Annotated in this window: 92 protein-coding genes, 1 tRNA gene and 5 pseudogenes (1 of these 98 only partly in view); 63 read left to right on the top strand and 35 right to left on the bottom strand. The window is 60.3% G+C overall.

What is annotated here, in order from left to right; translation table 11 throughout:
- From MMG91_RS11035 to MMG91_RS10990, 10 genes are all read left to right on the top strand, one after another.
- A protein-coding gene (locus MMG91_RS11035) for a type I secretion system permease/ATPase (protein WP_305504051.1) crosses the window boundary here: on the top strand, positions 1–2,105 show its 3' portion. Its footprint begins 52 nt before the window's first position; the window shows 2,105 of its 2,157 coding nt (coding positions 53–2,157); its start codon lies beyond the left edge, outside the window; it ends in the stop codon at positions 2,103–2,105.
- Entirely contained in the window at positions 2,095–3,462 is a 1,368-nt protein-coding gene (locus tag MMG91_RS11030) for an HlyD family type I secretion periplasmic adaptor subunit (RefSeq protein ID WP_305424277.1), read from the top strand. The genes MMG91_RS11035 and MMG91_RS11030 overlap by 11 nt, the downstream gene beginning before the upstream one ends.
- A 111-nt stretch (positions 3,463–3,573) precedes the next feature.
- Positions 3,574–4,494, top strand: coding sequence for a LysR family transcriptional regulator (locus tag MMG91_RS11025; RefSeq protein ID WP_310659595.1), 921 nt, complete (start codon positions 3,574–3,576; stop codon positions 4,492–4,494).
- Positions 4,495–4,625: 131 nt separating this feature from the next.
- Entirely contained in the window at positions 4,626–6,164 is a 1,539-nt protein-coding gene (locus tag MMG91_RS11020) for an MFS transporter (protein WP_310659594.1), read from the top strand.
- Positions 6,165–6,190: 26 nt separating this feature from the next.
- Positions 6,191–7,255, top strand: coding sequence for an HlyD family secretion protein (locus tag MMG91_RS11015; RefSeq protein ID WP_310659593.1), 1,065 nt, complete (start codon positions 6,191–6,193; stop codon positions 7,253–7,255).
- A complete protein-coding gene (locus tag MMG91_RS11010; RefSeq protein ID WP_310659592.1) occupies positions 7,252–8,820 on the top strand; it encodes an efflux transporter outer membrane subunit in 1,569 nt (522 codons plus the stop codon). Before MMG91_RS11015 ends, MMG91_RS11010 begins: the two co-directional genes overlap by 4 nt.
- Positions 8,821–8,915: 95 nt before the next feature.
- Positions 8,916–9,698 (top strand): efflux RND transporter periplasmic adaptor subunit, encoded by a 783-nt coding sequence (locus MMG91_RS11005; RefSeq protein WP_310659591.1) that lies wholly within the window; start codon positions 8,916–8,918, stop codon positions 9,696–9,698.
- Entirely contained in the window at positions 9,695–11,014 is a 1,320-nt protein-coding gene (locus MMG91_RS11000) for an HlyD family efflux transporter periplasmic adaptor subunit (RefSeq protein ID WP_310659590.1), read from the top strand. Before MMG91_RS11005 ends, MMG91_RS11000 begins: the two co-directional genes overlap by 4 nt.
- Complete coding sequence (locus MMG91_RS10995; protein ID WP_310659589.1) at positions 11,015–13,111, top strand: biotin/lipoyl-binding protein; 2,097 nt, start codon at positions 11,015–11,017, stop codon at positions 13,109–13,111.
- A gap of 12 nt (positions 13,112–13,123) precedes the next feature.
- Positions 13,124–13,621: a GNAT family N-acetyltransferase gene (locus MMG91_RS10990; protein WP_305447709.1), complete on the top strand. Its 498-nt coding sequence runs from the start codon at positions 13,124–13,126 to the stop codon at positions 13,619–13,621.
- Between the two features lie 116 nt (positions 13,622–13,737).
- Here MMG91_RS10990 and MMG91_RS10985 read toward each other — a convergent pair whose 3' ends face one another.
- Positions 13,738–14,049 carry a DUF6916 family protein gene (locus MMG91_RS10985; protein ID WP_310659588.1) on the bottom strand — a complete coding sequence of 104 codons (312 nt, stop codon included), beginning with the start codon at positions 14,047–14,049 and terminating at the stop codon, positions 13,738–13,740.
- A gap of 56 nt (positions 14,050–14,105) precedes the next feature.
- A complete protein-coding gene (locus MMG91_RS10980) occupies positions 14,106–14,693 on the bottom strand; it encodes a phage tail protein (RefSeq protein ID WP_305447711.1) in 588 nt (195 codons plus the stop codon).
- A 246-nt stretch (positions 14,694–14,939) separates the two neighbouring features.
- Here MMG91_RS10980 and MMG91_RS10975 point away from each other — a divergent pair, with 246 nt between their 5' ends.
- The 7 genes and pseudogenes from MMG91_RS10975 (at position 14,940) to MMG91_RS10935 (ending at position 29,775) form a co-directional block, all read left to right on the top strand.
- The gene (locus MMG91_RS10975; protein WP_310659587.1) at positions 14,940–16,511 is read left to right on the top strand and encodes a glycosyltransferase family 39 protein; all 1,572 of its coding nucleotides are present in this window, start codon (positions 14,940–14,942) and stop codon (positions 16,509–16,511) included.
- A gap of 157 nt (positions 16,512–16,668) precedes the next feature.
- Positions 16,669–17,505: a sulfotransferase gene (locus MMG91_RS10970; protein WP_310659586.1), complete on the top strand. Its 837-nt coding sequence runs from the start codon at positions 16,669–16,671 to the stop codon at positions 17,503–17,505.
- 50 nt (positions 17,506–17,555) lie between these two features.
- Positions 17,556–25,887: pseudogene (locus MMG91_RS28970) on the top strand (Ig-like domain-containing protein).
- A 40-nt stretch (positions 25,888–25,927) separates the two neighbouring features.
- The gene (locus MMG91_RS10950) at positions 25,928–27,442 is read left to right on the top strand and encodes a TolC family protein (protein ID WP_310659585.1); all 1,515 of its coding nucleotides are present in this window, start codon (positions 25,928–25,930) and stop codon (positions 27,440–27,442) included.
- Positions 27,426–28,031 (top strand): adenylyl-sulfate kinase, encoded by a 606-nt coding sequence (cysC, locus tag MMG91_RS10945; protein WP_305447715.1) that lies wholly within the window; start codon positions 27,426–27,428, stop codon positions 28,029–28,031. Before MMG91_RS10950 ends, cysC begins: the two co-directional genes overlap by 17 nt.
- Complete coding sequence (locus MMG91_RS10940; protein WP_310659599.1) at positions 28,028–28,813, top strand: aspartyl/asparaginyl beta-hydroxylase domain-containing protein; 786 nt, start codon at positions 28,028–28,030, stop codon at positions 28,811–28,813. The genes cysC and MMG91_RS10940 overlap by 4 nt, the downstream gene beginning before the upstream one ends.
- Positions 28,801–29,775 carry a sulfotransferase family protein gene (locus MMG91_RS10935; RefSeq protein ID WP_310659584.1) on the top strand — a complete coding sequence of 325 codons (975 nt, stop codon included), beginning with the start codon at positions 28,801–28,803 and terminating at the stop codon, positions 29,773–29,775. The genes MMG91_RS10940 and MMG91_RS10935 overlap by 13 nt, the downstream gene beginning before the upstream one ends.
- Before the next feature lie 45 nt (positions 29,776–29,820).
- Here MMG91_RS10935 and MMG91_RS10930 read toward each other — a convergent pair whose 3' ends face one another.
- Both MMG91_RS10930 and MMG91_RS10925 read right to left on the bottom strand, forming a co-directional pair.
- Positions 29,821–30,579, bottom strand: coding sequence for a slipin family protein (locus MMG91_RS10930; protein ID WP_310659583.1), 759 nt, complete (start codon positions 30,577–30,579; stop codon positions 29,821–29,823).
- Between the two features lie 29 nt (positions 30,580–30,608).
- Positions 30,609–31,136, bottom strand: a complete 528-nt coding sequence (locus MMG91_RS10925; RefSeq protein WP_305447718.1) for an NfeD family protein — start codon at positions 31,134–31,136, stop codon at positions 30,609–30,611.
- Between the two features lie 192 nt (positions 31,137–31,328).
- Here MMG91_RS10925 and MMG91_RS10920 point away from each other — a divergent pair, with 192 nt between their 5' ends.
- From MMG91_RS10920 to pgaD, 8 genes are all read left to right on the top strand, one after another.
- Complete coding sequence (locus MMG91_RS10920; RefSeq protein WP_305447719.1) at positions 31,329–31,796, top strand: aminoacyl-tRNA deacylase; 468 nt, start codon at positions 31,329–31,331, stop codon at positions 31,794–31,796.
- Positions 31,797–31,928: 132 nt separating this feature from the next.
- On the top strand, positions 31,929–32,174 hold the full coding sequence (locus MMG91_RS10915; RefSeq protein ID WP_258698464.1) for a DUF2789 domain-containing protein: 246 nt from the start codon (positions 31,929–31,931) through the stop codon (positions 32,172–32,174).
- Positions 32,175–32,433: 259 nt separating this feature from the next.
- Positions 32,434–33,069: an NADH:ubiquinone oxidoreductase subunit N gene (locus MMG91_RS10910; RefSeq protein WP_305447721.1), complete on the top strand. Its 636-nt coding sequence runs from the start codon at positions 32,434–32,436 to the stop codon at positions 33,067–33,069.
- A 280-nt stretch (positions 33,070–33,349) separates the two neighbouring features.
- Positions 33,350–34,861, top strand: coding sequence for a YdgA family protein (locus tag MMG91_RS10905; protein ID WP_310659582.1), 1,512 nt, complete (start codon positions 33,350–33,352; stop codon positions 34,859–34,861).
- Positions 34,862–35,186: 325 nt separating this feature from the next.
- The gene (pgaA, locus tag MMG91_RS10900) at positions 35,187–37,667 is read left to right on the top strand and encodes a poly-beta-1,6 N-acetyl-D-glucosamine export porin PgaA (RefSeq protein WP_310659581.1); all 2,481 of its coding nucleotides are present in this window, start codon (positions 35,187–35,189) and stop codon (positions 37,665–37,667) included.
- Between the two features lie 12 nt (positions 37,668–37,679).
- On the top strand, positions 37,680–39,677 hold the full coding sequence (gene pgaB, locus MMG91_RS10895; protein WP_310659580.1) for a poly-beta-1,6-N-acetyl-D-glucosamine N-deacetylase PgaB: 1,998 nt from the start codon (positions 37,680–37,682) through the stop codon (positions 39,675–39,677).
- A gap of 1 nt (position 39,678) precedes the next feature.
- Entirely contained in the window at positions 39,679–41,034 is a 1,356-nt protein-coding gene (pgaC, locus tag MMG91_RS10890; RefSeq protein WP_305447725.1) for a poly-beta-1,6-N-acetyl-D-glucosamine synthase, read from the top strand.
- Positions 41,031–41,558: a poly-beta-1,6-N-acetyl-D-glucosamine biosynthesis protein PgaD gene (gene pgaD, locus MMG91_RS10885; protein ID WP_310659579.1), complete on the top strand. Its 528-nt coding sequence runs from the start codon at positions 41,031–41,033 to the stop codon at positions 41,556–41,558. Before pgaC ends, pgaD begins: the two co-directional genes overlap by 4 nt.
- Here pgaD and MMG91_RS10880 read toward each other — a convergent pair.
- A complete protein-coding gene (locus tag MMG91_RS10880) occupies positions 41,555–43,084 on the bottom strand; it encodes an FAD-dependent oxidoreductase (RefSeq protein ID WP_310659578.1) in 1,530 nt (509 codons plus the stop codon). The two genes, pgaD and MMG91_RS10880, sit on opposite strands and share 4 nt — an antisense overlap.
- Before the next feature lie 140 nt (positions 43,085–43,224).
- Here MMG91_RS10880 and MMG91_RS10875 point away from each other — a divergent pair, with 140 nt between their 5' ends.
- The 5 genes from MMG91_RS10875 to MMG91_RS10855 all read left to right on the top strand — a co-directional run bounded on the left by MMG91_RS10875 (position 43,225) and on the right by MMG91_RS10855 (position 47,088).
- Positions 43,225–43,785: a YbhB/YbcL family Raf kinase inhibitor-like protein gene (locus MMG91_RS10875; RefSeq protein WP_310659577.1), complete on the top strand. Its 561-nt coding sequence runs from the start codon at positions 43,225–43,227 to the stop codon at positions 43,783–43,785.
- Between the two features lie 87 nt (positions 43,786–43,872).
- Positions 43,873–45,612 (top strand): VWA domain-containing protein, encoded by a 1,740-nt coding sequence (locus MMG91_RS10870; RefSeq protein ID WP_310659576.1) that lies wholly within the window; start codon positions 43,873–43,875, stop codon positions 45,610–45,612.
- Between the two features lie 8 nt (positions 45,613–45,620).
- Positions 45,621–46,202: an RNA polymerase sigma factor gene (locus MMG91_RS10865; protein ID WP_310659575.1), complete on the top strand. Its 582-nt coding sequence runs from the start codon at positions 45,621–45,623 to the stop codon at positions 46,200–46,202.
- A complete protein-coding gene (locus MMG91_RS10860) occupies positions 46,199–46,798 on the top strand; it encodes a hypothetical protein (protein ID WP_310659574.1) in 600 nt (199 codons plus the stop codon). Before MMG91_RS10865 ends, MMG91_RS10860 begins: the two co-directional genes overlap by 4 nt.
- A gap of 20 nt (positions 46,799–46,818) precedes the next feature.
- Entirely contained in the window at positions 46,819–47,088 is a 270-nt protein-coding gene (locus tag MMG91_RS10855; protein WP_019581692.1) for a hypothetical protein, read from the top strand.
- A gap of 79 nt (positions 47,089–47,167) precedes the next feature.
- On the opposite strand, the gene MMG91_RS10850 is transcribed toward MMG91_RS10855, so the two are convergent.
- A tRNA-Arg gene (locus MMG91_RS10850) sits at positions 47,168–47,244 on the bottom strand.
- A gap of 349 nt (positions 47,245–47,593) precedes the next feature.
- Between MMG91_RS10850 and gabD the strand changes: the two genes are divergently transcribed.
- From gabD to MMG91_RS10835, 3 genes are all read left to right on the top strand, one after another.
- On the top strand, positions 47,594–49,036 hold the full coding sequence (gene gabD, locus MMG91_RS10845) for an NADP-dependent succinate-semialdehyde dehydrogenase (RefSeq protein ID WP_008068633.1): 1,443 nt from the start codon (positions 47,594–47,596) through the stop codon (positions 49,034–49,036).
- Between the two features lie 189 nt (positions 49,037–49,225).
- Entirely contained in the window at positions 49,226–50,503 is a 1,278-nt protein-coding gene (gabT, locus tag MMG91_RS10840) for a 4-aminobutyrate--2-oxoglutarate transaminase (RefSeq protein ID WP_310659573.1), read from the top strand.
- Positions 50,504–50,638: 135 nt separating this feature from the next.
- Positions 50,639–51,853 carry a response regulator gene (locus MMG91_RS10835; protein ID WP_310659572.1) on the top strand — a complete coding sequence of 405 codons (1,215 nt, stop codon included), beginning with the start codon at positions 50,639–50,641 and terminating at the stop codon, positions 51,851–51,853.
- A 133-nt stretch (positions 51,854–51,986) separates the two neighbouring features.
- Here MMG91_RS10835 and MMG91_RS10830 read toward each other — a convergent pair whose 3' ends face one another.
- Both MMG91_RS10830 and desA read right to left on the bottom strand, forming a co-directional pair.
- Positions 51,987–52,976: a sensor domain-containing diguanylate cyclase gene (locus MMG91_RS10830; RefSeq protein ID WP_310659571.1), complete on the bottom strand. Its 990-nt coding sequence runs from the start codon at positions 52,974–52,976 to the stop codon at positions 51,987–51,989.
- A gap of 249 nt (positions 52,977–53,225) precedes the next feature.
- Positions 53,226–54,410: a delta-9 fatty acid desaturase DesA gene (gene desA / locus MMG91_RS10825; RefSeq protein ID WP_305447735.1), complete on the bottom strand. Its 1,185-nt coding sequence runs from the start codon at positions 54,408–54,410 to the stop codon at positions 53,226–53,228.
- A 148-nt stretch (positions 54,411–54,558) separates the two neighbouring features.
- Here desA and dibA point away from each other — a divergent pair, with 148 nt between their 5' ends.
- From dibA to MMG91_RS10795, 6 genes are all read left to right on the top strand, one after another.
- Positions 54,559–56,484 carry a phosphodiesterase DibA gene (dibA, locus tag MMG91_RS10820; protein WP_310659570.1) on the top strand — a complete coding sequence of 642 codons (1,926 nt, stop codon included), beginning with the start codon at positions 54,559–54,561 and terminating at the stop codon, positions 56,482–56,484.
- A gap of 207 nt (positions 56,485–56,691) precedes the next feature.
- Complete coding sequence (gene oscA, locus MMG91_RS10815; RefSeq protein WP_007941032.1) at positions 56,692–56,874, top strand: sulfur starvation response protein OscA; 183 nt, start codon at positions 56,692–56,694, stop codon at positions 56,872–56,874.
- Positions 56,875–57,022: 148 nt separating this feature from the next.
- Positions 57,023–58,036, top strand: coding sequence for a sulfate ABC transporter substrate-binding protein (locus tag MMG91_RS10810; protein ID WP_310659569.1), 1,014 nt, complete (start codon positions 57,023–57,025; stop codon positions 58,034–58,036).
- A 71-nt stretch (positions 58,037–58,107) separates the two neighbouring features.
- A complete protein-coding gene (gene cysT, locus MMG91_RS10805) occupies positions 58,108–58,926 on the top strand; it encodes a sulfate ABC transporter permease subunit CysT (protein ID WP_310659568.1) in 819 nt (272 codons plus the stop codon).
- A 13-nt stretch (positions 58,927–58,939) separates the two neighbouring features.
- Positions 58,940–59,809, top strand: coding sequence for a sulfate ABC transporter permease subunit CysW (gene cysW / locus MMG91_RS10800; protein WP_305447739.1), 870 nt, complete (start codon positions 58,940–58,942; stop codon positions 59,807–59,809).
- A gap of 3 nt (positions 59,810–59,812) precedes the next feature.
- A complete protein-coding gene (locus MMG91_RS10795; protein ID WP_310659567.1) occupies positions 59,813–60,802 on the top strand; it encodes a sulfate ABC transporter ATP-binding protein in 990 nt (329 codons plus the stop codon).
- 90 nt (positions 60,803–60,892) lie between these two features.
- Here the strand turns inward: MMG91_RS10795 and MMG91_RS10790 are convergent, their stop codons facing one another.
- Complete coding sequence (locus MMG91_RS10790; protein ID WP_305504078.1) at positions 60,893–61,411, bottom strand: DUF962 domain-containing protein; 519 nt, start codon at positions 61,409–61,411, stop codon at positions 60,893–60,895.
- 85 nt (positions 61,412–61,496) lie between these two features.
- On the opposite strand from MMG91_RS10790, the gene MMG91_RS10785 reads away from it, so the two are divergent.
- Together MMG91_RS10785 and MMG91_RS10780 are read left to right on the top strand one after the other, a co-directional pair.
- On the top strand, positions 61,497–62,183 hold the full coding sequence (locus MMG91_RS10785; RefSeq protein ID WP_310659566.1) for a Crp/Fnr family transcriptional regulator: 687 nt from the start codon (positions 61,497–61,499) through the stop codon (positions 62,181–62,183).
- A gap of 76 nt (positions 62,184–62,259) precedes the next feature.
- Complete coding sequence (locus MMG91_RS10780) at positions 62,260–62,625, top strand: response regulator (protein ID WP_030131593.1); 366 nt, start codon at positions 62,260–62,262, stop codon at positions 62,623–62,625.
- An 80-nt stretch (positions 62,626–62,705) separates the two neighbouring features.
- On the opposite strand, the gene MMG91_RS10775 is transcribed toward MMG91_RS10780, so the two are convergent.
- Positions 62,706–63,710 carry an AraC family transcriptional regulator gene (locus tag MMG91_RS10775; RefSeq protein ID WP_305447743.1) on the bottom strand — a complete coding sequence of 335 codons (1,005 nt, stop codon included), beginning with the start codon at positions 63,708–63,710 and terminating at the stop codon, positions 62,706–62,708.
- Positions 63,711–63,810: 100 nt separating this feature from the next.
- Between MMG91_RS10775 and MMG91_RS10770 the strand changes: the two genes are divergently transcribed.
- The 9 genes and pseudogenes from MMG91_RS10770 to MMG91_RS10730 all read left to right on the top strand — a co-directional run.
- Positions 63,811–64,878 (top strand): fatty acid desaturase, encoded by a 1,068-nt coding sequence (locus tag MMG91_RS10770; RefSeq protein ID WP_310659565.1) that lies wholly within the window; start codon positions 63,811–63,813, stop codon positions 64,876–64,878.
- A 176-nt stretch (positions 64,879–65,054) separates the two neighbouring features.
- On the top strand, positions 65,055–65,381 hold the full coding sequence (locus MMG91_RS10765) for a hypothetical protein (RefSeq protein WP_305447745.1): 327 nt from the start codon (positions 65,055–65,057) through the stop codon (positions 65,379–65,381).
- A 786-nt stretch (positions 65,382–66,167) separates the two neighbouring features.
- On the top strand, positions 66,168–66,749 hold the full coding sequence (locus MMG91_RS10760; RefSeq protein WP_310659564.1) for an alpha/beta hydrolase: 582 nt from the start codon (positions 66,168–66,170) through the stop codon (positions 66,747–66,749).
- Positions 66,750–66,809: 60 nt separating this feature from the next.
- Positions 66,810–67,742, top strand: coding sequence for a sigma 54-interacting transcriptional regulator (locus tag MMG91_RS10755; RefSeq protein WP_310659563.1), 933 nt, complete (start codon positions 66,810–66,812; stop codon positions 67,740–67,742).
- 221 nt (positions 67,743–67,963) lie between these two features.
- Complete coding sequence (locus tag MMG91_RS10750) at positions 67,964–68,746, top strand: MetQ/NlpA family ABC transporter substrate-binding protein (protein ID WP_310659562.1); 783 nt, start codon at positions 67,964–67,966, stop codon at positions 68,744–68,746.
- Positions 68,747–69,317: 571 nt separating this feature from the next.
- Positions 69,318–69,512, top strand: a pseudogene (locus MMG91_RS10745) (amino acid ABC transporter permease); the annotation flags it as partial.
- Positions 69,512–69,706: pseudogene (locus MMG91_RS10740) on the top strand (amino acid ABC transporter permease); the annotation flags it as partial. The pseudogenes MMG91_RS10745 and MMG91_RS10740, both read left to right, overlap by 1 nt.
- Positions 69,703–69,846, top strand: a pseudogene (locus MMG91_RS10735) (ATP-binding cassette domain-containing protein); the annotation flags it as partial. The pseudogenes MMG91_RS10740 and MMG91_RS10735, both read left to right, overlap by 4 nt.
- A pseudogene (locus tag MMG91_RS10730) lies at positions 69,847–70,083 on the top strand (glutamine ABC transporter substrate-binding protein); the annotation flags it as partial.
- 129 nt (positions 70,084–70,212) lie between these two features.
- Here the strand turns inward: MMG91_RS10730 and MMG91_RS10725 are convergent.
- Complete coding sequence (locus tag MMG91_RS10725; RefSeq protein ID WP_310659561.1) at positions 70,213–71,373, bottom strand: AAA family ATPase; 1,161 nt, start codon at positions 71,371–71,373, stop codon at positions 70,213–70,215.
- Between the two features lie 213 nt (positions 71,374–71,586).
- Between MMG91_RS10725 and MMG91_RS10720 the strand changes: the two genes are divergently transcribed.
- The 4 genes from MMG91_RS10720 to MMG91_RS10705 all read left to right on the top strand — a co-directional run bounded on the left by MMG91_RS10720 (position 71,587) and on the right by MMG91_RS10705 (position 79,147).
- Positions 71,587–72,690, top strand: a complete 1,104-nt coding sequence (locus tag MMG91_RS10720) for an efflux RND transporter periplasmic adaptor subunit (RefSeq protein ID WP_310659560.1) — start codon at positions 71,587–71,589, stop codon at positions 72,688–72,690.
- Positions 72,687–73,754: an efflux RND transporter periplasmic adaptor subunit gene (locus MMG91_RS10715; protein ID WP_305504086.1), complete on the top strand. Its 1,068-nt coding sequence runs from the start codon at positions 72,687–72,689 to the stop codon at positions 73,752–73,754. Before MMG91_RS10720 ends, MMG91_RS10715 begins: the two co-directional genes overlap by 4 nt.
- Positions 73,751–76,810: an efflux RND transporter permease subunit gene (locus tag MMG91_RS10710; RefSeq protein WP_310659559.1), complete on the top strand. Its 3,060-nt coding sequence runs from the start codon at positions 73,751–73,753 to the stop codon at positions 76,808–76,810. The genes MMG91_RS10715 and MMG91_RS10710 overlap by 4 nt, the downstream gene beginning before the upstream one ends.
- Before the next feature lie 90 nt (positions 76,811–76,900).
- Positions 76,901–79,147: a glycoside hydrolase gene (locus MMG91_RS10705; RefSeq protein ID WP_310659558.1), complete on the top strand. Its 2,247-nt coding sequence runs from the start codon at positions 76,901–76,903 to the stop codon at positions 79,145–79,147.
- On the opposite strand, the gene MMG91_RS10700 is transcribed toward MMG91_RS10705, so the two are convergent.
- The 13 genes from MMG91_RS10700 to MMG91_RS10640 form a co-directional block, all read right to left on the bottom strand.
- Positions 79,135–79,767: a class I SAM-dependent methyltransferase gene (locus MMG91_RS10700; protein ID WP_310659557.1), complete on the bottom strand. Its 633-nt coding sequence runs from the start codon at positions 79,765–79,767 to the stop codon at positions 79,135–79,137. The two genes, MMG91_RS10705 and MMG91_RS10700, sit on opposite strands and share 13 nt — an antisense overlap.
- Positions 79,768–79,880: 113 nt before the next feature.
- Entirely contained in the window at positions 79,881–80,231 is a 351-nt protein-coding gene (locus MMG91_RS10695) for a DUF6124 family protein (protein WP_310659556.1), read from the bottom strand.
- Between the two features lie 446 nt (positions 80,232–80,677).
- Positions 80,678–81,322, bottom strand: coding sequence for a methionine ABC transporter permease (locus tag MMG91_RS10690; RefSeq protein ID WP_030128490.1), 645 nt, complete (start codon positions 81,320–81,322; stop codon positions 80,678–80,680).
- A complete protein-coding gene (locus MMG91_RS10685; protein WP_310659555.1) occupies positions 81,312–82,433 on the bottom strand; it encodes an ATP-binding cassette domain-containing protein in 1,122 nt (373 codons plus the stop codon). The genes MMG91_RS10690 and MMG91_RS10685 overlap by 11 nt, the downstream gene beginning before the upstream one ends.
- Before the next feature lie 2 nt (positions 82,434–82,435).
- Positions 82,436–83,245, bottom strand: a complete 810-nt coding sequence (locus MMG91_RS10680; RefSeq protein WP_310659554.1) for a MetQ/NlpA family ABC transporter substrate-binding protein — start codon at positions 83,243–83,245, stop codon at positions 82,436–82,438.
- Positions 83,246–83,390: 145 nt separating this feature from the next.
- The gene (locus MMG91_RS10675) at positions 83,391–84,749 is read right to left on the bottom strand and encodes an LLM class flavin-dependent oxidoreductase (protein WP_310659553.1); all 1,359 of its coding nucleotides are present in this window, start codon (positions 84,747–84,749) and stop codon (positions 83,391–83,393) included.
- Positions 84,749–85,942 carry an SfnB family sulfur acquisition oxidoreductase gene (locus tag MMG91_RS10670; RefSeq protein WP_310659552.1) on the bottom strand — a complete coding sequence of 398 codons (1,194 nt, stop codon included), beginning with the start codon at positions 85,940–85,942 and terminating at the stop codon, positions 84,749–84,751. The genes MMG91_RS10675 and MMG91_RS10670 overlap by 1 nt, the downstream gene beginning before the upstream one ends.
- A 5-nt stretch (positions 85,943–85,947) precedes the next feature.
- Positions 85,948–87,189, bottom strand: a complete 1,242-nt coding sequence (locus MMG91_RS10665) for an SfnB family sulfur acquisition oxidoreductase (protein ID WP_310659551.1) — start codon at positions 87,187–87,189, stop codon at positions 85,948–85,950.
- Between the two features lie 356 nt (positions 87,190–87,545).
- Positions 87,546–88,304, bottom strand: a complete 759-nt coding sequence (locus tag MMG91_RS10660) for a hypothetical protein (protein ID WP_310659550.1) — start codon at positions 88,302–88,304, stop codon at positions 87,546–87,548.
- Between the two features lie 506 nt (positions 88,305–88,810).
- A complete protein-coding gene (tcyN, locus tag MMG91_RS10655; protein ID WP_305447761.1) occupies positions 88,811–89,560 on the bottom strand; it encodes an L-cystine ABC transporter ATP-binding protein TcyN in 750 nt (249 codons plus the stop codon).
- 4 nt (positions 89,561–89,564) lie between these two features.
- Positions 89,565–90,230 carry a cystine ABC transporter permease gene (gene tcyL / locus MMG91_RS10650; RefSeq protein WP_007903115.1) on the bottom strand — a complete coding sequence of 222 codons (666 nt, stop codon included), beginning with the start codon at positions 90,228–90,230 and terminating at the stop codon, positions 89,565–89,567.
- Positions 90,230–91,024: a cystine ABC transporter substrate-binding protein gene (gene tcyJ, locus MMG91_RS10645; RefSeq protein ID WP_310659549.1), complete on the bottom strand. Its 795-nt coding sequence runs from the start codon at positions 91,022–91,024 to the stop codon at positions 90,230–90,232. The genes tcyL and tcyJ overlap by 1 nt, the downstream gene beginning before the upstream one ends.
- Positions 91,025–91,370: 346 nt before the next feature.
- Positions 91,371–92,363, bottom strand: a complete 993-nt coding sequence (locus MMG91_RS10640) for a D-cysteine desulfhydrase (protein WP_310659548.1) — start codon at positions 92,361–92,363, stop codon at positions 91,371–91,373.
- Between the two features lie 190 nt (positions 92,364–92,553).
- Between MMG91_RS10640 and epsC the strand changes: the two genes are divergently transcribed.
- Positions 92,554–93,480, top strand: coding sequence for a serine O-acetyltransferase EpsC (gene epsC, locus MMG91_RS10635; RefSeq protein ID WP_305479709.1), 927 nt, complete (start codon positions 92,554–92,556; stop codon positions 93,478–93,480).
- Positions 93,481–93,789: 309 nt separating this feature from the next.
- A complete protein-coding gene (betT, locus tag MMG91_RS10630) occupies positions 93,790–95,784 on the top strand; it encodes a choline transporter BetT (RefSeq protein ID WP_310659547.1) in 1,995 nt (664 codons plus the stop codon).
- Positions 95,785–95,809: 25 nt separating this feature from the next.
- Here betT and MMG91_RS10625 read toward each other — a convergent pair whose 3' ends face one another.
- The gene (locus MMG91_RS10625) at positions 95,810–96,070 is read right to left on the bottom strand and encodes a hypothetical protein (RefSeq protein ID WP_305447764.1); all 261 of its coding nucleotides are present in this window, start codon (positions 96,068–96,070) and stop codon (positions 95,810–95,812) included.
- 162 nt (positions 96,071–96,232) lie between these two features.
- Complete coding sequence (locus MMG91_RS10620) at positions 96,233–96,973, bottom strand: SDR family oxidoreductase (protein WP_310659546.1); 741 nt, start codon at positions 96,971–96,973, stop codon at positions 96,233–96,235.
- A gap of 123 nt (positions 96,974–97,096) precedes the next feature.
- Between MMG91_RS10620 and MMG91_RS10615 the strand changes: the two genes are divergently transcribed.
- Both MMG91_RS10615 and mgrA read left to right on the top strand, forming a co-directional pair.
- Positions 97,097–97,987 carry a LysR family transcriptional regulator gene (locus MMG91_RS10615; protein WP_310659545.1) on the top strand — a complete coding sequence of 297 codons (891 nt, stop codon included), beginning with the start codon at positions 97,097–97,099 and terminating at the stop codon, positions 97,985–97,987.
- 268 nt (positions 97,988–98,255) lie between these two features.
- Positions 98,256–99,293: an L-glyceraldehyde 3-phosphate reductase gene (mgrA, locus tag MMG91_RS10610; RefSeq protein ID WP_305447767.1), complete on the top strand. Its 1,038-nt coding sequence runs from the start codon at positions 98,256–98,258 to the stop codon at positions 99,291–99,293.
- Between the two features lie 90 nt (positions 99,294–99,383).
- Here mgrA and tauD read toward each other — a convergent pair whose 3' ends face one another.
- The 7 genes from tauD to MMG91_RS10575 form a co-directional block, all read right to left on the bottom strand.
- Entirely contained in the window at positions 99,384–100,226 is an 843-nt protein-coding gene (gene tauD / locus MMG91_RS10605) for a taurine dioxygenase (protein ID WP_310659544.1), read from the bottom strand.
- Between the two features lie 70 nt (positions 100,227–100,296).
- Entirely contained in the window at positions 100,297–101,130 is an 834-nt protein-coding gene (gene tauC / locus MMG91_RS10600) for a taurine ABC transporter permease TauC (RefSeq protein ID WP_310659543.1), read from the bottom strand.
- Positions 101,127–101,921 (bottom strand): taurine ABC transporter ATP-binding subunit, encoded by a 795-nt coding sequence (gene tauB, locus MMG91_RS10595; protein WP_305447770.1) that lies wholly within the window; start codon positions 101,919–101,921, stop codon positions 101,127–101,129. Before tauB ends, tauC begins: the two co-directional genes overlap by 4 nt.
- Positions 101,922–101,937: 16 nt before the next feature.
- Positions 101,938–102,915, bottom strand: a complete 978-nt coding sequence (tauA, locus tag MMG91_RS10590; protein WP_305447771.1) for a taurine ABC transporter substrate-binding protein — start codon at positions 102,913–102,915, stop codon at positions 101,938–101,940.
- 273 nt (positions 102,916–103,188) lie between these two features.
- Positions 103,189–104,772, bottom strand: a complete 1,584-nt coding sequence (gshA, locus tag MMG91_RS10585) for a glutamate--cysteine ligase (protein WP_305447772.1) — start codon at positions 104,770–104,772, stop codon at positions 103,189–103,191.
- A gap of 293 nt (positions 104,773–105,065) precedes the next feature.
- Positions 105,066–105,449 carry a PaaI family thioesterase gene (locus MMG91_RS10580; RefSeq protein ID WP_305447773.1) on the bottom strand — a complete coding sequence of 128 codons (384 nt, stop codon included), beginning with the start codon at positions 105,447–105,449 and terminating at the stop codon, positions 105,066–105,068.
- Positions 105,449–107,773, bottom strand: a complete 2,325-nt coding sequence (locus MMG91_RS10575; RefSeq protein WP_310659542.1) for a Tex family protein — start codon at positions 107,771–107,773, stop codon at positions 105,449–105,451. The genes MMG91_RS10580 and MMG91_RS10575 overlap by 1 nt, the downstream gene beginning before the upstream one ends.
- A 362-nt stretch (positions 107,774–108,135) precedes the next feature.
- Here MMG91_RS10575 and ompR point away from each other — a divergent pair, with 362 nt between their 5' ends.
- Entirely contained in the window at positions 108,136–108,876 is a 741-nt protein-coding gene (ompR, locus tag MMG91_RS10570; RefSeq protein WP_007903084.1) for a two-component system response regulator OmpR, read from the top strand.
- 115 nt (positions 108,877–108,991) lie between these two features.
- Positions 108,992–110,305 carry an ATP-binding protein gene (locus MMG91_RS10565; RefSeq protein ID WP_310659541.1) on the top strand — a complete coding sequence of 438 codons (1,314 nt, stop codon included), beginning with the start codon at positions 108,992–108,994 and terminating at the stop codon, positions 110,303–110,305.
- Positions 110,306–110,429: 124 nt separating this feature from the next.
- Here the strand turns inward: MMG91_RS10565 and rimK are convergent, their stop codons facing one another.
- Positions 110,430–111,335 (bottom strand): 30S ribosomal protein S6--L-glutamate ligase, encoded by a 906-nt coding sequence (gene rimK / locus MMG91_RS10560; RefSeq protein ID WP_007903081.1) that lies wholly within the window; start codon positions 111,333–111,335, stop codon positions 110,430–110,432.
- The gene (locus MMG91_RS10555; RefSeq protein ID WP_173667533.1) at positions 111,332–111,793 is read right to left on the bottom strand and encodes an ATP-dependent zinc protease; all 462 of its coding nucleotides are present in this window, start codon (positions 111,791–111,793) and stop codon (positions 111,332–111,334) included. The genes rimK and MMG91_RS10555 overlap by 4 nt, the downstream gene beginning before the upstream one ends.
- Before the next feature lie 232 nt (positions 111,794–112,025).
- On the opposite strand from MMG91_RS10555, the gene MMG91_RS10550 reads away from it, so the two are divergent.
- From MMG91_RS10550 to MMG91_RS10540, 3 genes are all read left to right on the top strand, one after another.
- On the top strand, positions 112,026–112,433 hold the full coding sequence (locus MMG91_RS10550) for an RNA-binding S4 domain-containing protein (RefSeq protein WP_038978494.1): 408 nt from the start codon (positions 112,026–112,028) through the stop codon (positions 112,431–112,433).
- A gap of 225 nt (positions 112,434–112,658) precedes the next feature.
- Complete coding sequence (hslO, locus tag MMG91_RS10545; protein WP_305447775.1) at positions 112,659–113,561, top strand: Hsp33 family molecular chaperone HslO; 903 nt, start codon at positions 112,659–112,661, stop codon at positions 113,559–113,561.
- 179 nt (positions 113,562–113,740) lie between these two features.
- A complete protein-coding gene (locus MMG91_RS10540) occupies positions 113,741–115,282 on the top strand; it encodes a phosphoenolpyruvate carboxykinase (protein WP_310659540.1) in 1,542 nt (513 codons plus the stop codon).
- Positions 115,283–115,343 lie beyond the last annotated feature (61 nt).

Raw genomic sequence — 115,343 nt, 5'->3', positions numbered from 1 at the left:
ATGACGATCCGTTACTGGACGGCCTGCTAGCCCTTTGCACTTTGCACCAGAAACCGGCCAGCGCCGCGATGCTGACCACCGGCCTGCCATTACCCAAACAACGCCTGAGCGTCGAACTGCTGCCCCGCGCGGCCGCTCGCGCCGGGCTGCAAGGGCGAGTGCTGCAACGCAAGCTGGAGCAGATTCCGGCGATTGCCATGCCGGCGCTGTTGCTGCTCAAGGACGGCCGCAGCGCGGTGCTGCTCGGCTGGCACGGTGAAGACCAGGCCCGTCTGCTGCTTAGCGAAAGCGATGGTGGTGAGGTTTGCGTCAGCCGTGAACTGCTCGCCGACGATTACAGCGGCAAAGTCTTCTTCGCCCAACCCCAACACAAATTCGACGTTAACCACGGCACGCTGATCCCACGTGCGCGTTCGTGGTTTCGCGACACCCTCAAGCGTTCGCGCTGGTTGTACGCCGACGCCATCGCTGCCAGTTTTCTGATCAACATCATTGCCATGGCCGCGCCGCTGTTCGTGATGAATGTCTACGACCGCGTGGTGCCGAACCAGGCTGAGTCAACTCTTTGGGTCCTGGCCATCGGCATCACGGGCGCTTACCTGTTCGACCTGATCCTCAAGAGCCTGCGCAGCCTGTGCCTGGACCTGGCCGGCAAGAAAACCGACTTGATCATCTCCGCGACGCTGTTCGAGCGCATCGTCGGCATGGCCATGAAGTACCGCCCGGCGCGAGTCGGCAGCTTCGCCCAGAACATTCATGAGTTTCAGAGCCTGCGCGACTTCCTTGCGTCGCTGACCCTCACCAGTCTGATCGACCTTCCGTTTACGCTGCTGATCTTCATGGTCATCGCGATCCTCGGTGGGCATCTGGTGTGGATTCCGGTGCTGGCGTTCCCGATTGCGCTGCTGATCGGTTATGCCTTGCAGAAGCCGCTGGTGGCGACCATGGAGCGAACCATGGCCCTGGGCGCCGAACGCCAGTCGAGCCTGATCGAAACCCTCGCCGGCCTTGATGCGGTAAAGGTCAACAACGCCGAAAGCGAACGTCAGTATCAGTGGGAGCAGACCATCGGCACCCTCAGCCGCCTCGAGCTGCGGGTGAAAATGCTGTCCGGCCTGGCGATGAATATCACCTTGCTGATTCAGCAACTGGCCGGGGTGATCATGATCGTCTTCGGCGTGTACCAGATCATCGACGGCCACCTGAGCATGGGCGGCTTGATCGCGTGCTACATGCTCAGCGGTCGTGCCCTCAGCCCATTGGCTTCGTTGTCCGGCCTGCTGACCCGCTACCAGCAGGCCCGCGTGACCATGACCTCGGTCGATCAGATGATGGAGCTGCCCCAGGAGCGCAATTTCGACGAGCGCCCGCTGAGCCGCAAAGTGCTGCAAGGCGCCATTGAATGCCGTCAGCTGAGCTTCACTTACCCGGATCAGCAGAACCCCGCGCTGAAGGGCATCAACCTGATCATCAAACCCGGCGAGAAGATCGGCATCATCGGTCGCAGCGGCTCGGGCAAAAGCTCCCTGGCCAAACTGCTGGTGGGCCTCTATCAACCGGACGACGGCGCGCTGCTGGTCGATGGTGTGGATATCCGCCAGATCGACGTCAGCGAGCTGCGCCACAACATCGGCTACGTGCCCCAGGACATCCAGTTGCTCGCCGGTACGTTGCGCGACAACCTGGTGTCGGGCGCGCGCTATGTCGAAGACGAACTGGTGCTGCAAGCCGCGGAACTGGCCGGCGTCCACGAGTTCGCCCGCCTGCACCCGCAAGGTTATGAGTTGCAAGTCGGTGAGCGTGGGCAGAACCTGTCTGGCGGTCAGCGCCAGAACGTAGCCCTGGCCCGAGCGCTGCTGCTCAACCCGCCGATCCTGTTGCTGGACGAACCGACCAGCGCTATGGACAACACCGGCGAAGAACGCCTCAAGCAACGCCTCGCTGCGGTGGTGGAAAACAAGACCGTGGTGCTGGTGACGCACCGGGCTTCGCTGTTGTCGCTGGTGGATCGTCTGCTGGTGATCGACCGTGGGCAGATACTCGCCGATGGCCCGAAAGCCGCCGTGATGGAAGCGTTGAAGAAGGGGCAGATCAGTGTTGCTTAAGTCCGGGGTCAAAGATTCCATCCGCCGTTACTTCAAAGGCTCCGCATCGCTGCAAGGCCAGCCTCTTCCCGAGGTCAACAAAGCGCTGATCGAAGACGCTCCGCGCGTGGTGCGATTGACGATCTGGGCGATCATCGGCTTCTTCGTGTTCCTGATGCTCTGGGCCAACTTCGCGGTCATCGATGAAGTCACCAAGGGCGACGGCAAGGCGATTCCGTCGTCGAAGATCCAGAAAATCCAGAACCTTGAGGGCGGCATCGTCTCCGAGTTGTTCGTCACCGAAGGGCAAATCGTCGAGGCCGGCGCGCCGCTGATTCGTCTGGACGACACGCGGTTCGCCTCCAACGTCGGTGAAACCGAGGCCGATCGGCTGTCGATGCTGCTACGTGTGGAGCGCTTGAGCGCCGAGGTCGATGACCGTCCGCTGAACTTCCCCGCCGACGTGCTCAAGGCTGTTCCCACCCAGGCCGCCAGCGAAGAGTCGCTGTACATCAGCCGTCGGCAGCAACTGCACGATGAAATCGGTGGCTTGCAGGAGCAATTGATCCAGCGTCAGCAAGAGCTGCGCGAGTTCACCTCCAAACAGTCTCAGTATCGCAGCGCGTTGTCGCTGCAGCGTCAGGAAATCAACATGTCCGAGCCGTTGGTGGCTCAGGGCGCGGTGTCACCGGTGGAGGTTTTGCGACTCAAGCGTGCCGAGGTCGAAACCCGCGGCCAACTGGACGCCACCACCCTGGCGATTCCTCGCGCCGAATCGGCGATCAAGGAAGTGCAGCGCAAGATCGATGAGACGCGCGGCAAGTTCCGCAGCGAAGCCCTGACCCAACTCAACGAAGCACGCACCGATCTGAACAAGGCCCAAGCCACTGGCAAGGCCCTGGAAGACCGGGTCAGCCGGACGTTGGTGACATCGCCGGTGCGCGGCATCGTCAACAAGTTGCTGGTGAACACCATCGGCGGCGTGATCCAGCCGGGCAGCGATCTGGTGGAGATCGTGCCACTGGATGACACCTTGCTAGTGGAAGCCAAGATTCGCCCGCAAGACATCGCGTTCCTGCACCCGGGGCAAGACGCCACGGTGAAGTTCACGGCTTACGACTACACCATTTACGGTGGGCTAAAGGCCAAGCTGGAGCAGATCGGTGCCGACACCATCACCGACGAAGACAAGAAGACCACGTACTACATCATCAAGCTGCGCACCGAGCGCAGTCACCTGGGGACGGATGAAAAACCGTTGCTGATCATTCCGGGGATGGTGGCGTCGGTGGACATCATTACCGGCAAGAAAACTGTGCTCAGTTATTTGCTCAAGCCGATTATCCGGGCTCGGGCCGAGGCGTTGCACGAGAGGTAGTTTTTGGTGCGGTTGAGGGCCTCTTCGCGAGCAAGCCCTATCACCACCTCATCCAAAGATGTTTGCTAGCATTGCGTCTGAATCAATCCAGATCAGGAACGAGTGCTCAGTATGCAACTCCCGGACATGAACCTGTTGGTCGCCCTCGACGCCTTGCTCGACGAGGGCAGTGTGGTGGGCGCTGCGCGGCGGATGAATCTCAGTCCGGCGGCGATGAGCCGGACGCTGGCGCGGATCCGCGAAGCCATCGGCGATCCGATTCTGGTGCGCGCCGGTCGAGGCCTGGTGCCGACGCCCAAGGCACTGGAGTTGCGCGAGCAAGTGCGGGACCTGGTGGAGCAGGCCGCGTTGTTATTCCGCTCCGCCGATGATGTGGATCTGGGCAGTTTGCGCCGGCGGTTCAGTATTCGCGCCAATGATTTCTTTGTGGGCGTCTACGGCGGCAAGCTGTTCGACACGATGGAACGCCAGGCCCCGCATTGCGAGTTGCGCTTTGTCCCCGAGGGCGATGGGGATGACGAAGCGTTGCGTGAAGGACGTATCGATTTAAGCGTCAGCAACAATCGGCCGTTGATGCCGGAAGTGAAGGTGCAGAACCTGTTTTCCACTCACTTTGTCGGGCTGGTGCGTGAAGATCACCCGTTGTTCGATGAAGAGATCACCGCCGAACGGTACGCCGGTTTTTCCCATATCAGCATGTCGCGCCGGGGGATCGCCCGCGGGCCGATCGACACGGCGCTCAACGCCTTGGGGCTGGAGCGGCGGGTGGCGGTGATTGCGCCGAGTTTCCATGCGGCGATGTTCGCTTTGCCGGATTCCGATCTGATTCTGCCGGTGCCCAAGGAGGCATTGCTGAGCGTGCGGCGCCTGGGCTTGAAGCTGCGCTCGTTCACCCTGCCGATTCCGTTACCGACCCTGATGCTGACCCAGGCCTGGCATCCGCGTTTCGACAAGGATCCGGCTCATCGCTGGATGCGTGAAACCCTCAAGACTTGTTGCGATGAGACCTGGCTGGCTGCACAGCCAATCTGAGGCTGACACCGCTCCCACAGGGTTTTGTATTGCTGCATCAAACACACTTATAAGCTGCCAATAAGTCAATTTTCGTAAGCTTCCACGCTCCCTAAAATGCTTCGGTATCCCCATTCCGGAGCGTGCAGTACATGACTTCCCTCACGGTCACGGCGCCTCTCGCTGCGGCCAAGCCAGCGACCGCCATCGCGCCACCGGTCTTCGGCCCGCGAATCATTATCGGCCTGGTGGGCGTGTTGCTGGCGGTGCTGGTGTCGGGCTTGAACGAGATGGTAACCAAGGTCGCTTTGGCCGATATCCGCGGCGCGTTGGCCATCGGTTACGACGAAGGCACCTGGCTGGTCGCCAGTTACACCGCGACCTCGGTGGCCGCCATGGCATTTGCCCCTTGGTGTTCGGTGACGTTCTCGTTGCGGCGCTTCACCCTGTACGCGATCAGTGCATTCACCCTGTTGGGTGTGTTGTGCCCGTTCGCCCCGAATTACGAAAGCCTGCTGGTCATGCGCACCTTGCAAGGCCTGGCCGGCGGCGCGTTGCCGCCGATGCTGATGACCGTCGCCCTGCGATTCCTGCCGGCCAACGTGAAACTCTATGGCCTGGCCGGTTATGCCCTGACGGCAACCTTCGGCCCCGGTCTCGGCACACCACTGGCCGGATTGTGGACCGAGTACGTCGGTTGGCAATGGACCTTCTGGCAAATCGTCGTGCCGTGCCTGATTGCCATGGCGGCGGTGGCTTACGGTTTGCCCCAGGATCCGCTGCGGCTGGAACGCTTCAAACAGTTCAACTGGCGCGGCTTGTTGCTGGGGTTTCCGGCGATCTGCATGTTGGTGATCGGCATTCTGCAAGGCAATCGGCTGGACTGGTTCGAGTCGAGCCTGATTTGCGGACTGCTCGGCGGCGGGTTGCTGTTGCTGGTGCTGTTTTTGATCAATGAATGGTCGCAACCGATTCCGTTCTTCAAGTTGCAGATGCTCGGTATCCGCAACCTGACGTTTGCGCTGTTGACGCTGGCCGGCGTGCTGGTGGTGTTGCTCGCGGTGGTCATTATTCCCTCCAGTTACCTGGCTCAGGTCCAGGGTTATCGCCCGGTGCAGACCGCGCCAATCATGCTGCTGGCGGCACTGCCGCAGTTGATCGCGCTGCCGTTGGTGGCGGCGCTGTGCAACCTGCGTTGGGTCGATTGCCGCTGGGTGCTGGGGATCGGCCTGAGCATGCTGACGCTGTCTTGCCTCGGTGGTTCGCAGCTGACGTCGGTGTGGATTCGCGACGATTTCTATGTCCTGCAATGGCTGCAGATTTTCGGTCAGCCCATGGCCGTGCTGCCGCTGTTGATGCTTTCCACCGGTAGCATCACACCGATGGAAGGGCCGTTCGCCTCGGCTTGGTTCAACACGGTCAAAGGCCTGGCGGCAGTGATCGCCACCGGTGTGATCGATGCGCTGAGCACCGCAAGGCTGCATTTCCACTCGAGCATGCTGGTGGACAACCTTGGTAACTCGCCTCTGGTTGATAGCGCCAGCGCGAACCTCGCTCACCGTCTGCATCAGCAGGCTGTGGTGCTGACTTCTTCCGATCTTTATCTGTGCATGGCCGGCGTCGCAGTGGCGCTGATCCTGCTGATTTTCTGGCTGCCGACGCGGATCTATCCACCGCGCGCGCCGACTTGAATGCTTCTCTGAAACAGAAGGTTTTTATGACGACTCAATCAAAGCAAAAAATCGCTGTCGCCGTTGCCGCAGTGATGGCGGTCGGCGTGTTGATTTACCTGCTGGCGCCGGGCTTGTTCGGCAAGCGTACGCAGCAGAGCACCAACGATGCCTTCGTCTCGGCGGACTTCACCCTGGTAGCGCCGCGCGTGGCGGGGTTCATCAAGGACGTGCTGGTGGAAGACAATCAGCAGGTCAAGGCCGGACAGCTGCTGGCGTTGATCGACGACCGCGACCTGCGCGCTGCCGCTGAGGCTGCCGACGCTGAAACCCTGGTGGCCAGGGCGCAGTTGCAGAACGCTCGGACCACTCTGGAGCGCCAGGCGTCGGTGATCGCTCAGGCTCAGGCCACGGTGGTTTCGGCGAAGGCTGAAATGGCTTTCGCCGAGCATGAACTGAACCGCTACAACCATCTCGCCGGGGTAGGCGCCGGCACGGTGCAGAATGCTCAGCAAGCGCGCACGCGCATCGATCAGGCCTGCGCTCGCTTGGCCAATGCCACGGCGGTGCTGGCGGCGGAACGCAAGCAGGTGGAGATCCTGACCGCCCAGCGTGATGCGGCCGAAGGTGAGCTGAAGCGAGCGCAAGCGGCGCTGGAAATGGCCAGCTATGAGCTGTCCTATACGCGCATCGTTGCGCCCCAGGACGGGATGGTCGGCGAGCGCGCGGTGCGGGTCGGCGCCTATGTCACTCCGGGCAGCAAGATTCTCGCTGTGGTGCCGTTGGAGCGGGCGTATGTGGTCGCCAATTTTCAGGAAACCCAACTGACTGACGTACAGCCGGGGCAGAGCGTGCAAGTGCACGTCGACAGCCTCGGCGGCGAGGCCCTGCGCGGGCGCGTCGAGAGCATCGCGCCGGCCACCGGCGTGACTTTCGCCTCGGTCAAACCGGACAACGCCACCGGCAACTTCACCAAGGTCGTGCAACGAATTCCGGTGAAAATCGTTCTGGAACCGGGGCAGGCATTGGCCGAGCGGTTGCGGGTGGGGATGTCGGTGGAGGCGAGGATTGATACGGCAAGCGCCAGCGAGCATGAGGTTGCGCAACGATGAACTTTGTTAATCGCACATCCCAGTGGCGAGGGAGCTTGCTCCCGCTGGGCTGCGAAGCGGACCTGAAAATTGCGAGTGCTGCGCACTCGAACGCGAGCAAGCTCCCTCGCCACTGGGTCAGCATTCATTCAGTGGTTTTTGTGTTGGGCCTGTTTTCTTTGAGTGCCTGCACCGTCGGCCCGGACTTCCAGAAACCTCAGGCGCAGCAAGTGGCCGAATGGTCGAACCCGTCCAAAGCCGCCGCCAGTGAAGCAGTAACTACCGACATGAACGAACGCTGGTGGGAGGTATTCCACGACCCGAAACTCTCTGCCCTGACTCAACGCGCCCTGACCGACAACCTCGACCTGAAACTCGCCAGCAGTCGCTTGCAGCAAAGCCGCGCCGCGCGACAGGTGATCACCGCCAACCGCTATCCCAACACGGCCGCCACAGGCAGCTACGGGCGCAAACGCAACAGCGGTGAAGGCCTGAACGATCCGTCGGGCAATAACGGCGACTCGGCGTTCAACCTGTGGGACGCAGGCTTTTCCGCCTCCTGGGAGCTGGATTTCTGGGGCCGTGTGCGCCGTGAAACCGAAGCCGCCGATGCCACCCTGGAAGTGGCGGAGAACGATCGTCGCGGCGTGCTGCTGTCGGTGCTCGCCGAAACCGCTCAGGACTATATTCAACTGCGCGGTGTGCAAAGCACCCGAGCCGTCACTGAGCAGAACCTCGACGTCGCCCGGCATAGTTTGAAACTCTCACAACTGCGCCTGGCCGACGGTGTTGCGACGGATCTGGACGTTGCCGAAGCCGCTGCGCAAGTCGCGGCCATCGAATCACGTTTGCCGGCGCTGGAGCAGCGTCAGTCGCAACTGATCAACGCCCTGAGTCTGTTGATGGGCGAACCGCCGCAAGCGCTGTCCGCCGACTTGTCCACAGACGCCCCGGTACCGCAAACCCCGCGTCAGGTCGCCATTGGCTTGCCGTCGCAATTGGCCGAGCGCCGCCCAGACATCCGTCAGGCCGAAGCCCGTCTGCATGCCGCGACCGCCAGCATCGGCGTAGCGAAGGGCGATTTTTATCCGCGGATCACCCTGTCGGGCAACATCGGTTCGCAAGCCCTGCAACTGAGCGATTTCGGCTCGTGGGGCTCGCGCTCGTTCGGCATCGGCCCGCAGTTCAGCCTGCCGCTGTTCGATGGTGGTCGCCTGCGCGGCATGTTGCACCTGCGCGAAGCCCAGCAACAGGAAGCGGCGCTGGCCTACCAGCAAACCGTATTGCGGGCCTGGCATGAAATCGACGATCAACTCACCGCCTACAACGCCAGCCAACTGCGCCGCGACAGCCTCGCCGAAGCCGTACGCCAAAACCAGATCGCCCTGCGCACCGCGCAACAGCAATACGTCGAAGGTGTGGTGGATTTCGTCAACGTCCTCACGGTGCAAGGCGAATTGCTGGCGACCCAACAGCAGTGGGTCGAGAGTTCGACTGGGGTGTCGTTGGCAATGGTTGGTTTGTACAAGGCGTTGGGTGGGGGATGGGAGTCGGTGTATCCGGTGGCAGGGACGGCGCAGCGCTGATCAGCGAGCACGCTCTATCAACCAATGACGGCCATCCGGCTTGACGCTCACCCCCGCTGTCGTAGACTCCGCTCATCCGTCAGGGAGTTACGGTTATGCGGCGTTTTCGTGTTTGGGTTGCGGGATTAACCTTTGTAACGTGCGTAGTACAGGCGCAAACGCCTGCGCCAGACGATCCGTTGCTGGAAAACAGCGCGGTCGGCGGTAATGCGTCGGCCATTAGTGAGGCCCGTGGTGTGCTGCGGGCCCGGGATCAGGCGGTGCTTGCCAGTGAGTTGTCGGGGCGGATTGTCGAGTTGCCGTTCAGTGAGGGCGAGTCGTTCAAGAAGGGCGATACCCTGGCGCGGTTTGACTGTTCGGCTTATCAGGCTCAGCTCAACGCGGCTCAGGCCGCCAGCCGTGGTGCTGGTGAAGAGCTGGCGCACAACAAACAACTGGCGGCGTTGAATTCGGTCGGGCGCTTTGAAGTGGCGCGGGCCGAGGCCAAGGTCAGCGAGATTCAGGCGCAGTCCCAGGTCTACCAGGTTCAGGTCAAACGCTGCAGCGTGGTCGCGCCGTTCGATGGCCAGGTCGTCGAGCGCAAGGTCAAGCGCTACGAAAGCGTTGCCGCTGGTGCGCCGTTGTTGGACGTGGTCGATAACCGCACCCTGGAAATTCACCTGTTGGTGCCATCACGCTGGATGGGCAAACTCAAGCCCGGCCAGACGTTCAGTTTTGTCCCCGATGAAACCGGTCAGCCGCTGGATGCGACGGTCAAACGCCTCGGTGCACGGATCGACGAAGGCAGCCAGACTTTGCTGCTGGTGGCGGCGCTGCCCAACGCTAACGGTCTGTTGGCTGGCATGAGCGGAACGGCGCATTTCGCGGAGCTCAAATGAACGCCCCAGTGACCGGCGGCGCCGAGCAGGTGTTCGCAAGGTTTCTCGACCTCGAACGCCAGACCCGCGCCGCGCGCACACCCTCGCAACTGGCTTACAGCCTGGTCAATGACGGCCAGGCGCTATTCGGTTTCCGTCATGCCGCGTTGTTGATCGCCGGCAAAGTGCAGGCGGTGACGGGCGTCAGTGCTGTGGAACCGAATGCGCCGTTCGTGGCGTTTGTCGAGCAAGCGGTCGCGCAGCTGTTCAAGCTTGAGGTGTTGAAACAGGCGCGGGTGATCGCGCCTGATCTTCTCAGCGAATCGATTCTGGCCGATTGGCAAAGTCTGTCAGCCGCTCAGGTGTTCTGGCTGCCGCTGATCGATCATCAGGGCGAGGTGTTCGGCGGTCTGTGGCTGGCGCGGGATGTACCGTGGAACCCCTCCGAACAAGTGCTGCTGTCGCAACTGGGCGACACCTACAGTCACGCCTGGCTGGCGCTGCAACCGCGCAAACCCTGGCGATTGCGCTGGACGCGCAAGCGTCAGGTGGCGCTGGTTGCCGTGTTGTTGCTCGGGTTGCTGATCCCGGTGCGCCAATCGGTGTTGGCACCGGCCGAAGTCGTCCCATTGGGCGGTCGGGTGGTCGCGGCGCCGCTGGACGGGGTGATCGCCGAGTTTCTGGTCAAACCCAACCAGACGGTGAAAACCGGCGATCTGCTGCTGCGCTTCGAAAGCACCACGCTCAAGGCTCAGGCCGATGTGGCCGGGCGCGCCTTGGGCGTTGCCGAAGCGGAACTCAAGGCCAACTCCCAACGCTCCTTCGCCGATGCCGAATCCAGTTCGAAAATCGATCTGCTGGCGGCCCGCGTCGAGCAGAAACGCGCCGAACGAGATTACGCCCGTGAACTGCTCAAACGCAGCGAAGTACGCGCCGAGCGGGACGGCATCGCGGTGTTCGCCGACGCCGAACGCTGGACCGGCAAACCCGTGCAAACCGGCGAGCGGCTGATGGAAATCGCCGACCCGAACCAGGCCGAGTTGCGCATCGAATTGGCCGTAGGCGATGCGATTGCCCTGGAGCCGGGGGCGCAGGTCGCGCTGTTTCTCGACAGCGATCCGTTACAACGCCACTTGGCCAAACTCGAACGTTCGGCCTACGAAGCGCAGCCCACCGCTGCCGGGCAACTGGCTTATCGACTGGATGCGACGTTCGACGCCGCGCCGCCACGTATCGGCCTGCGCGGTACCGCGAAAGTCTTCGGCGACCGTGCGCCACTGGCGTTGTACCTGTTGCGTCGACCGCTGGCCGGGTTGCGTCAGAGTGTGGGTCTTTAGATGAGCCTGCCAAGCCTGCGGGCGGACCTGCAATTGTCGACGGCGGCCCCGGCCCTTGACGGGTCGCCGCGCTGGACTCTGGCCGACCCGGTGCGTGGGCGTTATTTCAAACTCGGTGCGGCGGCGATGCGCCTGCTGCGTCATTGGTCTTTGGGCGATCCGGAGCAAGTGCTGCGTGCCGCCAACCGCGAGCCGGGGTTGCCGCTGGAGGGTGCGGCGCTTGAGCAATTACTGGAGTTTTTGCGCGGCCACGACCTGATCAGCGCCCTCGACCCGTCGCAGCGCGCCAGTTACAGCCTGAAGGCCGCGGCTCAGCGCCAGAGCCTGTGGCAAATCCTGCTGCATCAATACCTGTTCTTCCGGATTCCGCTGTGGCGCCCGGACGCCTTTCTCAATCGCGCCTGGCCGTGGCTGGAGCGTTTCGGCCCGCGCGCATTGCGCTACGGATTGCCTGCGACGCTGGGGTCCGGGGTGTTTCTGGTGTCGCGGGACTGGCAGCGATTCATCGCCACTTTTCCGCACCTGTTCAGCCTCGGTGGTGCGCTGGCGTTCGCTGTGGCGCTGTTTTTTGCCAAGCTGTGCCACGAGTTCGGCCACGCCTTCATGGCCAAGCGCGCCGGTTGTCGGGTGCAGAGCATGGGCGTGGCGTTCATGGTGCTGCTGCCGATGTTTTACACGGACGTCAGCGATGCCTGGCGCGTCAATGATCGCCGGGCGCGGTTGCTGATCGGTGCCGGTGGGGTGCTGGCGGAACTGGTGTTGGCGTGTATCGCACTGCTCGCCTGGTCGTTGCTGCCTGACGGCCCCGGACGCACGGCGGCGTTCATGCTCGCCAGTGCGACCTGGATCACCACGCTGGTGATCAACCTCAACCCGTTCATGCGGTTCGATGGCTACTTCTTGCTCAGTGATTTCTGGGAAGTGGACAACCTTCAAGGGCGGGCCTTTGCCCTGTGCCGCTGGCGGCTGCGCGAGTTTTTGTTCGGCTACGCAGCCCCGGCGCCGGAGCCGTGGTCGCCGAAGATGCAGCGGCGTTTGTTGATCTGGGGGTATGGCGCGTGGCTGTGGCGTGCGGCGCTGTTTTTCGGGATTGCGCTGGCGGTCTATCACCTGTTCTTCAAGGTATTGGGGATTTTCCTGATGCTGGTGGAACTGGTGTGGTTCATCTTCCTGCCGATCCTGAGCGAGTGGCGGCAATGGTGGAGCCATCGGGAACAGGCGCATGCGCCTCGGGTACTGCTCAGCGGTCTGGCATTGCTTGGGTTGGTGTTGCTGCTGGCGTTGCCATGGCGCAGCGCGGTGGAGTTGCCGACGATGCTTGAGGCCGGACGCGCCAGCGCCCTGCACGCGCCGGTGGCGGCGCGGGTCAAAATGGTGAATGTGCACGACGGCCAGATCGTCGCTCAAGGTGAAGTGCTGATCGAGCTGGAATCACCGGATCTGGACTCACGCCAGGCTATCGTGCGTCGCGAAATCCAGATCCAGCAGTTGCAGATGCGTCGTCAGGCCGGCCGCAGCGAAACCGCCGCCGATGCCGGTATCGTCGAACAGCGCCTGGCTGAAGCCGTGGCCGAATATCGTGGCCTGGCCGCCCAGCGTGAACGTCTGCTGCTGCGTGCGCCCCACGGTGGCAAGGTGCGCGATCTGCTGCCGCAGTTAACGGTGGGCCGTTGGCTTTCGACCAAAGATCCTTTGGCACGAGTGGTCGAAGACGGCGCGCGGTTGCGTGGTTATCTGGCTGAAGCTGAACTCTGGCGTGTCGCCCCGGGTGCCAACGGGCGGTTCATCGCCGATGACCCGATGCACCCGGCGATCAAGGTGCAATTGAGCGAAATCGATACCAACGGCGTGGCGTATGTCGATCAGGAAGCACTGACCTCCGATCACCATGGGCCGATTGCCGTGCGCCGGGACCAGCATCAGCGCGCCGAGCCGGTGCAGGCACAGTACGGCGCGCGGTTGAGCATCCTCGAAAATACCCCGACACCGGTGCAACCCTTGCGCGGCATTGTGGTGTTGCAAGGCAGCGGCGAATCGTTGCTGGGCGTTGCCTGGCGGCGCTTGGCGGCTTTGGGGGTCAGGGAAAGCGGTTTCTAAGGGAGAACAGTGATGGCCAATACCGATTCAGTGGCAGCGGACGGCTTGGTGGTCAGGCCTTCGCGGACCTGCGATGGGCCTTTTCTGCACAGCCTTTACCAGGCGGCGCGGCCGGATCTGCAATGGATCGACGGTGAACAGGAGGTGGTTGAGCAGGTGGTTGCCCAGCAATTCAAGGTGCAGGAACAAGGGCTGGGGGAGAACTTCCCCAACGCCATGCATTACGTGATTGAAAAACTCGACACGGCCATCGGCGCGTTGACCACCGATTTCGGCCCCAATGAAATTCGCGTGCTGTACCTGGCCTTTATTCCACAGGCCCGAGGCAAGGGTTACGGTCGGACGGTGTTGCAAGGCGTGCAGAAAGCCGCACAACAAATCCGCTGTCCGGTGGCGACGGTGGTCTGGGCCAATAATCCCCATGCACGCCAGCATTACTTGGCGCTGGGGTTTCAGGTTGAAGAGCGCAACCCGGCGGCGGAGCGGTTGGTGTGGTACCCGACGGGTTGAATACATCACCGCCCCTTGTGGGAGCCAGCCTGCTCGCGATAGCGGTCTGACATTCAACCAATGTCGCCCGTCATGGCCCTATCGCGAGCAGGCTCGCTCCCACATTGAGACCATGTTCAGTTGAACGCGATGTAGAAATATCCCACGTCCGGATCACGCCCCATAGCCGGTACTCGCGAAACAAAAATATCTTCTACCTGACCCAGCTCCGGCAACTCCAGCGCACACAAGCCATCGACAAAGTCGGTGGGTTGCAGGCTGTTGAGCTCGACGCTGAACGGCATGCGCTCGCTTTTGGGCATCTGTGAATGGGGCGTCTCCTTAAGGGAGTCGATATGAATCGGCAAGTCACTGCCATCGGGCAGCCGCAGCGTCCCCGTCTTGCCCAGCAGTGCCTGAAAGTGTTGGCTGTGAACCTGTTGCAGCATGGCATCCCTCCATCAAGCAAAAGTGGCCGGGGGATGTGCATACCCCGGCCAGACCCTCAGTTACGCGAAGGGAACAGTCCGTTCAGGGCGATGCTGAAGTTGAGCACCAGGAACGGGTTCATCACCGTCATGGGCAAACCGTTGCCGGCGGACGAGATTTCCCCCGTCACCGTGCTGGTCACGCCCTTGAGCGGCACGGCCGCGGCACCTTGCTGATCAGAGTAAATACTCGCCGAACCGGGCCCGCCGCCCGAGGCACCAATGTACGAATTGGTCGCGGTCGGGTTGGTGACCGGGTTGCTCGCCGGGCTGGCCAATTGCAGGGTGGTGGTCGCCGTGAGCCCGGCCATGGCGTGGGTGTGGTTGGGCAGATTGTTGATGGTCGCGGTGACGTTCTCGGTGCCGGAGACTTCACCGATGACGCGCGGGGTCAGGCCCAGGCCGTTGCCCTGGGCCATCGGCATACGGCCCTGCAGGTTGGGCAGCATGAAACTAGTGGTGCCATTGCCTCCATAGTAAGTTCCCAGCAGTGAGAAAAGCGCTTGGTATTGTGAGATCCCCAGCGTCTGGCCGTTGCACAAGGCCCAGCCGTTGGGGGCGAAGTTAAAGGCGAAAGGCTGGATAGTGCCCATGAATACTTCCATAGTTCCTCATCCCTCAGGTTAGTGTCTGATGCGTCACGTTACAGGCCCGGTTATTCGGGCAGTTCGCGCTGATCAGCCGACTCCATTCATCTCCGTGGCTGGGTCACGCCACGCCAAAGCGTAGACGCTGATCGGAATGATTGCCGGACGTCGTCCGTCGCAAGGCCATCATCGACGTTGGGCTCGCGCCTGTCCTACAGTGCTTGGGAAGCTTCGGTTTTCACTTGGCCGTTGCAAGGGGAGATAATGGAGGCGCGCAGAGAAACACCGCTGGGCGACACCCAGGACCCGCATGCGATGCCGGGCTCGTGGGCTACTGCCCGTCGTTTGCTTCGATGGGCGCGGGAACATTGGCTACTGTCGATCCTGGTATTGGCCACGCTGGTGCGTTTTTACCACCTGACGGCGGCGGCGATCTGGGGCGACGAAGGGGCGAGTCTGTTGCTGAGCCAGTACTCCCTGGCCGGGATCTGGGAACACGCGGCCCATGATGTGCATCCACCCCTGTATTTCATGCTGCTGCACGGCTGGATCGGCCTGTTCGGCGACGGGATTTTTTCGATTCGCAGCCTGAGTGCGCTGTCGGGGATTGCCACGGTTGGGCTTGGCGTCTGGCTGGTGGACCTGCTCGCGACCCGCCGCGCCGCATTGCTGGCCGGGGTCCTGCTGGCGCTGCTGCCCACGGCGGTGCGTTACAGCCAGGAAGTGCGGATGTATTCGCTGTTGGGCCTATGGTTGATCGGTGCCACGATCGCCTTGATGTATTGGATCAGGCGGCCGCAACACACACGCTACCTGGTGATTTATACCCTGCTGATGAGTGCAGCGTTCTACACCCATTACTTCACGGCGCTGTGCGTGCTCTGCCACTGGCTGTATCTGGGCCTGATCCGCGTGCAGCCCGGGTATCGATTACGGCACATTCAGCGCTCCGGCTGGTGGCTGGCCAATGTGGCGATTGTGGCGTTGTACCTGCCGTGGGTGCCCAATCTGATTGATCTGGTCCAGCACATGGATCAGCTCAAAGCCAATGGCGATGTGGGGTGGGAGGGGCCCGTCACGCTCGGCTCATTGCCTTCGATGATCTGGTCGTTCCTGATCCAGGACGATGGCGAGAACTTGCCCACGCTGATTTTTATCGCTCTGCCCCTGGCGCTATTGGCCCTGGCGGGCGTGGCGCTGGCGCGGGATCGCAGTGTTTTCCGTGGCAGTGCGCTGGCGGTGATCTACACCGTTTTCCCGCTGTTGCTGGTGTTTGTGGTGTCGTTCATATCGCCGGTGTTCATCGAGCGTTACCTGACCGCTTATGCCTTGGGTCTGCCGATGTTAGTGGCGCTGGCCATCGATCGCTTGTACGCGGACTTCAAGGTATTGGCGCTGGCCGTGCTGATCCTGTTTGTCGGTGTCGAGCTGGTGGGCCTGAAGAACAATGCCTCGGTGGATACCGACGATCAGATCAGCGTCATGGTCAGTTACGTGAACCAGCACTTCACCCCCGGCGACCGAATCGTCACCAGCGACATGCTCTGGTACTTGAGTTATGTCTATTACAACCGCACTGACGCCAGACCATTGCTGTACACGCCGCCGTTGGCCGATGGCAGATCGAGCCGGCCGAACGCTTACGGTTTCGGCGCGTTGGTGACCAATGACGTGTACCTGGATAGCCTCGGCGCCTTGCCCAAAGGCCCTGGTCGAGTATGGCTGGTCGGTAGCGTCGATGGGCCGGACGAATTCGCGCCGTTGCCTGCTGGCTGGCAACGCGTTAGCGAAACCCGCGCAGGAGGCGCCGAGGCGAGCTTGTATGTGCTGAAGTAACCCATGGAGCAATACTTAATCGATTCATCTTTCAGGTCGTTATATAAATCGCGTTTTCCAGTCGATTTAGCTCCGACTTGATATCAAAACACCACTAGTCGTAAGGCCATTCATAGTCTACGCTCGTCATACAAAAGGACTTCTGGCGGGTGAATGGATGCAGCATTTTCACTTTATTTCCGGGTTGCCGCGTTCAGGCTCGACCCTGCTTTCTGCCATTCTTTTGCAGAACCCGCGCTTTCATGCCGGCATGACCAGCCCCGTGGGTGCGCTCTTTTCCGGTGTTCTGGACCAATGCAGCGCCGGCAGCGAGTTTGGTGCGGTGATCGACACCGACCTGCGTCGCCGTCTATTGCGCGGTCTGTTCGAATCTTTTTACGCCGACAAGGCCAACAAACCGGTGGTGTTCGACACCAACCGCCTGTGGAGTTCGCGCCTGCCGGCAATCAGCGATCTGTTCCCTCAAGCCAAGATCATTGCCTGCGTGCGCAATGTCGCCTGGGTCATGGACAGCCTCGAGCGCTTGTACCGCGCCAATCCCTTCGAAAATACCAAGCTGTTCGGTGATGCGGTCGAACGCAACACGGTCTACAGCCGCTGCGAAACCCTGGCCCAGCGCAATCGGCTGGTGGGGTTTTCCTGGGCCGCCCTCAAGGAAGCCTATTACGGCGAACATGCCGACTCGTTGCTGATCATCGATTACGACCTGCTGAGCCAAGCGCCGGAGCGGGTGATGCGGCTGGTCTACGACTTCATCGGCGAACCCTGGTTCGAACATGACTTCGATCATTTGGCCTATGACGCGCCGGAATTCGACCAGGCCCTCGGCCTCTCGGGGTTGCACAAGGTGAAGGCCAAGGTCCAATTGCAGTCCAGGCGCACGATCCTGCCGCCGGACTTGTTCAAGCAGTACGCCGAGTTGTCCTTTTGGCTCGATGGCTCCGCCAGCGCCGCCAATGTCATTCGTATGAAAGCCGACGCCGCGATCAGTTGATCGCGGCGTTTTCATTGATGCGTCAGAAAGTTCGAGTCCGGGTGAGCAGCATGTGGTGGAGCAAAGGCAAATCGCGGGTTACCAAAGGTGCACGAGCGCTGGCCTCGCCAATGATCATGTCCCTGGAGCCACGCATGCTGTTCGACGGCGCGGTGGCCGCCACGGTTGCCGACACTGCCCAGGCTGACAGCCATGTCACCGCCGACGCGGTCAAGGCACCGACTGCCGACCAGTCAGTCGCCAGCAAGGACACCCACGGCCAGGCCGATGCCACGCCAGCACCGACGCCTGTCGCGGTGCCGGGGCAGAGCGTGGTGTTCGTCGATTCGCGGGTCAAGGACGCCGCCAGCCTGCTGCAGGGCGTCGCGCCCGGTACTCAGGTGGTTCAACTGGATGCGAGCAAGGACGGCTTGCAGCAGATTGCCGACTATCTGGACACCCATCAGGGCATCAGTTCGGTGCAGATCATCGCCCACGGCAACGCAGGCGACCTGTGGCTGGGTAATAGTTATCTGTCGGCCGACAACGTCTCGGCCCGCAGCGCCGTGCTGGCGGAAATCGGCAAGGACATGAACGTCGGCGGCGACATCTTGATCTACGGCTGCTACACCGCCGAGGGGGAGCGCGGCTTGAGTTTTGTCGACTCACTGGCGCAAATGACCGGTCGCGATGTGGCCGCTTCCAGCAACCGCACCGGGCTTGGTGGCGACTGGGATCTGGAAATTGCCACCGGCAACATCGAAAGCGCCAACGTCCTCTCGACCACGGCCATGAGCGACTATCAGTGGGGCCTGGCCACCTGGACCGCCACCAACAACGCCAACACGGGCATCGGCTCGTTGCGTGCCGCCATTGCCTCGGCACAGAACGGCGATATCGTCACCTTCAACGGCAGCATGACGGTGCAGTTGACCTCCGAACTGCTGATCAACAAGAACATCACCGTTGATGGCGACTTGAACAACGACGGTGCGGCGGACGTGATCCTCGATGGTCAGTACAGGACCCGAGTGATTGAAGTGGCGTCCGGCAGCACCGTGACACTCGATGGTTTGGTGATTACCCGAGGGCTGGTCTCGGGTAATGGCGGCAACGGTGGCTACGGTGCCACGGGCGCGATGGCCGGGGGTATTTTCAACGCCGGGATTCTGACCCTGAACAACGTTACCGTGACCTCCAACGGCGCCTCCGGTGGCGGTGGCGGCGGCGGTGTCACGGGCGCTTTTTACGGCGGTGGCGGCGGTGGCGGCGGCGGTCTGGGCGGCCAGGGCGGCGGGCATGGCGGTTCGGCAGGGCCGGGCACCGGCACGTTGGGTGGCGGTGCGGGCGGCGGCGGTGCCGGTGGTTACGGCGGCGGTTATGACGCCACCCACATGGGCGGTCGCGGCGGTACCACCACTGGCGGTGCTGGCGGGCTGGGCGTTTCCTATTACAGCAACGGCGGTAACGGTGCGACGGCCACCAATGGCACGATTTCCATTGGTGGCGGTGGCGGCGGGGCCGGTTGGGACAAGGTAGGTGGCGCCGGCGGCAATGCGGTGGGCGGGATCTACAACGCCAGCAGCGGCACCATCACCGTCATCGGCACGTCGACCATCAGCAACAACATCGGCGCCGGTGGCGGCGGTGGCGGTGGCGGTGGCCAAGGCAGCAATGCCAGCAATGGCGGCATTGGCGGCCGGGGCGTCGGGGCGATCTGGAACAAAGGCACGCTGCTGATCACGGCCGCCAACTTCGCGGCCCTGGCCGGTAATGCCGCGGCCAGTGGTGCAGGCGGTACCGCGCAGGGCGGAGGTTCAACCGGCACCTCGCCGACCTCCTTCGCGACCATCTACAACGACGGCGGTGTACTCAACACTGCCTATTCGCCACCGCCGACCGCGACCATCGTGGTTGCTGACACCACACTGAGCATCGGCGAAACGTCCTTGGTGACGATCACCTTTTCCGAGGCCGTGACCGGTTTCACCAATGCGGACCTGACCATCGCCAACGGCACGTTGACTGCCGTGAGCAGCGGCGATGGCGGCATCACCTGGACGGCAACGTTCACGCCGACCGCCAGTATTTCCGATACGACCAACGTCATTACCCTGGACAACACCGGGGTGATCAACGGTCTGGGCACCGCCGGCGTCGGCACCACCAACTCCAATAACTACACGGTCGATACCGTACGCCCGACGGCCAGCATCGTGTTTACCGACACGGCCCTCAGAGTCGGCGAAACCTCGCTGGTGACCATCACCTTCAACGAAGCGGTCACTGGCCTCACCAATGCCGACCTGACGATTGCCAACGGTACCTTGAGCGCGGTGAGCAGCGGCGACGGCGGCATCACCTGGACGGGGACCTTCACCCCGACCGCCAGCATCACCGATGCAACCAACCTGATCACCCTGGACAACACCGGGGTCAGCGACTCGGCGGGCAACGCCGGGAGCGGCACCACTGATTCGAACAATTACGCCATCGATACCGTGCGGCCGACCGCGACCATTGTGGTGACCGATACCAGCCTGAGCATTGGCGAAACTTCGCTGGTGACCATTACGTTCAGCGAAGCGGTCAGCGGTTTCACCAACGCCGACCTGACAATTGCCAACGGTACGCTCACTGCGGTGAGCAGCAGCGACGGTGGCATCACCTGGACCGCCACATTCACCCCGAACGCGAGCGTCAATGACACGACCAACCTGATCACCCTGAACAATACCGGGGTCAGCGACCTGGCGGGCAACGCCGGCAGCGGCACCACCGATTCGAACAACTATGCCATCGATACACTCCGTCCGACTGCGACCATCGTGGTGGCGGACACGGCGCTGAGAATCGGCGAAACCTCTCTGGTCACGATCACCTTCAATGAAGCGGTCACCGGATTCACCAACGCCGACCTGACCATTACCAATGGCACCTTGACCGCAGTGAGTAGCAGCGACGGCGGCATCACCTGGACGGCCACCTTCACACCGACCGCAAGCATCACCGACACGACCAACCTGATCACCCTGAACAACACCGGGGTCAGCGATGCTGTCGGCAATGCCGGTAGCGGGACTACCGACTCCAACAACTACGCCATCGACACCGTGCGGCCGACGGCCACCATCGTGGTTGCGGACACTGCGCTGAGAATCGGCGAAACTTCTCTGGTGACGATCACCTTCGCCGAAGCAGTGAGCGGTTTCACCAACGCCNAACTACGCCATCGACACCGTGCGGCCGACGGCCACCATCGTGGTTGCGGACACTGCGCTGAGAATCGGCGAAACTTCTCTGGTGACGATCACCTTCGCCGAAGCAGTGAGCGGTTTCACCAACGCCGACCTGACCATTACCAACGGCACGTTGACCGCGGTGAGCAGCAGCGATGGCGGCATCACCTGGACCGCCACGTTCACCCCTTCGGCGAGCATCAACGACACGACCAACCTGATCACCCTGGACAACACCGGCGTGGCCGATCTGGCGGGTAACGCCGGCAGCGGCACCACCGATTCCAACAACTACGCCATCGACACGGTGCGTCCGACCGCGACTATCGTGCTGGCTGATACAGCGCTGACAGCGGGTGAAACCTCGCTGGTGACGATCACCTTCTCCGAGGCGGTGACCGGTTTCACTAACGCCGACCTGAGCATCGCCAACGGCACGTTGACCGCGGTGAGCAGCAGTGATGGCGGCATTACCTGGACCGCAACGTTTACCCCGACCGCAGGCATCATCAGTGCGACCAACGTCATCAGTTTGGCTAACACCGGCGTGGCGGATCTGGCGGGCAACACCGGCAGCGGGATCAGTTCCTCAGGCAACTACGCCATCGACACCGCCCCGCCGACCGCGACGATTGTGGTGGCGGACACTGCGTTGAGAATCGGTGAAACGTCACTGGTGACCATCACCTTCAACCAGGCTGTGACCGGTTTCACCAACGCTGACCTGACCATTGCCAACGGCACGTTGACCGCGGTGAGCAGCAGCGACGGCGGCATCACCTGGACGGCGACTTTCACCCCGACTGCCAGCATCACCGATACAACCAACCTGATCACATTGGACAACACCGGCGTGCAGGCTGCCGCCACCGGTAACGTGGGCAGCGGCACGACCGATTCCAACAACTATGCCATCGACACCGTGCGCCCGACGGCCACCATCGTGGTCGCGGACTCGGCGCTGAGAATCGGCGAGACTTCGCTGGTGACGATCACCTTCAGTGAAGCGGTCAGTGGTTTCACCAACGCCGACCTGACGATTGCCAACGGCACACTCACTGCGGTGAGCAGCAGCGACGGCGGCATCACCTGGACCGCGACCTTCACGCCCTCCGCGAGCATCAATGACACCACCAACCTGATCACCTTGAATAACACCGGTATCGCCGATCTGGCGGGTAACGCCGGGAGCGGCACCACCGATTCCAACAACTACGCCATCGACACCGTGCGCCCGACAGCGACAATTGTATTGGCCGATACGACGCTGACCGCGGGCGAAACATCGCTCGTAACGATCACCTTCAGCGAAGCGGTCAGTGGTTTCACCAACGCGGACCTGACGATTGCCAACGGCACGCTGAGCTCAGTCAGCAGCAGTGACGGCGGCATCACGTGGACCGCGACATTCACCCCGACCGTCGGCGTGAATGACTCGAGCAACGTCATCACCCTGAACAATACCGGTGTGAGCGACGTGGCCGGCAACACCGGCAGCGGCACCACCAACTCCGGCAACTACACCATCGATACGATGCTGCCGACGGCCACCATCGTGGTGGCTGACAATGCGTTGAGAATCGGTGAAACGTCACTGGTGACCATCACCTTCAGTGAAGCGGTCAGTGGTTTCACCAACGCCGACCTGACGATTGCCAACGGCACGTTGACCTCGGTGAGCAGCAGCGATGGCGGCATCACCTGGACCGCCACCTTCACCCCGACTGCCAGCATCACCGACACGACCAACCTGATCACCCTCGACAATACCGGCGTGCAGGCTGTCGCCAGCGGTAACGTGGGCAGCGGCACCACCGACTCCAACAACTATGCCATCGACACCGTGCGGCCGACGGCCACCATCGTGGTCGCGGACACGGCGCTGAGAATCGGCGAAACCTCACTGGTCACGATCACGTTTTCCGAGGCGGTCAGTGGTTTCACCAACGCTGACCTGACCATTACCAACGGCACGTTGACCGCGGTGAGCAGCAGCGATGGCGGTATCACCTGGACGGCCACCTTCACGCCTTCCGCGAGCATCAACGACACGACCAACCTGATTACCCTGGACAACACCGGCGTGGCTGATCTGGGGGGGAACGCCGGTAACGGCACCACCGATTCCAACAACTACGCCATCGACACGGTGCGCCCGACCGCGACCATCGTTCTGGCCGACCCTACCCTGAGTGCCGGCGAAACCTCGCTGGTGACCATTACCTTCTCCGAGGCGGTGACCGGTTTCACCAACGCTGACCTGAGCATCGCCAACGGCACGTTGACCGCGGTGAGCAGCAGTGACGGCGGCATCACCTGGACCGCAACCTTCACCCCGACCGTCGGCGTGAATGACTCGAGCAACGTCATCACCTTGAACAATACCGGTGTGACCGATGGGGCGGGCAACACCGGCAGCGGCACCACCAATTCCGGCAACTACACCATCGATACCGTGCTGCCGACGGCCACCATCGTCGTCGCCGACAATGCGTTGAACATCGGTGAAACGTCGCTGGTGACCATCACGTTCAGTGAAGCGGTAACCGGTTTCACCAATGCCGATCTGACCATCGCCAATGGCACCTTGAGCGCCGTGACCAGCAGTGATGGTGGCATCACCTGGACCGCAACCTTTACACCGACCAATGCCATCTCCGATACCAGCAACGTCATCACCCTGGATAACAGCGGTGTGAGCAACGCCTCGGGCAATGCCGGTAGCGGCACCACCAATTCCAACAACTACGCCATCGACACGGTGCGTCCGACAGCCACCATCGTGGTCGCGGACGCGGCGCTGGCGGTGGGTCAAACATCGGTGGTGACCATCACGTTCTCCGAGGCGGTCACCGGCTTTACCACGGCCGACCTGACGGTGAGCAACGGTACCCTGAGCAATCTGAGTACCAGCGATAACATCACCTATACCGCCACCCTGACGCCGACGGCGAGCGTCACCGATTCGACCAACCTGATTACCCTGGACAACACCGGAGTGATCGATGGGGCCGGCAACGCGGGCGCTGGTACCACCGATTCGAATAACTACGCTATCGACAGCCAACGCCCAACCGCCACCATCGTGTTGAGCGACCCTACCCTGAAACCGGGCGAAACCGCGCTGGTGACCATCACCTTCAGCGAGGCGGTAACGGGTTTCGACAACAGCGACCTGAGCATCGCCAACGGCACGTTGAGCGCGGTGAGCAGCGGTGATGGCGGCCTCACCTGGACCGGGACATTCACTCCGACTGCCGGGATTACCGACGCCAGCAACATCATCACCCTGAGCAACAGCGGCGTCTCGGACGTGGCCGGCAACACCGGGGCGGGCACCACCAATTCGGCCAACTATGTGGTGGAAACCGAGGTGCCGACGGCCACTATCGTGGTCGCCGACAACGCCCTCAAGGTCGGGGAAACTTCGTTGGTCACCATCACGTTCAGCTCGGCGGTCAGCGGTTTTGACAACGCCGACCTGACGGTAGCCAACGGCACCCTCAGCAACGTTTCGTCCGTCGATGGTGGCGTGACCTGGACCGCGACCTTCACACCAACGGTCAGCGTGACGGACACCACTAACCTGATCAGCCTGGACAACAGCGGTGTGACCAACGTATCGGGCAACAGCGGCGTCGGCGTGACCGACTCCAACAACTACGCGATCGACACCGCTCGCCCGACCGCAACCATTGTGGTCGCGGATAATAAGCTGGGCATTGGTGAAACCACCACGGTGACTATTACCTTCAGCGAAGCGGTGTCCGGTTTCGACTTGTCGGATCTCAGCGTGGCCAATGGCGTGCTGTCCAGCCTGGCCAGCAGCGACGGCGGTGTGACCTGGACCGCTACGCTCACGCCGACCGCGAGCCTCAACGATGCGACCAACCTGATCCTGCTCGACACCGGCAATGTGCTCGACGCCGCGGGCAATGCCGGCGCCAGCATCGCCATTTCCAACAACTATGCGCTCGATGCGACTCGCCCGACCGTCACCATCGTGGTTGCCAATCCGAACCTGGGCATTGGCCAGACGACGCTGGTGACCTTCACTTTCTCCGAAGCGGTCAGCGACTTCGATTTGTCGGACCTGAGCGTCACCAATGGCGAGCTGACCAATCTGGCCAGCAGCGACGGCGGCAAGACCTGGACCGGAACGTTCACACCCACCGCGAGCATCACCGACCCGAGCAACTTCATTGCGCTGGACACCAGTAACGTGACGGATCTGGCGGGCAATACAGGCGCCAGCGTCGCGGTATCCAATAACTACGCGATCGACGGCGAACGGCCGACCGCCACGGTGGTGGTTGCCAACCCGAACCTGGGCGTGGGCCAGACCTCGTTGGTGACCTTCACCTTCACCGAAGCAGTGAGTGGCTTCGACCTGTCCGACATCAGTGTGGCGAACGGCAGCTTGTCCAATTTGAGCAGCAGTGATGGCGGTAGAACCTGGACCGCGACCCTGACCCCGAACGCGAATGTCAGCAGTAGCAACAACGCGATCAGCCTGAACGTGGCCGGCGTCAGCGATGCCGCAGGCAACACGGGCAGCGGTGTCAGCCAGTCGAACAGCTATGCAATCAATACCGTTGTTGCACCGTCGTCGCCAATAGTCGTGGTGCCGCCGGAGCCGGAGTTCCGGGTCACGGATCCGGTCACCGTGCCCGATCAGCCCAACGTGCCATTGCAGCCCATTATCTTCACGCCGCCCACTGGCGATCTCGGCTCGCCGCTGACCTTTGCCCCGCTGTTTGAACAACGGATGATCGGTAACGGCATTCGGCCTCTGGGCGATATTTTCATGAGCCACGGGGCGCTGACGCCCAGCTTTATCGCTCAGGTATTCAGCAGCAGTGACAATGGTGGCGATGGCTCAGGCCACGGCTTCCTCGGTTTTGGCGGCGGCGACGGCGGGGTCTTTGGCAGCAGCACGCTGTCGAATCTGTTCAATCAGGACACTGGCAGCGAGGGGGACTCGCTGAACGCCTTCGGCAATCACTCAATCAGGATGGGAGATGCTTCACAAGGGCTGCGCGGCGTGTTTGGCGCACCGAGTCTTGGTCAGCAATTGCAACAACTCAAGGACACGGAGCAGCGGCAGGTCGAAAGCCTGGCCGCGGCTTTGCAACAGGTCGGCATCAGTGAAATGCAGGCCTGAAAAAACCATTAAAGCAGGGCGGCACCCGGGGGCTCCAAGGATGAAGAGAAGTCAGAAGTTATTCGGCGCCAGCTTGCTGGCGCTGGCGATCAGCGGATGTGCAGTCACCAGTGAACCGATCGAACGTAGCGTCAGCCAACAGCGCGCCAAAAGCGATCTGCAAAACATGTACACGGGGCAGGAGCCTCTCAGTGGCCCACTGACCCTGCACCAGGCCATGGCCCGCGCGGTGAAATACAACCTCGAAGGCCGGCTCAAGATCATGGAAGAGGCCCTGGCCAAGCGCCAACTCGACCTCGCGAGTTTCGACATGCTGCCGCGCATGGCGTTGGACGCCGGGTACGTGGGGCGTAATAACGTCAGCGCTTCCAGCAGTCAGAGCGTGGAAACCGGCGCCCAGTCCCTGGAACCATCGACCTCCCAGGACCGCGACCGTGAAGTGGCGGACCTGACCATGGTCTGGAACGTGCTCGATTTTGGCGTCAGCTATATCAGTGCCAAGCAGCAGGGCGATCAGCGGCTGATCGTGCAGGAGCGGCGGCGCAAGGTCATCAACACCATCGTGCAGGACGTGCGCTCGGCCTATTGGCGAGCCATGGCCGCCGAACGTTTGCTCAAGCAAATCGACAGCCTGATGGCTCGGGTCGAAACCGCTCGCACCAATAGCCAGAGCATGAGCGAGCAGCGCATCGGTGATCCGATTCAGGCGTTGGGTTATCAGCGCTCACTGATCGAAGCCACCCGGCAGCTGGAAGAGCAACGCCGCGCACTGTCGCTGGCAAAAACCGAACTGGCGACTCTGATCAACCTGCCTCTGAGCACCGAGTTGACGCTGGCGACCCAGGATGACTATGTCATTCCGGAGCTCAAGGTCGACCTCGCCAGCCTGGAGCAGGAAGCCCTGACCAGTCGGCCGGAGTTGCGAGAGCAGGATTACCAGACCCGCATCAGCGCCGCCGAAACCCGCAAAGCCATGCTGCGTCTGCTGCCGGGGCTGGAGTTTTCCGCTGGTGGGCATTACGACAGCAACTCGTTTTTGGTGGAACAGGGCTGGGCGGATTACGGGGTGAAAGTCACCTGGAACCTGTTCAATGTGATTTCCGCACCCGCCGCGATTGACGTCGCCAAGGCGGGTGAAGAAGTCGCGACGGCGCGTCGGCAGGCGATGTCGATTGCCATCCTGGCGCAGCTTTACGTGGCCAACGCCAACTATCGCGAGGCGATGCGGCAGTTCAAGACCAATCAGCAACTGTCAGACATTGATGGGCAAATCGTCGGTCAACTGCGCAACCGCTATCAGGCGGCCGGGCTGGGTGAACTGGATCTGATCCAGGGCGAGCTGAACACCTTGCAGGCCGATCTGCGTCGTGACCTGTCCTACGCCGACCTGCGCAACGCTTACGGGCAAATCTTCGCCAGTGCCGGTCTCGATCCGCTGCCGGACGAAGTGCAATCGACCGAAGTCCAGTCCATCGCCACGGCCCTGGCCAATCGCGAAGAGGCGTGGGCGGCGGGCAATATCTCAGTGCCGGTGGCCCATGCCCCGGTCCAATAACCTGCTGGCGCCGACGGCGAGCATCAGCCGCGCCCAAAGAGAGGCCCGCAATGGTCATCGCGGCACGGCGGTTCTGCTGACCGGTTTACCGGCAGCGGGCAAGTCGACTTTGGCCCAGGCACTGCACGCCGAGCTGTTCGAGCACGGCGTACAGAGTGTGGTGCTCGATGGCGATGGACTGCGGGTGGGGCTCAATCGCGATCTGGGGTTTACCGACAGCGATCGCCTGGAAAACATTCGCCGCGCCAGTGAACTCGCGGCACTGTTGGTCGAGAACGGACAAATTGTCATCCTCGCGATGATCGCGCCCTTGGTGGAGTTGCGTGAATTGTTCGCCCGACGGCTGGGCGAGGATTACCACGAAGTCTGGTGCAGCGCCTCGTTGGCGGTGTGTGAACAGCGTGATCCCAAAGGTCATTACGCTCGGGCTCGACGGGGTGAGTTGGCGGGGTTCACCGGAGTTTCCGCGCCTTACGAACCACCTCCGTCTGCGTCGCTAGTGCTCGACACGGGCGCGCAGTCGGTGGAGGCCTGTCTCGACCGTTTGCTGACCTGGCTCGGCGAATGCGCGGTGCTGCCGAAACGATGAGCCTGCCGGCCTTCTCCCGCTTGCCGGTAACGGTGGATCTGCCGTTGCTGTTGCAGGCGCTGGCGGCGATTGGCGAGGATGACTGGCACAGTCACTTCAATAGCGATTATTACGTTGGCGACTGGAGCGGTGTGGCGCTGATTTCCGCGACCGATGCCTTGACTGAACTGTCGCCCGGTCGCGGCGAGACTCTTTTGCGTGCTCCCTGGCTGCAAGATATTCGATGGCAGCAAGGGCTGCGGGATCTGCCGCTGCAGATCGTCTGCGCGCGCCTGTTACGGCTCGGCCCGGGCGGGCGCATCCATGAACATCGCGACTATGATCTGGGCGAACCAGACGCTGACTTGCGTCTGCACATCCCGCTGCTCAGCCCACCTCAAGTGGACTTTCTGCTGGATGGCCAACGCATGCCGATGGCCGCAGGCGAATGCTGGTTTCTCGACCTGTCGCGGCCTCATCGCGTGGACAATCACGATACCCAGGCACGGATTCATCTGGTGCTCGATTGCCGGCCCGGTGCCTGGCTGGAGCAGGCGATTATCGACGGGCTGGCAACTACGCCGTCACCGGAAATCGGTCATGACGCTTTTGCGCGGTTCAAGGTGTTGGTGGCCAGTGATCCGCAGCTGTGCAAGTCCTTGCAGGGGTTGCAGGACAACGAAGCTTTTATCGTCCGTACTTTGGAACTGGCCGCCGAGCGTGGACTGGCGTTCCCCCGTGAACAACTGCGCGCGGCGATGCGTGACGGTCGTCGTCAATGGAATGAACAATGGAGCGCCTGAACCTCGAAGGCTGGTTGCCGATCCGCGTCTGGCAAGAGGTTGGGCAATGGCAAGTCGACTGGTGCTGGTTCGGTGACACGCGTCTGCGTCAGCCGTTTTTTCGTGATGCAGTGGAAGACGCGCTGCGACTGCCGTTCAATCAGGCGTTTCGCCGGAAAACGGCATTGTCGACCCTTGTTGACTGGCAGGCTTGCAGTCCCGGCCTGGCCCCAAGTGCCTTTATCTTTCACGCCTCCCGCTGCGGCTCAACCCTGATCAGCCAGATGTTGGCGCAACTCGATAACCACGTTGTCATCAGCGAACCACCGTCGCTGGATGCGTTGCTGCGCAGTGATTTGCCCGCCGTTGAGCGCCGTGCCGCCATCAAAGGGTTGCTGTCTGCCTATGGGCAACGTCGGCTTGGCGTGGAGCAACGGCTGGTAATCAAACTCGACGCCTGGAACATTGGTGAACTGCCGTTGTTGCGCGAATGCTTCGACGAAACACCGTGGTTGTTTCTTTATCGCGATCCACTGGAAATTGCCGTCTCGCATCTGCGTCGCCCAGGCATGCACTTGGTGCCGGGGATGATCGGGGCGAGCGTGCTGGATGAGGAGTTTCCGTTCAGCAGCCGTGAGGATTACATCGCCCGGAGATTGGGGCGGTTGCTGGCATCGGGGTTGGCGCAATGCCTGGCGTTTGGCGGCCTGGCGGTGAACTACAGCGAACTGCCGCAGGCCATGGCGGGGCGTTTGGCAACGTTCTTTGCGTTGGATATCGAGCAACGCAGGCAAGTGTTTACGGCGGTGGGGCAACATGCCAAGCAGCCGTCGCAGGTGTTTGTCGGCGACAGCGATGACAAGCGTCGTGAAGCCTCGGTGCTGCTTCGTGAGCGGGTGGAACACTGGGCGCGCGAGCCTTATGAGGCATTGGAAAAGGATCGCAGCCTTCACCTCCTACAATGGCCCGGCGTACACCTGTAGGAGCTGCCGAAGGCTGCGATCTTATGGGGCCGACAGATTATTTCCTTAGGGTTTTGACGACAAATCCGCCATCCCTTTGAGCAACTCGATCGGCAGCGGGAAGACGATGGTCGAACTCTTGTCCCCGGCAATCGAACTCAGCGTCTGCATGTAACGTAATTGCATGGCCCCCGGTTGGCGGCCGAGCATTTCGGCAGCCTGCATGAGTTTTTCCGAGGCCTGCAATTCGCCTTCGGCGTGGATCACCTTGGCCCGACGTTCCCGTTCGGCCTCGGCCTGTTTGGCGATGGCGCGAATCATCGATTCGTTGAGGTCCACGTGCTTGATCTCGACGTTGGCCACCTTGATGCCCCAGGCGTCAGTTTGCGCATCGAGCACTTGCTGGATGTCGACGTTCAAGCGTTCCCGTTCGGCCAGCAATTCATCGAGTTCATGTTTACCGAGCACCGCCCGCAATGTGGTCTGCGCCAGTTGGCTGGTGGCCATGAGAAAGTCTTCGACCTGAATGATCGCCCTTTGCGGATCGAGCACGCGGAAATACAGCACCGCATTGACCTTGACCGAAACGTTGTCGCGGGTGATCACATCTTGCGTCGGCACATCGAGCACCACAGTACGCAGGTCGACACGGACCATTTGCTGAACTACTGGAATCAGCAAAATCAGGCCAGGGCCTTTGACTTGCCAGAAGCGCCCGAGCTGGAACACCACACCGCGTTCGTATTCGCGCAGGATACGGAAGGCCGATCCCGCCAGTGCAATCAGCAATAACAGGAGCGCGGAAAAACCCAGTTGCAGACCCATGACTATTCTCCACCATCATTGTTTATGGTTTATGCGGGCGCCGCGTCAGCCGCGGCCACTTCCAGCAGTAGCCCCTTGCGTGCCACCACCCGGACCTGTTGTCCCGGATGCAGCGGTGTTGCGCTCAATATCTGCCATTGCTCGCCTTGCAAGTGCACCCAACCGAAATAAGCACTACCAGCCTGCAACGACGTTACCTGCGTCACACTGCCCAGCAATTCGTCGTCGCCGCTGACGTTGCGGCGCGGTCGGGTTTTCAGGGCGCGGATCAGCAGGAAAGTCAGCAGCAGTGCGCTGATCAGCCCCAAACCGATCATCAAGGGAACAGGGAGCTCGGCGTTGGTCAGAATCACCGCGCCGAGCACGAACATCACAAGGCCGCCCAGACCGACCACGCCGTAATTGGGCAAGACCGCCTCGGCGATCAGAAACGCAATGCCGAACGTGATCAGCCAGATCCCGATAGGGTTGGGAACCAGCAAGATGACGGTGTCCGCTGCGAAAACCGATCCGCTCAAGGCCAGCAGCAGCGCCATGGCACAACAACGAATGCTCACTTGACCCTCCGCAAGAGTGATCCTGCATACAAGTCTAGTTGAGCCTGTGCTTGTATAAATTTTGACCAGTTGTCGACAGTGTCCGACGGGCGGATTTCCCGCCGGATGCCACCAGCGCGCCTAGACTTTTAATGGAGACAAAAAAGTTAACTATCGTCCGCGATTTCGTTACTACGGACACCGAGGTGCATCATGCGTATGGCAAAAACCGTGCAGAACAGCCTCGATAAGGCTCACTGCGAATATGACATCGTTTCTCACCCGCACTCGGCCAGTAGCCTTGAAACGGCTCGGCTCGCGGGCATCCCTGCCGAACGGGTCGCCAAATCGGTGATTCTCGACGACAGCCACGGCCACTACTTGATGGCCGTGCTGCCCGCCAGCTGTCACCTGGACCTGAGCAAAGTACGTGGGAGCGGCGAATGGCAAGTCACCCGGGAAAGCAACCTGCCGCGCCTGTTCGACGATTGCGAACGCGGTGCCGTGCCTGCACTGGGCGAATCCTACGGGATGGACATGGTCATCGACCCACTGCTGACCCGGCAGAAAGACATCTACCTCGAAGCCGGCAACCACAGCAATCTGGTGCACATGAGCGTGCCGGAATTTCTGAAAATGGTGCCCCATGCCCAGGTGTGCGAGTTGAGTCAGTCGGCATAGCGTTGACCTGACTACCGTCATCGCGGGCAAGCCTCGCTCCCACAGGACTTGCGAAAACCCTGCGGGAGCGGGCTTGCCCGCGAATAGCCGCACCGCAGTCACCCATTCAATACGATCAAGAAGGAGCCAAACATGGAATCCCCTACCCACAGCCTCTCATCCCTCTTCAAACAACTCGGCCTGCCTGATGACGCCGAAAGCATCGATAAATTCATCGCCACCCATTCACCACTCAAACCCGAACTGCACCTGGCGGACGCGTTCTTCTGGAGTGAGAGCCAGGCAGAGCTGCTGCGTGAGGAGATTCTGGATGATGCCGATTGGGCGGAGGTGGTAGATCAGCTGGATGTGCTGTTGAGGAAGGGGCGGGGGGTGTAAAAAATCTGGATGAAAATGGCGAAATGTAAAAAAATGGTGAGTGGTAAGAAATGAGCAAAAACTTAGTTTGTCAGCTTTTTCCAGGGGTGCTCAGGTAATAGACCAGAATAAAGTCGTTTCTTTGGGTGGCGGCCGGGAAAGCGGACGAACGCAAGGGTCACACCCCGGCAAACCCTGAAGCCGTTGCTATGCTTTGACTTGATGGGGGCGCGCGGCGAACCCGTCGATCAAGGCTTGCGTTGGTCATGGGGATCTAATAATGAAAAACCCTTACGCTCCCGGCTTCTGGTGCGCCATTGCGGCATTGGTTTTGCTGTCGGCCACCTATTTCTACGGCGTCATGCTGGCCCACCAGCTCGACACGGCGCTGATATTCCTCGACAGCGTGGTGGCGTTGATCGCCGTGATGGCTATCGTGGTGGTCGCCTGGGCTTCTTTACAGAGCCAGCGCATCAAGAAACGACAACTCGAACAAGGCAAGACCCTGGTGCTGATCTGGGACACCAAGGTGGCTTTGCGTCGCGTCGAAACAGTATTCGATCGGTATTTCTGGGGCAGTTACTGGCAACCGGGGCGCACGTTCCAGGAAGTCATGGGCGAACTCACCGGCACGCCGCTGGAAAAGAGCCTCGAAACCTTGAAAAAACAATGCCTGGCGCTGGACAAGCAAGTGGCCGACGAGGGCTGGCACTGGCTCAACAATGCCCGAGAGCTGTCCGATGTCGCCAACGCCATGGCCCGCGAACGCTATCAGTTGGACTTCTGCGACCCGCGCGCGGAAGTGACCGGCGGGGCGGTGATCAATCGGGATTTTGAAGTGCTGGTGTATACGTGGACGGCGCGGCTGAAAAGCTTCGATCATCAGCTTGATGAAATTGAAGTGCAGTATTCGTGAATTGAGGTTGGCTGGACTGACGCCATCGCGGGCAAGCCCGCTCCCACAGGTTCAGCGCGATCCTTGTGGGAGCGGGCTTGCCCGCGATGGCAATCTTACAGCCGCCGAAACTCTCGCTTCTTCTGCGCGGTCCATAGACACTCTTTCACCTTTAATCATTGGGCCGTCTTGCGGCGCAAATGCTAATCTCCATCCCACTTTTAGCGAAGTCGAGCCGCAACCCGTCATGGGTTCAGGGAAGACGACCACACTTTCACAACGGACATTGAACGGGTACTTCATGAATAAATCAGCAGGCGTGCTTCTAGGAATTGTGGTGGCCATCGGTGCAATCAGCGCTGGCGGTGCGTGGTACACCGGCAGCAAACTCGATGGGGTGCTGAACACCTCGATCGCCGACGCCAACAAAGAACTGCAAGCCGCGCTGGCTGGTTCCAACGGCACGGCATCGCTGGAGCTGGTGTCGCTGGACCGCCATGTGTTCAGCAGCACCGCACACTACCGCCTCAAGGGCGAGGGCGAGATGTTTGGTGAAGCGCCCGTCGAGTTGCTGTTCGTCGATCGCATCGAACACGGCCCGCTGCCGTTCTCGCGCCTGGTGTCGCTGAAGTGGTTGCCGGTCCTGGCTACCAGTCACTACGAGCTGGAAAAGACCCCGCTGACCGAGAAGTGGTTCGCCGCCGCCAAGGACAATTCCCCGGTCAAAGGCGTGGTCAACATCGGCTACGACAATTCCACCACGGGCACCCTCGAATTTCTGCCGCTGGAAACAGCGCTGGATGACAAATCCAGTCTGACTTTCTCCGGTATGAAACTCGATGTAGCCGCCAGTGCCCAGGCACAAAAGGTCAAGGCCGACGGTTACATGGACAGCCTGAAGCTGACCACCGTGGCCGAAGATCAGACCCCGGTGCAGGTCGAGCTCAACGGCTTGACCGTGGCCAGTAACCTGAACAAAAGCACGTACGGCTATTACACCGGCGAAAACACTATCGAGCTGACCAACAGCAAGACCACCTTCGGCGCCAAGCAGTCGGTACTCGGCGTCAAGAACTTTGAAATGAAGAACAAGACCGAGGAATCGGGCACCAACGCTTCGGGGCGTGCCGATTACAAGGTCGGTGAAGTGTCTTTGAACGGCAAGACTGTCGGTTCTGCGCAGATGGCCATGAGCCTGAAGAACCTCGACATTCCGTCAACGATGTCGCTGATGCAGATCTACCAGACCAAACTGCAACCGTACGAGAAGGCCGCCGCTGAAGCTGCTGCCGCCGGCCTACCGGCGCCGGAACTGAACCTGACCCCGGCCGAAGAGTTACAGGTCAAGGCCGGTCTGGAGAAACTGCTGGCCGCCGGCCCGCAGGTGGCTCTGGAAAACCTGTCGTTCAACACCAGCAACGGCGAAAGTCGCGCCAACCTGGTGCTGGACCTGACCAAACCACAATCCATGGACCTGCCGCCAGACCAATTGGTCAAGCAGTTGATCGCCCTGCTGGACTTCAACCTGTTGGTGTCCAAGCCAATGCTGGTTGACGTGCTCACCGTGCAGTCGCAAATCGACGGCCAGACCGACGCCAAGCTGATCGCCGATCAGGCGAGCGCAACCGCCGACATGTTCAGCAGCATGGCGGTCGGCACGCAATTGGCGAAACTGGACGGTAACAACGTCGTCACCAAGCTGCACTACGCCAACAATCAGGTGGACTTCAACGGCCAGAAAATGACCCTCGAAGAGTTTGTCGGCTTCGTGATGAGCAAACTCGGCGGCACGGGCGACGTCACCCTCCAGTAAAACCGCAGGCTTCAGCGCAACGCCCGGCCTCTGCAACACGCAGACGCCGGGCGTTTTGCTGTCTGGGGTTTCGAGACGGGGAGAGGGGGAGAAGATTCCAATGCCAGTCAGTCAAGCGCAATCCATGTGGGAGCGGGCTTGGCTGACCGGCATTAGAGATGGCCCGAACGTCACGAATCTGAACAATTATTGTGTTCGGAAGAGTCGACTACGTTCGCATGCAAAACTGCGTCGATAAAGCTTGGCTGGGTCTTTCGACCCGGCTTTCCGCTACGAATGGGCAAGGGACATTGCGACCCGGCTGGCCATGTAAGGATGCTGACGAATGCCGTGTTTTGCTGGTCCCTTTATTCATCGTGGTTTGCGCCCCTTGTTTCGCGTTGCGCTGTGCGGCCAGTTGCTGTGGCCGATGCAGGCGCTCGCCGACACCCCCTACGACCAAATGGTTCGCGACGCACGGGCCGGCAATTACACGCCTGCGCTGACTGTGTTGCGCCAGGTGCCGGTAAACCAGGCCACCACCGGCCAGATCAGTGATCACTTACAGATCGCCAGCTGGGCGGGTCTGGACGCCGAAGTGGTCCGGGTCTATGAAACCCAGGGGCACAATCGGGCGCTGCCGGTTCAGGCCCTGACCGCCACCGCGCGTGCCTATCGCAACCTCAAGCGCTGGGACTCGGCGACCCAGGTGTACAACAAGGCCCTGACCCTTGCACCGCAAAATCCCGACCTTCAGCTGGGCCTGGCAATGACCCAGGCCGACGCCGGTAAACCTGACGAGGCCGTTGCCCGCGCCAGGTCGCTAGTGGCGGCGAAACCGGATGACCCTTCCCGCCGCCTGGCCCTGGCCTATGCCTTGACCCACGCCGGCGCCACCTACGAGGCGTTGTTTGAATACGACCAGGCTTTCATCCGCGCCGGCAGCAAGCCCGATGTCGCTCGGGAGTACGTGATTGCCCTGCAACGCGCCCGTTTGCCGGAACCGGCCTTGCGCCTGGCGCGTCAGCGGCCGGGGTTGCTGGATCCGGTCACCTTGCGACGCCTTGAAGGTGACCTGGCCGCAGAACGCGTGCGCCTGGCCGAGCTGGCCACCCGCAGCGAAAAAGAACGTTATGTGATCGCCGATCGGGCGCTGGCCGATTACGACCAGTTGCTGTCGACCTGGACCCCGGATTCTCAGGCCCACGATGACGTCATCCGCTGGCGAATCGATCGCATGGGCGCCCTCAAGGCCCGTGCGCGCACCGCCGATGTGATCGCCGAATACCAGAAGCTGCTCGCCGAAGGCGTGAAGATTCCGACCTACGCCCTGCGTTGGGTGGCGTCGTCCTATCTGGACCAGCGTCAGCCAGAAATCGCCACCGATTTGTATCGTCAGGTGCTGGTGGCACCGGATGCCGATGTCGGCGACCGCCTGGAAGATAGCACCGCGCTCTATTACGCCTTGCTCGAAAGCGATAAGGCCGATGAAGCGCGTAAGGTCGCCGAAGACTTGGCCAAGACCCAGAAGCCACGGGTCGAGCTCAAGGGCTTGCCGGTGGGCAACCCCAACGATGAATGGATGGACGCGCAGCAACTCGCCGCCCAGGCTGGCACCTACGGCGCTGATCTACCGTCGGGCGAGCAGCGTTTGCAGGTGCTGGTGAATCAGGCACCGGGCAACCTCGGCCTGCGTCTGGCCCAAGCCGATCTGTACCTGGCTCGGGACTGGCCACGGCGCGCCGAAAATCAGCTCAAGGAAACCGAGAGCATGGTGCCACGGGACATCGGCCTGGAAGTTGCGCAAGGCCACACCGCCATGGACCTGCAGGAATGGCGGCAGATGGATGCGCTGACCGACGATGTGGTCGCGCGTTTTCCGGACAGCCGCCAAGTGCAGCGTTTGCAGCGTCAGCGTGCGGTCCATGACATGGCCGAGCTGCGGGTAGAGGCCTACGGTGGCAAGAGTTATGGCGGGGGCAACGGCGACGCCGGGGCGGTCAACGGCAGTCGCGATTTCGGCATCGAAACCACGCTGTACAGCCCGCCCATCGATGAAGACTGGCGTCTGTTCGCCGGTGCCGGTTACGCCACCGGCGACTTCCAGGAAGGTACCGGCCACCATCGCTTTCAGCGCGTCGGGCTTGAACGTCGGACCCGCGACATGACCCTGGAGGCGGAAGTCTCCAACCATTCCTACGGCTTCGGTGACAAACAGGGCGCGCGCCTGGCGATTGCCCGAGACATCGACGATCACTGGCAGTACGGCGGCAGCCTCGAATACCTGTCGGCGCAAACGCCGTTGCGGGCCTTGAACAGCGACATCACCGCCAACGGCGGCAGCGGTTTCATCCGTTGGCGCGCCAATGAGAGCCGCGAGTGGAGGCTGGCGGTCAGTCCCTCGCACTTCAGTGACGGCAACAACCGTGTCGAAGCCTTGCTCACCGGTCGCGAGGGTGTTTACCGCGCGCCGGCGTTGCAGGTCGACCTCGGCCTGGAGGTTGGCACCAGCCATAACTCCAAGTCCGACGACGTGCCGTACTTCAACCCCAAATCCGACTTCAGCGTGCTGCCGACGGTGAACGTCAACCATGTGCTCTATCACCGCTACGAAACTTCCTGGAGCCAGCAGTTCCAGGCCGGTGCGGGCACCTATAGCCAGCGCGATCACGGGACCGGCGGCGTCGGCCTGCTGGGTTACGGCCAGCGCTACAGCTGGAACGACGTATTCGAGGTGGGCGGCCTGCTGAGCGTGATCAACCGGCCTTATGACGGCGACCGCGAAACCGATCTGCGCCTGCTCGTCGACCTTACTTACCGCTTCTAGAAGAGTTTGAAGATGCCTTTTATTTCGCGTTTCATCCTTCTGCTGGGAGCGCTGTTGATCAGCGCCTGCGCCCAGCAAGCCCCGGCCTTCGCACCGCCGTCCGAACGCCCGGTGTCGGCCAATGAAAAGTCGTGGCCGAAAAACCATGTACTCGGGATCTCTTACCACGATGTCGAAGACCGTGACCCCGATCAGGCGGTAGTGGCCGTGCGCACCGAGCGCCTGATCGAGCAACTGGCGTGGCTGCGGGAGAACAACTACACACCGGTCACCGTCGACCAGATCATGGCCGCTCGCAACGGCGGCCCCGAACTGCCGCCACGGGCGATCATGCTGAGTTTCGATGACGGTTATTCGAGCTTCTATACCCGCGTGTTGCCAGTGCTGCGTGCCTATAACTGGCATGCCTTGCTGGCGCCGGTCGGGGTGTGGATCGATACACCGCTGAACCAGCCGGTGGATTTCGCCGGTACACCGCGCAAGCGTTCGGATTTCCTGACCTGGGAGCAGATCCGCGAGATTTCCCGATCCGGCCTGGTGGAAATCGCCGCCCACACCGACGCCAGCCACAAAGGCGTGTTGGCCAACCCGCAAGGCAACCTGCAACCGGCGGCCGCCACTCGGCGTTATGACGCCGCTACCGGGCGCTATGAATCCGAAGCCCAATTCCAGGCCCGGATGCGCGCCGACGTGGCGGCCATCTCGGAGAAGATCCGCAAGGTCACCGGTTACAAACCGCGGGTCTGGGTCTGGCCCTACGGCGCGGCGGACGGCACCTCGCTGCAAGTGGTCAACGAACAGGGTTATCAGATGGCCCTGACCCTGGAAGACGGCCTCGATGCCCTCGACAACCTGATGAGCAGCCCGCGCTTTCTGGTGGCCTCGGACCCGGATGGCGAACACTTCGCCAACAGCATCGTCTCGGTGCAGGCCGAATCGCCGATGCGCGTGGTGCATGTGGACCTGGACAACGTCTACGACGCGGACCCGGCGCAACAGGAAATCAACCTCGGCACACTGATCCAGCGCATGGCCGACATGGGCGCCAACACCGTATTCCTCCAAGCCTTCGCCGATCCAGTGGGCGATGGCCTGGTGCATTCGCTGTACTTCCCCAACCGTCACCTGCCAATGCGCGCCGACCTCTTCGACCGCGTAGCCTGGCAGTTGCGTACTCGGGCTAACGTCAAGGTCTTCGCGTGGATGCCGGTGCTGAGTTTTGCCCTGGACTCGAAGTTGCCACGGGTCACTCGCTGGGACCCGAAAACCGCTACCACGTCGATCGATCCGGATCAGTACAAACGCTTGTCGCCATTCGATCCAAACGTGCGGCGTATCATCGGTGAAATTTACGAAGACATGGCACGCCTGACCTCGGTCGACGGCATCCTCTATCACGATGACGCGGTGCTGTCGGACTTCGAAGACGCCGGCCCCGAAGCCCTGAAAATCTATGCCGCCAACGGTCTGCCCGGTTCGATTGCCACCCTGCGCGACGATCCAGCCATGCTGCAACGCTGGACGCGATTCAAGAGTCGCTACCTGATCGATTTCACACATGAGCTGACCGCCAAGGTCCGCGCCATTCGCGGCCCGCAAGTGAAAACGGCACGCAATATTTTCGCCGAGCCAATGCTCAACCCCGAGAGCGAAGCCTGGTTCGCGCAGAACCTCGACGACTTCCTGGGCGCCTACGACTGGACGGCGCCGATGGCCATGCCGCTCATGGAAAAACAGAGCCTCCAGCAATCCGGCCCTTGGCTCGAAACGCTGGTGGCGACGGTGAAATCGCGCCCCGGCGCACTCGAGCGCACGGTGTTCGAATTGCAGGCCCGTGACTGGACGAAAAAAGCCGACGCCGACATCGACGGCGAACAGTTGGCTGACTGGATGGGCCGCCTCAAGCGTCAGGGCGCCACCAGTTTCGGCTACTACCCGGACAACTTCCTCGAGAACCAGCCGGACCTGAAAGCCGTGCGGCCCGCGCTCTCCAACAAGTGGAATCCATAACATGCTGGACAGACTTCTAGCCCTGCTGGTTCTGGCGATCGTCCTTGGGGTTCCCCTCGGGCTGATCTTTCTGCTCACCGGGCAATTCCTGATGGACTTCGTGTTCTTCTATCCGCTGTTCATGTCGGGGTTGTGGATCGCTGGCGGCCTGTATTTCTGGCTGCACTGGGAGCGGCACTGGCCGTGGCAGGACGATACTTTGCCGCCACCGCTGGCCGGCGAACCGCTGATCTCGATCCTGATCCCTTGCTACAACGAAGGCGACAACGCGGCCGATACCATCCACGCGGCGCTGGCCCAGCACTACCCGAACATCGAAGTGATCGCGATCAACGACGGCTCCAAGGACAACACCGCCGCGGTGCTCGATGCACTGGCGGCGCAGGATCCGCGTTTGCGGGTGCTGCACCTGGCGGAAAATCAGGGCAAGGCCGTGGCCCTGCGCATGGGCGCCATTGCGGCGCGTAGCGAGTATCTGGTGTGCATCGACGGTGACGCGCTGCTGGCGCCGAACACCGCGGCGTATCTGGTGGCGCCGATGCTCGACAATGCGCGACTGGGCGCCGTGACCGGCAACCCGCGCATCCGTACCCGTTCGACCTTGATCGGCCGGGTGCAGGTCGGCGAGTTCTCGTCGATTATCGGCCTGATCAAGCGCACCCAGCGGGTGTTCGGGCGGATCTTCACCGTCTCCGGGGTCATCGTCGCCTTCCGTCGCACGGCCCTGAACCGGGTCGGCTACTGGAGCCCGGACATGATCACCGAAGACATCGACATCAGTTGGAAGCTGCAACTGGATCACTGGAGCATTTTCTACGAGCCCCGCGCATTGTGCTGGATCCTCATGCCCGAAACCCTCGGCGGCCTGTGGAAGCAGCGTCTGCGCTGGGCCCAGGGCGGCGCCGAGGTGCTGTTCAAGAACATCCGGGGCATCTGGCAATACCGCCATCGTTACCTCTGGCCGCTGCTGTTCGAATACTGCCTGTCCACCGGTTGGGCCTTCACGTTCCTGCTGTCAGTGATTTTCTGGGGCGTCGGCAAATTCGTTGAAATGCCGCCAGCCATTGCCGTCGATCACCTCATGCCACCGGCGTTTACCGGGCTGCTGTTGGCAGTGGTTTGCCTGGTGCAATTCGCGGTCAGCATCCTGATCGACCGCCGTTATGAAAAGGGTCTGGGCAAGACCATGTTCTGGGTGGTCTGGTATCCGCTGGTGTTCTGGTTCATCAGCTTGCTTACCACCTTGGTCAGCTTCCCCAAAGTGCTGTTCGGCCAACATCAGAAGCGTGCGCGCTGGGTCAGTCCGGACCGGGGCATCAAGCCGCTGAATGACGATGAAGAGGAGGTCATCAAATGAAAATCATCAGAACCCGGCAGCGGCCCTTTCTGGTCGTGATCGATGTTCTTCTCACCGTGCTCGCCTGGGTCGGTCTGCTGTATTTGCTGGCGCGGGGTTTGTGGCCGTTGATCGATTCCCATGCCGGCCCGCGTATCGATGCGTCATTTTTCGACGCCCTCGGCACATTGCAGATTTACCTGTGGGTGGCGTTGTTGAACGCGGTGATCCTGATCACGTGGGCGCGTTATCAACAGCGCAAAAGCAAGAGTTTCGCCCAGCGCCGTTTGCCGGCGCCGGTGGTGGATGATCAGGGACTCAGCAAAAGCTTCAAGCTGACCGGCGACCGGCTGACGAAACTGCGCACGCCGGGCTCGATGACCATTCACAACGATCAGGCCGGCGATGTCAGTCATGTCATTACACACGTCTTCCCCGTCGACCCGGCCGAGCTACCGCCGCCCTTGGCGCCATTGGAGCATCCGTTCGTGATTCGCTTGCCGGCCGAAGATGACGACAATCGGGAGCCGATGAGCCACGTCTAGCCAATGTCCCGAATCAGCCGCCAGGCCTCGTCCACCGACAGCGGTTGTTTCATGCGTTCGGCGAGCATTGCCATGGCTCGCTCCTGATCGCAGGCAACGGCCGCCGCCACCACGCCGTTCTTGCCGAACAGGCCGATAAACGGTGGATGGTCAGGGTCGCCTTTGAATTCAACCTCGTCCCAGGCCTCGGCGTGTCCGAGGTAGTCATAGTTTTTGCCGAAGTGCCAGGTCCAGAAATACGGTACGTCGAGGTAGCGTTCGTCACCGCCGAGCATATTCGTCGCCGCAATTCGCGCCTGTTGCTGGGCCAGGCGCCAATGCTCGATCCGTTGCGGCTGGCCGTTGAGCGGGAAGGTCGCAATGTCGCCGACGGCCCAGAGCCCGTCGGTCACGCGCATTCCACCGTCGACCTTCAATGACTGATCTTTTTCCTTCGGCAGATCGGTAAACGGGGTGGTCGCCGGGGTGACGCCAATCCCAACCAGCACCAGATCCGCCGGCAAGCGCTGACCGTTGTCCAGCAGCACCGCTTCGACCTTGCCTGTGCCTTCGATCTGCGCGGCTTCGCCATCGGTATGAAACACCACGCCGTTGGCCTCGTGCAGGGCACGAATTGCCTTGCCGACGGTATCGCCGAATTGCGCCGCGAAAGGGATGGCATGGCGGGCCAGGACGGTGACGTCGAGGCCGTACTGACGCAGGGATGAAGCGCATTCCAGACCAATGAAGCTGTTGCCGATGATCACTGCTCGTTGACCGGGTTTCGCGGCTGTCAGAATCTGCTGCGCCTGCGCCATCGAGCGCAGCACGAATACCTGCGGCAGATCGGCGCCCGGCAACGACAGGGATCTGGGGATGCCGCCGGTGGCGATCACGGCGGCGTCATAGCTCAGCGATTGACCATCGGCCAGGCGTAGGGTCCGGTTCGGCGCATCCAGGCCCAACACATCGCTGTTTATCCGTTCAATGCGCTGTTCGCGATAAAAATCTTCATCGCGCAGCGGCGGCACTTCGTCCGGCGGCATCTCCCCGGCAATTACGAATTTGCTCAATACCGTGCGGTCGTAACCGGCCTCGGGCTCTCGGTCGATCAGCAACACCCGGCCGCCGAAACCTTTCTCCCGCAGCGCCGCCGCGCAGGCCGTACCGGCGGCGCCGGCACCGATGATTACAAAGGTTCGCTTATCATCCTCCGGCGGTGTGCTGGGGCTGGGCATCGGCTGGTCGTCGACCCAGACCTCGTCGTCGCGCAACTCCAACGGATAGCGCCGCAGACTGTCCAGGGACGGTGGCTCGCACAGCGCGCCATCTTCGAGCCGATAAGCCGCCTTGTGCCACGGGCAGATCAGCCGGCCCTCACACAGCGCACCTTTGGCCAAGGGAGCCCCGGCGTGGGGACATTTGCCCTGATAGGCGCGCAATTGATCGCCGACCCGCAGCAAGACGATTTTCATCTTGTCGATCCGGACTTCAAGGCCACGGTCGTGGGGCACATCGGCGAAACGGGCGACGCGATGCAGTGCCATGATCGATCTCCAGGCAGGTGTTTCACTTAGGAGTTTGGCGCTTATTCCGAGGTTCAGCCAATTCCCACTGCCACCGCACGAACGGTGCGGCTATAGTTTGCCAGCCGACGACGGCCCCACCCCGCACAAGGTGCTCCGGTATGACCCGATTGACCTCTTTGAACCCTTGGCTGGCGGCCGTTGCAGTCGCCTTTTGCGTGCAGTTTCCGGTGCAGGCTCAGGAGCGTTTCACCCTCAGCATTCCCGGTGTTTCGGACAATCGGCTGTTCACCGCGGCGGCGGCCAGCGATGCCAACAGTTGCGGCGGCAAGAACCAGTCCCCGGCCTTGAGCTGGAATGCAGGCCCTGCGGGCACGCTCAGCTACGCCATCGTCATGCACGACCCGGACGGCCAGAAAGGCCTGGGTGTCGATCACTGGATTCATTACGGCATCAAGGCCACCACGCGTCAGATCCCGGCCGGAGTCGGCGCCAAATCCGCCCTCGAAGGCGTGAGTGGCAGCAACAGCAAAGGCACCACTGGCTACATTGGCCCTTGCCCGCCCGTCGGCGACAGCTCCCATCACTACATCATCCAGCTCTACGCCCTGGACCTGGCACCAGACGCCTTGCCCGCCGGCCTGACCCGCGCGCAGCTGATGGAGCAGATCAAAGGCCATGTGCTGAAAAACAGCAGCGTGGTGCGGCGTTATCACCGCTGAAGATTTTTTCCGGTGAGTTAACCCGAACCCGGCGGGCTGTCCGTCTCAGAGGATGAATGAGTCAATTTCCTCCTGAGGTCAGCCCCCATGTCCCTCCCTCTGCGTTTCCTCCGCCCGGCCGCCCAGGGTTTCGCCGCCGGGTTGCTGCTGGCCGTTGCCGGTTGCGGCGGTTCATCCACACCAGCCTCTGAGACGGGCAACCCGGCAGTGGTTGCGCCTCCGGCTCAGAGTGAACCGAAGACTGAAGCGTTAGTGCGTCGAGAGGCCGCCACAATGGCTGACACCGCGATGGCCAAGCGCAATGCACGACCGGGCCCGTTGGTCGCTTTCGCGCCATTGCCCGCTGGTGAAACTTATCCACAGGGCTACCGGGATGAACAGCGCGAGCAATATCAGGCGCTGGCCGATAACCCGATTCACAGCGTGGCCGAAGCGCCGGTCTCGACCTTCAGCGCCGATGTCGATACCGGCGCTTACGCCAACGTCCGGCGCTTGCTCAATCAGGGGCGTTTACCCCCGGAAGGGGCGGTGCGGCTGGAGGAACTGGTCAATTATTTCCCCTACGATTACGCCTTGCCCACCGACGGCTCGCCATTTGGCGTGACCACCGAACTGGCGCCATCACCCTGGAACCCGCATACCCGATTGCTGCGCATCGGCATCAAGGCCTCCGACCGCACGGTGGCGGAGCTGGCCCCTGCGAACCTGGTGTTTCTGGTGGACGTGTCCGGCTCAATGGACCGTCGCGAAGGCTTGCCTCTGGTCAAAAGCACCCTGAAATTGCTGGTCGATCAACTGCGCGAGCAGGACCGGATTTCGCTGGTGGTCTACGCCGGAGAATCCCGTGTGGTGCTGGAGCCAACGTCCGGACGGGAAAAAGCGAAAATTCGTACCGCCATCGAGCAATTGACGGCGGGCGGCTCGACCGCTGGCGCGTCGGGTATTGAACTGGCTTACCAAATGGCGCAACAGGCATTCATCCCCAAAGGCATCAACCGCATCCTGCTGGCCACCGACGGTGACTTCAACGTCGGCATCAGCGACTTCGACAGCCTCAAGCAAATGGCTGTGGATAAACGCAAGACCGGCGTCTCTCTGACCACCCTGGGTTTTGGTGTGGATAACTACAATGAACACCTGATGGAACAACTGGCCGACGCTGGCGACGGCAACTACGCCTACATCGACAACCTGCGCGAGGCGCGCAAGGTGTTGGTGGATCAGCTCGGCTCGACCCTCGCAGTAGTAGCGAAAAACGTGAAGCTGCAGGTGGAGTTCAACCCGGCGCAGGTCAGTGAATATCGGCTGTTGGGCTATGAGAACCGCGCCTTGAAGCGTGAGGATTTCAGCAACGACAAAGTCGACGCCGGAGAAATCGGTGCAGGGCATACGGTGACAGCGTTGTATGAAATTGTGCCCAAGGGTGTGAAGGGCTGGCTGGAACCGCTGCGCTATGCCAATCCTGGGGCCGAGGCTTCCGCAAAAAACGGAGAATTGGCGATGCTGCGGGTGCGTTATCAGTTGCCGGAAGGTGGGAATAGTCGCTTGATCGAGCGGCCAATACTGAAGGGCGAGGCCGGTAAACTCTCGGCCGCCAGCGATGATCTGCGCTTTGCCGCCGCCGTCGCTGCCTTTTCCCAGCAACTCAAAGACGGGCGTTACACCGGTGATTTCAGCCTGAAAGACACCGAAGCCCTGGCCCGTGGCGCACGAGGCGATGACCAATTCGGCCTGCGCAGTGAATTCGTGCAGTTGGTGGAGCTGGCGCAGAGCCTGCGAACCTCGACCGCCTCGAATCAACCGCCCAATGACAACCGGATAGAGTGAAAGCTGACATGTCCGATCCAGCAATCAGCTCAACCGCCGGCAGCGATGAATCGCTGCTGGCGCGTTATCGCTCTGGCGACGGGGCGGCGTTCGAAGTTTTGTACGCCCGCCACCGCCAGGGCCTGTATCGATTTCTCCTCGGCCTCAGCGGTAAACCCGAACTTGCCGAAGAGGTCTATCAGGAAACCTGGCTGAGCCTGATCCGCAGCACCAGTCAGCCACAAGGCCGGGCGAACTTTCGTACCTGGCTCTACCAGATCGCCCGCAACCGCCTGATCGATCACTGGCGCAAACACGGCATCCACAACCCCTTGCACGACAGCTACGACGAACAGGCCCACGCCCTGATCGACGACGCAGCCGACCCCGAACAACTGCTGAGCTTGAGCCGCGACGGTCAACGCCTCGAAACCGCCCTGCAAACCCTGCCCGCCGACCAGCGCGAAGTGTTCCTGCTGCGCGCCCACGGCGACCTCGACCTGCCGCAGATCGCCACCCTCACCGAAACACCGCTGGAAACCGTTAAAAGCCGCTTGCGCTACGCCCAGCAAAAACTGCGTCGGCTGCTGGCCGAGGAGGTACTGACATGACTGACGCCAAACAGACACCGCCATCGCCCGACGATGAAGTGCTCAAGCATTTTCGCGATCACAGCAGCGGCGAACCACCGGCGCACCTCGACGCCTTCATCCTCGCCACCGCCCACCGCGAAGCCCCCAAACCGAAGCCGAACCTGTGGCAACGCTGGCTCCGCGCCTGCCAACAACCCCGCTGGCAAGTGGCATTCGCCAGCCTCGTTGGCGTGGCCCTGATGCTGGCCCTGGTGCAGCGCACACCCGAACAACTACCGAGTTATGACTTCGCCCCCGCGCCCAAAGCGTCCGCACCGCTCGCCAAACCGGAAGCCGCCGCGCGCTCCCAGGCTGCGCCCGCACCGGCTGCGCCGATGGCGGATTTTGCTGCACCTATGCAACGTGAATCGATCAACAGCGAAATGGCCGACGAAGCCAAACTCAGCAAACGCGCCGCCGCGCCGGTTAAGTCACTGGATGATCAATTACGTGAAGTGATACGCCTGCAAGACGCCGGACAAACCCCAGCCGCCGAGGCGCTGATGGCGACATTGCACAAGCGCTTTCCCAAGGAAAACCTGGCGGCCAAACTCAAGGAATTGCAGAAAAAATGAGCTGAACAGCGGTCGACGATTTGGCAACAACACCCGAAAGCGCGCACTATCAGCCCATAGCCGATGCGTTGGAGGATGCCGTGGCACAAAAAATCGACCGCATCGCCCAAATGCTCAACTGCCCGGTGAAGGGTGAGGAATTACGGCGAGCAGTGACTGAGAGTCGCAAGGAGTTTCTTCTGGCGAAGCAGGCAGAAGATGATCTTGAGGAAGACGTTCTTGATGATGAGTTGATCGAGGACGAAGAAGACGATGATGAGTACGACGAGTTTGACTGGACGACAGAATGAAAAAACCGCTTTGGCGGTTTTTTTTTGCCCACAAAAAAGCCCCAGACCCTAAGATCTGAGGCTTTTTCATTTCTACATATGGTGCACCAGGCGGGATTCGAACCCACGACCCCTGCCTTCGGAGGGCAGTACTCTATCCAGCTGAGCTACTGGTGCAATGCGGGCGCCATGATACTCATATGCACTGCGGGCGTCCATGCCGCTGAATCGCCTGCGTTTTTCCAAAGCGTAACCGGCGTTTGCTACGCTGATCCGGAAAAATAGGCAAATGCGGCGTTTTCGTTCTTTTTTTCGAACAGCCTATTGTCCTTTACCCCCTTTGATCCTAGGATTCGTTTGAGATTTCAAACGCTCTTGTCTGGGTGCTGAACCGCACGAGTTCGATCAGTGCGTTATTTATGTGCTTCAGCCCGGTGAATGATTTCCCTGACGGCAGCCTATAAGGCGCCTTTCTATAATCATAATTCGCTCCGCGCGTGCCGCGGTGCTGTTAAGGAAAGCCGACATGCAGCTTAAAGACACCCAGTTGTTCCGCCAGCAAGCCTTTATCGATGGCGCTTGGGTCGATGCGGACAACGGTCAGACGATCAAGGTCAATAACCCGGCAACGGGCGAAATTCTGGGCACTGTGCCGAAAATGGGCGCTGCTGAAACCCGTCGTGCAATCGAAGCCGCTGACAAAGCGCTGCCGGCCTGGCGTGGACTGACCGCCAAGGAGCGCGCGAACAAACTGCGTCGCTGGTTCGAGCTGATCATCGAGAACCAGGACGACCTGGCGCGCCTGATGACCCTCGAGCAGGGCAAGCCATTGGCTGAAGCCAAGGGCGAGATCGTTTACGCCGCTTCCTTTATCGAGTGGTTCGCCGAAGAAGCCAAGCGCGTTTACGGTGATGTGATTCCGGGGCACCAGCCAGACAAGCGCCTGATCGTGATCAAGCAGCCGATCGGCGTGACCGCAGCGATCACTCCGTGGAACTTCCCGGCCGCGATGATCACCCGTAAAGCCGGCCCGGCTCTGGCCGCCGGTTGCACCATGGTGCTCAAGCCTGCTTCGCAAACCCCGTTCTCTGCATTTGCCCTGGCTGAACTGGCTCAGCGCGCCGGTATTCCGAACGGCGTGTTCAGTGTGGTGACCGGCAGCGCCGGCGACATTGGCAGCGAGCTGACAGGCAACCCGATCGTACGCAAACTGTCGTTCACCGGCTCGACCGAAATCGGTCGTCAGTTGATGACCGAGTGCGCCAAGGACATCAAGAAAGTCTCGCTGGAACTGGGCGGCAACGCGCCGTTCATCGTGTTCGACGACGCGGACCTGGATAAGGCCGTCGAAGGCGCGATCATTTCCAAGTACCGCAACAACGGCCAGACCTGCGTCTGCGCCAACCGCCTGTACATTCAGGATTCGGTCTATGACGCGTTCGCCGAAAAACTGAAAGTGGCCGTGGCCAAACTCAAGATCGGTAACGGTCTGGAAGACGGCACCACCACTGGCCCGCTGATCGACGAAAAAGCCGTGGCCAAGGTTCAAGAGCACATTGCTGACGCCGTCGGTAAAGGCGCCACCGTGCTGGCGGGCGGCAAGAGCATGCAAGGCAATTTCTTCGAGCCGACCATCCTGACCAACGTGCCGAACAACGCTGCGGTGGCCAAGGAAGAAACCTTCGGTCCATTGGCGCCACTGTTCCGCTTCAAAGACGAAGCCGACGTGATCGCGATGTCCAACGACACCGAATTCGGTCTGGCCTCGTACTTCTATGCGCGTGACCTGGGCCGTGTGTTCCGTGTGGCTGAAGCCCTGGAATACGGCATGGTCGGCGTCAACACCGGGTTGATCTCCAACGAAGTCGCGCCGTTCGGCGGCATCAAGGCGTCGGGCCTGGGCCGTGAAGGCTCCAAGTACGGCATCGAAGATTACCTGGAAATCAAATACCTCTGCCTGGGCATCTGAGTCCGGCAAGGCAAGGCATTGCTTCAAGCGCAAAGGGCACGAGAGCGCTGTCCCTTTGCGACGTTTCAAACGGAATTTTCTCTGTGGCCGGGAAAGCTGTGGCAGTCGATCATCGCATGCTGCCGTAGTTGCCTCCCCGCCGCATTTTCCTTGAACCACGCCGCCCGATGAGCGGTGAATGAGGACACTATGAGCAAGACTAACGCATCCCTGATGAAACGCCGCGAAGCCGCTGTACCGCGCGGTGTTGGCCAGATTCACCCGATCTTCGCCGACCACGCGAAGAACGCCACCGTGACCGACGTTGAAGGTCGCGAGTTCATCGACTTCGCCGGCGGTATCGCCGTGCTGAACACCGGTCACCTGCACCCGAAAGTCATCGCGGCCGTTACCGAACAGTTGAACAAGCTGACCCACACCTGCTTCCAGGTCCTGGCCTACGAGCCGTACGTGGAACTGTGCGAAAAAATCAACGCCAAGGTGCCGGGTGATTTCGCCAAGAAAACCCTGCTGGTGACCACCGGTTCCGAAGCCGTGGAAAACGCCGTGAAAATCGCCCGCGCCGCCACTGGCCGTGCCGGCGTGATCGCGTTCACCGGCGCTTACCACGGTCGCACCATGATGACCTTGGGCCTGACCGGTAAAGTCGTGCCTTACTCGGCCGGCATGGGCCTGATGCCAGGCGGCATCTTCCGCGCGCTGTACCCGAACGAATTGCACGGTGTGAGCATCGACGATTCGATCGCCAGCATCGAGCGCATCTTCAAGAACGACGCCGAGCCGCGTGACATCGCTGCCATCATCATCGAGCCGGTGCAGGGCGAAGGTGGTTTCTACGTCGCGCCTAAAGAGTTCATGAAGCGTCTGCGCGCCCTGTGCGACCAGCACGGCATCCTGTTGATCGCGGACGAAGTGCAGACTGGCGCTGGCCGTACCGGCACTTTCTTCGCCATGGAACAGATGGGCGTTGCCGCCGACCTGACCACCTTCGCCAAATCCATCGCTGGCGGCTTCCCGCTGGCCGGCGTGTGCGGCAAGGCCGAATACATGGACGCCATCGCTCCGGGCGGCCTGGGCGGTACTTACGCCGGTAGCCCGATCGCGTGCGCCGCGGCCCTGGCCGTGATGGAAGTATTCGAAGAAGAGCACCTGCTGGATCGCTGCAAAGCGGTCGGCGAACGTCTGGTGACTGGCCTGAAAGCTATCCAGGCCAAGTACCCGGTGATCGGCGACGTGCGTGCCTTGGGCGCGATGATCGCTGTCGAGCTGTTCGAAAACGGCGACAGCCACAAGCCGAACCCGACTGCTGTAGCCGCCGTTGTGGCCAAGGCGCGCGACAAGGGCCTGATCCTGCTGTCGTGCGGCACCTACGGCAACGTTCTGCGCGTGCTGGTACCGCTGACCGCGTCGGACGAGCTGCTGGATAAAGGCCTGGCGATCATGGAAGAGTGCTTCGCCGAGCTCTGATGCATTTGTGACCTGATCGACAAAAAACCCGCTTCGGCGGGTTTTTTTATACCGCTTGAAAGCATCAGGGGGTAAGTGCTCTGTATCGAATGGCCATCATTGACTAAGGTGCAAGCATTGCCGTTGGAGTGTGCGATGACTGCTGTCGTTTTACCTGCTGTACCGCGTGTGCTGATTGCCGAGGCCGACCCTTGGTCCCGCGACCTGCTCAAGCAGGTGTTGTTGAATGTGCGCTGCGACGCACGGCTGGACCTGTGTGCCGATGGCCAGGAGACACTGCACCTGTTGGCGGAAAATCCTTACGACTTGGTGATCGTCGACTGGGAGTTGCCCGGCGTCGATGGCCTGAACGTCTTGCGCAGTGTCCGTCAGCGCAAGCGTAACCCGCCGCTGCCCTTCATTCTGATGAGCAGCCGCAACGACAGCGCCAGCGTGCGCGAAGTCTTGCCCTTGGCGCCGACGGCGTACCTGACCAAACCCTTGAACATGGAAAGCCTGACCCAGCGCCTGCAGGATTTGTTGCTGAACGCCGGTGAAGAGGTGTCGTGCGAGGTGCCGTCATTGGCGCCAGGCATGACCTTGTCGGTGTACCTGGAGCGGCGGCGCGAACTGGCGGAGGGGGCGCCGTTGATGACCGACGTGCAGGTGGCGATCAAACGCAGCCTCAATCCCAATGGCCTCGATCTGACGCGGCTGGAAGATGAAATCCGCACCGACCCGCAAATTACCGCTGTCCTGATCGCCGCCGCCAACAGCGCAGCCCAGCATCATGGCGTCGCTGTGCAAACCCTGGCCCAAGCGCTGCACCGCTTGGGCACCGGGCAAAGCATGAACCTGATTCTGGGGCTCGCTCTCAAACGCAGTGCCCGGCTCAGCGATCCGCAGCTGGCGGATTATGCCGAGCGTTATTGGGAGTTGTCCCTGCATACCGCCGAATACGCGCGAACGTTGGCGCGTTTGCTGGATCTGGATCAGGCGCGCTGTTATTGCGCAGGCATGCTGCATTGCCTCGGCGACTTGGCGTTGCTGCGTTGTTTGCAGGAGTGGAAGCAGGCCGGTGGTGAGCTGGATGAATGGCAGGAAGTCGGCGATGCACTGGCCGAGTTCGGCGCGGCTTACGGTTCGGCGCTGCGGGCCCGCTGGCGCCTGCCTTTGGAGCTGCGAGAGCTGATTGCGGCGGTTTACCAGTTCGGTGGTGGGGTTTACTCCCGCGAAGCGCTGGTGATGAACATGGCCGCGCAACTGGCGCGCCTGACCGAGCATGAGGGGATCGAGGCGTTGTCCAAAAGCCGTACGGCACGATTGCTCAAGATTGGATTGCCGGAACTGATGCGTTTGCGCAAAAAATAAGCTTTATGCAATACCTGTGGGAGCGGGCTTGCCCGCGATGAGGGTCTGACATTCAGCATTGATTTAGGCTGATAGTCCGCCATCGTGGGCAAGCCCGCTCCCAAAAGTTTTGCATCGAGTTTTCTATTCGAGCTCAGCCAGAAATGATGCGATTCTTGCCCTGCCGCTTGGCCTGGTACATCGCCGCATCGGCGCGGGCGAACAGGCTGTCGAGGTTTTCATCATCGGGTGTGAGGCTGCTCAGGCCCTGGCTGACGGTGATGCCGAACGTCTGGCCGCTATGGCTGAAATTCAAGCGCTGAATCTCCCGTTGCAGGCGCTCGGCCACTTGCATGGCCATATCCGGTGCACAGCCGGGGAACACCGCGGCGAACTCCTCGCCGCCAATCCGCCCGAACAGATCGCCACGCCGCAGCGCCGCGCGGCCGCTCTCGGCGATGCGTTGCAGCACCTTATCGCCTTCCTGATGGCCGTAGGTGTCGTTGACCACTTTGAAGTCATCGATGTCCAGCAGCAGGAACGCCATCGGCGAACCGTTCAATCGCGCCTGCTCGAATTCACGATTAGCGCACTCGAAGAAGTGCCGGCGGTTGCTGCTTTGGGTTAACACATCGGTGCTGGCCAGGCGTTGCAGCTCGGCTTCCATCTGCTTTTTCTCGGTGATGTCTTCGGCAATGCCGACGATGATCACCGGTTGGCCCGGTTCGGCCTGACGGTTGATGAAACATTTGTCGCTGAGCCAGCGCACCTGGCCGTCGGCGGCGATGATTCGGTATTCGCGATCTTCAACGGCGCCTTTGACCAGCACTTGCGCCAGGCTGCGTTCGGCGTAGTCCAGATCGTCGGGATAGACGCTGTCGCGCCAGTGGTTGTAGTCGGACAACAAGAGACCGGCGGGGCGGCCGAAAATCCGGTCATAAGCCGGGCTGACGTAGAGCACCTGACGGGTTTCCCAGTTGAATGCCCAAAGCACGGCGTTGACGCTAACCAGCAGCGAGCTGAACAGCTGTTCGCGTTCGCTCAGGCGCGCCACTTCACCCTGGGCATGCATCAGCGCCATCAGGGTTTGCGCGGCCTCGGGCCACTGTGGAAGGGATGTGTCTTGTAGGTTTTTATGGACCATCGGCACAAATCTCAAAGGGCGTGCCGCTATTTCGACAGCGGCCAGAACAAAGCCCGCCTGAATGGCGAAGTGTCTTTGAGATAGGGGATTTGGAGCGAAGTTCCCGCTCTTCGTGGCGAGGGAGCTTGCTCCCGCCGGGCGGTACTGGCGACGCGTTTTTTCAGTTAAAACGCGTCGTCAGGTATTGCGGCTGCTGCGCAGCCGAGCGGGAGCAAGCTCCCTCGCCACAGGTGTGCCCTTGATTCAGGGTCAGGCCGTGGCGGGGCGCAGGGAGTAGGTTTTCAGTTGGTCGGCGAAGTCGCGCAGGGATTGAATCCCGCTGGCCTCGGCCTCGTGTACCCAATCCTTGATGGCAGCCAGCATGTCGTGACCATTTGAGCTGGTCTTGACCCAGATCTGTTGCAAGGCCAGGCGTTTTTCGTAAATTACCTTCAGCGCCTGGCTGTGCTCGAGCATGGTCTGGATGCGCATATGGTGTTTGTCGTCCAGCAGGCTGGTTTCCCGCGACAGCAAACGCTTGGCCCGGTGGAACTGGTGACGGACCGAGTGATCGACCTTTTCCAGCTCTTGCTTGACCAGCGGCGCGATCACCAGCTTGCGGTACTGGGCCATGATCTGGAAGCGGTTGTTGAGGATCGCCATGGCGGTGTCCATGTCCAGGCTGCCTTTGCCTTCGACACGGTGGGCGATCGGCGCGACCCGCTGGACCTTGGCCAGACGCAGGAAGCTGAAGACCTGGATCCAGGCCCAGCCGAGGTCGAATTCCCATTTCTTCACCGACAGTTTGGCGGAGTTAGGGTAGGTGTGATGGTTGTTATGCAGTTCTTCGCCGCCGATCAGGATGCCCCAGGGCACCAGATTGGTCGCCGCATCGCGGCATTCGAAGTTGCGGTAGCCGATGGCATGGCCCAGGCCATTGACCACGCCGGCGGCCCACACCGGGATCCACATCATCTGGATGGCCCAGATGGTAATGCCGATGGTGCCGAACAGCAGCAGGTCGATGACGCCCATGATCGCCACGCCCAGCAGCGGGAAGCGGCTGTAGAGGTTGCGTTCGATCCAGTCTTCGGGGCAGTTCTTGCCGTAGATGCGCAGGGTCTCGGGGTTTTCCGCTTCGGCGCGATACAGCTCGGCGCCTTTGCGCAGAACGGTGGACAGACCCTTGATGACCGGGCTGTGCGGGTCATCGACGGTTTCGCATTTGGCGTGGTGCTTGCGGTGGATAGCCGTCCACTCGCGGGTGTTCTGCGCCGTGGTCAACCACAGCCAGAAGCGGAAGAAATGTTTCAGGCCGGCATTGAGCTCAAGCGAGCGATGGGCTGAATAGCGATGCAGATAAACCGTGACGCCGACGATAGTCACGTGGGTCATCAGTAGGGTGACTGCCACCAGTGACCAGGGCGATAAGCCAAGAAAACCTTCGTACCACATAGCCTATAGGACCCTCGATAAAGAAAAAAACAGCCGTTGCATTATCACTTAGCCCACAGATAAAACCAGTCGCCCTTTCAGATAAGAGTGGCCGGATGTTTCTTTAATCTATAATTCCAGCCTTTTTTGTAGGGACATGGACGCTCTAATGTCAGCAACATATCGCGATGCTTTGCGTGCAGCGCTGCTCTATCTGGTGCTTTCCGTAGCCTGGCTCCAGTTTAGTGGTTACTTATTGAACAGGTTCTTCGATAGTTCCACCGACCTGCTGCGCGGGCAACTGATCAACGGTTATGCCTGGGTGGCGTTCAGCGCCGGGCTAATCTTTATTGCGCGGGCCCGATTGTTTCGCCGCCTGGGCGTCGGCGCCAAATTGCGTGAGCGCACTGCAGACCGGGAGCGTTTGCGTCAGGCGGCAGCGGTGTTCGATTGCACTCGTGAAGGGGTGCTGGTCACTGATAGCAAAGGCTTGATCGTCCATGTGAACCGGGCGTTCATGGAAATCACCGGCTACCAGCGCGAGGAGGTGTTGGGTCAGCGACCGAACATGTTCAAGTCGGGCCATCACCCGCCGGGTTTCTACCAGGCGATGTTCGCCACACTCGACAGCCTCGGCGAGTGGAGCGGGGAAATCTGGAACCGTCGCAAAAGCGGCGAGATCTACCCGCAATGGCAGACGATCCGTCTCATTCACGATGATCAGGGCCAGTTCAGCCAGTACGTTGCGGTGTTTTCCGACATCAGCGCGATCAAGAAGTCCGAACATGAACTGACGCACCTGGCCCATCACGATCCGCTGACCGATCTGCCCAATCGCCTGCTGCTTACCGACCGTGCCGGGCAGGCCGTGGTTTCGGCGCAGGTCCATAAGCGCGGTTGCGCGTTGTTGATGATCGATCTGGACCACTTCAAGTTGATCAACGACAGTCTCGGCCACAGTGTCGGCGATCAGCTGCTCAAGGGCGTGGCTGAGCGCCTGAACGCCTTGTTCGGCCCTGACATCACACTGGCGCGACTCAGTGGCGATGAATTTGCGGTATTGGCTGAAAACTGCCCGCAACCGGGGCACGCCGCGGCGCTGGCTCAGCGGGTCATCGATGGCCTTAAAGAACCGTTCCAGATCAACGGGCATTCGCTATTTATCAACGCCAGCATCGGCATCAGCCTGTTCCCCAGCGATGCCTTGAGTGCCGAGCAACTGTTGCGCAACGCCGACTCGGCGCTGTTCAAGGCCAAGAGCGCTGGCCGCGACAGCTACGCTCTCTACACCGAAGAACTGACCGCGCATGCCCAGCAACGCGTTGAGATCGCATTCGAATTGCGCCGAGCGCTGGAGCAGCAGGAATTGCGGGTTTATTACCAGCCTGTGCATGACCTCAAAACCAGTCGCCTGATCGGCGTCGAGGCGCTGGTGCGCTGGGAGCATCCGCAACGCGGGCTGGTGTCGCCGGCTGAATTTATCCCTATTGCCGAACGCACGGGGCTGATCGCTGAGATCGATGCCTGGATCATGCGCCAGGCCTGCCAGCAGATGTGCCTGTGGCAAGCGGCGGGCGTGGTGTTGTCGTTTGTCGCGGTGAACGTTTCTTCTCGCCTGTTCGCCCGACGCGAGTTGTATCAGCAGGTGGCTCAGGTGCTGCACGATACTGGCCTGGATCCTGCGTATCTGGAGCTGGAAGTCACCGAAAGCGCGGTGATGGAAGACCCGGAAGTGGCGTTGGAACAGATGCATCGCTTGCGCGAATTGGGCGTGAGGCTGGCCATCGATGATTTCGGCACGGGCTATTCATCATTGCTGCGGCTCAAGCGTTTGCCGGTGCAAAAACTCAAGATCGACCAGGGATTCGTCGCGGGCTTGCCAGGTGATGAGGATGACGCGGCGATCGCGCGGATAATCATTGCGCTGGCGCTGAGCATGGGGATGCAAGTGCATGCCGAGGGGGTCGAGCAGGCCGAGCAGGCGAGTTTCCTGCTCGAGCACGACTGCGATTTGGGGCAAGGGTACTGGTTTGGGCGGCCGATGCCGGCGGCATCATTGGATTGGACCCGGGCGCCAGTGATTCTCCCGCGCTGATCGTTCCCACGCTGCGTGGGAATGCATCCAGTGACGCTCTGCGTCACCTCTCGATCAGGGATGCAGAGCATAGGAACGATCAATATTTTGGTTATATAAAAATTCTTAAATAGTCTTTTTAAGAATATCTGCGCCTATCTACTATTGCCCCTACGCCGCAAGCAGTGCCCGCCACTGCCAGGCATATCTCATTAAAGGAGCAGCACCATGAGCGCATCCCTACGCAGTGTTGACGGGCAGGACGAAGCCACCATTTTGCGTGAGATCCAGAGCGCCCTGCGCGATCTGCGCTTTGGCGCGGTGGAAATCACCGTGCACAACGCCCAGGTGGTTCAGATCGAACGCAAAGAGAAATTCCGTTTGCAGAACCCGGGCAATAAACCGAGCTGAAGCGAAAGATTGAAAGATCAAAAGATCGCAGCCTTCGGTAGCTCCTACGCACCTGTGGGCGCCGCCGAAAGCTGCGATCTTCGAACAGGCAACCCGTTCCAGACCATAAGAAAAAGCCAACACACCAAGAATTCCAGGAGCTTTCACCATGTCGTCGATTCGTCATCTTGCTTTGGCCGCCCTGGCCAGTGCCCTTTTTGCTGGTTCCGTGGTTGCCAAGGATTATGAGCTGCTCAACGTGTCGTATGACCCGACCCGTGAGCTGTACCAGGAGTACAACGCCGAGTTCATCAGCTTCTGGAAAAAAGACCACGCTGGCGACAACGTGAAAATCCAGCAGTCCCACGGTGGTTCGGGCAAGCAGGGCCGGGCAGTGATCGACGGTCTGCGGGCCGACGTGGTGACCCTGGCCCTGGCCGGTGATATCGACGAAATCGCCAAGCTCGGCAAGAGCCTGCCGGCTGACTGGCAGAAGCGCCTGCCGGAGGCAAGCACGCCTTACACTTCGACTATCGTGTTCCTGGTGCGCAAGGGCAACCCGAAAGGCATCAAGGACTGGGGCGACCTGACCAAAAACGGCGTGGAAGTCATCACCCCGAACCCGAAAACCTCCGGCGGCGCACGCTGGAATTTCCTCGCGGCCTGGGCCTATGGCCTGAAAGCCAACGGCGGTAACGAAGCCAAGGCCGAAGAGTACGTGCAGACGCTGTTTAAACACGTGCCCGTGCTTGACACCGGTGCTCGCGGCTCGACCATCACCTTCGTCAACAACGGTCAGGGCGACGTGTTGCTGGCTTGGGAAAACGAGGCCTTCCTGGCGTTGAAAGAAGACGGCGGCGCCGACAAATTCGACATCGTCGTGCCTTCGCTGTCGATCCTGGCCGAACCACCGGTGGCCGTGGTCGACAAGAACGCCGAGAAAAAGGGCAACACCGAAATCGCCGAAGCGTACCTCAAACACCTGTACAGCCCGGCCGGCCAGGAAATCGCAGCGAAAAACTTCTATCGTCCACGTGACAAGGACGTAGCCGCCAAGTACGCCAAGCAGTTCCCGACACTGGAACTGGTGACCATCGACAAGGACTTCGGTGGCTGGAAAACCGCGCAACCGAAATTCTTCAATGACGGTGGCGTGTTCGACCAGATTTATCAGGCGCAGTAACCTGAAATAGATCAGCCAACGGGCTCCGATCTTACTGTCGGGGCTTAGCGCGTTTTCAACCAAGGACTTTTATGTCGCGTCGTATCTCCCCCGTCATACCCGGCTTCGGGCTGACGCTGGGCTACACCTTGGTGTACCTCAGCCTGATTGTGCTCATTCCACTGGCGGCGATGTTCGTGCATGCCGCTCAACTGACCTGGGAGCAGTTCTGGGCAATCATCTCGGCGCCGCGGGTGCTGGCGGCGTTGAAGCTGAGCTTCGGCACCGCACTCTATGCCGCGATCATCAACGGCATCATTGGCACGCTGCTGGCCTGGGTGCTGGTGCGCTACACCTTCCTGGGGCGCAAAGTCATCGACGCGATGATCGATCTGCCCTTTGCTTTGCCCACTGCAGTGGCCGGTATCGCGCTGACCGCGCTGTACACCCCCACTGGCTTGGTGGGTCAGTTCGCGGCGGACCTGGGTTTCAAGATCGCCTACACCCCCCTCGGCATCACCTTGGCGCTGACTTTTGTAACACTTCCATTCGTAGTACGTACGGTACAGCCTGTACTGGCCGATATCCCGCGTGAGGTGGAAGAGGCGGCGGCTTGCCTCGGGGCGAAACCTTTGCAGGTTTTCCGCCATATTTTGGTGCCGGCGCTATTACCTGCCTGGCTGACCGGTTTCGCTTTGGCCTTTGCCCGCGGGGTCGGCGAGTACGGTTCGGTGATTTTTATCGCCGGCAACATGCCGATGAAAACCGAAATTCTGCCGCTGCTGATCATGGTCAAACTCGACCAGTACGATTACACCGGCGCCACCTCCATTGGTGTACTGATGCTGGTGGTTTCCTTTGTCCTGTTGCTGCTGATCAACTTGCTGCAGCGGCGCATCGAAACCCCATAAGGAGGCGCAAAAAATGTCCCAATCGTCTATTGCAGCGGCCTCCTCGAACGCCGCCCGCCGTGGCAGCGCCACGTCGCGGCGAGTCTTGATCGGTCTCGGCTGGCTGATCTTCGCGCTGTTTTTGTTATTGCCGTTGTTCATCGTGGTGTCCCAAGGCCTGAAGTTGGGCCTGGGTGCGTTCTTCACGGCGATCTTCGAGCCGGACGCCTTGTCGGCGTTGAAGCTCACCGTGATCGCGGTGCTGATTTCGGTGCCACTGAACCTGGTGTTCGGTGTCAGCGCGGCGTGGTGCGTGAGTAAATACTCGTTCCGCGGCAAGAGCATGCTGGTGACCCTGATCGACCTGCCGTTCTCGGTGTCGCCGGTGATCGCAGGTCTGGTCTACGTGTTGATGTTCGGCGCCCAGGGCATCTTTGGCCCGTGGTTGCAGGATCACGACATCCAGATCGTGTTTGCCTTGCCAGGCATCGTGCTGGCGACGATTTTCGTCACTGTGCCGTTCGTGGCCCGTGAATTGATCCCGCTGATGCAGGAACAAGGCACCCAGGAAGAAGAGGCAGCGCGCCTGCTCGGGGCCAATGGCTGGCAGATGTTCTGGCACATCACCGTTCCCAATATCAAATGGGGCCTGATCTATGGCGTGGTGCTGTGTACGGCCCGGGCCATGGGTGAGTTCGGTGCGGTGTCGGTGGTTTCCGGGCACATTCGCGGGGTGACCAACACCCTGCCGCTGCACGTCGAGATCCTCTACAACGAATACAACCACGTGGCCGCGTTCGCCGTGGCGAGCCTGTTGCTGATCCTGGCGCTCTTGATCCTGCTGCTCAAGCAGTGGAGCGAAAACCGTATTAACCGCCTGCGCGCCAGCGCCGCGGAGGAATAAGTCATGTCGATCGAAGTGCGTAACGTCAGCAAGAACTTCCACGCGTTCAAGGCGCTGGACAACATCAGCCTGGACATTCAAAGCGGCGAGCTGGTGGCGCTGCTGGGGCCGTCCGGCTGCGGCAAGACCACCTTGCTGCGAATCATCGCCGGTCTGGAAACCCCGGATCAGGGCAACATCGTGTTCCATGGTGAAGACGTTTCCGGCCACGATGTGCGTGATCGCAATGTCGGTTTCGTGTTCCAGCACTACGCCTTGTTCCGGCACATGTCGGTGTTCGATAACGTTGCGTTCGGCCTGCGCATGAAGCCGAAAAACCAGCGCCCGAACGAAAGCCAGATCGCAGAGAAAGTCCACGAACTACTGAACATGGTGCAACTGGATTGGTTGGCCGATCGCTACCCGGAACAACTCTCCGGCGGCCAGCGTCAGCGCATCGCGTTGGCCCGCGCCTTGGCGGTGGAGCCCAAAGTGCTGCTGCTCGACGAGCCTTTCGGCGCCCTCGACGCCAAGGTCCGTAAAGAGCTGCGTCGTTGGCTCGCGCGGCTGCACGAAGACATCAACCTGACCTCGGTATTCGTGACCCACGACCAGGAAGAGGCGATGGAAGTCGCCGACCGGATCGTGGTGATGAACAAGGGCGTGATCGAGCAGATCGGCTCACCGGGCGACGTCTACGAAAACCCGGCCAGCGATTTCGTCTATCACTTCCTCGGCGATTCGAACCGTCTGCATTTGGGTGAAGACCGGCACGTGCTGTTCCGTCCACACGAAGTATCGCTGTCGCGGCATGAACTGGAAGACCACCACGCGGCGCAAGTGCGGGATATTCGTCCGCTGGGCGCCACCACGCGGGTGACGCTGAAGGTTGAAGGCCAGAGCGAGCTGATCGAAGCCGAAGTGGTGAAGGATCACGACAGCCTGGTCGGCTTGGCGAAGGGTGAGACGCTGTTCTTCAAGCCCAAGGTCTGGCAGAAAGTCGCCAACCTTTAAAAGCAAAAGCTTCGCGAGCAGGCTCGCTCCCACAGTGATTTGTGTCGTTCACAAATCCCCTGTGAGAGCGAGCCTGCTCGCGATGGCGTCTTACGTTGCTGCGTTTTTCTGACGCAAACGCACACCCCCCACTCGCGCCTCGATCTGCTCTTTTAGCTCATGCCGCATCCCGAGCAAAAACGCCAACTCAACCACCACAAACAACGGCCCGACAATCAACCCCGTCACATCATCGACAAACGCCGGTTTGCGCCCCTCGTAATGATGTCCGACAAACTGAATCGCCCAGCCCACCACAAACATACCGATGCCACTGGCCAGCCAGACCAGCGTACTTTGCTGCGCCAGAACCTGACCCGCCCAAATGCACAGACCGAGCAACACGGTCATCAACACCCCAAGACGCGCCTCCAGACGCAGGTAAAACCACGCCGATGCCATCGCGACCAGCACCGCCGGCGAAATCCAGCCTGCGCCCCATTGCGGCCGCGACAGCAACACCGCGACCGCCACTACAATCAGCGGAATACCGATAAAGTGGCTGGCGATATTGCGCGGATCACGGTGGTAGGCGGCGTATTGACTGAGATGGTCAACGAGGCTTTTCATTGTTATTCCTCCTGTAGGGTGATGGATGATGCGCCGGGTTTCATCTCTCGCTCTGTCAGCCAGGCGACAATCTCCAGGAGTTTTCATGGACATGCAGGTTTGGCGTTCGCGCCTGGATACGGGGCAGTGGTTCAGTCATTTACCTGTTCCCTTACAGGATAGTCTGCTGGCTGCGGCCCGGGTTCGGTGCCTGCCGTCGGGGCAACTGCTATTCAAACGCGGTGATCCGCCGTGCGGGCTGTACGCAGTGCTCGAAGGTTCGGTGCGCATTGGCGCCGTGAGCGAGCAGGGCAAGGAAGCACTGCTGAGCCTGGTGGAAGCGCCGCACTGGTTCGGCGAAATCTGCCTGTTCGATGGCCAGCCGCGAACCCACGATGCCTACGCCGTTGGCCAGTGCACGCTGTTGCACATCCCGCAGGCGACGCTGTTGGAATTGCTCGACCAACAACCGGTTTACTGGCGGCAACTGGCGTTGCTGATGAGCCACAAACTGCGCCTGACCTTCATCAATCTCGAACAGCTGAGTCTGATGCCAGCCCCGGCACGCTTGGCCCATCGCTTGTTGATGATCGCCGAGGGTTACGGTGAAATCGACCCGCCGCGCCGTGTTCTGCAACTGCCGCAGGAGCAACTGGCGTCGATGTTGTCGCTGTCGCGCCAGACCACCAACCAGCTCCTCAAGGATTTGCAGGGGCAAGGGATTCTGAATCTCAAGTATGGCGCGATCGAGATTCTGGATGCCGAGCGGTTGCGAGCGTTGGCGGTGATTTAAAAAATGATCGCCACGGTATTGGTGGGCTTTATCCACGAACGCGCCTAGCCTGTGACGACGACAATCGAGGTGTGCCATGCGTGTGTTGCTAGTGGAAGACGAACCCGAGACCGCCAGTCTCCTGGCCAAAGGCCTGAGCGAAGCGAGTTACGCGGTGGATGTGGCGCTCAATGGCATGGACGGCCGGCGCTTTATCGAATCCGGCGAATACGAACTGATCATCCTCGACGTGATGCTGCCGGGGCTCAACGGCTGGCAGTTGCTGCAGCAGATCCGCAAGCTCGGCGACACACCCGTGCTGCTCCTCACCACCAAGGACGGCATCGAAGATCGCCTGCGCGGGCTGGAATTGCATGAGGATGATTACCTGCTCAAGCCGTTTGCCGTCAGTGAACTGGTGAAGCGGGTGCGCAAGCTGTTGCGGCGGGATCGCGGGCGCTGAAGGTTTGCTGCGTATGGATTACCGCCTTCGCGAGCAAGCCCGCGAAGAGGCCGGAACATACAAAACACCTTCCGGATCTGTCACCGCAACCCATCCCGAAACTGCCCCGGCGTCATCCCGGTCCAGCGTTTGAACGCACGACTGAAGCTGCTGGTGTCGGCGAAACCCAGCAGGTAACTGATTTCGCCCAACGAGCACAGCGGGTCGCGCAGGTGCAACAGCGCCAGGTTTTCCCGACTTTCGTTGAGCAGCGTATCGAACCGACAACCTTCGTCCGCCAGGTGCCGTTGCAGGCTGCGTAGACTCAAATGCAGCGCCTGCGCGATGTGATCGGCCGACGGTTCGCCTTCGGGTAATTGCTCTTCAATGGCGTCGCGAACCTTGCGCTCCCAGGTCAGGGGTTTGAGTTGCGCCAGGGTGCGTTTGAGTACGGTTTCGTTGTGCTCGGCGAGTTCCGGGTTGGCGTCGTCCAGATGGCTGTCGAAGTCCGACAGAGCGAACTCCAGTCGGTCTTCATCAGCGTTGAAATACACCGGCGAGCGGAACACTTTGTGCCATTGATGCGGGTCGGCAGGTTCCGGACGGCGCAGGTAAACCGCCAGCGGAGCGTAGTCACGGCCAAGACGATTGCGGCAGGTGCGCACGTAAATCGCCGCGAAGGCATCGATGGCCTCGAAAGCTGGCGCGGGGTTGCCTTGGGGGATTTTCAGGCGGAAGCAGTAGCGATCCTCGGCGCGGATCAGCTCCAGATCCAGTGCGTTGCTGACCACTTGGTGATAACGCACGATGCGCTCGAAGACTTCCCGCAGGCTGCCGCTGGCCACCAACGCATAACCCAGCGCATGAAACGTGGTGGGGCTGACGAAACGCGACACCCGCAAGCCAATCGCCGGATCGCCGCTGACCTGTACCGCGATTTGCCACAGGCGCGTGGTACTGGACAAGGGGTAACGGGCGTTCGGGTCGTCCATCAACTGCGGGTCGAGCCCCGCCTGTTGGCACAGGGCGGTGCTGTCGAGCCCCAGCGCATCAAGCTGCTTGCGCAGGGCGCGGGTCCAGCTGGCGAGGGAGGTCGGTTCAGTCATGTCGATTGGCGCGTCCGGTCAACAGGTTGGCGTTCACGGCTACCGTTCAGTTAAGCATCGCAAGGCAGGATGCGAGCATCAATAACCAGAGGATGGAAGCATGGACGGTACTTCTGCAAGTCCCCAGCGACTGAATGCAGCACAGCGATCAGCGCATATTCGCCAGGTGGTATTGGCCAAGGGCGTCGAACTGCGTCAGCGCTACCCGATTCTCAACCATCAAGACGCCTTGGGCGCGGGCATTCTGGCCTTCGCATTGGCCGGGATGATCGGTTCGGCAGCGCTGTACATCACCGGGTACATGGCCTGGTGGGTATGCCTGTTGCTGAACGCATTTTTCGCCTCGCTGACCCATGAGCTGGAACATGACCTGATCCACAGCATGTATTTCCGCAAACAACGTGTGCCGCACAACCTGATGATGGGCCTGGTATGGCTGGCGCGACCGAGCACCATCAACCCCTGGATCCGCCGCCATTTGCACCTCAATCACCACAAGGTGTCCGGCACCGAAGCCGACATGGAAGAGCGGGCGATCACCAACGGTGAGCCCTGGGGCATCGCGCGGCTGTTGATGGTCGGTGACAACGTGATGGCGGCGTTCATCCGCATGCTGCGGGCCAAGACCTGGGCGCACAAGTTCAGCATTCTCAAGCGTACTCTGAAGGTTTATGCGCCGCTGGCGCTAGTGCATTGGGGGGCGTGGTACGTGTTCCTCGGTTTCCACGCCACCAACGGCATTGCGCATCTGTTGGGTGCGCCCATCGAATGGTCGGCGACGACATTGGCGGTGATGCAGGTGATCGACATTGCTGTCGTGGTGATCATCGGCCCGAACGTGTTGCGCACGTTCTGCCTGCATTTTGTCAGCTCGAACATGCACTACTACGGTGACGTGGAGCCGGGCAACGTGATTCAGCAGACTCAGGTGTTGAACCCTTGGTGGATGTGGCCCCTGCAGGCGTTCTGCTTCAATTTTGGCAGCAGCCACGGGATCCATCATTTTGTGGTGAAAGAGCCGTTTTACATCCGCCAGATGACCGTCCCGGTGGCGCATGCGGTGATGCGTGAAATGGGTGTGCGGTTCAATGATTTCGGGACGTTCGGGCGGGCGAACCGGTTTGTGACAATTTCTGACTTAGAACCAAGAGAATTAATGAGTACTTGAGTTTGGAATAAGTTATGAAGTGTTTGCATAGTGCTTATTGCATTTTTGTAGATAAATAGGGCCTTTCTTGCATGGACAAAGTTAAAGGGTCGAACCATGCTCAGTGGCGTGAGTTTCCAGGAGGAAACTTGCTCTCAGCGGAAGACACTTATTTAAACGATAAAGGAAATCGAACCATGTCGAGCATTAATGGTACTTATCTAAACTCCAACACTGGCGCCAAGCTGGTTATTACCGATGGCAACGATTCCAATGGCACATTCAGTGGCTCGTTCAGCCAAGGTGGTGTGAACTACGAAGTCAGTTATGGGCACTACCACTTTCAGAACAGCACCGGGCAACCGACCATCATCACCTTTACCGGTTTGAATGATGGCACTGGGTATCAGGCCTGGGCACTGTTCTCCCCGGACCACAACTATTCCCGACTACGGGCTGCGGGTTCGCGTAACAACTTTGATGGTGATGTAGTGTTGTTGGCAGGCGAGTTCGTCAAACAGTAAGCATTTGTTGTAATTGGTAACAGGCTGGTGCATTGGACAGTGCATCGGCCTGTTGTTGTTTGTGGGCGACATTTAATTAATGTTCGCTAAAGTATTGGATGGGTTTTTGGCGGTATTCGGCTTCGGTTCTATCGTAAACCCATGCCTTCTACGAATAATTTCAATGCTGAAAAGCATCGCCATTTGCCTGTTTGGCTACAAGCTTTGTACGACATGGCCTTAGCGAGTCTGACGGATTTCAATATTCCATTCGGGAATAGCTATAATTTTAAATATTACTTTGAGAGATAAGCGTCTGGCGCAATGATGCATCCATGTCAGGTGGGACCTGTCGGGTTTTTCCAAAGCGATCACAGGGGGCCAAGCAGGGTGATGTTGCCTTGGACGACTGGGTCAGCGTACCCATTGATTTCAAAATTCATTAAACCGAAACCTTTTTTGCGCGAAACGTTTACACAAGGAATTCACCATGACTCTCCACTTGAATCCACCGAAAGCGCGGTGATATGGCTGCTGCTCGCCGTTCATTAGGTTGTTCGGCAAGGTCGCGACTCATGGGATTACCACGTTGTCGGTGATTAGCGCGCACTAACAGATTTACGATTTCCGGGGCCGTCTCCTTGGCAGGGTGCGGCCCCTTTTTTATTCCTGTGCAAACACCAAACCCTGTGGGAGCGCATTGCATATTCTATTAAGGTCTTAATAAATAGCTTCTTATTCCTTAGCGAATATAACTCTCCTCCCTATACTCGATCAGGAACAGACACGCAGCAGGAGAGCTCCCCCATGCGCAACGAATCAATTCGCTACCTGATTGTGCCGGGCTGGCAAGGATCGCCAGAAGATCATTGGCAAACCCATTGGCAGAATAGCCTGCCAAACAGTGCGCGGGTGGAGCAGGCCGACTGGCTGACACCTCGTCGCGAAGACTGGGTCGCGGCACTGGCCGAGGCGATTGCCGCCGACAGCACGCCGGTGATTCTGATCGCCCATAGCCTGGGTTGCATCACCGTTGCGCATTGGGCGGCGACTGCGCCGTTGCAGTTTTTGCGGCAGGTGCGCGGCGCGTTGCTGGTCGCGCCAGCGGACGTCGAGCGCCCGGCTTGCGCGCCAGCCCTGCGCAATTTCGCGCCGATTCCGACCCAGTTACTGCCGTTCCCCAGCCAGGTTGTCAGCTCTGACAACGACGCCGCCGTGAGCGCGCCACGTGCGCTTGAACTGGCGCGCCAGTGGGGCGCCGAGGCGGGGATTTTATCGGGGGCCGGGCATATCAACGTGAAGTCCGGTCACCAGCGCTGGGAACAGGGTTTTGCATACCTCTATCGTCTGCAAAACCGCATGGAGCAACACGCCCTGCGTCGTGCTTGAACCCTTTCTTTTTTTACAATCGCCCCCCGTCCCCCCGGCGGTTTTGGGCGGGAGTCTGCCATGAGTTTGCATGAAACCTTCGGTCAGCCGCTGCTGACCTTTCCCGATGCGGAAAAAAGCCCGCTGAGCATTCGCGCCAAGGCGTTGGTGTTCGTCGATCCGCGTTCCCGGCAGTTGCGCCAGGAGCTGGAACAACTGGCGCCACGTTCGATCTCGGTATTGATCCGTGGTGAAACCGGCAGCGGTAAAGAACTGCTGGCGCGACACATCCATCGCGCCAGTGACCGCGGCGGGTTGTTCGTATCAGTCAATTGCGGGGCGATCAGCCCGACCTACGCCGATGCTGAACTGTTCGGCTATGCCGCCGGCAGTTACAGCGGTTCGGCCAGCAGTCGTGCCGGCTGGTTTGGTTCGGCCAATGGCGGCACGCTTTATCTGGACGAGATTGGCGACCTGCCGCTGCCGATTCAGATCAAATTGCTCGCTGCCCTGGAAAACCACGAAGTCACCCGCGTCGGCGCTCAGCAACCAAGCCCGGTGGACGTACGTCTAGTGGCCGCCACCAGTATCGATCTGGCCCAAGCGGTGGCTGCCGGGAAATTCCATGAGCGGCTTTATCACTACCTCAGCGAAGGCCAACTCGAACTGCCGGCCTTGCGTGAACGGGTGGGCGATATTTTGTCGCTGGCCGAATACTTCCTCGGCATCTACAGCCAACGCCTCGACCTGCCGGTGCCATTGATCAACGAAGCCGCGCAGTATCTGCTGGAGCAGCACAGTTGGCCGGGCAACACCCGGGAACTGGAGAACGTCATTCACTTTGCGCTATTGGTGAGTACCGGCGATGAGATTTTGCCGGAGCATTTGAATCTGCCCGAGGCGCCCGTGTCGCTGCTACAGATCGAGCAGCGACTCAAACGGATTCTCGGCAACGGTTCCGCCGCCGAGAAAGACGCCTTGAAAAAACTGCTCAAAGACGCCGGGCTTTTGTAGGAGCGAAGCTTGCTCGCGAAGCAGGCGACTCGGTCTGCCCGGGAGGACTCAGGCGAGTTGGATCTGTATGAACAAAATGGAATATGAAAGTGAATAAAAGATATTGTTCGGGAATAAAAAATCCCGGTATTGTCCGCGTCACGCCAGCGATAGCACATCACTGGCACTCGTATTAATCAGCCGTCGTCGATGATGGCCGCGAATTTCGATAAGGACACTGCATGAAAAAGGTTCTGTTGTTCACCGCGTTGGCGGCTGCCCTGACCGCGGGCCTGGCCCAGGCTGGCGAGAAACTGGTGGTTGCGGCGACGCCGGTTCCACATGCCGAGATTCTTGAATTGATCAAGCCAACCCTCGCCAAAGAAGGCGTGGACCTGGAGATCAAAGTCTTCACCGACTACGTTCAGCCGAACGTGCAGGTCGACCAGAAGCGTCTGGACGCCAACTACTTCCAGACCCTGCCGTACCTGAAAAGCTTCAACGAAGGCAAAGGCACTAACCTGGTGACCGTGATCGGCGTGCACGTCGAACCATTCGGCGGCTACTCGAAGAAAGTCAAAAGCCTGGCTGAGCTGAAAGACGGCGCAACCATCGCCATCCCGAACGAAGGCAGCAACAGTGGTCGTGCCCTGATCCTGCTGCAGAAGGCTGGCCTGATCGAGTTGAAAGACCCGAAAAACGCCGTGTCCACCCCGAAAGACATCGCCAAGAACCCGCACAACTTCAAGTTCAAGGAACTGGAATCGGCCATGCTGCCGCGTGTTCTGGACCAGGTTGATCTGGACATGATCAATACCAACTATGCGCTGGAAGCAGGTCTGAACCCGGCTAAAGATGCGTTGGTGATCGAAGGTGCCGATTCGCCTTACGTGAACTTCCTGGTGGCCCGTCCGGACAACAAGGACAGCGCCGCCATCCAGAAACTGGCCAAGGCTTTGACCAGTCCTGAAGTGAAAGCATTCATCGCCAAGAAATACAGCGGCGCGGTACTGCCGGCGTTCTGATTGACCGCAGTTTCTAATCCCTTCAAGGTTTCAACGCCGACGGCTAATACAGCGTCGGCGTGATCGTCCCCACGCAGAGCGTGGGAACGATCAGATCACGGGCTTCTGTAGGAGCGAAGCTTGCTCGCGAAGCAGGCGACTCGGTCGCCTGGAAGGACGCCTCGCTGGCAAGTCGGATCGCCGCACCGCTCGCTCCTACAGAGGCTGCGTCTTCAACGCCTTGCGCAAGGCCACCAGCAATTTCACGATGTCCTGCGGATCCAGCCGCTGTGGCACGTTTACGTCAGCCATTTTTCTCTTCCTTGTGATGGTTCGGCCGGGAGTCTGGCCAAAAGCTGCACGTCCTTGGAGGGGTATTTTGAAAAAAAGATCCTTCCTACAGCGCAAAGAAAAATAGTCGTCCTCCCCAGTCTCGGCAAATCCGCAGGATAGTTTTTTGCGTGATATCAATATGCTTTAACGGTATTTAAACTCATATTTTTATACCTTTAAAGTCGGAGCCTGCCGGGTAGTTATCCACTGTCCATGGACTGCGCCACCGTCGCTTACCGAGCGGCGTACAGGATGTGCAATGACCTTCGATTACGCTTTTATCCTCTGCACCCTGCCGGCGTTTCTCAAAGCCGTGGGCGTGACGCTGCAGGTCGGCTTTATCGCCATCGGTACTTCGTTACTGGTGGCGCTGATCAACGCGACGATTCTGATGTTTCGCACACCCTCTCTTCAACGCCTGGTCGGGCTGTACGTGGAACTGGCGCGCAACTCACGCGCATCATCAAGAACAGCTCCCTGGCGGTGCTGATCGGCGTGGTGGACGTGATCAAGGTCGGCCAGCAAATCATCGAACGCACCTACGAATCAGTGCTGATCTACGGCGCGCTGTTCCTGTTTTTCTTTTTCATCTGCTACCCGCTGTCAGCCGCGTCCGGTGTGCTGGAGCGGCGCTGGACGCAAGCATGAATGCATTGATCGAGTTCAAGGGTTTCAACAAGTTTTTCGGCGAGCAGCAGGTGCTCGACGGCATCGACCTGAAGGTGAAACCGGGTGAAGTGATCGTCATCCTCGGCCCCAGCGGTTGTGGCAAAAGCACTTTACTGCGGGCCAAACAGAACCCGGGTTACCGCGTGCTGGAGGAGAAGCTGGGTGCCGAAGCACCGATTGCGCCGGCGGTGAAGAAGGGCAATATCGAACTGCGTGACTGGGTGAATGTGGAGTTGGTAAAGTTGGGCGAGGAGAAGTTTTTGCTCAAGCTGTACGACCAGTATGTGCGTAAAGAATTGAGTGATGACACCAAGCCTGAGAGCGTGATTGTCGAGGGCGGGAAGTGGCAGGGGTGATTTGCTTCAGATGATCGTTCCCACGCTCTGCGTGGGAATGCAGCCAGTGACGCTCTGCGTCACAGCCGCAGGGACGCGGAGCGTCCCGAGAGGCGTTCCCACGCAGAGCGTGGGAACGATCAATGTGTCTCAATCCGGCCAATACCACGCCGGCTCATCCAGCATCCGCTGCCCGACCATCCCGGTCTGGCCGAAATTCTTCTCCAGTACAATGCAATTGCATTCCGGGTCTTGCTGCAACGCCGAGATCAAGCGCCGCGCATGGGACACCACCCACACCTGACACTGCTCGGACGCTCGAATGATCAATCGCGCCAACGCCGGCAACAGGTCCGGATGCAGACTGGTTTCCGGCTCGTTCAACACCATCAACGTCGGCGGCCGAGGGGTCAGCAATGCCGCGACCAGCAGCAGATAGCGCAACGTTCCATCCGACAACTCGGCGGCAGATAACGGCCGCAACAACCCTTCCTGATAAAACTCGATCGCAAACCGTCCACCCTGCAGCGGTGCGATATTCAGCGTCGCGCCGGGGAATGCATCGCTGATTGCCGCCTGCAAGGCTTCGGGATCGCCGATTTCGCGGATGGTCTGTAATGCCGCGGCGAGGTCGCGACCGTCGTGATGCAAGACCGGCGTGCGGGTGCCCAGTTGCGGTTGGCGCACTGGCGCGTCGGTGTCGCTGCGAAAGTGATCGTAGAAGCGCCAGCGGCGGATGAACTCACGCAGTTGCATGACTTCCGGCGAGGTGCGAAAACTGCCGATCTGATCGAACAGGCTGTCGAAATTCGGCGTGTGCTGCGCCAGCACTTCCCAGCCGCGACCGACCCGAGCGCGAATCATTGGGCCGTCGCGATCCACCAGTAGGCTGGCCGGGCGATAGAACGGCCCGGACCAGATGCATTCCTTTTTGATTTCCGGGTCCAGAGAAAACGCGGAACGACTTGGCTCCGGCAGGCCCAGCGCGATCGAGTAGCTGAAATCTTCGCCGGCAAACCCCAGGCGCAGGCGTTTGACGCCGTGTCGCACCGTTGCCTCTATCGGGACTTCGCCGTTGCGCATACGTCGGGTGATGTTTTCGGGGCCGGCCCAGAACGTCGAATCCAGCCCACCCTCGCGGGCCAACGCGTTGACCACGCCACCCTGAGCGGTTTCCGCCAGCAGGCGCAAGGCGCGGTAGAGATTGGATTTACCGCTGCCGTTGGGGCCGGTGATCAGGTTCAACCGACCCAGTGGGATCACCAATTTATTGATCGAGCGGTAATTGGCCACCGCGAGGGTTTTGAGCATGAATTCCTCATTGGTCGTTCCCAGGCTCCGCGTGGGAATGCATCCCATGACGCTCCGCGTCATAGTGGACGCAGAGCGTCCATGGCGGCGTTCCCACGCAGAACATGGGTACGATCAATGGAGTATAAGGATCGCTCGTGCAGACGTGGAACCCTGTTCTAAGCTCACAGTCGTATCGTCACTGGCACGTTCGTACAGCGCAAAGGAGTCTGCATGGCGGGTCCCGGATTGAAATTAATGGTTGGCCTGAGCCTCATTGCCTTGCTGACCGCCTGTGGCGATAAAAAGCCCGTCGAGAAGGACCGCCCGCGAGTCTTCGTGCAAGAGGTCAAGCCATCGGATTACGCCGCCGCGGTGACCCTCACCGGCGACGTCCAGGCCCGAGTTCAAACCGAATTGTCGTTCCGCGTGGGCGGCAAGATCATCCAGCGTATGGTCGATGTCGGTGACCGGGTTTCGGCCAAACAAGTGCTGGCCAGACTCGATCCGAAAGACCTGCAAACCAATGTCGACTCGGCCCAGGCCCAGGTCGTTGCCGAACAGGCCCGGGTTAAACAAACCGCCGCGGCCTTCGTTCGCCAACAAAAACTCCTGCCCAAGGGCTACACCAGCCAGAGCGAATACGACTCCGCCCAAGCCGCCTTGCGCAGCAGCCAGAGCGCATTGACCGCTGCTCAGGCGCAGTTGGCCAATGCCCGTGATCAACTGAGCTACACCGCATTGATTGCCGATGCGCCGGGGGTGATTACCGCGCGCCAGGCCGAAGTCGGTCAGGTGGTGCAAGCCACGGTGCCGATTTTCAGCCTGGCCCGGGACGGCGAACGTGACGCGGTGTTCAACGTTTATGAATCGCTGCTGGCCGAGCCGCCGTCGGACAGATCGATAGTGGTCAGCCTGCTCGACAATCCGAAGATCAAGACCACGGGCACCGTTCGGGAAGTCACGCCGGCAGTGTCCGCGCAGACCGGCACGGTGCAAGTCAAAGTCACCCTGGACAGTCTTCCCGAGGGCATGCAGCTCGGCTCGGTCGTGAGCGCCACCGCCAAGCCAGTCGGCAAAACCGCGGTGGAACTGCCCTGGTCGGCCCTGACCAAGAACCTCAGTGACCCGGCCGTGTGGCTGGTGGACGCCGAAGGCAAGGCGCAGTTGCACACGGTCACCGTCGGCCGTTACCTGACCGGCAAAGTGATTGTCAGCGCCGGCCTCAACGGTGGCGAAAAAGTCGTCACCGCCGGCGGCCAATTACTGCATCCGGGCGTGAAGGTGGAGATTGTCGAAAACACCTATAAGACGCCAACGACAGGAGCCCAGCCATGAAGCGCCTGTTGCTGTTGTCCGCCGCTGCACTACTGGTCGCCTGCTCCGATGAGGAAGCGCCGCCAGAACCGGTTCGGCCGGTGTTGTCCGTGGAGGTGAAAGCGCTCAATCAAGAAGACCTCGGCCGGTTTGCCGGCAGCATTCAGGCCCGTTACGAAAGCAATATCGGTTTCCGGGTGCCGGGGCGTATCGCCAGCCGTAACGTCGATGTCGGCGCCGAAGTCCAGAAAGGCGCCTTGCTCGCGACCCTCGACCCCACCGATCAGCAGAACCAGTTGCGCTCGGCCCAGGGTGATCTGGCGCGCGTTCAGGCGCAGCTCATCAATGCTCAGGCCAACGCCCGGCGTCAGCAGGAGCTGTTCAATCGCGGGGTCGGCGCCCAAGCGCAACTGGACATCGCCCAGACCGATCTGAAAACCACCCAGGCCTCTCTCGATCAAGCCAGGGCCGCAGTTGAACAGGCGAAGGACCAACTCAACTACGTCGAGCTGCGCACCGATCACAAAGCCATTGTCACCGCGTGGAGCGCCGAAGCCGGGCAAGTGGTCACGGCCGGCCAGCAAGTGGTGACCCTGGCGCAGCCGGACATCAAGGAAGCGGTGATCGACTTGCCCGATACCCTGGTCGATCAGTTGCCTGCCGACGTGGTGTTCCAGGTCGCCTCCCAACTGGACCCGAGCATTACCAGTACCGCCATCGTGCGCGAAATCGAACCCCAGGCCCAAAGCGCAACCCGTACCCGTCGCGCTCGCTTGAGTCTGACCGATACGCCGCCGGGCTTTCGCCTCGGCACGGCGATCAGCGTGACCCTGAGCTCCGCGATCAAGCCACGCCTCGAACTGCCGGTGAGCGCGCTGCAGGAGGTCGATGGAAAACTGCGGATCTGGGTCGTCGATCCGCAGACCCAAACCGTTTCCCCACGGGAGGTCAGCCTGATCAGCCGAACCAATGACACGGTGGTCCTGGCCAACGGCGTGAAGTCCGGCGAGCGGGTGGTCAGTGCTGGTGTGAATAGCCTCAAACCGGGGCAGAAAGTGAAAATCGACGAGGACAGCCCGCGATGAAAGGGAGTTTCAACTTATCCGAATGGGCCCTCAAGCATCAGTCGTTTGTCTGGTATTTGATGTTCGTTGCGCTGCTGATGGGCGTGTTCTCGTACCTGAACCTGGGCCGCGAAGAAGACCCGTCGTTCACCATCAAAACCATGGTGATCCAGACCCGGTGGCCCGGCGCGACCCAGGAAGAAACCCTCAAGCAGGTCACCGACCGGATCGAGAAAAAACTCGAAGAACTCGACTCGCTCGATTACGTGAAAAGCTACACCCGCCCCGGCGAATCGACGGTCTTCGTTAACCTGCTCGACACCACCAGCGCCAAGGACATCCCGCAAATCTGGTACCAGGTGCGCAAGAAGATCAACGACATTCGCGGTGACTTCCCGCAGGGCCTGCAAGGGCCGGGCTTCAACGATGAGTTCGGCGACGTGTTCGGTTCGGTGTATGCCTTTACCGCCGACGGCCTGTCGATGCGCCAGTTGCGCGATTACGTGGAACAGGTGCGTGCCGAAATCCGTGAAGTCCCGGGGCTGGGCAAGGTCGAGATGGTCGGCGAGCAGGATGAAGTCCTTTACCTGAACTTCTCCCCCCGCAAACTGGCCGCCCTCGGCATTGATCGGCGCGAGGTGGTGCAGACCCTGCAATCGCAGAATGCCGTGACCCCGGCCGGGGTGATCGAGGCCGGTCCGGAGCGGATTTCGGTGCGCACCTCAGGGCAATTTGCCTCTGAGAAAGACCTGGCCAACGTCAACTTGAAGCTCAACGATCGTTTCTACCGACTGGCCGACATCGCCAACATCAGCCGTGGCTACGTCGATCCGTCGACCCCGGAGTTTCGCTTCAACGGTCAGCCAGCCATCGGCCTGGCGATCGCCATGAAGAAGGGCGGCAACATTCAGGACTTCGGCAAGGCGCTGCACCTGCGCATGGATGAGCTGACGGCGGACCTGCCGGTGGGCGTCGGTGTGCACACCGTTTCCGACCAGGCGGTAGTGGTGGAAGAAGCCGTCGGCGGTTTCACCAGTGCGTTGTTCGAAGCGGTGGTGATCGTGCTGATCGTCAGCTTCGTCAGTCTGGGCGTGCGCGCCGGGCTGGTGGTGGCGTGTTCGATTCCGTTGGTGCTGGCAATGGTCTTCCTCTTCATGGAATACAGCGGCATCACCATGCAGCGGATTTCCCTCGGTGCGCTGATCATCGCCCTCGGCCTGCTGGTGGACGACGCGATGATCACGGTGGAGATGATGGTCACGCGCCTGGAAATGGGCGAAACCAAAGAGCAAGCGGCGACCTTCGCCTACACCTCGACGGCGTTCCCGATGCTCACCGGCACCTTGGTCACCGTGGCCGGTTTCGTGCCGATCGGCTTGAACGCCAGCTCCGCCGGTGAGTACACCTTCACGCTGTTTGCGGTGATCGCGGTGGCCATGCTGGTGTCGTGGGTTGTCGCCGTGCTGTTCGCCCCGGTGCTCGGTGTGCACATTTTGAGCGCCAAGGTGAAACCTCATGACGCAGAGCCAGGGCGCATCGGTCGGGCGTTCAATGGCGGCCTGCTCTGGGCTATGCGCAATCGCTGGTGGGCCATCGGAATTACCGTGGCGCTGTTTGTGCTCTCGGTGTTTTCCATGCAATTCGTGCAGAGCCAGTTCTTTCCGTCCTCGGACCGCCCGGAAATTCTCGTCGACCTGAACCTGCCGCAAAACGCCTCGATTGCTGAAACCCGCAAGGTGGTGGATAAGCTCGAAGCGACGCTCAAGGGCGATCCGGACATCGTGCGCTGGAGCACCTACATTGGCGAAGGGGCGATCCGTTTCTACCTGCCCCTCGACCAGCAATTGCAGAACCCGTACTACGCGCAACTGGTGATCGTCAGCAAAGGCCTGGAGTCACGCACGGCGCTGACTGCACGTCTGCAAAAGCGCCTGCGTGAAGAGTTTGTCGGTGTCGGCAGTTACGTCCAGGCCCTGGAAATGGGCCCGCCGGTGGGGCGGCCGATTCAGTATCGGGTCAGCGGCAAAGACATCGATCAGGTGCGCAAACACGCCATCGCACTGGCCACCGAACTGGATAAGAACTCGCACATCGGCGAAATCATTTACGACTGGAACGAGCCGGGCAAAGTGCTGCGCATCGACATCGCCCAGGACAAGGCCCGGCAACTGGGGTTGTCGTCGGAAGACGTGGCGAACCTGATGAACAGCATCGTTGTCGGTTCGCCGGTGACGCAGGTCGATGACGATATCTACCTGATCAACGTGGTCGGCCGCGCTGAAGATGCCGAGCGCGGCAGTCCGGAAACGCTGCAGAACTTGCAGATCGTCACCCCCGGCGGCACTTCGATTCCGCTGCTGGCGTTTGCCACTGTGCGGTATGAACTCGAACAGCCGCTGGTGTGGCGTCGCGATCGCAAACCGACCATCACCATCAAGGCCGCGGTGCGCGACGAGATTCAGCCGACCGACCTGGTAAAACAGCTGCAACCGGACATCGACAAATTCGCCGCCGGTTTGCCGGTAGGCTACAAAGTCGCCACCGGCGGTACCGTGGAAGAGAGCGGCAAGGCCCAGGGGCCGATTGCCAAGGTCGTGCCGTTGATGCTGTTTTTGATGGCGACCTTCCTGATGATCCAGTTGCACAGCGTGCAGAAGTTGTTCCTGGTGGCCAGCGTCGCGCCGCTCGGGTTGATCGGCGTGGTGCTGGCGCTGATCCCGACCGGCACGCCCATGGGTTTTGTGGCGATTCTCGGGATTCTGGCGCTGATCGGCATCATCATCCGCAACTCGGTGATTCTGGTGACCCAGATCGAATCTTTCGAGAATAGCGGCTACACGCCATGGGACGCGGTGGTGCAGGCCACGGAACATCGTCGCCGACCGATTCTGCTGACGGCGGCGGCAGCGAGCCTGGGGATGATCCCGATTGCCCGGGAAGTGTTCTGGGGACCGATGGCCTACGCGATGATTGGCGGGATCATCATCGCGACGTTGCTGACGCTGCTGTTTTTGCCGGCGTTGTATGTGGCCTGGTACAAAATTCGCGAGCCGAAGGCGTCGGCACCGACGCAATGATCGTGTCCGGGCGACATTTGGGAACGGTCTGACTTACATTACCGGTGGATTGCGCTAGCGTCCCTTTTCAATCTGGAAGAGGGACGCTTCATGATCATCGTCACTTGCTGGCTGCGCCATGTGTTGCTGATAGCGAGTCTGTTGCTATCGCCATGGGCGCTGGCCGGTACCGTCCTTGAAAACCCGTTGTGGCGCGTCGAACTCGACCCCGCGACCTTGGCGATTCGCGTCATTCCCGCACAAAAGGCACCCGTACAAGCCTCGGCTGGCGTTGCCGCGCACAAGGTCAGCGACCTCACGCAGAGCTCCAACCGCATCGACTGGCAATGGGACGATGGCGCCTGGTTCCTCAGCGCCACGCTTGAACAGCGTGACCTGTCCTTTTCGATCAAGGCGCGTGATTCCGGTGAACTGGATTTTCTCAGGCAACCCGGCAGTGCGATGGGCAAGGGGCTGATCTGGCCACTGGCCGAAGGGCATTACGTGCCCAGTGACGACCGGGTGTGGCAACGTTTCCTGCTTGAACAGGCCGAGTTCAACACCACCCAGGACTTGAGCCTGCCGTTGTGGGGCGTCGATCACGGTGGTTTCACCCTGAACTGGTTGATGACCAATCCATTCAATAATCGCCTGAGGTTCAGCGCCGAGGCCGACACCCTGGTGCTGGCGGCCGGTCATGAATTCACCTCGCTTGATCCCGCCGCTGCCCTGACGTTCAGCCTTTTTCTGGGGGATGCCGATCCATTGAGCGGCGCCAAACGGTATCGGCAATGGTTGATCGATGCCGGTGCTTACGAGCCGCTGAGTGCCAAGCTGCTTAAAACACCTGAGGGAAAAAAGTTGTTGGGGGCTGCCCATGTCTATCTGTGGGGTGGCGGGTTGCTCGGGCCTGACGATGTGCGGGATTGGTCGGCGCTGCTTGCGCTGCTTGAGGGGAAAACCGCGTTGGCCGGACAACTGCGTGGCTATCTGGATGCGGAAAGTCGCCGGGTCCTGCGTGAGGCAAAAGCACCGCTCAATACGTATCAGCAACGTGTCCTGATTCGCGGGCTCAACGCTGCCGTGAACACCTTGGCCAGACAGAGCTGGCAAATATTACCCGAGCCGGAAATGAACCGGCTCGCCGAGCGTTATATAGAGCTGCGTACAGAGGTGGCCCAGGTGTTCGCATCGGCACTGACCCCGACACCCGAGCGCTGGGGCGACGGCGTATCGCTGCGCATGATGCAACAGCTGCGAGCGGCGAAGTTGCCGCGCTTGTGGTTGGGATTGGGCGAAGCGTGGGAAGCGGGGCTGTGGCATCCTGAGGCCGTTCGCGCCGGGGTGGATGCCGGTTATCTGGTGGCACCCTACGATTCCTATGAGACGACGTTGAAGTCCACCGATAACGCCGATTGGACCACGGGTCACCTAGGCACGAACGCTTACAACACATGCGCAATCGTCCTGAAAAACGGTCAGTTAAAAAGCGGCTTTCTGAATAACGGCTATTACACCGATCCGCGGTGCATCCGACCTCTGCTTGAAGCGCGCATCAAGGCGATTCAGGCCAGGGCTGGCTTCAATAGCTGGTTCCTCGATGTGACGGCGGCAGGCATGCTGTTTGACAGCTATCGCCCTGGCGCACTCATGACCCAGGCGAGCAACGCCCTCGAGAACGTTGCCGCCGGGCGCTGGATCAACGAGAGCCTGAAATTGCCGATGGGCTCCGAGGATGGCAATGCCGTCACGGCTCAGGGAATTCTGTTTGCCCATGGCATGCAGACACCGGTATTTGGTTGGGGTGACGAGGACATGAGCAAGGACTCGCGATCACCTTATTATCTGGGTGACTGGTTCCCGCCCGAGCAACCCGGCGTGTTCTTCAAACCGGTGCCGGTGAAGGAGCCTTACCGCAGTCTTTATTTCGATCCGGCCATGCGTTTGCCGTTATATCAGGCGGTTTTTCACGGCTCGGTGATCACCACCCATCACTGGGCTTTCGATAACCTCAAGCTGACCAATGTTCGTGGCGAAAGCCAACTGACACAGTTGCTCTATAACGTGCCGCCGTTGTATCACTTGAGCGCTGCCACGGTGCAGCAGCGGCTACCAATGATTCAGCGTCAGGATGCTTTTTTCCGGCCGCTGCATGAGCGCCTGGCGACACAGGCGCTGACGGATTTCCGCTGGCTGACAGAGGATCGACTGGTGCAGCAGACCACGTTTACCGATGGCACTCGACTGGTGGCCAACTTTGCTTCCCAGCCTCGACAGATTGGCGAAAAGATTCTGGCCGCGCGCAGCATTTTTGCATTTGAGGCGACCGGGAAAGTGAGGACGTATCAGGTAGATTGACGGCGCCAAACACTTGCCAACCAAGGCTGTTGCTCCCGCGGCAGCCCCGCCGGCCGGTAGTAATGCTCCAGCTCCACAAACCCCGCCTCGGTCAGCATTTCGCGCCACACCTGAAGATCGTAATACGCTCCATATCGCGACCCGTTCCAGCCTTCCTGATTCTCACCACGCGGATTGGAACTGAACAACACACCGCCCGGCTTCAACGCTTCGCGCAGTTGCTTCAACACCCGCGGCAATTCCTGACTCGGGATGTGGAACAGCACCGCATTGGCAAAAATTCCGTCAAACCGCTCGGCCGGCAGATCGAGTTTCAAAAAGTCTTGCTGCCAGACTTCGCAACCACTGTCTTCGCGCGCCATCTGCGCCAACTTTTCCGAACCGTCGAGGCCGATGGCGGTGTGGCCCATGCGCGTAAAGGTTTTCAGGTCGCGACCAGGGCCGCAGCCGAAGTCGAGAAGGGTGAACGGCGCCTCACCCTGAATATGCCGCAACAGGGCATCGATGTTCTGGCTAACATCGTGATCGCGAGTGCCTTCACGGAAGTCTTCAGCCACCGCGTTGTAATGGCCCAGGGTGGTGGAGGTGATCTGCTCCAGGTCGTCGGGAGTCTGTTTCATGGTCGGCTGCGCAGGTAATTGGGATTCGCTGAATATACGCCATCAGGTCTGGGGCTGCTGCGTAGCCCATCGCGGGCAAGCCCGCGATGGCAATATCACTGACGACCAATGACTCAGCTCTGCTTCATCCCCAGACATTCAATGGACCGATCAACCATCGCCTTGGCGATCTCCAGCAAATGCCAAACGGAAAACACCAATGCCCGATCGGCACCTTTGAGTTGATCGCCGCACTGATACGCCGTGACCGAGGCGCAGCGCAGCAGATCAGCCACATAGAGCTGGGCGTCTTCGAAGCTCACGTCTTTGCTGACGTTGTAGAAGCGCAATTCATCAGGTGCGGACGGTTGGTTGCCGGTGAGGTAGAAGTCGATCGCACGGTAGAGCGCCGATCGATCCCTGAGCGGGTCGTCCGCTTTGTTTGAGGATGTTTCTGGGGGCGGGTCGGGAACGGATTTTTCCATGGGTATTGCTCCTATTGCTTCATGGGAGCCATCACTTATCGCCTACTAAACGATTGGGTGGTGGCTGTACGCAGGTTAGTAGGCCGGTCAATAGGAAAACCGGTGCACCCGAAGATGCCCCACGCACAGCCACCATATTCTGCATGCGGCAAACATTGCCGGACATGAGCATAGAATTGCTATGCGCCTATTGATCCGGGCTACTAAACCCGATCACTGATGAGCAGTGACGGACCGAGACTAGCCACGGAATTTGGCAGGCGCAAGCGAGCGGAATGATCTAGGAAACGTCCTGCAAATGAAAGGGATCTGGCCTGCTGGCACTCTGATTTTCCTGTGCGAAAAATTCCCCTTCGGTTAGGGGATTTGCCTTAATGCCAGTCAGTTAAGCCGTAACGCAGGCTTCGCCAGCTGCTACAAGGTGAGCGTCGCGGATGCTATCTCGATCAGCGCTTGTTCAGCCCCCGAGCCAACCGATCCCCACCCAACTGAATCACCGCCACCAACACCACCAGCAACACAATCACCGTCAACATGATCTGGCTATCAAACCGCTGATACCCATACCGATAAGCGATGTCGCCCAATCCACCGGCCCCAATCGCCCCGGCCATGGCCGAGGAGTTGATCATCGTCACCAACGTAATCGTGAACCCACCGACAATTCCCGGCAGCGCTTCGGGCAGCAGCACATGCCAGACGATATGCCAGCGCCGGCAGCCCATCGCTTGCGCCGCTTCGATCAACCCATGGTCGACCTCGCGCAAACTGACCTCGGCGATGCGTGCAAAGAACGGCGTGGCGGCGATGGTCAGCGGCACCACGGCAGCCCACACGCCATACGTGGTGCCGACGATCAACCGGGTGAACGGAATCAACGCCACCATCAAAATCAGAAACGGAATCGAGCGGAACAGGTTCACGAACGCGCCCAGTGCGCGGTTCAGTGCCGGTGCTTCGTAGATCCCGCCCTTGGAACTGGTGACCAGAATCACCGCCAGCGGAATGCCCGCCAACAGCGCGATCAGCGACGACACACCCACCATCAAAAAGGTGTCGATAAAACCCTGAAGCAACCGATCAAACCACATAACCCAGCACCTCCACCTGTTGCGCCCAGTTGCCGGCGCGCTGGCGCAATTCCTCGGCACCGAGGGGCGAACCGGTCACCGCCAGCAGCAATTGCCCGAGTGCATGCCCCTGAATCCGTTCCACGCCCCCTTGCAGCAAGCGCACGCGGCCACCGAGGGCGCTGAACAGTGCCGCCAGGTCTGGCTCGTCGTTTGCGCTGCCGGTGAATTGCAAACGCAGCACCACGGCGGCGTCCGAAGACTGCGGTTGTGGACGCAGGCGGCTTTGCAGTTCTTCCGGCAGTCCGTGTTGCAATGGCGCGAGCAAGGTCTTGCTGACTTCATGTTGCGGGTTGCCGAATACTTCCCAGACCGGCCCTTGCTCGACGATTCGCCCGTGTTCCAGCACCACCACCCGATCACAGATATCGCGGATCACCGCCATCTCGTGAGTGATCAGCACGATGGTCAAACCCAGCCGTTGATTGATCTCGCGCAGCAGGCCGAGGATCGATTGTGTGGTCTCCGGATCCAGCGCCGAAGTTGCCTCGTCACACAGCAGAATCTCTGGGTCATGCACCAGCGCGCGGGCGATGCCGACGCGTTGTTTCTGCCCGCCGGAAAGCTGCGCCGGGTAGGCTTTGTGTTTCTCTTGCAGGCCGACCAGTTCCAGCAGTTCGCGGACTTTGCGCTCGCGCTGCTCCTTGGGCACGCCGGCGACTTTCAGCGGCAATTCGACGTTCTGCCAAACCGTCTTGGCCGACATCAGGTTGAAGTGCTGGAAGATCATGCCGATCCTCCGCCGCAGCGCCACCAGGCGGTCTTCATCGAACTCGCCGATGTCCACCTGATCGATCAGCACCCGCCCCGTGCTCGGTTGTTCGAGACGATTGATGGTGCGGATCAGCGACGACTTGCCGGCACCGCTGCGTCCGATGATGCCGAACACTTCGCCGCGCTGGATCGCCAGGTCGATACCGTGCAGCGCCGCCACCGGACCTTGCTGGCCGTTGTAGGTTTTGCCCAGGCCGATGAAGCGCACATGGGCGCGATTCAGGTCTGGGTGCAGTTCGGTTTGTGTGGCGTTATGTGGCTCCGGAAGTTCCAGTCGCCGTTGGATAGCGGCCGTCATACTCAGCTTTCCCAACCGGCTTGATAGAGCTTGCCGTGGGCCTTATCCAGCGCCGCACGAACGGCTGGCGAGTGCTGGTAGATGTCGACGAATTTGATTAAGCGTGGATCGGTTTTGCTTTTCGGCTGGATGACGAACTGAATCACGTATTCCTTGTGATCGAGGCCATCGAACAGCAGGGCGGAACTGGCATCGAAGGTCTTCGACAGGCGAATGTAGGCCGGGTAGCCCTGGACCAGATCGGCGTCGTCGTAGGCGCGCACCAGTTGCACGGCTTCGACCTGAAGGATTTTGATTTTCTTCGGGTTGGCGATGATGTCTTCTTCGGTGGCCTTGTAGCCGACGCCCGGTTTGAGGGTGATCAGCCCGGCCTTGGCCAGCAGTTGCAGGCCACGACCGCTGTTGATCGGGTCGTTGGCAATGGCGACGCTGGCGCCTTCGGGCAACGCGTCGAAGCTTTTGTATTTTTTCGAGTAGAGACCGACGTTGTTGATGATCCCCGGGGCGAACGGCACCAGGTCAAAACCGGCGGCGGCCTTGGCGTTTTCCAGGAACGGGATGTGCTGGAAATAGTTCACGTCGATGTCGCCTGAGGCGAGGCTGACGTTGGGGGCGATCCAGTCGCTGAATTCCACCAGTTCGACTTTCAGGCCTTGTTTGCTGGCTTCCTCAACAGCGGCTTCCAGCGGGATGGCGAAGGCGGCGGTGGTGCCGACCTTCAGTGGCGCGTCGGCGGCGAAGGTGGCGGAGCTGAAGAGGCCGAGGGCCAGGGCCAGTGCTTTGACTGGGTGGGTAAAGAGTTTTTTGGTCATGAGATGTCTTCCAGTCAGTTAAGGGCGATCGTTCCCACGCTCCGCGTGGGAATGCCTCAACGGACGCTCCGCGTCCGCTCTTGGGACGCGGAGCGTCCCGGGCTGCATTCCCACGCGGAGCGTGGGAACGATCAGTTACAAGGAGTCAGTGTCGGTAATGGGAGCCGGTATGTTGCTCAGGCAAATGTGCTTCGCCGTGAAACAGTTTTTCCCGCAGGCTGCCGTCGTCATAAGCGGTCTTGTACGACCCTCTGCGTTGCAACTCCGGAATCACCAGCTCAATGAAATCCACATAGCTTTCCGGGGTGACAATCCGCGTCAGATTGAAACCATCCAGGCCGGTTTCCGCGATCCACGATTCCAGCTCATCGGCCACTTGCTCGGGCGAGCCGACGACGGTGATGTAGCGGCCCCCGAGGGCGTGTTGTTCCAGCAATTTGCGGCGGGTCCAGTCGTTGTTTTGCAAGTTCCTGGTGGCGGACTGGATGGCGTTGCTCTTCACGTACTGGATCGGTTCGTCGAGTTCGTACTCGGAAAAATCGATCCCGGTGGACGCCGAAAAGTGCGCCACGCCAGCCTCGGCACTGGCGTAGCTCAGGTACTCGGCGTGCTTGGTCCAGGCCAGCTCTTCGGTGGCGCCGACGATCACGTTCAAACCCATCAACACCTTGATGTCCTCAGGCTTGCGCCCAGCCTCGACGGCGCTGGCGCGAACCTTGTCCACCTGAACCCGGGTCGCCGGTTTGTTCTGACCGCTGATGAACACGCACTCGGCATGCCGACCGGCGAACAGCAAACCGCGATCGGAACTGCCGGCCTGGAACAGCACCGGCGTGCGTTGCGGCGATGGCTCGCAGAGGTGATAACCCTCGACCTGATAGAACTCACCCTTGTGCTCGACCTTGTGCACTTTCGCAGGTAAGGCGTAGATCCGCTGTTCGCGGTCATTGAGCACCGCGCCGTTTTCCCAGCTGCCTTCCCAGAGTTTGTAGAGCACTTGCAGGTATTCGTCGGCCTGGTCGTAACGCCGGTCGTGTTCCACCTGTTCGCTCAGGCCCATGGCCTTGGCGGCGCTGTCGAGGTAGCCGGTGACGATGTTCCAGCCGACCCGTCCGCGGCTCAAATGATCAAGCGTCGACATGCGCCGGGCGAACAGGTACGGCGGTTCGTAGGTCAGGTTGGCGGTCAGGCCGAAGCCGAGGTTTCTGGTGACCGCGGCCATGGCCGAGACCAGCAGCAGCGGGTCGTTGACCGGTAACTGAATCGACTCTTTGAGCGGCACGTCCACCGAGTTTTGATAGACGTCGTACACGCCGACGATGTCGGCGATGAACAGACCGTCGAACAGTCCGCGTTCCAGCAACTGCGCCAGTTCAGTCCAGTATTCGATGGTTTTGTATTGGGTCGAGGTGTCCCGTGGATGCGTCCACAGACCATGGTTGATGTGCCCGATGCAGTTCATATTGAACGCGTTGAGCAGGATTTTCTTTTTGGCATCGGCCATCAGATGGTCCCTCGCAATGGAGGGTTATCATTGTTGAGGTAGTAATTGCCGACAGCGTGATACTTCCAGCGCACCGGGTCGTGCAGGGTGTGCACCCGGGCGTTGCGCCAGTGACGATCCAGACCGTGTTCGACCAGGGTCGCCTGGCTGCCGGCCAGTTCGAACAACGTGCTGCCGGCGGCGAGGGAGATTTCGGTGCTGATGGCCCGGGCTTCGGCGACGGCAATCGACGCGGCGGCGACAGTTTGGGCATTGGTGTTGGCCTGGGCCTGGTCGAGGAATTCGCCGGAGCGTTCCAGCAGGGCTTCGGTGGCGTGCAGGCGAATGCTCAAGTGGCCGAAACTTTTGATCGTCAGCGGGTCTTCGGTGGCTTTGTCGTTGCCGGAATCAATCCATGGCCGGGTCTTGGTGCGCACAAAATGCAGTGCATCTTCGTAAGCGGCGCGGGCGATGCCGGTGTCGATCGCGGCGTGGAGAATCTGCGCCAACGGGCCGACAGTGGTCGGGCGTTCGAAAGCGCTTTGAAACGGGATCACATCTTCGGCCGCGACATAGACATCCTCGAACACCACCGAACCGCTGCCGGTGGTGCGCTGGCCGAAGCCGCTCCAGTCATCGATGACCGTCAGGCCTTTGCTGTTACGGGGGACGAAAGCCAATTGCTGCACACCGTTTTCGTCCACGACTGACGTCGGGATGCGCTGGGCGTAAATCGCGCCGGTGGCGTAGAACTTGCGTCCGTTGATGCGATAGCCGTCGCCATCACGAGTCAGGCTGGTGACACGATCATGGGCGGTTTTGGTGCCCAGTTCCGCGAGTGCGTTGCCGAAGCGCTGGCCGGCCAACACCTCGGCGTAGAGGCGTTTTTTCTGCTCATCGGTGCCGTTCACGCGCAGCACTTCGAGGGCGTAGAAATGGTTTTGTGGAATTTGTCCGAGGGAGCCATCAGCCTGGGCGATCAGCGCGATCACCTTGGCCAGGGTCACGTTGGAAACCCCGGCGCCGCCGTATTCTTTTGGCACGCTGATGCCCCAAAGACCCGAGCGGGAAAACACTTCCAGTTCCGGGTATGGCAAACGACGTTCGCGGTCGCGCAGGGCGCTGTCGCGTTTGAAATCGTCGGCCAAGTCACTGGCGATGATCAGGGCTTGCTCATCGCTGGTGATGACCGCGACGTGGTGAGAAAGAGTCATGGTCGTTAAATCCAGGAGTGGCGAGCGGGGAGTGTGCCGTTAAGGCGATAGGCGCCGACCGCGTGATATTTCCAGCGCACTGGATCGTGCAGCGTGTGCACCCGGGCGTTGCGCCAGTGGCGGTCGAGGTTGAATTCGGCGAGGGTGGCGCGGCTGCCGGCCAGTTCGAAGAGTTTTTCGCTGGCCAGCAGCGAAATCTCGGTGGTCAGCACTTTGGCTTCGGCCACAGCAATCGAGGCACGCGCAGCGGACTCGGCGGTGAGCGGCGCGGCGTTGACCTCATCGAGTACTTGCCCGGCCTTGCGCAGCAGCGCTTCGGCGGCGTGCAGTTCGATTTTCAGCTTGCCGATGTCGGCGATCACGTAGAGGTCGTCGCTGGCCCGGTCGACCTTGGCATCGATCCAGGGCCGTGCGCGTTTTTGCACGAACTCGATGGCGTCATCGATGGCGCCTCGAGCAATGCCGGCGTCGATGGCTGCTTGAATCAACTGCGACACAGCGCCCTGAGTATTCGGGCTGTCGTTGATCTTCCAGTTATCCACTACCAGCTCGGCATCGACCCGCACGTTGTTGAGCAAAAGGGTGCCGCTGGCGGTGGTGCGCTGGCCGAAACCTGACCAGTCATCAACGATGCGCAAGCCCGGCGTGCCGCGACGAACGAAGGCCAGTACTTGCTTGCCTTCGTCGTTCAGCGCCTTGACGGCCACCCAGTGGGCGAACAGGGCGCCGGTGGAATAGAACTTCTGCCCGTTGATAACGAAGCCATCGCCGTCGGCGGTGATCCGCGCCTTGAGCTCCAGGGTATTTTTGGTCCCTCGCTCAGGCCCCGCGTTACCGATTCGCCAGCCTTCGAGCACGCTTTTGAACAGCTGCTTTTTCTGCGACTCGGTGGCGCTGCCGAGTATCAGGTTGAGAATGCCGAACTGGTTCTGCGGTATCTGCCCCAGCGCCGGGTCGGCCGCGGAAATGATCGCGAACACTTCGGCCAAGGTGACGAATGAAACCTGCGGGCCACCGTACTCACGCGGGATGGCAATGCTGCCCAGACCGCTGCGGGTGAACTGTTCGATTTCCGACCACGGCAGCTTGCGCTGCTGGTCACGTTTGGCGGCTTGCAGGCGGGCGACTTGCGCGAGCTCATGGGCCGCCTTGATGGCTTGTGCGTCGTTGCGCAAGACTTGCGCGGGCAACAACAAGGGGGCGATATCCAGATCACTCTGGACGATTGCATCTGCCAGACTGGACATCAGTGCCGCTCCTTGGCTGCACGCAATGCCCTGGCGATTTGCACTGGGGTGATTGTGTTCCGGACCATACCTACCTCACATCTCATGAAAGCGCCGCAAGGGTTGCGGCGAACGAAAAACACGAATGTCCGGTGGTCCGGTGTATATACCCTAAACATGTATAAATAATTAATGAACTAACTTTTAGGAATATATATAGAAGAGGTGCCACACACCCCTGTAGCAGCTGGCGAAGCCTGCGTTCGGCTGCGCAGCAGTCGTGAATCCTGAATCCGCGATTAACCTGAATGACCACGGTGCACGATTTTGCGACTGCTTCGCAGCCGAACGCAGGCTTCGCCAGCTGCTACGGGAGCTCACCGTTTGCGGGATTCAGCGGCCATGAGCACTTCTTTCGGCGGCACTCTCAGGTAGGGATTGGCACAGCCGATCTTCAGTGTGCGTGCCGGTGCCCAGCGCGAGTTGTTACCCACCCGATCGAGGATGCAGTAGGTCACTTCCAGTCGAAGGTCTTCGCCAGCTTCGAGAATGATCGCCGGGGGCACCCAGACCTGAATCGGCTGACCCACATCGCAAGCCTTGAGCTTTGGCAGGTCCATGCGCACATCGCCCCAGCGCAGGGTGATTTCGTCGTCGGTGGCCATGTTCAGGTAAGGCTCGATGGTCAACGGGACACCGCGTTTGACCTGGTTCGGATTGACCCCCTGACGGCGAATGGTCTCGGGGATGAATACGGGCGCCAGGCTCTGGTTTTCCTCATCGCAAAGCAGCAGGCCACCCGGGCAATCAAGTTTGATCTGGACGCGCGCCGCCGGTGATACAGCCGGCCCTTGCCCGACCTGCATGACCTTGTAATGGACGCGGGCAGAACCATTGGCAATGAAGCTTTCCGGCACCCGCAGGCTCACGGTTTTGCCGCCATGGTCGGGGCCCAGGACACTGGAGGCCACGTAGCAGTTGTTCCAGAACAACTCGATCAGGTCGCCTTCATCCATACCGGAGTAGGGAGCCACGTCGATCATAAGGTGAGCGGCGGAGGTGATGTTGATACCGGCCTTGTGGCTTTGCGCCAGGGTCGGGGCTGCAAGTTCAGGTTTGTTTGAAGTGCTTGTCATGGGTTTCTCTCCTTGAAGCTTTGCCGCGAAGTCCATTTCTGAAAGATCGAAAGGGGTGAATTACCAAGCAACAAAACGATTCACTATTTGCGCGCTTAAACAATGATTGAGTGTGATGGCTGTTGCCTGTTGGAGACTAGATAAGAGTGCGCTTGAATAAGTGTCAATAGCGTTGATTGGTTAAAGGTTAGTTCTTGCGTGATTCAGAAAACTCCTACATGGCGTGGTTAATAAACCCCATCGCTCTGTCGAATAAAGTCCGGTATTTGGTGTGTTTTATACCTCTGAGGCAGCAACCCTTTGAGTGTGTGCAGCAAGGTGTTTTATAAATTTTAGGCGATATTAATCTGTTGCAGGACATATATATGTACCGCATGGAACGGCGGGAAGTTATTTGTGATGAGGGTGAATCAAGGGGATGTTGAGAGGGGGGCTATAGCCTTTTATAAGGCGGGCTTAATGTCACTTCCATCCCTGGAAGTTGACAGTTTCCGAGTGAGGCAGTACTAAGCGTTATTAAGAAACTTGCTGAGAAACTGTTTCGTCCGTTCCTCTTTCGGATTGGCAAACAGTGCCTTGGCCTCGCCTTGTTCGACGATCACCCCCTTGTCGAAAAACACCACGCGGTTGGCCACGTCCCGGGCAAAGCCCATTTCGTGGGTGACGATCACCATGGTGCGTTTCTCCTCGGCCAGACCGCGGATGGTCGCCAATACTTCACCCACCAGTTCCGGGTCCAGTGCAGAAGTCGGCTCATCGAACAGGATCACTTCCGGTTCCATCGCCAACGCCCGGGCAATCGCCACACGCTGTTGCTGACCACCGGAGAGGCGTCGCGGGTAAGCGTCTTCCTTGCCCGCCAGGCCGACCTTGGCCAACAGCTTTTTCCCCAGGGCAACGGCTTCGGCGCGTGGGATCTTTTTCACCACTAACGGGCCTTCGATCACGTTTTCCAGGGCGGTACGATGGGGGAACAGGTTGAAGTTCTGGAACACAAAACCCACATGCTGGCGCAAGCGCCGTACCAGGCCCTGCTGCTGGTTCAGAGGGCGGCTGCCATCGATCTCGATGTCGCCGACCTTGATCCGGCCGCTGCTAGGTTCCTCGAGAAAATTCAGGCAACGCAGGAAGGTGGTCTTACCCGAGCCGCTGGGGCCGATGATCGCCACCACCTCGCCTTCCTTCACCTGCAGATCGATGCCGTTGAGCACCACCTGACCCTTGAACTGCTTTGTCAGTTTTTCCACGACAATCATTGGGTCAGGACTCCTGGTCGTGCCGATTGACCCGCGCTTCCAACTGGTTCTGCAGGTGCGACAGTACAGTCGCCAGAACCCAGTAGATCAGCGCAGCGGCAAGATACATGGTGAAAATTTCGAAGGTACGGGCGGTAATCAGCTGTGCCTGACGGAACAACTCCGGCACCTGAATGGTGGCTGCCAGAGCGGTGTCCTTGACCAGCGAAATAAAGCTGTTGCCCAAAGGTGGCAAGGCCGTGCGCGCCGCTTGCGGCAGGATGGCCCGGCGCAGGGTTTGCGCGCGGGTCATGCCGATACTGGCGGCGGCTTCCCACTGGCCGCGCTCGATGGAGCTGATGGCGGCACGCAGGATTTCGCAGGCGTAGGCCGCCATGTTCAGCGAGAAGCCGATCAGGGCCGCCGGCAGCGGATCAAGTTCGATACCCAGTTGCGGCAAGCCGTAATAGATCACGAACAGTTGCACCAGCAACGGCGTGCCGCGAAAGAACGACACGTAGATGCGGGCGATCCAGCTCACCAGTTTGAAGCGCGACAGCCGCATCAACGCCAGGCCGAAGCCCATCAGCAGGCCGAAGAACATTCCGCCCAGGCTCAGGATGACTGTGTAGTACGCGCCCTTGAGCAAAAAGGGCGCGGAGTCCAGCGCAAGTTGGAAAGCTTCTCCCATTATTGAGTGACGTCAGCGCTGAAGTATTTTTCCGACAGCTTTTTCAGCGTACCGTCGGCACGCAGCTTGTCGATGGCCTTGTTCACCGCGGCCAGCAGCTCAGGCTCGCCTTTGCGCAGGGCAATACCGGCTTCCTGGCGGGAGAACGCTTCACCGGCGGCGGCAGTGTCCTCGGCCTTCCTGGCATATTCCAGCGCGGCGAGGCGGTCGATCAGAATGGCGTCGATGCGGCCGACGCGCAGGTCCTGGAACTTGGTCGGATCATCTTCGTAGGTGCGGATGTCGGCCTTAGGCACATTCTCTTTCACCCACTGCTCGTAGTTGGTGCCCAGGCCTACGCCGACTTTCTTGCCGGCCAGATCGGCGGCGGTCTTGATGGTGTCTTTGTTTTTGGTCAGGGTCAGCGCCTGAATCCCGGAAACGGTGTAAGGCGTGGAGAAGTCGTACTTCTTCTTGCGCTCTTCGGTGATGGTCACCTGGTTGATCACCGCGTCCAGACGCTTGGATTCCAGGGCTGCAAGGATGCCTTCCCATTTGGTCGGCTGCAGTTTGACCTTCACGCCCAGCTCTTTGGCCAAGGCTTCGGAGAACTCGACTTCGAAGCCGCTCAGTTTGCCGGCCTCGTCGACGAAGCTGAACGGTGGATAAGTGCCTTCCAGACCGACGTTGATCACGCCTGCGTCCTTGATCTTTTGCAGCTGCTCACCGGCCACTGCCTGCCCGAGCAGGCCGGCGCTCAGCGCCAGGCCCAGCGAACCCACCAGCAGATTTCGACGTAATGCGGAAAAATTCATGACAAGCCCCTGTGTTTTCTTATGGAAGACGCTTAAGGAAAGTTGGCAAATTCGGGATTTTAACGACTGCGATATCCTGCCCTAAAGCAGCTTATGCGTCTTGCAGCAAATTCGCCTGCGGCGCGACTATATGATGTTGTCTTTAGATTGGAAAATACTAAATATTGATTTTGTTATTCTTTATTTGTATGTGTGGATCGCTTTCGCGGGCAAGCTTCGCTCACAGGAGAACGCGGTTTCATGATCGTTCCAACGCTCTGCGTGGGAATGCCTCTAGGGACGCTCCGCGTCCAGTGACGCGGAGCGTCACGGGCTGCATTCCCACGCGGAGCGTGGGAACGATCAGTTATAGAAAGTCTTTGTAGGCAAACAACGCCGGCGCGCCACCGGTGTGCAGGAAGATGATCGGGCCGTCATTGAAGCGCTGGCGCCCGATGCCGTCGAGCAAACCGGCCATGGCCTTGCCGGTGTACACCGGATCCAGCAACAACCCTTCCTGACTCGCCAGCAGCTTCAGCGCTGACAATGTCCCGGCATTCGGCTCGCCATAACGTGGGCCGAAATATTCGTCCCACAGTTCGATTTTGAAACTCGCCGGCAGGCTCACGCCCAGCAGCTCGGCAGTGCATTCGGCGAGGCCCTGGACTTTCGGTCGTTGAGCTTCATCGCTACGGGAAACGGTCACGCCGATCACTGGCAAATCCGGCAGTGCTTCGCTCAATGCCAGCGCCAGGCCGCTGTGGGTGCCGGCACTGCCGGACGCCAGCACCACGGCGGCGAATTGCAGCCCGGTGTCCTTGATCTGTTCGGCCAGTTCCAGGCCCGCACGGACATAACCCAACGCGCCCAATGCATTCGAGCCACCGATCGGCACCAGGTACGGCTTCTTGCCGTTGCTGCGCAGACGCCCGGCCAGCGCTTCCAATTGCTCGTCGGCATTGTCGAGGTTTTCCACCAGCTCGACCTTGGCATCGAACAGGTCCAGCAACAGCCGATTGCCATTGCCGACATAGTTGCTGTCGTCGGTGCCGAGGGGATTTTCCAGCAGCGCTACGCAGCCCAGGCCCAGCTTGGCCGCAATGGCGGCGGTCTGGCGCACGTGGTTGGACTGGATCGCGCCTGCGGTGATCAACGTGTCAGCGCCCTGGGCCAAGGCATCGGCGGCCAGGTATTCGAGTTTGCGCAGCTTGTTGCCGCCCAGTGCCAATGGCGTCAGGTCATCACGTTTGACGTACAGATCGCGGCCCAGCCAGGTCGACAGGCGTTCGAGTTTTTCCAGGGGAGTAGGATGACCGAGCAGGTCGAGGCGGTTAAAGCGGGCAAGCTGTTGTTTGATCATGGGTCCGTACTGGCGGAGGAAGATGTCAGGACTATAGGCACGGGTATTTTGTGGGGCAACTGCCAATCGCTTATAGCCAAAAGTATTGAGCACAGCACTATTGGTTCTTAATTCGGCCGCCAGCCGTTGCCGTAAAGTAATCGCGGTTAACGCGGCCAGACAGTCCGGCCGCCCGTGAGGAGTTTTTACCGTGAGCGAGCGTTCCAGCCATTGGCAATTGCAGACCATCGTCAGCCAACTGCGTACGGCGCGCGACCAGTGGCGCGCACAAAACGGCCGTGCCAGCGGCGAGCAGGGCGGTCGCGAGTTGCCGTCCCGAGCGGCCATGGCGGACATTCTCGAAGCCTTGTGCGGTGCGCTGTTCCCGATGCGCTTGGGCCCGGTGGATTTGCGCGAGGAAAGTGAAGATTTCTACGTCGGCCACACACTCGACGTGGCACTGAACGCGTTGCTGGCTCAGGCGCGGCTCGAACTGCGTTACGCCGCGCGCCATGGTGCCCGGGCCGACACTGAAGTCGAAGCCAGGGCCATCGAGATCATTCAGGACTTCGCCCTCGCCCTGCCAGGATTGCGCAGCCTGTTGGACACCGATGTGCTGGCCGCCTATCACGGCGATCCGGCGGCCCGCAGTGTCGATGAAGTGTTGCTCTGCTACCCGGGGATTCTGGCGGTGATTCACCATCGTCTGGCCCATCATTTGTATCGCGCCGGCTTGCCGCTGCTGGCGCGGATCAGCGCGGAAATCGCCCATTCGGCCACCGGCATCGACATCCATCCGGGGGCGCAGATCGGTCGCAGTTTCTTCATCGATCACGGGACGGGTGTGGTGATCGGCGAGACCGCGATCATTGGCGAGCGCGTGCGGATTTATCAGGCGGTGACCTTGGGCGCCAAGCGCTTCCCGGCGGACGAAGACGGCCAGTTGCAGAAGGGCCATCCGCGGCATCCGATCGTCGAGGACGATGTGGTGATCTATGCCGGCGCGACGATTCTGGGACGGATCACCATCGGCAAGGGCTCAACCATCGGCGGCAACGTCTGGCTGACCCGCAGTGTGCCGGCGGGGTGCAACCTGACCCAGGCGAATCTGCAGCATGATGATGGGACGCAAAAGTAAGTAAGTTCCTCACCTGATCGTTCCCACGCTCCGCGTCCGCTCTTGATGTGACGCAAAGCGTCACGGGCTGCACTCCCTCCCAGAGCGTGGGAACGATCATCCTCCAAACCCCGCGTCATATCCTTCCTTGAACTAGCGTACAAAACGCACCGCCGAGCCCTAGGATTAGTCCTTAGCCCCCTATCCATGTTTAACTTGAACGCTCATTCAAGTTAAACCGCCGGTTTGCTGCCCGCTCACAACAGGAGGCTTGCCTTTGCCGAGTCCGTTATTGATTGCCCTGTTTCACCCCCTTGAGGTGCCCCTTTCATGAGTGCACCGTCCACCTCCGCAAGCGGCCAGGTCCGCATGAATCCGCCGGTGTTTTATTTCGCGGCGACCTTTATTTTGTTGTTCGCCGTGGTGGTCATGGCGATACCCGAACAGGCCGGTGCCTGGCTGTTGCAAGCGCAAAACTGGGCGGCCAATACGGTCGGCTGGTATTACATGCTCGCGATGACGCTGTATCTGGTCTTCGTGGTGGTCACCGCCTTGTCCGGCTACGGCAAGATCAAGCTCGGTGCCGACCACGACGAGCCCGAATTCAGCTACCTGTCCTGGGCCGGCATGCTGTTCGCCGCCGGGATCAGCATCACGTTGTTCTTCTTTTGCGTGTCCGAACCGCTGACGCACCTGGCGCAACCGCCGCAAGGCGAGGCCGGAACGGCGGATGCGGCGCGTCAGGCGATGCAGATTCTGTTTCTGCACTGGGGCCTGCACGGTTGGGGCGTGTTCGCCTTCGTCGGCATGGCGCTGGCCTATTTCGCCTATCGACATAACCTGCCGCTGGCCCTGCGTTCGGCGCTGTACCCGCTGATCGGCAAGCGCATCAACGGCCCCATCGGCTACGCGGTGGACGGCTTCGGCATCATCGCCACGGTGTTCGGCCTCGGCGCCGACATGGGCTTTGGCGTGCTGCACCTCAACTCGGGCCTGGACTACCTGTTCGGCATTGCTCATACCCAGTGGATTCAGGTCGGCCTGATCACGTTGATGATGGGCGCGGCGATCATCGTCGCGGTGTCCGGCGTCGATAAAGGCGTGCGAGTGATGTCCGACATCAACATGCTGCTGGCCTGTGCGCTGCTGCTGTTCGTGTTGTTTGCCGGCCCTACCCAGCACTTGCTCAATACGCTGATCCAGAACATCGGGGATTACCTCGGCGCCTTGCCGATGAAGAGTTTCGACCTTTACGCCTATGACAAACCCAGCGACTGGCTGGGCGGCTGGACGGTGTTCTACTGGGCTTGGTGGATTGCATGGTCGCCGTTCGTGGGCCTGTTCATCGCGAGGATTTCCCGTGGTCGGACCATCCGCGAATTTGTCTTCGGCGTGCTGCTGATCCCGCTCGGTTTCACCCTGGCGTGGATGTCGATCTTCGGCAACAGCGCCATCGACCAGGTCCTCAACCACGGCATGAGCGCACTCGGCATGTCGGCCATCGACAACCCGTCGATGACCCTGTACCTGCTACTGGAAACCTACCCGTGGAGCAAAACCGTAATTGCGGTCACGGTGTTCATCAGCTTCGTATTCTTCGTGACCTCCGCCGATTCGGGCACCGTGGTGTTGTCGACCTTGTCCGCCAAGGGCGGTAACCCGGATGAAGACGGGCCGAAATGGCTGCGAGTGTTCTGGGGCGCGATGACTGCGCTGGTGACCAGCGCGCTGCTGTTCTCCGGCAGCATCGACGCATTGAAGTCAGCGGTGGTGCTGACCTCGTTGCCGTTCTCGATGATTTTGCTACTGATGATGTGGGGACTGCACAAGGCGTTTTATCTGGAATCGCAGAAGCAGATCGCGCAACTGCATTCCCTCGCGCCTGTGTCTGGAGCTCGGCGGGGTGGTTGGCGTCAGCGCTTGAGTCAGGCGGTGCATTTCCCGTCGCGCGATGAGGTCTATCGCTTCCTCGATACCACGGTGCGCCCGGCGATTGAAGAGGTGACGGCAGTGTTCGTCGAGAAGGGCTTGCACGTGGTCACTCAGCCAGATCCGGCCAATGACAACGTCAGCCTGGAGATCGGTCATGGCGAGCTGCATCCGTTCATTTATCAGGTGCAGATGCGCGGGTACTTCACCCCGTCCTTCGCGCGGGGCGGCATGGGGTCCAAGCAACTCAACAACCGCCGTTATCACCGCGCCGAAGTGCATTTGAGCGAGGGCAGTCAGGACTACGATCTGGTGGGTTATACCAAGGATCAGGTGATCAACGACATCCTCGACCAGTACGAACGGCACATGCAGTTCCTGCATCTGGTGCGTTGATTGAGGAGGGGGCGCTGACGTCTTGTCAGGCGTCAGTGCTCATCGCCATGAACAACACCAGCGCCGCCACCGGTACGCCGAATACCGCGCTACCCACCACCAGTTCCGTGCTCAACGGCTGGCCGGCGTTGACCATGCCGACCGCGCCGTTGATCAAGGTCAACGCCAGCCACAGCACGACAAAGCTGTAGGCCAGGGTCTGGCGGGGGAAACCGATTTTCTCGCCGATGAACAGCATCAGCGCCAGAAGGACCAGGCCGAAGAAGATGATGATGGTGGTGTGCATGATGCGGTTCCGCCTTCAGGTGTGTGTTGTCCTTGAGGCCGCCTTCGCGGGCAAGCCTCGCTCCTACACATTCAGTGTCGTTCATGTCTGGCACAAAACCTGTAGGAGCGAGGCTTGCCCGCGAAGGCGCCCTTACTGCTCACCCCAATACATCGAGCATAGTTAAACCAACCCCCCATTCGCCCGCAGAATTTGCCCATTCACCCACGCCGAGTCCGGACCCACCAGAAACGACACAACGCGAGCAATATCCTCCGGCTGAGCCAAACGCTCCAGTGGAGGCATTTTGGCGAAATTCTGGATCTGCTCTTCACTCTTGCCGTGCAAAAACAGCTCCGTCGCCACCGGGCCAGGGGCCACGGCATTAACGGTGATGTTGCGACCACGCATTTCCTTGGCGAACACCTGGGTCAGGGATTCCACTGCTGCCTTGCTGGCGATGTACACCGCGTAGCCGGGCAAGTTAAGGCCAACGGTGCTGCTGGAGAAGTTGATGATCCGGCCGCCGCTGTTCAGGCGGGTTGCCGCTTCACGCAAGGTGTTGAACGTGCCGCGCGCGTGGATGTTGAAAGTCTGGTCGAACAGTTCATCCGTGTGTTGCGCCAGCGGCATCACTTTGAGAATGCCGGCGTTGTTGATCAGCACATCGACCTTGCCCAGTTGCGCTTCGGTCTCGTCGAACAACCGGCGCACGTCGTCGGCATTGGCCACGTCAGCCTTGACCGCTATGGCCTGATGCCCGGCCTGACGCAACTCCACCACCAGTTTTGATGCTTGCGTGGCGCTGTTGGCGTAGTTGATGGCGACGGCGAAATCTTCGCTAGCGAGTTGTCTGGCGATCACGGCACCGATACCGCGGGAGGCGCCGGTCACGATGGCAACTTTCGAAGTTGGAGTAGTCATGGCGTTGATTCCTTGGAGTGGTTTGAAGTGGAGCCAGACTCACATGTTTACTCAGGGCGATAAATGCATGAGAGTTGGTTTGACTGTTCAATAATCGCCAACAATCGACCGTCAGGAGCCCGCATGGATCAAGTCAAAGCGATGAAGATTTTCGTGCGGATCTACGAGCGCAGCAGCTTCACACTGGCGGCCCATGACCTGAACCTGCCGCGGGCAACCCTGACTCACACGCTGAATCAGTTCGAAGCCTGGCTCGGCACTCGTTTACTTGAGCGCAGCACCCGCAAGGTGCGTCCTACGCTGGATGGCGAGGCGTACTACTTGCGTTGCGTGCAGTTGCTGGCGGAACTGGAAGAAGCCGAACTGGCATTCCGCAGCGTGGCGCCGAAAGGGCGGTTGCGAGTGGACCTGCACGGCACCTTGGCCAAGCACTTCGTGATCCCGGCGTTGCCGCAATTCATGGCGCGTTACCCGGACATCGAACTGTCCATCAGCGAGGCCGATCGCTTCGTCGACCTGATCGCAGAAGGCGTTGATTGCGTGTTACGCGCCGGTACCTTGGGCGACTCTGCGCTGATAGGTAAACGTGTCGCCAACCTGCGCCAGATCACCTGCGCCAGCCCCGCCTACCTGCGCAAATATGGCGAACCGAAAAACCTCGAAGACCTGAAAAAACACCGCGCGGTGAACTACGTTTCGCGCACCACCGCGAAGTTGTTTCCGTTTGAATTCATGATCGATGGCGAGCTGAAAGAAGTGGCCATCGATGGCGCGTTGTCGGTGTTCGGTGCGGAGATTTACGCAGCCTCGGCGATAGCAGGCCTGGGCCTTATACAGTGCCCGCGTTACCGAATGGAAACGCTGATTTCCCAAGGGGTGGTGCAGGAAATCCTGGTCGACACACCACCGCCACCGATGCCGGTTTCCGTGTTGTATCCCCATAACAAACACATGTCGCCACGGGTTCGGGTGTTTGTGGATTGGTTGGGAGAGGTGTTTGCGGAGGCTCAGTAACTGCCGGCCCACCGATCGTTCCCATGCTCCGCGTGGGAATGCCTCAACGGACGCTCTGCGTTCGGCTTTGGATGGGACGCGGAGCGTCCCGGGCTACATTCCCACGCAGAGCGTGGGAACGATCAGTACGGAGTTATTCAGCCGTCGAAGATCTGTGAAACGTTTCAGCATTTTCTCGAGTCCGAGGTTTATCGGCGTTTGTCCGGCGTATGCTGGGCAACTTGCAAAGCAGTCGATACCACATTCAAGACAGACAAGAGAGGATTCGATGACCTACACCGCTGCCGAAAACCGCTACGATTCCATCCCTTACCGCCGTGTAGGCCGCAGCGGGCTGGTGCTGCCGGCGTTATCCCTGGGCTTGTGGCACAACTTCGGCGACAGTACGCCGATCGACACCCAGCGCTCGTTGCTGCGCACGGCGTTCGATCTCGGTATCAACCATTTCGACCTGGCCAACAACTACGGCCCGCCGTATGGCAGCGCCGAGATCAACTTCGGTCGTTTGCTGCGCGAAGACTTCAAGCAGTACCGCGACGAGTTGATCATCTCCAGCAAGGCCGGTTGGGATATGTGGGCCGGCCCTTACGGTCAGGGCGGTGGTTCGCGTAAATACATATTGGCCAGCCTCGACCAGAGCCTGCAGCGCCTGGGCCTCGACTACGTAGACATCTTCTATTCCCACCGCTTCGATCCGGACACACCGCTGGAAGAAACCGCCAGCGCACTGGCCACTGCGGTGCAGCAGGGCAAGGCGCTGTACATCGGCATCTCGTCCTATTCCGGAGTGAAAACCCGTGAAATCGCTGGGTTGCTGAAAGAGTGGAAAGTGCCGTTGCTGATACACCAACCGGCCTACAACCTGCTGAATCGCTGGGTCGAAAAGGACCTGCTGGACACCACCGATGAACTCGGCACCGGCGTGATCGCCTTCACGCCATTGGCTCAGGGGCTGTTGACCGACAAGTACCTCAATGGGGTGCCAGCGGATGCGCGGGTCAATCGACCGGGCGGTGGTTCGTTGCAGGCGTCGCACCTGTCCGAAGCCAACATCGCCCATGTGCGGGCGCTCAATGAAATCGCCAAACGCCGCGGTCAGAGCCTGGCGCAGTTGGCGCTGGCCTGGACCCTGCGCGACCCGCGGGTGACCTCGGCGCTGATCGGCGCGAGCCGGCCGGAGCAGATCATCGAGAACGTCGGGGCGTTGAAGAATCTGAGTTTTAGCGTGGAAGAATTGGCGGAGATTGACCGGTTTGCCCAAGAGGGTGGGATCAATTTGTGGGAGAAGCCTTCGACGGCTGAGTAACTCCGTACTGATCGTTCCCACGCTCTGCGTGGGAATGCCGCCCGGGACGCTCCGCGTCCCATCCAAAGCCGAGCGCGTTCAACGATCGGCTCACCGGAAGAAAGGCACATCCCCCAACACGGTTGCCCGCTGCATGACCCGACGCGCCGGGCGGTAATCATCCACCGCGTGATGCTGGGTCACACGATTGTCCCAGAATGCAATGTCGTCTTTCTTCCAGCGCCAGCGGATGGTGAATTCCGGCCGTGTGGTGTGGGCGAACAGGAATTTCAGAATCACCTCGCTTTCCGTCTCCGACAGTTCATTGATCTTCGACGTGAACCCTTCATTGACGAACAACGACCGACGCCCGCTCACCGGGTGCGTACGAATCACCGGGTGCGATAACGGTGGGTTCTTGCGCTGGGCTTCTTCCCACTGGGCCAAGGCTTCTGGCGTGTTGCCATAACGCTCCAGCGGGAAGGAACGTGTGAAATCGTGAGTAGCGGTCAACCCTTCGAGCAGAGTTTTCATCGGTGCCGATAACGCTTCATACGCCGCAATACCACTGGCCCACAGCGTGTCGCCACCGAACTCCGGCAGCAGTTTGGCGCTGAGCACCGCGCCCATCGCCGGGGTCGGCAGGAAGGTCACGTCGGTGTGCCAGATCGCATTGTCCCGCACGTCGGTGACGGCGGTGTCGAGGATCAGCACTTCCGGCTGCTCCGGCACGTTCGGGTAGATCGGGTGGATGTGCAGGTCGCCGAAATAGGCGGCGAATCGCGCTTGCTGCTGCGGCTCGATCGGCTGGTCGCGGAAGAACAGCACTTGATGCTTGAGCAGTGCCTGCTCGATGGCGTCGCGTTGTTCCACGTTCAGCGGCTGGCTGATATCGACACCGCTGATTTGCGCGCCGAGGGCGGAGCTTAAAGGGAAGATTGTCAGGTGGCTCATGGTGGTTCTCTTCAATCCGGGGCGTCGAGCTGTTTGTGGGAGCGAGCAAGCTCGCTCCCACAATGAATATTCAGTGAGCCTGGCCGTGCCATGGCACCAGTTTGCGTTGCAGCGCCCGCAAGCCCATTTCCATGGCGCAGGCGATCAGCGCGATCACCAGAATCCCCAGCACCACCACATCGGTGACCAGGAATTGCGCGGCCGACTGCACCATGAAGCCCAAACCGCTGGTGGCGGCGATCAGTTCGGCGGCGACCAGCGTCGACCAACCCACACCCAGCCCAATCCGCACGCCGGTCAAAATGTCCGGCAAGGCACTGGGCAGAATCACATACCGGATCAACTGCGCCCGAGTCGCGCCAAACGACTGCGCGGCGCGCAATTTGGCCGGGTCGACGGTACGCACGCCCGTGGCGGTGGCAATCGCGATCGGGGCGAAGATCGCCAGGTAGATCAACAAGACTTTCGACAACTCACCGATACCGCACCAGATCACGATCAGCGGCAAATACGCCAGCGGCGGAATCGGGCGGTAGAACTCGATCAGCGGATCGAGAATGCCGCGAGCGATGCGGTTGTGGCCGATGGCGATGCCCACCGGCACGGCGGTCAGCACGGCGAAACCAAGGCCCAGGCCAATACGGCTGAGGCTCGCGCCCAAGTGTTGCCACAAGGTCGAATCCATGTAGCCAGTGGTCACCAGCAGCCAGCCTTTTTGCAGCACGGCGGAGGGTGGCGGCAGGAACAACGGTTCGATCAAACCGGTGGCGGTGACGGCCCACCAAATGGCAACGAGAGCGATCAGCGTCAGTACGCTGATCCAGCGCGTGTTCAAACTGCGACGCAGCGCAATGACCGTCGAGCCCGGTTTAACCGTCGCGGCGGGAATTTCATAGGTGCTCATGCGCGCTCCTGCCGCTGGACGGCACTGCGTTGGGAGAACACTTTGGCGAGCACGTGTTCGCGGGTTTCGATAAAGCGCGGGTCGGATTTGATCGCCCGCGCCGATTCGCCGGCGGCGTAACGCTGACCGAAGTCCAGGCTCAGACGCTCGACGATTTGCCCAGGATTTGGCGCCAACAGAATCAGATCCGTGGCGAGGAACACCGCTTCTTCAATGTCGTGGGTAATCAGGAACACCGGTTTGGCAGTGCGTTGCCAGACTTGCAGCAACAGCTCCTGCATCTGTTCGCGAGTGAAGGCGTCGAGGGCGCCGAAGGGTTCGTCCATCAGCAACACCCGAGGGTCGGCGGCGAGGGCGCGGGCCAGGCCGACGCGTTGCTTCTGCCCGCCCGAGAGCTGCCAGATTCGGCGGTTTTCGAAACCGGAAAGGTCCACCAACGCGAGCATTTCCCGGGCGCGCTGTTCACGTTTTTCCCGCGGAGCGCCGGCCAGTTCCAGGCCGAAACCGACGTTGGCCAGCACGTCCTGCCAAGGCAGCAGGGCGTCGTCCTGAAACACCACGCCGCGCTCGGCGCTCGGGCCTTTGACTGGCACGCCGTCAAGGGTGATGCGCCCGGCAGTGGGCTCGACGAAACCGGCAATCAGGTTCAACAGCGAGGTCTTGCCACTGCCGGACGGGCCGAGGGCGACCAGCAACTGCCGGGGCCCCAGGCTCAGGGAAATATCCGCCAGCACAGGTTCCGTGCTGCCTGGGTACTGTGCGCAGATGCGCTCCAGCTGAAGCAAAGCCATCGCGGTTAACTCCCGATCAATTGGTGATGTATTTGGCGCTGACGTACGGCGCGTAGTCCGGCAGCACGGCCTCGACCTTGCCCTGTTCCTTGAGGAACACCGCGGTGTCGGTAATGGCCTTGGTGGTTGGCGCGCCGAGGGTGATCACCTGATCAGCCGCGAGCGGGAAGACGTTGCCTTGCAGCAGCAATGGAATGTCGCTGGCCTTGGCACCGGAGAGCTTCACCAGTTTGTCGACATTGCTTTGGTTGGCGAGCCAGGCTGTCGGGTCTTTGCGGTAGTCGGCGTAGGCATCGAGGGTCACTTTGGCGAACGCGGTGACGATTTCCGGGTGCTTCTGGGCGAAATCCTTACGCACGATCCAGGCATCGAAAGTCGGTGCGCCGAACTTGGCCAGTTCGCCCGAGGTGATCAGCACTTTGCCGTTTTCCTTGGCCACGCCGAGAGCTGGATCCCACACATAGGTGGCGTCGATATCACCGCGTTTCCACGCAGCGATGATGGCTGGCGGGGCAAGGTTGAGCACGGTGACTTTCGACGGGTCGATGTTCCAGTGTTTCAGCGCGGCCAGCAGGCTGTAGTGGCCGGTGGATACGAACGGTACGGCGATTTTCTTGCCAATCAGGTCTTGTGGAGTCTTGATCCCGGAACCGTCGCGAGCGACCAGCGCTTCGGCGGCACCGATCTGGGTGGCGATGAGGAAGGTTTCCACCGGGACTTTGCGGGTGATTGCCGCCGTCAGGGGGCTGGAGCCGAGGTAGCCGATTTGCACATCGCCGGAAGCGATGGCGGCAATGATGTCGGCGCCGTTGTCGAATTTGCGCCAGTCGATGTTGGCTTTGGTGGCTTTTTCGTAGGTGCCGTCGGCTTGGGCGACTTTGGCCGGGTCAACGGTGGTCTGGTAGGCGACGGTCACATCTGCCGCCTGAGCCAGGAAACTCGCCGAAGCCAGAAACGCGGCGGCCAGAAGGCGAAGAGGGGAAGTCAGTTTCATCGGGAAGCTCCTTGTCAGGCGACCGAGAGTCGGCGTGAAAAGGAGACTAAATGATATAAGAATCCGAAAATAAATAACTTTTTCGAATTATCTTATGAGCGGAAAATTCTAAGAGAGGCCGTTGTCGATCATTCCCACGCTCCGCGTGGGAATGCAGCCGGTGACGCTCCGCGTCACCTGGACACGGAGCGTCCCTTGAGGCATTACCACGCAGAGCGTGGGAACGATCGGAGCGAGGCTTGCCCGCGATAAGGTCCGCAGGATCTTCTGAGTCTAGTTGCTGATCGCCAGAATACTCGCCTGATACGCCCCGACAAACACATCGAAATCGCCGACTTCGTTCTGTTCCAGCTCCACTTGTTGAGCCAGCGACGAGCGCGCCAGCTCTTCAAATCTAGCCTGTTCTTCGCCTGAAAGCGGCTCGCTACGGAAAAATTCCGCATGCACCTGACTCTGACGCAAGGAGAACCGGGCAAAGCTTTCCTTGTGCTCGGCCATCGCCGCCAACACCTGAGCCGATGGTGTCAGGGACGAGTCCTTGACCTTGGCCAATTGTGCGTCCAGTGCCTTGCTGTGGGCATCGCCGCCATGGCTTTGATCCAGCAATGCTGCTAATGGCGCAATCTTTTCCAGCAATTCGCCGGCCCATTCCTTCAGGTCTACCGGGTGCCCGTCGCGTTGCAACTGCAGGCCCGGACGACGACCTTCCTTGACCACGCTGAGGAAGTTCGACGTCGCGTTGCCGCAGCTGGTACTGGTCAACAGCGGGCTGTCGTTCAGCGCGCAATACAGCAGGAATGCGTCGAGGAACCGTGACTCGGTGAGGTCGATGCCCATCGGCAGGAACGGGTTGATGTCCAGGCAGCGCACTTCGACGTACTGAATGCCACGGGCCACCAGCGCCTGGATCGGCCGTTCGCCGGTATAGGTCACGCGCTTCGGACGGATGTTGGAGTAGTACTCGTTTTCGATCTGCAGGATGTTGGTGTTGAGCTGAACCCACTCACCGTCCTGGTGCGTACCGATCTCGACGTACGGCGGGTAAGGTGTAGCCACCGCTTTGCGCAGGCTGTCGGTGTAGCTGGTCAGATCGTTGTAGCACGGTGTCAGACCGGCCTGGGCGTTGCTCTGGTAACCCAGGTCGCTCATGCGCAGGCTGGTGGCGTACGGCAGGTACAAGGTGTCCGGGTCCAGCTGTTCCAGTTGATGCGAGCGACCACGCAGGAAACCGGCGTCCAGCGCAGGCGAGGCGCCGAACAGGTACATCAGCAGCCAGCTGTAGCGACGGAAGTTGCGGATCAGCGCGATGTAGGCCGACGACTGATAATCGCGATCGGTGCCGACAAAGCCTTCAGCCTCTTTAAGCAGCGGCCAGAGCTTTTCCGGCAGGGAAAAGTTGTAGTGGATCCCGGCGATGCACTGCATGGTCTTGCCGTAACGCAGCGCCAGGCCCTTGCGATAGACGTACTTGAGCTGACCAATGTTGGAGGTGCCGTAATAAGCGATCGGGATGTCTTCCTCGGCCGGCAACGGGCACGGCATCGAGGGACTCCACAGGTACTCGTTGCCTAGCTTGCTGTAGGCAAACCGATGGATCTTATCGAGGCTCGCCAGGGTATCCGCCGGGTCTGGCAGGGCTGGCGTAATGAACTCCAGCAGCGACTCGGAGTAGTCAGTGGTGATTTGTTCGTTGGTCAGCGCGGAACCCAATGCTTCGGGGTGCGGCGTTTGCGCCAGGCGCCCTTCGCCCGTCACACGCAGGCATTCACGTTCGATGCCGTGAAGGCACTGTTCGAGCAGAGAGAGGTTAGCGCGCTCGCCGAGCAGAGCCAGGCGGCGGTTGAGAAGTTCGCTCAAGTTGGATTCCTTCACGCGTCAGTCGCCCCAATATGGGGGTGGGCAAGACGGTCTACAAGGGTGAAGTTGAAACTGGCGTTTTCGCCTGGTTTTCGGGCCGCACTGGCCTGCTGTCAGCCAGCCAGGAATTGATCGCCGCAATCCCCTGTGGGAGCGGGCTTGCTCGCGAAGAGGGCGTGTCAGTCAACATTGAAGTTGCCAGACACACCGCCTTCGCGAGCAAGCCCGCTCCCACAGAAAACTCCGACGCTGCAGTCACAGCGCCGAAATTAACTCAAATTGATGATGGGGGGCTACAGGACAGCGAACGTGCCTTGTGCTTTTGCGACGAGTTTGTCGCCTTGCATCACGTCGGCTTCGACCACCAGCGTGCGGCGGCCCGGGTGGATCACCCGCGCCGTGCATATCACTTCACCGTCGGCGACGGCGCGGATGTAGTTGATCTTGCACTCAATGGTTGCGCTCTGCTGGTCAAAGCCGTGGGTGCTGGAACAGGCCAGCCCCATGGCAATGTCCACCAGACTGAACAAAGCGCCGCCGTGCAGTTTGCCGCCGCGATTGCGCAGTTCTGGTTCAAGCGCCAGGGCGACTTGCGCCACCCCGGTTTCCAGACTGTGCAAGCGACACCCCAGCAGCTTGAAAAACGCGCTTTCGGTCAAGCCGGCCGGGATCTCCATCAGCGCTTTTTCAACTGTTTGGCGTTGGCGAACAGCGAGGCCATGGCGTTGTTGGCCGGGGCCGCTGCCGTGGTTTCCTTGCGCGGTGCGGTGTTCTGGGATTGGCGTGGTGCCGAACCCGGACGCGCGCCACGGGCACCGTCGATCTTCTCGCCCGGGGTGTCGCTCATGCGCATCGACAGGCCAACGCGTTTGCGCGGGATGTCGACTTCCATGACCTTCACCTTGACCACATCACCGGCCTTCACCGCTTCGCGCGGATCCTTGATGAACTTCTCCGACAGCGCGGAGATGTGTACCAGACCGTCCTGATGCACGCCAATGTCGACGAAGGCGCCGAAGTTGGTCACGTTGGTGACCACGCCTTCGAGGATCATCCCCAGTTGCAGATCCTTGAGGTCTTCGACGCCTTCCTGGAACTCGGCGGTCTTGAACTCGGGACGCGGGTCGCGACCGGGTTTTTCCAGCTCTTGCAGGATGTCGGTGACTGTCGGCAGGCCGAACGTTTCGTCGGTGTACTTCTTCGGATCGAGACGCTTGAGGAAGCTCGCGTCGCCGATCAGCGAGCGAATGTCACGGTCGGTTTCAGCGGCAATACGCTGCACCAGCGGATAGGCTTCCGGGTGAACCGCGGACGAATCCAGCGGGTTGTCGCCGTTCATGACGCGCAGGAAGCCCGCTGCCTGTTCGAAGGTTTTTTCACCCAGACGCGCGACTTTTTTCAGCGCCGCACGGGTTTTGAAGGCGCCGTGCTCGTCGCGGTGGGTGACGATGTTCTGCGCCAGGGTCGCGTTGAGGCCGGAGATGCGCGCCAGTAGCGCCACGGAGGCGGTGTTGACGTCGACGCCCACGGCGTTCACGCAGTCCTCAACCACAGCGTCCAGGCCGCGTGCCAGTTTCTGCTGCGACACGTCGTGCTGGTACTGGCCGACACCGATGGATTTCGGATCGATCTTCACCAGCTCAGCCAGCGGATCCTGCAAGCGACGGGCTATCGACACCGCGCCACGGATCGATACGTCGAGGTCCGGGAATTCCTTGGAGGCCAGTTCCGACGCCGAGTACACCGATGCACCAGCCTCGGAGACCATGACCTTGGTCATCTTCATGGCTGGGTATTTTTTGATCAGCTCAGCGGCGAGCTTGTCGGTTTCACGGCTGGCGGTGCCGTTGCCGATGGCGATCAGGTCCACCGAATGCTTGGCGCACAGGGCAGCCAGAATCGCGATGGTCTGGTCCCACTTGTTGTGTGGCACGTGCGGGTAAACCGTGGCGTGATCCAGCAGCTTGCCGGTGGCATCGACCACGGCCACCTTGCAACCGGTGCGCAGGCCCGGGTCGAGGCCCAGGGTGGCACGCGGGCCGGCCGGAGCCGACAGCAGCAAGTCATGCAGGTTGTGTGCGAACACGTTGATCGCTTCGGTTTCCGCGCCATCGCGCAGCTCGCCCAGCAGGTCGGTTTCCAGGTGGGTGTAGAGCTTGACCTTCCAGGTCCAGCGCACCACTTCGCCCAGCCATTTGTCGGCGGCGCGGTTCTGGTTCTGAATGCCGAATTGCTGGCCGATCATGCCTTCGCACGGGTGCATGGTGCCCGGCAGTTCATCGCCGACTTTCAGTGCAGAGCTGAGAATGCCTTCGTTGCGGCCACGGAAAATCGCCAGTGCGCGGTGCGAAGGCATGCTTTTCAGCGGTTCGTCGTGTTCGAAATAGTCGCGGAACTTGGCGCCTTCCTCTTCCTTGCCAGCGATCACGCGGGCACTGAGGGTGGCTTCCTGCTTGAGGTAGTTGCGCAACTTGTCCAGCAGGCCGGCGTCTTCGGCGAAGCGCTCCATGAGGATGTACTTGGCGCCTTCAAGGGCGGCTTTCACATCGGCCACGCCTTTTTCGGCGTCGATGAAGCGCGCGGCTTCGGCTTCAGGGTTCAGGGTCGGGTCGTTGAACAGGCCGTCGGCCAGCTCGCCGAGGCCGGCTTCCAGGGCGATCTGGCCTTTGGTGCGGCGCTTTTGCTTGTACGGCAGGTACAAGTCTTCGAGACGGGTCTTGGTGTCGGCGAGTTTGATGTCGCGTTCGAGTTGCGGGGTCAGTTTGCCCTGCTCTTGAATGCTGGCGAGGATGCTGATACGCCGTTCGTCGAGTTCTCGCAGGTAGCGCAGACGCTCTTCCAGATGACGCAACTGGATGTCATCGAGGCTGCCGGTCACTTCTTTCCGGTAGCGGGCGATGAAGGGAACGGTAGAGCCTTCATCGAGTAGCGCGACGGCCGCTTCGACCTGTTGTGGGCGTACACCGAGTTCCTCGGCGATGCGGCTGTTGATGCTGTCCATAAAACCACCTGACAAATTGTGAAAGCAGGCTCGCAGGCGCAGAAATAAGGGCTCGGCGAGTCTGGTTGAGCGGCCTGGCGTGCGCCGCTACCTGAGCCAACAGGCTTCCCGTTGACCCGTGAAATCGAACAATTACTGCCAGCGCCATGAAAAAAAAAAGAGGCTGCTTACAGTAACGATCAGACGTTGCCTGACACAAAAGGCCGCGCATTATAACCAGCGTTCTGTCCATTCGGGGGCATCGCGAGTTGTAGGCACAATGCCGGGTTTTCTGGCGGTGAAGGAAAAATCTGCTAACAATGCACACGGTGCGTATAACGGCAGCTACGCCATAATGCGCGCCGAGATCAAAGGAGCATCCAATGAGCAGCACTGCAAACATTGCTGAAGGCGAAAAAATTCTTATTGTTGACGACGATCCTGGGCTGAGCAGCCTGCTGGAACGCTTTTTCGTCAGCAAGGGCTACCGCGCCCGCGCCGTCCCGAACACTGAACAAATGGACCGCCTGCTGGCGCGTGAAGTGTTCAACCTGGTCGTCCTCGACCTGATGCTGCCCGGCGAAGACGGCCTGACCGCTTGCCGCCGCCTGCGCACGGCGAACAATCAGATTCCGATCATCATGCTGACCGCCAAGGGCGATGAGCTTAGCCGCATCAAGGGTCTGGAACTGGGCGCCGACGATTACCTGGCCAAGCCGTTCAACCCGGATGAGCTGATGGCTCGGGTCAAAGCGGTTCTGCGTCGTCAGGCGGCACCGGTGCCAGGCGCCCCGGGCAGCGAAGACGAAAGCGTGACCTTCGGTGACTACGAACTGTCCCTGGCCACCCGCGAACTCAAGCGCGGCGACGAAGTGCACATGCTCACCACCGGTGAGTTCGCGGTGCTCAAGGCGTTGGTCATGAACGCCCGTCAGCCATTGACCCGCGACAAGCTGATGAACCTGGCCCGTGGTCGCGAGTGGGATGCCCTGGAGCGTTCCATCGATGTGCAGATTTCCCGTCTGCGCCGGATGATCGAGCCCGATCCGTCCAAACCACGCTACATCCAGACCGTCTGGGGCGTGGGTTACGTGTTCGTTCCGGATGGCGCCGCCACGAAGTGATCGGTGATTTGTAGGAGCGGGTCTTGCGGGTAATGGGCCAGATGACCTTTTCCGCAGACTCGCGATCCGCAATATGCGAGCATCGCTCGCTCCTGCAAGTGTGTAGCGGTTACCCATGAAAACCCCTGTTTGGTTCCCCCAGAGCTTCTTCTCCCGCACCCTGTGGCTGGTGCTGATCGTCGTCCTGTTCTCCAAGGCGCTGACCCTGGTTTATCTGTTGATGAACGAAGATGTGCTGGTGGATCGCCAATACAGCCACGGCGTCGCCCTGACGCTGCGTGCCTATTGGGCCGCCGATGAAGAAAACCGCACCAAAATCGCCGATGCCGCGACCCTGATCCGGGTGGTGGGTGCTGGTGTGCCTGAAGGCGAACAACACTGGCCATACAGCGAGATTTACCAGCGACAGATGCAGGCCGAACTGGGTGCCGACACCGAAGTGCGGTTACGCATGCATTCGCCGCCGGCGCTGTGGGTCCGGGCGCCCAGCCTGGGCGATGGCTGGCTGAAAGTGCCGCTGTACCCGCATCCATTGCGCGGCCAGAAAATCTGGAACGTGCTCGGGTGGTTTCTCGCCATTGGTTTGTTGTCCACCGCCTCGGCGTGGATTTTCGTCAGCCAGCTCAATCAACCACTGAAACGTCTGGTCTATGCCGCGAGGCAACTCGGTCAGGGCCGCAGCGTGCGCCTGCCGATCAGCGATACACCGAGCGAGATGACCGAGGTTTATCGCGCCTTCAACCAAATGGCTGAAGACGTCGAACAGGCGGGGCGCGAACGGGAACTGATGCTTGCCGGGGTCTCCCACGACCTGCGCACGCCCCTGACCCGTTTACGGCTGTCACTGGAACTGATGGGCGCCCACAGTGACCTGACAGACGACATGATCCGCGACATCGAAGACATGGACGCGATTCTGGATCAGTTCCTGGCATTCATTCGTGACGGACGTGACGAGTCGGTGGAAGAAGTGGACTTGAGCGAGCTGGTTCGCGAAGTTGTCGCGCCTTACAACCAGAACGAAGAGAAAGTGCACTTGCGCCTGGAACCGATCCAGCCGTTCCCGCTGCGGCGGGTGTCGATGAAACGGTTGCTGAACAACCTGATCGGCAATGCTTTGCATCATGCAGGCAGCGGCGTTGAAGTGGCGGCATATGTGTCCGGAGATACCAGTGCGCCGTATGTGGTGCTGAGTGTCATGGACCGTGGCGCGGGGATCGATCCGTCGGAGCTGGAGGCAATCTTCAACCCGTTCACCCGTGGTGATCGGGCTCGGGGCGGGAAGGGCACCGGGTTGGGGTTGGCGATCGTGAAGCGGATCGCTTCGATGCATGGCGGGAATGTCGAGCTGCGCAACCGCTCCGGTGGTGGGCTGGAAGCGCGGGTGCGGTTGCCGCTTGGGTTGATGTTGCCGCGGGGTGCTGTCTGACTCGATCGCTCCCACGCGCAGCAAAGAAATGCAGCCCGGGACGCTCCGCGTCCCATCCAGAGCCGAACGCGGAGCGTCCGTAGAGGCATTCCCACGCGGAGCGTGGGAACGATCAAGGTTGGGTTTAACCTTTCCCTTTGGTCCGAGTCATATTCGGCCCGCCATTCTTCTCCAGATGCTCGATGATGATCCCCGCCACATTCTTCCCGGTGGTGGTTTCAATCCCTTCAAGCCCTGGCGACGAGTTCACTTCCATCACCAGCGGGCCATGATTGGAGCGCAGGATATCTACCCCCGCCACCGCCAACCCCATGACCTTCGCCGCACGCAACGCAGTCATGCGTTCTTCCGGCGTGATCTTGATCAGGCTCGCACTGCCGCCGCGATGCAGGTTGGAGCGAAACTCCCCTGGCTTGGCTTGGCGCTTCATCGCCGCGATTACTTTGTCGCCGACCACGAAACAACGAATGTCCGCACCACCGGCTTCCTTGATGTACTCCTGAACCATGATGTTCTGCTTCAGCCCCATGAAGGCCTCGATCACCGACTCCGCCGCCGTGGCCGTTTCACACAGCACCACACCGATGCCCTGAGTGCCTTCCAGCACCTTGATCACCAGTGGTGCGCCGTTGACCATCTCGATCAAGTCGGGAATGTCATCCGGGGAGTGGGCAAAACCGGTGACCGGCAAGCCGATCCCCCGGCGCGACAGCAATTGCAGCGAACGCAGTTTGTCTCGCGAACGGGCGATGGCCACCGATTCGTTGAGCGGAAACACCCCCATCATTTCGAACTGGCGCAGCACCGCGCAGCCATAAAACGTTACCGACGCGCCGATCCGCGGGATCACCGCATCGAAACCCTCCAGTGGTTTGCCGCGGTAGTGGATTTGCGGCTTGTGGCTGGCAATGTTCATGTAGGCGCGCAAGGTGTCGATCACCACCATTTCATGGCCACGCTCTATACCGGCTTCGACCAGACGACGGGTGGAATACAGACGCGGGTTCCGCGACAGCACAGCGATCTTCATGCAACACCTGTGGAGAAGGTAGATACCGGGAACACCGGCTTGTCTTGTACATATTTAATGCCCGGATTGACCACCAACTGGCCGTCGATCAGGGCTTTGGAGCCGAGTAACAGGCGATAACGCATGGACTTGCGGCAGGCGAGGGTGAACTCGACCCGCCAGACCCGATCACCAAGGGCCAGGGTGGTGCTGACCACATAGCGCATCTGCGCATGGCCATTGGAGCTTTTAATGGTTTTCCTCGTTACCAGCGGGGCTTCGCAGCGCCGATGCCGCAATTGCACCACCGTGCCCAGATGCGCAGTGAAGCGCACCCATTGTTCGCCGTCGCGCTCGAACGGCTCGATGTCAGTGGCATGCAGGCTGGAGGTGCTGGCGCCGGTATCGATTTTTGCCCGAAGGCCCGCGACTCCCAAATCCGGGAGCGCCACCCACTCGCGCAGACCGATAACGGTCAAATGGTCAAATGTCTTCAAAAGTGCTCAACCGGCAAAAACCGCTCAGACCGCGTGCGGCCGAATTCGCGGTATTCACGCAGAATAATGGGTAAAAGGCGACAGATATCTACTGCCCGAATTTCCATCCCTCAATGTGCGGGGGAATGCCTGCATTCTAATCCACAGCGTGATGATTCATGGCACGACAGAAACGGTAGTACAGTTCATCGATATTTCAGAATGAGGTCATCCTATGGCACAAAAAAGCGAAGAGGACGACAAGGTCCGTCTCGATAAATGGTTGTGGGCCGCGCGTTTTTATAAAACACGTGCCTTGGCCAAGGCCGCGATTGAAAGCGGCAAGGTGCATTGCCGGGGCGAGCGCTGCAAGCCAGGCAAGGAGCCGAGGGTCGGCGATGAGTTTCAGATTCGCACCGGCTTCGAGGAACGCACGGTGGTGGTCCAGGCGCTGTCGATCGTGCGCCGTGGCGCGCCAGAGGCTCAGGCCCTGTATGCTGAAACCGAAGCCAGCGTCGCCAAGCGCGAAGCGGCTGCGGCCATGCGCAAGGCCGGGGCATTGGGCGTGAGCACCGATGGCAAGCCAAGCAAGAAACAGCGCCGGGATCTGTTCAAGTTTCGCGGTAACAGCAACGACGAGTAGGGACCGCTGTCGGGCGCAGACTTGTAATCGCGCACCTGTGCAGCCATATGGGTGTACTCGACAGCGGCAAAGTGAAAATGCCGTTCGTCGAAAACCGAGGTTTGACCTTGCTTGGAACAACCCCGGATTGTTCATAAAATGCCCTTACGGCTGAACTTTGCCCGCTCAAAAATGCGGAAATGACGCGATTTTCATTTTTTGTCACCCTTTCAGATACCCAGACCTATGACCAATCTATCGGACAACGACTACACCCAACGCTTCATCTTCGATGACAGCGACACCCGCGGCGAGCTGGTTGGGTTGGAGCGTAGCTATGCCGAAGTCCTCGCCAAACACGCCTATCCAGAGCCGGTCGCGCAACTGCTGGGCGAGCTGATGGCGGCGGCAGCGTTGCTGGTTGGCACCTTGAAGTTCGATGGCTTGCTGATTCTTCAGGCCCGTTCCGAAGGCCCGGTGCCGCTGCTGATGATCGAATGCTCCAGCGAGCGCGAAATCCGTGGCCTGGCTCGTTACGAAGCCGACCAGATTGCCCCCGACGCGACCCTCGCCGACCTGATGCCCAATGGTGTGCTGGCGCTGACCGTCGACCCGACTCAGGGCCAGCGTTACCAAGGCATCGTCGACCTCGACGGCGAAACGCTCTCGGAGTGCTTCACTAACTACTTCGTCATGTCTCAGCAGGTCGGTACGCGCTTCTGGCTCTACGCCGATGGCCGTCGTGCCCGCGGCATGTTGCTGCAGCAGTTGCCTGCCGACCGTCTGAAAGACGAAGAAGAACGCGCCGCCAGCTGGCAGCACATTACCGCCCTGGCCAGCACCCTGACCGCCGATGAATTGCTGAGCCTGGACAACGAAACCGTGCTCCATCGCCTCTATCATGAAGAACAGGTGCGCCTGTTTGACGTGCAGAACCTGCGTTTCCATTGCAGTTGCTCTCGGGAACGCTCGGGCAATGCGTTGGTCAGTTTGGGTCTGGATGATGCCCAGGCACTCGTTATCGAACACGGTGGCGCCGTGGAGATCGATTGCCAGTTTTGCAACGAACGTTACCTGTTCGACGCGGCCGATATCACCCAATTATTCGCCGGTGCAGGTGTCGATACGCCGTCAGATACCCGTCACTAAAACGTTTCAGTGCAGGTAAATTCACTGCTTAACGCCGGAATAACGCCGTTCTGACGGGAGGGCCCTACACTTTTTGGGCTTTTCTGGCATAATCCGGCCCACTTTTTTCGCGGTAGTAGTGCACGACTTTCTACTACAAAACGTTTGGAGCACTCGGCCACTGGCCGACGGGGAACCTCATGACGCAAGCCAATAACGCCGTGTACACCGATCTGAGTGTTGATGATCTGGTTAAAGAAGCCCTGAATCGCGGTGAAGGCGAGCTTGCCGATACCGGCGCGCTGGTTGTTCGCACCGGTCACCGTACCGGCCGTTCGCCAGTCGATCGTTTCATCGTTGAAGAGCCGACCACCCAGGACGCCATCGCCTGGGGCCCGATCAACCGCAAGTTCCCGGCCGACAAGTTCGATGCCTTGTGGGCTCGCGTCGAGGCGTTCAACAACGCGCAAGAGCATTTCGTTTCCCATGTCCACGTAGGTTCGGCTGAAGAGCATTACCTGCCCGTGAAAATGACCACCCAGACTGCCTGGCAGAACCTGTTCGGTCGTTGCCTGTTCATCAACCCGGCCCAGTACAACCCGGCCGGTCGTGGAGAGTGGCAAGTTCTGAACGTCGCCAACTTCGAGTGCGTGCCAGAGCGTGACGGCACCAATTCCGACGGCTGCGTGATCATCAACTTCGCCCAGAAGAAAGTGCTGCTCGCCGGCATGCGCTACGCCGGTGAAATGAAGAAAGCCATGTTCTCGGTGCAGAACTTCCTGCTGCCGGCCGCCGACGTGTTGCCAATGCACTGTGCCGCCAACATCGGCGAAGAGGGCGACGTGACCCTGTTCTTCGGTTTGTCCGGCACCGGCAAGACCACCCTGTCCGCCGACGAAAGCCGTTACCTGATCGGTGACGACGAACACGGCTGGGGCGAGGGCGTGGTGTTCAACATCGAAGGCGGTTGCTATGCCAAGTGCATCGACCTGTCCGAGAAGAACGAGCCAGTCATCTGGAAAGCCATCAAGCACGGCGCAGTCTTGGAAAACGTCGTTATCGACGACGCCAAGCACGCCGACTACACCGATGTCAGCCTGACCCAGAACAGCCGCGCCGCCTACCCGCTTGAGCACGTTGCCAAGCGTTCCGAGAAGAACCTCGGTGGCGAGCCGAACGCAGTGATCTTCCTGACCTGCGACCTGACCGGCGTGCTGCCGCCAGTGTCGATCCTCAATGAAGAACAAGCCGCTTACCACTTCCTGTCCGGCTACACCGCACTGGTGGGCTCGACCGAAATGGGTTCCGGCAGCGGCATCAAGTCGACCTTCTCCACCTGCTTCGGCGCACCGTTCTTCCCGCGTCCGGCTGGCGAATACGCCGAACTGCTGATCAAACGCATCCGCGGCTTCGGCTCCAAGGTCTACCTGGTCAACACCGGCTGGACCGGTGGCGGCTACGGCGTCGGCAAACGCTTCAACATCCCGACCACTCGCGGCGTCATCGCAGCGATCCAGAGCGGCGCGTTGATTGGTGTTGAAACCGAACACCTCGACACCATCAACCTTGACGTGCCATTGGCTGTGCCGGGCGTTGAGACTGGCCTGTTGAACCCGCGTAACACTTGGGCTGACAAGGCTGCTTATGATGAAGCCGCGAAAGCACTGGCTGGGTTGTTTGTTGAGAACTTCAAAAAGTTCGATGTGAGCGACGCGATCAAGGCTGCTGGGCCGAAGTTGTAAATATCGGTAGTGGTTTGAGGTAAGAGAAAGCCGCCCTTTGAGGGCGGCTTTTTTATGGGCG

The sequence above is a fragment of the Pseudomonas sp. JL3 genome, from assembly GCF_031570575.1.
GTDB lineage: Bacteria > Pseudomonadota > Gammaproteobacteria > Pseudomonadales > Pseudomonadaceae > Aquipseudomonas > Aquipseudomonas cucumis.
Note: the sequence above shows the minus strand (reverse complement) of the source record. Positions and strands in the feature narration are given on the sequence as shown.

What these genes read in the sequence shown, in the direction of transcription:
- MMG91_RS11025 (WP_310659595.1), top strand. Translation starts at nt 3,574, where the DNA reads ATGCAACTCCCGGACATGAACCTGTTGGTCGCCCTCGACGCCTTGCTC.
- MMG91_RS11020 (WP_310659594.1), top strand. Translation starts at nt 4,626, where the DNA reads ATGACTTCCCTCACGGTCACGGCGCCTCTCGCTGCGGCCAAGCCAGCG.
- MMG91_RS11015 (WP_310659593.1), top strand. Translation starts at nt 6,191, where the DNA reads ATGACGACTCAATCAAAGCAAAAAATCGCTGTCGCCGTTGCCGCAGTG.
- MMG91_RS11010 (WP_310659592.1), top strand. Translation starts at nt 7,252, where the DNA reads ATGAACTTTGTTAATCGCACATCCCAGTGGCGAGGGAGCTTGCTCCCG.
- MMG91_RS11005 (WP_310659591.1), top strand. Translation starts at nt 8,916, where the DNA reads ATGCGGCGTTTTCGTGTTTGGGTTGCGGGATTAACCTTTGTAACGTGC.
- MMG91_RS11000 (WP_310659590.1), top strand. Translation starts at nt 9,695, where the DNA reads ATGAACGCCCCAGTGACCGGCGGCGCCGAGCAGGTGTTCGCAAGGTTT.
- MMG91_RS10995 (WP_310659589.1), top strand. Translation starts at nt 11,015, where the DNA reads ATGAGCCTGCCAAGCCTGCGGGCGGACCTGCAATTGTCGACGGCGGCC.
- MMG91_RS10990 (WP_305447709.1), top strand. Translation starts at nt 13,124, where the DNA reads ATGGCCAATACCGATTCAGTGGCAGCGGACGGCTTGGTGGTCAGGCCT.
- MMG91_RS10985 (WP_310659588.1), bottom strand. Translation starts at nt 14,049, where the DNA reads ATGCTGCAACAGGTTCACAGCCAACACTTTCAGGCACTGCTGGGCAAG.
- MMG91_RS10980 (WP_305447711.1), bottom strand. Translation starts at nt 14,693, where the DNA reads ATGGAAGTATTCATGGGCACTATCCAGCCTTTCGCCTTTAACTTCGCC.
- MMG91_RS10975 (WP_310659587.1), top strand. Translation starts at nt 14,940, where the DNA reads ATGGAGGCGCGCAGAGAAACACCGCTGGGCGACACCCAGGACCCGCAT.
- MMG91_RS10970 (WP_310659586.1), top strand. Translation starts at nt 16,669, where the DNA reads ATGCAGCATTTTCACTTTATTTCCGGGTTGCCGCGTTCAGGCTCGACC.
- MMG91_RS10950 (WP_310659585.1), top strand. Translation starts at nt 25,928, where the DNA reads ATGAAGAGAAGTCAGAAGTTATTCGGCGCCAGCTTGCTGGCGCTGGCG.
- cysC (WP_305447715.1), top strand. Translation starts at nt 27,426, where the DNA reads ATGCCCCGGTCCAATAACCTGCTGGCGCCGACGGCGAGCATCAGCCGC.
- MMG91_RS10940 (WP_310659599.1), top strand. Translation starts at nt 28,028, where the DNA reads ATGAGCCTGCCGGCCTTCTCCCGCTTGCCGGTAACGGTGGATCTGCCG.
- MMG91_RS10935 (WP_310659584.1), top strand. Translation starts at nt 28,801, where the DNA reads ATGGAGCGCCTGAACCTCGAAGGCTGGTTGCCGATCCGCGTCTGGCAA.
- MMG91_RS10930 (WP_310659583.1), bottom strand. Translation starts at nt 30,579, where the DNA reads ATGGGTCTGCAACTGGGTTTTTCCGCGCTCCTGTTATTGCTGATTGCA.
- MMG91_RS10920 (WP_305447719.1), top strand. Translation starts at nt 31,329, where the DNA reads ATGCGTATGGCAAAAACCGTGCAGAACAGCCTCGATAAGGCTCACTGC.
- MMG91_RS10915 (WP_258698464.1), top strand. Translation starts at nt 31,929, where the DNA reads ATGGAATCCCCTACCCACAGCCTCTCATCCCTCTTCAAACAACTCGGC.
- MMG91_RS10910 (WP_305447721.1), top strand. Translation starts at nt 32,434, where the DNA reads ATGAAAAACCCTTACGCTCCCGGCTTCTGGTGCGCCATTGCGGCATTG.
- MMG91_RS10905 (WP_310659582.1), top strand. Translation starts at nt 33,350, where the DNA reads ATGAATAAATCAGCAGGCGTGCTTCTAGGAATTGTGGTGGCCATCGGT.
- pgaA (WP_310659581.1), top strand. Translation starts at nt 35,187, where the DNA reads ATGCCGTGTTTTGCTGGTCCCTTTATTCATCGTGGTTTGCGCCCCTTG.
- pgaB (WP_310659580.1), top strand. Translation starts at nt 37,680, where the DNA reads ATGCCTTTTATTTCGCGTTTCATCCTTCTGCTGGGAGCGCTGTTGATC.
- pgaC (WP_305447725.1), top strand. Translation starts at nt 39,679, where the DNA reads ATGCTGGACAGACTTCTAGCCCTGCTGGTTCTGGCGATCGTCCTTGGG.
- pgaD (WP_310659579.1), top strand. Translation starts at nt 41,031, where the DNA reads ATGAAAATCATCAGAACCCGGCAGCGGCCCTTTCTGGTCGTGATCGAT.
- MMG91_RS10880 (WP_310659578.1), bottom strand. Translation starts at nt 43,084, where the DNA reads ATGGCACTGCATCGCGTCGCCCGTTTCGCCGATGTGCCCCACGACCGT.
- MMG91_RS10875 (WP_310659577.1), top strand. Translation starts at nt 43,225, where the DNA reads ATGACCCGATTGACCTCTTTGAACCCTTGGCTGGCGGCCGTTGCAGTC.
- MMG91_RS10870 (WP_310659576.1), top strand. Translation starts at nt 43,873, where the DNA reads ATGTCCCTCCCTCTGCGTTTCCTCCGCCCGGCCGCCCAGGGTTTCGCC.
- MMG91_RS10865 (WP_310659575.1), top strand. Translation starts at nt 45,621, where the DNA reads ATGTCCGATCCAGCAATCAGCTCAACCGCCGGCAGCGATGAATCGCTG.
- MMG91_RS10860 (WP_310659574.1), top strand. Translation starts at nt 46,199, where the DNA reads ATGACTGACGCCAAACAGACACCGCCATCGCCCGACGATGAAGTGCTC.
- gabD (WP_008068633.1), top strand. Translation starts at nt 47,594, where the DNA reads ATGCAGCTTAAAGACACCCAGTTGTTCCGCCAGCAAGCCTTTATCGAT.
- gabT (WP_310659573.1), top strand. Translation starts at nt 49,226, where the DNA reads ATGAGCAAGACTAACGCATCCCTGATGAAACGCCGCGAAGCCGCTGTA.
- MMG91_RS10835 (WP_310659572.1), top strand. Translation starts at nt 50,639, where the DNA reads ATGACTGCTGTCGTTTTACCTGCTGTACCGCGTGTGCTGATTGCCGAG.
- MMG91_RS10830 (WP_310659571.1), bottom strand. Translation starts at nt 52,976, where the DNA reads ATGGTCCATAAAAACCTACAAGACACATCCCTTCCACAGTGGCCCGAG.
- desA (WP_305447735.1), bottom strand. Translation starts at nt 54,410, where the DNA reads ATGTGGTACGAAGGTTTTCTTGGCTTATCGCCCTGGTCACTGGTGGCA.
- dibA (WP_310659570.1), top strand. Translation starts at nt 54,559, where the DNA reads ATGTCAGCAACATATCGCGATGCTTTGCGTGCAGCGCTGCTCTATCTG.
- oscA (WP_007941032.1), top strand. Translation starts at nt 56,692, where the DNA reads ATGAGCGCATCCCTACGCAGTGTTGACGGGCAGGACGAAGCCACCATT.
- MMG91_RS10810 (WP_310659569.1), top strand. Translation starts at nt 57,023, where the DNA reads ATGTCGTCGATTCGTCATCTTGCTTTGGCCGCCCTGGCCAGTGCCCTT.
- cysT (WP_310659568.1), top strand. Translation starts at nt 58,108, where the DNA reads ATGTCGCGTCGTATCTCCCCCGTCATACCCGGCTTCGGGCTGACGCTG.
- cysW (WP_305447739.1), top strand. Translation starts at nt 58,940, where the DNA reads ATGTCCCAATCGTCTATTGCAGCGGCCTCCTCGAACGCCGCCCGCCGT.
- MMG91_RS10795 (WP_310659567.1), top strand. Translation starts at nt 59,813, where the DNA reads ATGTCGATCGAAGTGCGTAACGTCAGCAAGAACTTCCACGCGTTCAAG.
- MMG91_RS10790 (WP_305504078.1), bottom strand. Translation starts at nt 61,411, where the DNA reads ATGAAAAGCCTCGTTGACCATCTCAGTCAATACGCCGCCTACCACCGT.
- MMG91_RS10785 (WP_310659566.1), top strand. Translation starts at nt 61,497, where the DNA reads ATGGACATGCAGGTTTGGCGTTCGCGCCTGGATACGGGGCAGTGGTTC.
- MMG91_RS10780 (WP_030131593.1), top strand. Translation starts at nt 62,260, where the DNA reads ATGCGTGTGTTGCTAGTGGAAGACGAACCCGAGACCGCCAGTCTCCTG.
- MMG91_RS10775 (WP_305447743.1), bottom strand. Translation starts at nt 63,710, where the DNA reads ATGACTGAACCGACCTCCCTCGCCAGCTGGACCCGCGCCCTGCGCAAG.
- MMG91_RS10770 (WP_310659565.1), top strand. Translation starts at nt 63,811, where the DNA reads ATGGACGGTACTTCTGCAAGTCCCCAGCGACTGAATGCAGCACAGCGA.
- MMG91_RS10765 (WP_305447745.1), top strand. Translation starts at nt 65,055, where the DNA reads ATGTCGAGCATTAATGGTACTTATCTAAACTCCAACACTGGCGCCAAG.
- MMG91_RS10760 (WP_310659564.1), top strand. Translation starts at nt 66,168, where the DNA reads ATGCGCAACGAATCAATTCGCTACCTGATTGTGCCGGGCTGGCAAGGA.
- MMG91_RS10755 (WP_310659563.1), top strand. Translation starts at nt 66,810, where the DNA reads ATGAGTTTGCATGAAACCTTCGGTCAGCCGCTGCTGACCTTTCCCGAT.
- MMG91_RS10750 (WP_310659562.1), top strand. Translation starts at nt 67,964, where the DNA reads ATGAAAAAGGTTCTGTTGTTCACCGCGTTGGCGGCTGCCCTGACCGCG.
- MMG91_RS10725 (WP_310659561.1), bottom strand. Translation starts at nt 71,373, where the DNA reads ATGCTCAAAACCCTCGCGGTGGCCAATTACCGCTCGATCAATAAATTG.
- MMG91_RS10720 (WP_310659560.1), top strand. Translation starts at nt 71,587, where the DNA reads ATGGCGGGTCCCGGATTGAAATTAATGGTTGGCCTGAGCCTCATTGCC.
- MMG91_RS10715 (WP_305504086.1), top strand. Translation starts at nt 72,687, where the DNA reads ATGAAGCGCCTGTTGCTGTTGTCCGCCGCTGCACTACTGGTCGCCTGC.
- MMG91_RS10710 (WP_310659559.1), top strand. Translation starts at nt 73,751, where the DNA reads ATGAAAGGGAGTTTCAACTTATCCGAATGGGCCCTCAAGCATCAGTCG.
- MMG91_RS10705 (WP_310659558.1), top strand. Translation starts at nt 76,901, where the DNA reads ATGATCATCGTCACTTGCTGGCTGCGCCATGTGTTGCTGATAGCGAGT.
- MMG91_RS10700 (WP_310659557.1), bottom strand. Translation starts at nt 79,767, where the DNA reads ATGAAACAGACTCCCGACGACCTGGAGCAGATCACCTCCACCACCCTG.
- MMG91_RS10695 (WP_310659556.1), bottom strand. Translation starts at nt 80,231, where the DNA reads ATGGAAAAATCCGTTCCCGACCCGCCCCCAGAAACATCCTCAAACAAA.
- MMG91_RS10690 (WP_030128490.1), bottom strand. Translation starts at nt 81,322, where the DNA reads ATGTGGTTTGATCGGTTGCTTCAGGGTTTTATCGACACCTTTTTGATG.
- MMG91_RS10685 (WP_310659555.1), bottom strand. Translation starts at nt 82,433, where the DNA reads ATGACGGCCGCTATCCAACGGCGACTGGAACTTCCGGAGCCACATAAC.
- MMG91_RS10680 (WP_310659554.1), bottom strand. Translation starts at nt 83,245, where the DNA reads ATGACCAAAAAACTCTTTACCCACCCAGTCAAAGCACTGGCCCTGGCC.
- MMG91_RS10675 (WP_310659553.1), bottom strand. Translation starts at nt 84,749, where the DNA reads ATGGCCGATGCCAAAAAGAAAATCCTGCTCAACGCGTTCAATATGAAC.
- MMG91_RS10670 (WP_310659552.1), bottom strand. Translation starts at nt 85,942, where the DNA reads ATGACTCTTTCTCACCACGTCGCGGTCATCACCAGCGATGAGCAAGCC.
- MMG91_RS10665 (WP_310659551.1), bottom strand. Translation starts at nt 87,189, where the DNA reads ATGTCCAGTCTGGCAGATGCAATCGTCCAGAGTGATCTGGATATCGCC.
- MMG91_RS10660 (WP_310659550.1), bottom strand. Translation starts at nt 88,304, where the DNA reads ATGACAAGCACTTCAAACAAACCTGAACTTGCAGCCCCGACCCTGGCG.
- tcyN (WP_305447761.1), bottom strand. Translation starts at nt 89,560, where the DNA reads ATGATTGTCGTGGAAAAACTGACAAAGCAGTTCAAGGGTCAGGTGGTG.
- tcyL (WP_007903115.1), bottom strand. Translation starts at nt 90,230, where the DNA reads ATGGGAGAAGCTTTCCAACTTGCGCTGGACTCCGCGCCCTTTTTGCTC.
- tcyJ (WP_310659549.1), bottom strand. Translation starts at nt 91,024, where the DNA reads ATGAATTTTTCCGCATTACGTCGAAATCTGCTGGTGGGTTCGCTGGGC.
- MMG91_RS10640 (WP_310659548.1), bottom strand. Translation starts at nt 92,363, where the DNA reads ATGATCAAACAACAGCTTGCCCGCTTTAACCGCCTCGACCTGCTCGGT.
- betT (WP_310659547.1), top strand. Translation starts at nt 93,790, where the DNA reads ATGAGTGCACCGTCCACCTCCGCAAGCGGCCAGGTCCGCATGAATCCG.
- MMG91_RS10625 (WP_305447764.1), bottom strand. Translation starts at nt 96,070, where the DNA reads ATGCACACCACCATCATCATCTTCTTCGGCCTGGTCCTTCTGGCGCTG.
- MMG91_RS10620 (WP_310659546.1), bottom strand. Translation starts at nt 96,973, where the DNA reads ATGACTACTCCAACTTCGAAAGTTGCCATCGTGACCGGCGCCTCCCGC.
- MMG91_RS10615 (WP_310659545.1), top strand. Translation starts at nt 97,097, where the DNA reads ATGGATCAAGTCAAAGCGATGAAGATTTTCGTGCGGATCTACGAGCGC.
- mgrA (WP_305447767.1), top strand. Translation starts at nt 98,256, where the DNA reads ATGACCTACACCGCTGCCGAAAACCGCTACGATTCCATCCCTTACCGC.
- tauD (WP_310659544.1), bottom strand. Translation starts at nt 100,226, where the DNA reads ATGAGCCACCTGACAATCTTCCCTTTAAGCTCCGCCCTCGGCGCGCAA.
- tauC (WP_310659543.1), bottom strand. Translation starts at nt 101,130, where the DNA reads ATGAGCACCTATGAAATTCCCGCCGCGACGGTTAAACCGGGCTCGACG.
- tauB (WP_305447770.1), bottom strand. Translation starts at nt 101,921, where the DNA reads ATGGCTTTGCTTCAGCTGGAGCGCATCTGCGCACAGTACCCAGGCAGC.
- tauA (WP_305447771.1), bottom strand. Translation starts at nt 102,915, where the DNA reads ATGAAACTGACTTCCCCTCTTCGCCTTCTGGCCGCCGCGTTTCTGGCT.
- MMG91_RS10580 (WP_305447773.1), bottom strand. Translation starts at nt 105,449, where the DNA reads ATGGAGATCCCGGCCGGCTTGACCGAAAGCGCGTTTTTCAAGCTGCTG.
- MMG91_RS10575 (WP_310659542.1), bottom strand. Translation starts at nt 107,773, where the DNA reads ATGGACAGCATCAACAGCCGCATCGCCGAGGAACTCGGTGTACGCCCA.
- ompR (WP_007903084.1), top strand. Translation starts at nt 108,136, where the DNA reads ATGAGCAGCACTGCAAACATTGCTGAAGGCGAAAAAATTCTTATTGTT.
- MMG91_RS10565 (WP_310659541.1), top strand. Translation starts at nt 108,992, where the DNA reads ATGAAAACCCCTGTTTGGTTCCCCCAGAGCTTCTTCTCCCGCACCCTG.
- rimK (WP_007903081.1), bottom strand. Translation starts at nt 111,335, where the DNA reads ATGAAGATCGCTGTGCTGTCGCGGAACCCGCGTCTGTATTCCACCCGT.
- MMG91_RS10550 (WP_038978494.1), top strand. Translation starts at nt 112,026, where the DNA reads ATGGCACAAAAAAGCGAAGAGGACGACAAGGTCCGTCTCGATAAATGG.
- hslO (WP_305447775.1), top strand. Translation starts at nt 112,659, where the DNA reads ATGACCAATCTATCGGACAACGACTACACCCAACGCTTCATCTTCGAT.
- MMG91_RS10540 (WP_310659540.1), top strand. Translation starts at nt 113,741, where the DNA reads ATGACGCAAGCCAATAACGCCGTGTACACCGATCTGAGTGTTGATGAT.